106 protein-coding genes (1 of these 106 only partly in view) are annotated in these 113,952 nt (G+C 67.7%); 36 read left to right on the plus strand and 70 right to left on the minus strand.

Going from position 1 to position 113,952, the window contains the following annotated elements:
- Positions 1-298 precede the first annotated feature (298 nt).
- A complete protein-coding gene (gene ppc / locus EFL26_RS21090; RefSeq protein ID WP_123224893.1) occupies positions 299-2,998 on the minus strand; it encodes a phosphoenolpyruvate carboxylase in 2,700 nt (899 codons plus the stop codon).
- Positions 2,999-3,096: 98 nt separating this feature from the next.
- Between ppc and serA the strand changes: the two genes are divergently transcribed.
- Entirely contained in the window at positions 3,097-4,293 is a 1,197-nt protein-coding gene (gene serA, locus EFL26_RS21095) for a phosphoglycerate dehydrogenase (protein ID WP_123224894.1), read from the plus strand.
- Between the two features lie 132 nt (positions 4,294-4,425).
- Here the strand turns inward: serA and EFL26_RS21100 are convergent, their stop codons facing one another.
- From EFL26_RS21100 to EFL26_RS21110, 3 genes are all read right to left on the minus strand, one after another.
- Entirely contained in the window at positions 4,426-4,707 is a 282-nt protein-coding gene (locus EFL26_RS21100) for an SHOCT domain-containing protein (RefSeq protein ID WP_221177091.1), read from the minus strand.
- A 57-nt stretch (positions 4,708-4,764) separates the two neighbouring features.
- Positions 4,765-6,966: a DEAD/DEAH box helicase gene (locus tag EFL26_RS21105; RefSeq protein WP_123224895.1), complete on the minus strand. Its 2,202-nt coding sequence runs from the start codon at positions 6,964-6,966 to the stop codon at positions 4,765-4,767.
- A 339-nt stretch (positions 6,967-7,305) separates the two neighbouring features.
- Complete coding sequence (locus tag EFL26_RS21110) at positions 7,306-7,950, minus strand: 2'-5' RNA ligase family protein (RefSeq protein ID WP_123224896.1); 645 nt, start codon at positions 7,948-7,950, stop codon at positions 7,306-7,308.
- A 153-nt stretch (positions 7,951-8,103) separates the two neighbouring features.
- On the opposite strand from EFL26_RS21110, the gene EFL26_RS21115 reads away from it, so the two are divergent.
- Positions 8,104-10,491 (plus strand): molybdopterin-containing oxidoreductase family protein, encoded by a 2,388-nt coding sequence (locus EFL26_RS21115; protein ID WP_123224897.1) that lies wholly within the window; start codon positions 8,104-8,106, stop codon positions 10,489-10,491.
- A 57-nt stretch (positions 10,492-10,548) separates the two neighbouring features.
- A complete protein-coding gene (gene malQ / locus EFL26_RS21120) occupies positions 10,549-11,964 on the plus strand; it encodes a 4-alpha-glucanotransferase (RefSeq protein ID WP_123224898.1) in 1,416 nt (471 codons plus the stop codon).
- A gap of 12 nt (positions 11,965-11,976) precedes the next feature.
- Here the strand turns inward: malQ and mhpA are convergent, their stop codons facing one another.
- The 4 genes from mhpA to EFL26_RS21140 are packed head-to-tail and all read right to left on the minus strand — an operon-like array spanning position 11,977 to position 15,927.
- Complete coding sequence (gene mhpA, locus EFL26_RS21125) at positions 11,977-13,512, minus strand: bifunctional 3-(3-hydroxy-phenyl)propionate/3-hydroxycinnamic acid hydroxylase MhpA (protein ID WP_123224899.1); 1,536 nt, start codon at positions 13,510-13,512, stop codon at positions 11,977-11,979.
- On the minus strand, positions 13,512-13,862 hold the full coding sequence (locus tag EFL26_RS21130; RefSeq protein WP_123224900.1) for a DoxX family protein: 351 nt from the start codon (positions 13,860-13,862) through the stop codon (positions 13,512-13,514). The genes mhpA and EFL26_RS21130 overlap by 1 nt, the downstream gene beginning before the upstream one ends.
- Positions 13,859-14,797: a fumarylacetoacetate hydrolase family protein gene (locus tag EFL26_RS21135; RefSeq protein WP_123224901.1), complete on the minus strand. Its 939-nt coding sequence runs from the start codon at positions 14,795-14,797 to the stop codon at positions 13,859-13,861. Before EFL26_RS21135 ends, EFL26_RS21130 begins: the two co-directional genes overlap by 4 nt.
- Positions 14,794-15,927, minus strand: coding sequence for a VOC family protein (locus EFL26_RS21140; RefSeq protein ID WP_123224902.1), 1,134 nt, complete (start codon positions 15,925-15,927; stop codon positions 14,794-14,796). Before EFL26_RS21140 ends, EFL26_RS21135 begins: the two co-directional genes overlap by 4 nt.
- A 128-nt stretch (positions 15,928-16,055) precedes the next feature.
- On the opposite strand from EFL26_RS21140, the gene EFL26_RS21145 reads away from it, so the two are divergent.
- The 3 genes from EFL26_RS21145 (at position 16,056) to EFL26_RS21155 (ending at position 17,853) form a co-directional block, all read left to right on the plus strand.
- Positions 16,056-16,718: a TetR/AcrR family transcriptional regulator gene (locus EFL26_RS21145; RefSeq protein ID WP_123224903.1), complete on the plus strand. Its 663-nt coding sequence runs from the start codon at positions 16,056-16,058 to the stop codon at positions 16,716-16,718.
- An 89-nt stretch (positions 16,719-16,807) separates the two neighbouring features.
- The gene (locus tag EFL26_RS21150; RefSeq protein ID WP_123224904.1) at positions 16,808-17,503 is read left to right on the plus strand and encodes an SRPBCC family protein; all 696 of its coding nucleotides are present in this window, start codon (positions 16,808-16,810) and stop codon (positions 17,501-17,503) included.
- Positions 17,504-17,658: 155 nt separating this feature from the next.
- The gene (locus tag EFL26_RS21155) at positions 17,659-17,853 is read left to right on the plus strand and encodes a hypothetical protein (RefSeq protein ID WP_123224905.1); all 195 of its coding nucleotides are present in this window, start codon (positions 17,659-17,661) and stop codon (positions 17,851-17,853) included.
- 50 nt (positions 17,854-17,903) lie between these two features.
- On the opposite strand, the gene chrA is transcribed toward EFL26_RS21155, so the two are convergent.
- From chrA to sfnG, 8 genes are all read right to left on the minus strand, one after another.
- Positions 17,904-19,298: a chromate efflux transporter gene (gene chrA / locus EFL26_RS21160; RefSeq protein ID WP_123224906.1), complete on the minus strand. Its 1,395-nt coding sequence runs from the start codon at positions 19,296-19,298 to the stop codon at positions 17,904-17,906.
- 282 nt (positions 19,299-19,580) lie between these two features.
- Positions 19,581-20,210: an AmiS/UreI family transporter gene (locus EFL26_RS21165; protein WP_123224907.1), complete on the minus strand. Its 630-nt coding sequence runs from the start codon at positions 20,208-20,210 to the stop codon at positions 19,581-19,583.
- 13 nt (positions 20,211-20,223) lie between these two features.
- Positions 20,224-21,474: an acyl-CoA dehydrogenase family protein gene (locus EFL26_RS21170; protein ID WP_123224908.1), complete on the minus strand. Its 1,251-nt coding sequence runs from the start codon at positions 21,472-21,474 to the stop codon at positions 20,224-20,226.
- Positions 21,475-21,587: 113 nt separating this feature from the next.
- Complete coding sequence (locus EFL26_RS21175) at positions 21,588-22,088, minus strand: flavin reductase family protein (protein ID WP_123224909.1); 501 nt, start codon at positions 22,086-22,088, stop codon at positions 21,588-21,590.
- A complete protein-coding gene (locus EFL26_RS21180; RefSeq protein WP_123224910.1) occupies positions 22,085-22,591 on the minus strand; it encodes an NAD(P)H-dependent oxidoreductase in 507 nt (168 codons plus the stop codon). The genes EFL26_RS21175 and EFL26_RS21180 overlap by 4 nt, the downstream gene beginning before the upstream one ends.
- Positions 22,588-23,733 (minus strand): LLM class flavin-dependent oxidoreductase, encoded by a 1,146-nt coding sequence (locus EFL26_RS21185; protein ID WP_123224911.1) that lies wholly within the window; start codon positions 23,731-23,733, stop codon positions 22,588-22,590. The genes EFL26_RS21180 and EFL26_RS21185 overlap by 4 nt, the downstream gene beginning before the upstream one ends.
- Before the next feature lie 19 nt (positions 23,734-23,752).
- Complete coding sequence (locus EFL26_RS21190; protein ID WP_123224912.1) at positions 23,753-24,958, minus strand: SfnB family sulfur acquisition oxidoreductase; 1,206 nt, start codon at positions 24,956-24,958, stop codon at positions 23,753-23,755.
- Positions 24,955-26,064, minus strand: coding sequence for a dimethylsulfone monooxygenase SfnG (gene sfnG / locus EFL26_RS21195; RefSeq protein WP_123225134.1), 1,110 nt, complete (start codon positions 26,062-26,064; stop codon positions 24,955-24,957). Before sfnG ends, EFL26_RS21190 begins: the two co-directional genes overlap by 4 nt.
- 137 nt (positions 26,065-26,201) lie before the next feature.
- On the opposite strand from sfnG, the gene EFL26_RS21200 reads away from it, so the two are divergent.
- Complete coding sequence (locus EFL26_RS21200; protein ID WP_123224913.1) at positions 26,202-27,107, plus strand: LysR family transcriptional regulator; 906 nt, start codon at positions 26,202-26,204, stop codon at positions 27,105-27,107.
- An 81-nt stretch (positions 27,108-27,188) separates the two neighbouring features.
- Here EFL26_RS21200 and EFL26_RS21205 read toward each other — a convergent pair whose 3' ends face one another.
- From EFL26_RS21205 to EFL26_RS21215, 3 genes are all read right to left on the minus strand, one after another.
- The gene (locus tag EFL26_RS21205) at positions 27,189-28,112 is read right to left on the minus strand and encodes a MetQ/NlpA family ABC transporter substrate-binding protein (protein ID WP_123224914.1); all 924 of its coding nucleotides are present in this window, start codon (positions 28,110-28,112) and stop codon (positions 27,189-27,191) included.
- An 80-nt stretch (positions 28,113-28,192) separates the two neighbouring features.
- Entirely contained in the window at positions 28,193-28,864 is a 672-nt protein-coding gene (locus EFL26_RS21210; RefSeq protein ID WP_123224915.1) for a methionine ABC transporter permease, read from the minus strand.
- On the minus strand, positions 28,861-29,877 hold the full coding sequence (locus tag EFL26_RS21215) for a methionine ABC transporter ATP-binding protein (protein WP_123224916.1): 1,017 nt from the start codon (positions 29,875-29,877) through the stop codon (positions 28,861-28,863). The genes EFL26_RS21210 and EFL26_RS21215 overlap by 4 nt, the downstream gene beginning before the upstream one ends.
- A gap of 220 nt (positions 29,878-30,097) precedes the next feature.
- Here EFL26_RS21215 and EFL26_RS24390 point away from each other — a divergent pair, with 220 nt between their 5' ends.
- A complete protein-coding gene (locus EFL26_RS24390) occupies positions 30,098-30,262 on the plus strand; it encodes a hypothetical protein (RefSeq protein ID WP_183408306.1) in 165 nt (54 codons plus the stop codon).
- 44 nt (positions 30,263-30,306) lie between these two features.
- Positions 30,307-31,326 carry a sulfotransferase family protein gene (locus EFL26_RS21220; protein WP_246000319.1) on the plus strand — a complete coding sequence of 340 codons (1,020 nt, stop codon included), beginning with the start codon at positions 30,307-30,309 and terminating at the stop codon, positions 31,324-31,326.
- Here EFL26_RS21220 and EFL26_RS21225 read toward each other — a convergent pair.
- The 6 genes from EFL26_RS21225 to EFL26_RS21260 all read right to left on the minus strand — a co-directional run bounded on the left by EFL26_RS21225 (position 31,269) and on the right by EFL26_RS21260 (position 39,416).
- Entirely contained in the window at positions 31,269-32,156 is an 888-nt protein-coding gene (locus EFL26_RS21225) for a hypothetical protein (protein WP_123224918.1), read from the minus strand. The two genes, EFL26_RS21220 and EFL26_RS21225, sit on opposite strands and share 58 nt — an antisense overlap.
- 388 nt (positions 32,157-32,544) lie before the next feature.
- On the minus strand, positions 32,545-35,289 hold the full coding sequence (locus EFL26_RS21235) for an FAD/NAD(P)-binding protein (protein ID WP_123224919.1): 2,745 nt from the start codon (positions 35,287-35,289) through the stop codon (positions 32,545-32,547).
- A complete protein-coding gene (locus EFL26_RS21240) occupies positions 35,286-35,705 on the minus strand; it encodes a rhodanese-like domain-containing protein (RefSeq protein ID WP_221177092.1) in 420 nt (139 codons plus the stop codon). The genes EFL26_RS21235 and EFL26_RS21240 overlap by 4 nt, the downstream gene beginning before the upstream one ends.
- On the minus strand, positions 35,702-36,229 hold the full coding sequence (locus EFL26_RS21245) for a cysteine dioxygenase (protein ID WP_123224920.1): 528 nt from the start codon (positions 36,227-36,229) through the stop codon (positions 35,702-35,704). The genes EFL26_RS21240 and EFL26_RS21245 overlap by 4 nt, the downstream gene beginning before the upstream one ends.
- A gap of 1,050 nt (positions 36,230-37,279) precedes the next feature.
- Positions 37,280-38,656, minus strand: coding sequence for a flavin monoamine oxidase family protein (locus EFL26_RS21255; protein WP_123224923.1), 1,377 nt, complete (start codon positions 38,654-38,656; stop codon positions 37,280-37,282).
- A 121-nt stretch (positions 38,657-38,777) separates the two neighbouring features.
- On the minus strand, positions 38,778-39,416 hold the full coding sequence (locus EFL26_RS21260; protein WP_123224924.1) for a TetR/AcrR family transcriptional regulator: 639 nt from the start codon (positions 39,414-39,416) through the stop codon (positions 38,778-38,780).
- A 218-nt stretch (positions 39,417-39,634) separates the two neighbouring features.
- Between EFL26_RS21260 and EFL26_RS21265 the strand changes: the two genes are divergently transcribed.
- The 5 genes from EFL26_RS21265 to EFL26_RS21285 all read left to right on the plus strand — a co-directional run bounded on the left by EFL26_RS21265 (position 39,635) and on the right by EFL26_RS21285 (position 46,224).
- Positions 39,635-40,780, plus strand: coding sequence for an acyl-CoA dehydrogenase family protein (locus EFL26_RS21265; protein WP_123224925.1), 1,146 nt, complete (start codon positions 39,635-39,637; stop codon positions 40,778-40,780).
- A 22-nt stretch (positions 40,781-40,802) separates the two neighbouring features.
- Entirely contained in the window at positions 40,803-42,269 is a 1,467-nt protein-coding gene (locus tag EFL26_RS21270) for an NAD(P)-binding protein (RefSeq protein ID WP_148046795.1), read from the plus strand.
- A 175-nt stretch (positions 42,270-42,444) separates the two neighbouring features.
- Positions 42,445-43,044: a TetR/AcrR family transcriptional regulator gene (locus tag EFL26_RS21275; RefSeq protein ID WP_183408307.1), complete on the plus strand. Its 600-nt coding sequence runs from the start codon at positions 42,445-42,447 to the stop codon at positions 43,042-43,044.
- Positions 43,045-43,271: 227 nt separating this feature from the next.
- A complete protein-coding gene (locus tag EFL26_RS21280) occupies positions 43,272-44,642 on the plus strand; it encodes an LLM class flavin-dependent oxidoreductase (RefSeq protein ID WP_123224928.1) in 1,371 nt (456 codons plus the stop codon).
- A gap of 88 nt (positions 44,643-44,730) precedes the next feature.
- Positions 44,731-46,224 (plus strand): NAD-dependent succinate-semialdehyde dehydrogenase, encoded by a 1,494-nt coding sequence (locus tag EFL26_RS21285; protein WP_123224929.1) that lies wholly within the window; start codon positions 44,731-44,733, stop codon positions 46,222-46,224.
- A gap of 56 nt (positions 46,225-46,280) precedes the next feature.
- On the opposite strand, the gene EFL26_RS21290 is transcribed toward EFL26_RS21285, so the two are convergent.
- The 16 genes from EFL26_RS21290 to EFL26_RS21365 form a co-directional block, all read right to left on the minus strand.
- Positions 46,281-47,831 carry a class I adenylate-forming enzyme family protein gene (locus EFL26_RS21290; protein WP_123224930.1) on the minus strand — a complete coding sequence of 517 codons (1,551 nt, stop codon included), beginning with the start codon at positions 47,829-47,831 and terminating at the stop codon, positions 46,281-46,283.
- Positions 47,832-48,012: 181 nt separating this feature from the next.
- Positions 48,013-49,362, minus strand: a complete 1,350-nt coding sequence (locus EFL26_RS21295) for an NAD-dependent succinate-semialdehyde dehydrogenase (protein ID WP_123224931.1) — start codon at positions 49,360-49,362, stop codon at positions 48,013-48,015.
- An 87-nt stretch (positions 49,363-49,449) separates the two neighbouring features.
- Positions 49,450-51,027, minus strand: a complete 1,578-nt coding sequence (locus EFL26_RS21300; RefSeq protein ID WP_221177093.1) for an APC family permease — start codon at positions 51,025-51,027, stop codon at positions 49,450-49,452.
- Between the two features lie 115 nt (positions 51,028-51,142).
- Positions 51,143-51,928 carry a CbtA family protein gene (locus EFL26_RS21305; RefSeq protein WP_123224933.1) on the minus strand — a complete coding sequence of 262 codons (786 nt, stop codon included), beginning with the start codon at positions 51,926-51,928 and terminating at the stop codon, positions 51,143-51,145.
- On the minus strand, positions 51,928-52,134 hold the full coding sequence (locus EFL26_RS21310; RefSeq protein WP_123224934.1) for a CbtB domain-containing protein: 207 nt from the start codon (positions 52,132-52,134) through the stop codon (positions 51,928-51,930). Before EFL26_RS21310 ends, EFL26_RS21305 begins: the two co-directional genes overlap by 1 nt.
- 13 nt (positions 52,135-52,147) lie before the next feature.
- Positions 52,148-52,570, minus strand: a complete 423-nt coding sequence (locus EFL26_RS21315) for a nitrile hydratase accessory protein (protein ID WP_123224935.1) — start codon at positions 52,568-52,570, stop codon at positions 52,148-52,150.
- Positions 52,567-53,166 carry a nitrile hydratase subunit alpha gene (gene nthA / locus EFL26_RS21320; protein ID WP_123224936.1) on the minus strand — a complete coding sequence of 200 codons (600 nt, stop codon included), beginning with the start codon at positions 53,164-53,166 and terminating at the stop codon, positions 52,567-52,569. Before nthA ends, EFL26_RS21315 begins: the two co-directional genes overlap by 4 nt.
- Positions 53,163-53,870 (minus strand): nitrile hydratase subunit beta, encoded by a 708-nt coding sequence (nthB, locus tag EFL26_RS21325; RefSeq protein WP_123224937.1) that lies wholly within the window; start codon positions 53,868-53,870, stop codon positions 53,163-53,165. Before nthB ends, nthA begins: the two co-directional genes overlap by 4 nt.
- Positions 53,867-55,408, minus strand: a complete 1,542-nt coding sequence (locus EFL26_RS21330; protein WP_123224938.1) for an amidase — start codon at positions 55,406-55,408, stop codon at positions 53,867-53,869. Before EFL26_RS21330 ends, nthB begins: the two co-directional genes overlap by 4 nt.
- A 198-nt stretch (positions 55,409-55,606) precedes the next feature.
- A complete protein-coding gene (locus tag EFL26_RS21335; protein ID WP_123224939.1) occupies positions 55,607-55,996 on the minus strand; it encodes a winged helix-turn-helix transcriptional regulator in 390 nt (129 codons plus the stop codon).
- A 10-nt stretch (positions 55,997-56,006) separates the two neighbouring features.
- Positions 56,007-57,032 carry an ABC transporter permease gene (locus EFL26_RS21340; protein WP_123224940.1) on the minus strand — a complete coding sequence of 342 codons (1,026 nt, stop codon included), beginning with the start codon at positions 57,030-57,032 and terminating at the stop codon, positions 56,007-56,009.
- On the minus strand, positions 57,029-58,576 hold the full coding sequence (locus tag EFL26_RS21345) for a sugar ABC transporter ATP-binding protein (protein WP_221177094.1): 1,548 nt from the start codon (positions 58,574-58,576) through the stop codon (positions 57,029-57,031). The genes EFL26_RS21340 and EFL26_RS21345 overlap by 4 nt, the downstream gene beginning before the upstream one ends.
- A complete protein-coding gene (locus EFL26_RS21350; RefSeq protein ID WP_183408308.1) occupies positions 58,573-59,718 on the minus strand; it encodes a sugar ABC transporter substrate-binding protein in 1,146 nt (381 codons plus the stop codon). The genes EFL26_RS21345 and EFL26_RS21350 overlap by 4 nt, the downstream gene beginning before the upstream one ends.
- Positions 59,719-59,874: 156 nt before the next feature.
- The gene (gene ccrA / locus EFL26_RS21355; RefSeq protein ID WP_221177095.1) at positions 59,875-61,107 is read right to left on the minus strand and encodes a crotonyl-CoA carboxylase/reductase; all 1,233 of its coding nucleotides are present in this window, start codon (positions 61,105-61,107) and stop codon (positions 59,875-59,877) included.
- 210 nt (positions 61,108-61,317) lie between these two features.
- Positions 61,318-62,553, minus strand: coding sequence for an MFS transporter (locus EFL26_RS21360; protein ID WP_342773543.1), 1,236 nt, complete (start codon positions 62,551-62,553; stop codon positions 61,318-61,320).
- Between the two features lie 75 nt (positions 62,554-62,628).
- On the minus strand, positions 62,629-63,501 hold the full coding sequence (locus EFL26_RS21365; RefSeq protein ID WP_123224943.1) for an enoyl-CoA hydratase/isomerase family protein: 873 nt from the start codon (positions 63,499-63,501) through the stop codon (positions 62,629-62,631).
- Between the two features lie 179 nt (positions 63,502-63,680).
- Between EFL26_RS21365 and EFL26_RS21370 the strand changes: the two genes are divergently transcribed.
- Positions 63,681-65,030 carry a PucR family transcriptional regulator gene (locus EFL26_RS21370; RefSeq protein WP_123224944.1) on the plus strand — a complete coding sequence of 450 codons (1,350 nt, stop codon included), beginning with the start codon at positions 63,681-63,683 and terminating at the stop codon, positions 65,028-65,030.
- A 15-nt stretch (positions 65,031-65,045) separates the two neighbouring features.
- Here EFL26_RS21370 and EFL26_RS21375 read toward each other — a convergent pair whose 3' ends face one another.
- Complete coding sequence (locus tag EFL26_RS21375) at positions 65,046-65,999, minus strand: GlxA family transcriptional regulator (protein ID WP_123224945.1); 954 nt, start codon at positions 65,997-65,999, stop codon at positions 65,046-65,048.
- Between the two features lie 105 nt (positions 66,000-66,104).
- Between EFL26_RS21375 and EFL26_RS21380 the strand changes: the two genes are divergently transcribed.
- The gene (locus tag EFL26_RS21380; protein ID WP_123225138.1) at positions 66,105-66,740 is read left to right on the plus strand and encodes an isochorismatase family protein; all 636 of its coding nucleotides are present in this window, start codon (positions 66,105-66,107) and stop codon (positions 66,738-66,740) included.
- 154 nt (positions 66,741-66,894) lie between these two features.
- Positions 66,895-67,305, plus strand: a complete 411-nt coding sequence (locus EFL26_RS21385) for a PAS domain-containing protein (RefSeq protein ID WP_123224946.1) — start codon at positions 66,895-66,897, stop codon at positions 67,303-67,305.
- A gap of 59 nt (positions 67,306-67,364) precedes the next feature.
- On the opposite strand, the gene EFL26_RS21390 is transcribed toward EFL26_RS21385, so the two are convergent.
- The 3 genes from EFL26_RS21390 to EFL26_RS21400 form a co-directional block, all read right to left on the minus strand.
- Positions 67,365-68,546: a flavin reductase gene (locus tag EFL26_RS21390; RefSeq protein WP_246000320.1), complete on the minus strand. Its 1,182-nt coding sequence runs from the start codon at positions 68,544-68,546 to the stop codon at positions 67,365-67,367.
- 205 nt (positions 68,547-68,751) lie between these two features.
- A complete protein-coding gene (locus EFL26_RS21395) occupies positions 68,752-69,369 on the minus strand; it encodes an MBL fold metallo-hydrolase (RefSeq protein ID WP_123224947.1) in 618 nt (205 codons plus the stop codon).
- Between the two features lie 169 nt (positions 69,370-69,538).
- The gene (locus tag EFL26_RS21400; RefSeq protein ID WP_123224948.1) at positions 69,539-70,756 is read right to left on the minus strand and encodes an acetyl-CoA C-acetyltransferase; all 1,218 of its coding nucleotides are present in this window, start codon (positions 70,754-70,756) and stop codon (positions 69,539-69,541) included.
- 179 nt (positions 70,757-70,935) lie between these two features.
- On the opposite strand from EFL26_RS21400, the gene EFL26_RS21405 reads away from it, so the two are divergent.
- Both EFL26_RS21405 and EFL26_RS21410 read left to right on the plus strand, forming a co-directional pair.
- The gene (locus EFL26_RS21405; RefSeq protein ID WP_123224949.1) at positions 70,936-71,361 is read left to right on the plus strand and encodes a MaoC family dehydratase; all 426 of its coding nucleotides are present in this window, start codon (positions 70,936-70,938) and stop codon (positions 71,359-71,361) included.
- Positions 71,362-71,366: 5 nt separating this feature from the next.
- On the plus strand, positions 71,367-71,921 hold the full coding sequence (locus tag EFL26_RS21410) for a thioesterase family protein (protein WP_148046796.1): 555 nt from the start codon (positions 71,367-71,369) through the stop codon (positions 71,919-71,921).
- Between the two features lie 63 nt (positions 71,922-71,984).
- Here EFL26_RS21410 and EFL26_RS21415 read toward each other — a convergent pair whose 3' ends face one another.
- The 3 genes from EFL26_RS21415 to EFL26_RS21425 all read right to left on the minus strand — a co-directional run bounded on the left by EFL26_RS21415 (position 71,985) and on the right by EFL26_RS21425 (position 73,902).
- On the minus strand, positions 71,985-72,398 hold the full coding sequence (locus EFL26_RS21415; RefSeq protein ID WP_281273823.1) for a MaoC family dehydratase: 414 nt from the start codon (positions 72,396-72,398) through the stop codon (positions 71,985-71,987).
- 35 nt (positions 72,399-72,433) lie between these two features.
- Positions 72,434-73,189, minus strand: coding sequence for a 3-oxoacyl-ACP reductase FabG (gene fabG / locus EFL26_RS21420; RefSeq protein ID WP_123224952.1), 756 nt, complete (start codon positions 73,187-73,189; stop codon positions 72,434-72,436).
- 296 nt (positions 73,190-73,485) lie between these two features.
- Positions 73,486-73,902: an ester cyclase gene (locus EFL26_RS21425; RefSeq protein WP_123225140.1), complete on the minus strand. Its 417-nt coding sequence runs from the start codon at positions 73,900-73,902 to the stop codon at positions 73,486-73,488.
- Positions 73,903-74,321: 419 nt separating this feature from the next.
- Between EFL26_RS21425 and EFL26_RS21430 the strand changes: the two genes are divergently transcribed.
- A complete protein-coding gene (locus EFL26_RS21430) occupies positions 74,322-75,461 on the plus strand; it encodes a class II histone deacetylase (RefSeq protein WP_123224953.1) in 1,140 nt (379 codons plus the stop codon).
- Between the two features lie 619 nt (positions 75,462-76,080).
- Here EFL26_RS21430 and EFL26_RS21435 read toward each other — a convergent pair.
- Complete coding sequence (locus tag EFL26_RS21435) at positions 76,081-77,106, minus strand: site-specific integrase (RefSeq protein WP_123224954.1); 1,026 nt, start codon at positions 77,104-77,106, stop codon at positions 76,081-76,083.
- A 593-nt stretch (positions 77,107-77,699) separates the two neighbouring features.
- Between EFL26_RS21435 and EFL26_RS21440 the strand changes: the two genes are divergently transcribed.
- Both EFL26_RS21440 and EFL26_RS21445 read left to right on the plus strand, forming a co-directional pair.
- Complete coding sequence (locus EFL26_RS21440; RefSeq protein ID WP_123224955.1) at positions 77,700-78,707, plus strand: Fic family protein; 1,008 nt, start codon at positions 77,700-77,702, stop codon at positions 78,705-78,707.
- A 4-nt stretch (positions 78,708-78,711) separates the two neighbouring features.
- On the plus strand, positions 78,712-81,054 hold the full coding sequence (locus tag EFL26_RS21445; protein WP_123224956.1) for a DEAD/DEAH box helicase: 2,343 nt from the start codon (positions 78,712-78,714) through the stop codon (positions 81,052-81,054).
- Positions 81,055-81,119: 65 nt separating this feature from the next.
- On the opposite strand, the gene EFL26_RS24955 is transcribed toward EFL26_RS21445, so the two are convergent.
- From EFL26_RS24955 to EFL26_RS24395, 4 genes are all read right to left on the minus strand, one after another.
- Positions 81,120-82,097 carry a site-specific integrase gene (locus tag EFL26_RS24955; protein WP_281273824.1) on the minus strand — a complete coding sequence of 326 codons (978 nt, stop codon included), beginning with the start codon at positions 82,095-82,097 and terminating at the stop codon, positions 81,120-81,122.
- A gap of 266 nt (positions 82,098-82,363) precedes the next feature.
- The gene (locus EFL26_RS21455) at positions 82,364-82,945 is read right to left on the minus strand and encodes an ASCH domain-containing protein (protein ID WP_123224958.1); all 582 of its coding nucleotides are present in this window, start codon (positions 82,943-82,945) and stop codon (positions 82,364-82,366) included.
- Positions 82,942-85,026, minus strand: a complete 2,085-nt coding sequence (locus tag EFL26_RS21460) for a GNAT family N-acetyltransferase (RefSeq protein ID WP_183408310.1) — start codon at positions 85,024-85,026, stop codon at positions 82,942-82,944. Before EFL26_RS21460 ends, EFL26_RS21455 begins: the two co-directional genes overlap by 4 nt.
- Positions 85,027-85,241: 215 nt before the next feature.
- The gene (locus EFL26_RS24395; RefSeq protein WP_183408311.1) at positions 85,242-85,394 is read right to left on the minus strand and encodes a hypothetical protein; all 153 of its coding nucleotides are present in this window, start codon (positions 85,392-85,394) and stop codon (positions 85,242-85,244) included.
- A 472-nt stretch (positions 85,395-85,866) separates the two neighbouring features.
- Here EFL26_RS24395 and EFL26_RS21465 point away from each other — a divergent pair, with 472 nt between their 5' ends.
- Positions 85,867-86,244 carry a hypothetical protein gene (locus EFL26_RS21465; RefSeq protein WP_123224960.1) on the plus strand — a complete coding sequence of 126 codons (378 nt, stop codon included), beginning with the start codon at positions 85,867-85,869 and terminating at the stop codon, positions 86,242-86,244.
- On the opposite strand, the gene EFL26_RS21470 is transcribed toward EFL26_RS21465, so the two are convergent.
- Together EFL26_RS21470 and EFL26_RS21475 are read right to left on the minus strand one after the other, a co-directional pair.
- Positions 86,241-87,077 carry an HNH endonuclease gene (locus EFL26_RS21470; RefSeq protein WP_123224961.1) on the minus strand — a complete coding sequence of 279 codons (837 nt, stop codon included), beginning with the start codon at positions 87,075-87,077 and terminating at the stop codon, positions 86,241-86,243. The two genes, EFL26_RS21465 and EFL26_RS21470, sit on opposite strands and share 4 nt — an antisense overlap.
- A gap of 166 nt (positions 87,078-87,243) precedes the next feature.
- Positions 87,244-87,480 carry a hypothetical protein gene (locus EFL26_RS21475; RefSeq protein ID WP_148046797.1) on the minus strand — a complete coding sequence of 79 codons (237 nt, stop codon included), beginning with the start codon at positions 87,478-87,480 and terminating at the stop codon, positions 87,244-87,246.
- Positions 87,481-87,873: 393 nt separating this feature from the next.
- On the opposite strand from EFL26_RS21475, the gene EFL26_RS21480 reads away from it, so the two are divergent.
- Together EFL26_RS21480 and EFL26_RS21485 are read left to right on the plus strand one after the other, a co-directional pair.
- Complete coding sequence (locus EFL26_RS21480) at positions 87,874-88,887, plus strand: DUF4238 domain-containing protein (protein ID WP_183408312.1); 1,014 nt, start codon at positions 87,874-87,876, stop codon at positions 88,885-88,887.
- Between the two features lie 88 nt (positions 88,888-88,975).
- Positions 88,976-89,248 (plus strand): hypothetical protein, encoded by a 273-nt coding sequence (locus EFL26_RS21485; protein WP_123224964.1) that lies wholly within the window; start codon positions 88,976-88,978, stop codon positions 89,246-89,248.
- Positions 89,249-89,320: 72 nt separating this feature from the next.
- Here EFL26_RS21485 and EFL26_RS21490 read toward each other — a convergent pair whose 3' ends face one another.
- From EFL26_RS21490 to EFL26_RS21510, 5 genes are all read right to left on the minus strand, one after another.
- Positions 89,321-89,650: a hypothetical protein gene (locus EFL26_RS21490; protein WP_123224965.1), complete on the minus strand. Its 330-nt coding sequence runs from the start codon at positions 89,648-89,650 to the stop codon at positions 89,321-89,323.
- A 728-nt stretch (positions 89,651-90,378) separates the two neighbouring features.
- A complete protein-coding gene (locus EFL26_RS21495) occupies positions 90,379-91,035 on the minus strand; it encodes a hypothetical protein (RefSeq protein ID WP_123224966.1) in 657 nt (218 codons plus the stop codon).
- Positions 91,032-92,000 (minus strand): SIR2 family NAD-dependent protein deacylase, encoded by a 969-nt coding sequence (locus EFL26_RS21500; RefSeq protein WP_123224967.1) that lies wholly within the window; start codon positions 91,998-92,000, stop codon positions 91,032-91,034. Before EFL26_RS21500 ends, EFL26_RS21495 begins: the two co-directional genes overlap by 4 nt.
- Before the next feature lie 288 nt (positions 92,001-92,288).
- Entirely contained in the window at positions 92,289-92,876 is a 588-nt protein-coding gene (locus tag EFL26_RS21505) for a PIN domain-containing protein (RefSeq protein ID WP_123225141.1), read from the minus strand.
- Between the two features lie 82 nt (positions 92,877-92,958).
- The gene (locus tag EFL26_RS21510) at positions 92,959-93,495 is read right to left on the minus strand and encodes a helix-turn-helix domain-containing protein (protein WP_123224968.1); all 537 of its coding nucleotides are present in this window, start codon (positions 93,493-93,495) and stop codon (positions 92,959-92,961) included.
- Positions 93,496-93,592: 97 nt separating this feature from the next.
- On the opposite strand from EFL26_RS21510, the gene EFL26_RS21515 reads away from it, so the two are divergent.
- The 4 genes from EFL26_RS21515 to EFL26_RS21525 are packed head-to-tail and all read left to right on the plus strand — an operon-like array spanning position 93,593 to position 96,228.
- A complete protein-coding gene (locus EFL26_RS21515) occupies positions 93,593-94,747 on the plus strand; it encodes a nucleotidyltransferase domain-containing protein (RefSeq protein ID WP_123224969.1) in 1,155 nt (384 codons plus the stop codon).
- A 1-nt stretch (position 94,748) separates the two neighbouring features.
- A complete protein-coding gene (locus tag EFL26_RS24400; RefSeq protein ID WP_183408313.1) occupies positions 94,749-95,165 on the plus strand; it encodes a type II CBASS E2 protein in 417 nt (138 codons plus the stop codon).
- A gap of 59 nt (positions 95,166-95,224) precedes the next feature.
- Positions 95,225-95,680 carry a helix-turn-helix domain-containing protein gene (locus EFL26_RS21520; protein ID WP_183408314.1) on the plus strand — a complete coding sequence of 152 codons (456 nt, stop codon included), beginning with the start codon at positions 95,225-95,227 and terminating at the stop codon, positions 95,678-95,680.
- A gap of 2 nt (positions 95,681-95,682) precedes the next feature.
- On the plus strand, positions 95,683-96,228 hold the full coding sequence (locus EFL26_RS21525; protein WP_123224971.1) for an ImmA/IrrE family metallo-endopeptidase: 546 nt from the start codon (positions 95,683-95,685) through the stop codon (positions 96,226-96,228).
- Here the strand turns inward: EFL26_RS21525 and EFL26_RS21530 are convergent.
- A complete protein-coding gene (locus EFL26_RS21530; protein ID WP_183408315.1) occupies positions 96,203-96,727 on the minus strand; it encodes an SLATT domain-containing protein in 525 nt (174 codons plus the stop codon). The genes EFL26_RS21525 and EFL26_RS21530 overlap by 26 nt on opposite strands.
- A gap of 138 nt (positions 96,728-96,865) precedes the next feature.
- Positions 96,866-97,870, minus strand: coding sequence for a site-specific integrase (locus EFL26_RS21535; protein WP_123224973.1), 1,005 nt, complete (start codon positions 97,868-97,870; stop codon positions 96,866-96,868).
- A gap of 98 nt (positions 97,871-97,968) precedes the next feature.
- Between EFL26_RS21535 and EFL26_RS21540 the strand changes: the two genes are divergently transcribed.
- Positions 97,969-98,223 (plus strand): IS3 family transposase, encoded by a 255-nt coding sequence (locus EFL26_RS21540; RefSeq protein ID WP_123224974.1) that lies wholly within the window; start codon positions 97,969-97,971, stop codon positions 98,221-98,223.
- A 631-nt stretch (positions 98,224-98,854) separates the two neighbouring features.
- Here EFL26_RS21540 and EFL26_RS21545 read toward each other — a convergent pair.
- The 3 genes from EFL26_RS21545 to EFL26_RS25040 form a co-directional block, all read right to left on the minus strand.
- The gene (locus EFL26_RS21545; RefSeq protein WP_246000321.1) at positions 98,855-99,700 is read right to left on the minus strand and encodes an enoyl-CoA hydratase/isomerase family protein; all 846 of its coding nucleotides are present in this window, start codon (positions 99,698-99,700) and stop codon (positions 98,855-98,857) included.
- Positions 99,701-100,252: 552 nt separating this feature from the next.
- Entirely contained in the window at positions 100,253-100,870 is a 618-nt protein-coding gene (locus tag EFL26_RS21550; RefSeq protein ID WP_183408316.1) for a TetR/AcrR family transcriptional regulator, read from the minus strand.
- The gene (locus EFL26_RS25040; RefSeq protein WP_123224977.1) at positions 100,863-101,234 is read right to left on the minus strand and encodes a Rieske (2Fe-2S) protein; all 372 of its coding nucleotides are present in this window, start codon (positions 101,232-101,234) and stop codon (positions 100,863-100,865) included. The genes EFL26_RS21550 and EFL26_RS25040 overlap by 8 nt, the downstream gene beginning before the upstream one ends.
- A gap of 250 nt (positions 101,235-101,484) precedes the next feature.
- Here EFL26_RS25040 and EFL26_RS21560 point away from each other — a divergent pair, with 250 nt between their 5' ends.
- Positions 101,485-102,171: a TetR/AcrR family transcriptional regulator gene (locus EFL26_RS21560; protein ID WP_123224978.1), complete on the plus strand. Its 687-nt coding sequence runs from the start codon at positions 101,485-101,487 to the stop codon at positions 102,169-102,171.
- Between the two features lie 296 nt (positions 102,172-102,467).
- Here EFL26_RS21560 and EFL26_RS21565 read toward each other — a convergent pair whose 3' ends face one another.
- From EFL26_RS21565 to EFL26_RS21585, 5 genes are all read right to left on the minus strand, one after another.
- Entirely contained in the window at positions 102,468-103,526 is a 1,059-nt protein-coding gene (locus EFL26_RS21565; protein WP_123225142.1) for an LLM class flavin-dependent oxidoreductase, read from the minus strand.
- A 99-nt stretch (positions 103,527-103,625) separates the two neighbouring features.
- Entirely contained in the window at positions 103,626-104,456 is an 831-nt protein-coding gene (locus EFL26_RS21570; protein WP_183408317.1) for an alpha/beta fold hydrolase, read from the minus strand.
- Positions 104,453-105,361, minus strand: a complete 909-nt coding sequence (locus EFL26_RS21575; RefSeq protein WP_123224980.1) for an alpha/beta hydrolase — start codon at positions 105,359-105,361, stop codon at positions 104,453-104,455. Before EFL26_RS21575 ends, EFL26_RS21570 begins: the two co-directional genes overlap by 4 nt.
- Complete coding sequence (locus EFL26_RS21580) at positions 105,354-105,839, minus strand: DUF6841 family protein (protein WP_123224981.1); 486 nt, start codon at positions 105,837-105,839, stop codon at positions 105,354-105,356. The genes EFL26_RS21575 and EFL26_RS21580 overlap by 8 nt, the downstream gene beginning before the upstream one ends.
- Before the next feature lie 24 nt (positions 105,840-105,863).
- Positions 105,864-106,652 (minus strand): enoyl-CoA hydratase/isomerase family protein, encoded by a 789-nt coding sequence (locus EFL26_RS21585; RefSeq protein WP_123224982.1) that lies wholly within the window; start codon positions 106,650-106,652, stop codon positions 105,864-105,866.
- Between the two features lie 327 nt (positions 106,653-106,979).
- Between EFL26_RS21585 and EFL26_RS21590 the strand changes: the two genes are divergently transcribed.
- From EFL26_RS21590 to EFL26_RS21610, 5 genes are all read left to right on the plus strand, one after another.
- Positions 106,980-108,536, plus strand: a complete 1,557-nt coding sequence (locus tag EFL26_RS21590; protein WP_123224983.1) for an AMP-binding protein — start codon at positions 106,980-106,982, stop codon at positions 108,534-108,536.
- A complete protein-coding gene (locus EFL26_RS21595; RefSeq protein WP_123224984.1) occupies positions 108,530-109,792 on the plus strand; it encodes an MCE family protein in 1,263 nt (420 codons plus the stop codon). The genes EFL26_RS21590 and EFL26_RS21595 overlap by 7 nt, the downstream gene beginning before the upstream one ends.
- Positions 109,793-110,225: 433 nt before the next feature.
- Positions 110,226-111,029 (plus strand): maleylpyruvate isomerase family mycothiol-dependent enzyme, encoded by an 804-nt coding sequence (locus EFL26_RS21600; RefSeq protein ID WP_183408318.1) that lies wholly within the window; start codon positions 110,226-110,228, stop codon positions 111,027-111,029.
- 212 nt (positions 111,030-111,241) lie between these two features.
- Positions 111,242-113,260, plus strand: coding sequence for an NADPH-dependent 2,4-dienoyl-CoA reductase (locus tag EFL26_RS21605; RefSeq protein WP_123224986.1), 2,019 nt, complete (start codon positions 111,242-111,244; stop codon positions 113,258-113,260).
- Between the two features lie 185 nt (positions 113,261-113,445).
- On the plus strand, positions 113,446-113,952 hold the 5' portion of the coding sequence (locus EFL26_RS21610) for a PadR family transcriptional regulator (protein WP_123225143.1). The gene runs 66 nt beyond the window's last position; only the first 507 of its 573 coding nucleotides appear in the window; its start codon is at positions 113,446-113,448; the stop codon falls past the right edge of the window.

Raw genomic sequence — 113,952 nt, forward strand, 5'->3', positions numbered from 1 at the left:
CCCGTGGTGGACACATCCAGAGAATCTCCACCACCCGGGGACCGTGACCTCCGAGGCGGGGGCGGGGCCCGGGGGCGCCCGAAGGCTCGCGTCAAGGGATAGCGCGGCGCCCCAAGACCAAACCCGGCGGCAGCGGCACAGAAGTCGGGGCGACGCGCACTCCCCAGCGAGCGAGGGGGTCACCGGGACACGCACCCGCACCCGCAACCACGGACCCCGTGCGGCGCAGCCGCACACGCGCCGCAGGCGCCATCACATCGTGCGCCGAAGGCGCACATGCCCAGCCGCAGGCGAACCTTCAGCCCGTGTTCCGCATCCCCGCCGCGATGCCGTTGATCGTCAGCAGCAGGGCGCGCTCGAGCTCGGGGTCGTCCTCGCCGCGGCGGTACCGGGCGAGCAGCTGGATCTGCAGGTGGTGCAGGGGTTCGAGGTAGTTGTCGCGGATCTCGAGCGTGGTGCGGAGCACGGGGTCGCGGTCGAGCAGGGCCTCGTCGCCGGTGACGGCGAGCACCTGGGCGACGGTGAGGTCGAACTCCGCGCGGATGTCGTCGAGCAACGGGCGGACCTCGGCGGGGGCCAGCGCGTCGACGTACCGGGCCGCGATGTCGAGGTCGGTCTTCACCAGCGTCATCGAGACGTTGTCGAGGAAGGTCCGGAAGAACGGCCAGGTGCGGTACATCTCCTGCAGCACCTCGAGCCGGTCGCCGGCGGCCGCGAGACCCGACCCGACGCCGTACCAGCCGGGGACGATCTGCCGCGACTGGGTCCAGCCGAACACCCACGGGATCGCGCGGAGGTTGTCCAGGCCGCCGCCCGCGTCGGGGCGCCGGGCCGGGCGCGAGCCGATGTGAAGGGCGCCGAGGAGGTCGACGGGTGTGGAGGCGAGGAAGTAGTCGGGCAGGGCCGGCTGCTCGACCAGCGCGCGGTAGGCGGCGTGCGCGCGCGCCGAGACGAGGTCCATCGTGTCGTCCCAGCGCTCGGCCTGCTCCGGCGTGCGCCGGTCGGTCTTGTGCAGCACGCTCGCCTCGATGGTCGCGGCGAGCATGAGCTCGAGGTTGTTGCGCGCCAGGGCGGGCAGGGCGTACTTGTCGCTGATCACCTCTCCCTGCTCGGTGATCTTGACCTCGCCGTCGACGGTGCCGAACGGCAGCGCCATGATCGCGTCGTACGTCGGCCCGCCGCCGCGTCCGACCGAGCCGCCGCGACCGTGGAAGAAGGTCAGCCGCACGCCGTGGCGCCGGGCGACGTCACGGGCGCGGCGCTGGGCCTGCTGGATCTGCCACTGCGAGGTCGCGATGCCCCCGGCCTTGTTGGAGTCGGAGTAGCCGAGCATGACCTCCTGCGCGTCGCCCCGCAGCGCGAGCAGCCGGCGGTACGACGGGTCGCCGAACAGGTCCTCCAGGATCTGCTCGGCCCGCTCGAGCTCGTCGACGGTCTCCAGCAGCGGGACGAACCCGACCCGGGCCACGCCCGCGGCGAGATCGACCAGACCGGCCTCCCGCGCGAGGACGACGGCCGCGAAGACGTCGTCGGCACCGCGGGTCATCGAGATGATGTAGCTCTCGATCGTTCGCGGGCCCAGCGCGTCGAGCGCGCGACCGATGGTCACGAAGGTCTCGGCCGTGCGCGCGCCGTCGTCGTCCAGCGGCAGCGGCTGCGGGGCCAGCGGCCGCCGGCCGGCGAGCTCGCGGGAGAGCACGTCGAGGCGCGCCTTCGGGTCGAGGTCGGCGTACGGCTCGTCGAGCTCACCCAGCCGGTCGAGCAGCTGGCCGACCGCGTGCTGGTGCTTGTCCGCGTGCTCGCGCACGTCGAGGGTCGCCAGGGTGAGGCCGGTCGCGGCCACCGTGCGCACCAGCCGCTCCAGCTCGCCGCCGGCCACCACCGCGCCCTGGTGCTCGAGCACCGACCGGTGGAGCAGCAGCAGGTCGTCGAGCAGCTCGGTGTCGTCGCGGTAGTCGCGACCGGTGCGGTGCCGCTCCCCGGCCCTGACTCGGCGCTCGGTCAGCTGCAGGCGCACGTGCATGCAGGTCAGGAAGAGCCGGTAGGGCTCCTCGGCATTGAGCCGGCGGTACCTCGGCTCGACCTCGGGCAGGCCGGGCAGCAGCTCCTCGATGCGAGCCCTGATCTCGGGCGAGACGTCGGAGACCCGCTCGCTGACCGAGAGGGTGCGGCGTACCTCGTCGACCTTGGCCTGCAGCAGGCGCAGGCCGTGGACCGCCTGGAGCGTGAGCACCTCGCGGGTGATCTCGGGGGTGACGTTCGGGTTGCCGTCCCGGTCGCCGCCCATCCAGGTGCCGAACCGCAGCAGCCGCGCATCGGCGGGGAGGTCTACCCCGAGGGAGGTCAGCTCGTCGCGCAGCGCCTCGAGCACGTCGGGCACCGCCGCGGAGGCCAGCCCCTCGAGGTAGTAGACGCCGTTGCGCGCCTCGTCGACCGGCTCGGGCGGCTCGACCCGGATCTCGTCGGTCTGCCAGAGCAGCTCGATCGACTCGGTCAGCCGGCGGGTGCGGCGAGCACTCTCGGGCTCGGTGAGCAGTGCCGCGACCTGGCGCAGCTTCTCCAGCGTGGACCGGCGGGCCACCTCGGTGGGGTGCGCGGTGAAGACGGGGCGGACGGTCACGTGCCGCAGCTCCGCCGCGAGCGTCTCGGGGTCGACGCCGGCGTCGGAGATCCGCTGCAGCGCCCGGGCGACCCAGCCCCCGGGACCGCCCGGCCCCGCGGCCTCGCCCGGGACGCCCACCGTGCGGTGCACCTGCTCGGTGACGTTGGCCAGGTGGAAGTACGCCGTGAACGCGCGGGCCAGCCGGGTGGTGGTGGCGACCTCCAGGTCGGGCAGGTCCTCGAGCCGGTCGCTCTTCGCGTGGGCGCGCACCGTCTCGACCAGCTCGAGCAGCCCCTCGCCCTCCACCCGGGCGAGGGTCTCGCCGAGGATCGAGGTCACCTGACGGATGTCCTGCCGCAGGGCGCTGTCGGGCGATCGCTCGATTTGATCGTTCACATCGCCATTATCGGGGCCTTCCGGGTGGAGGCGCACCTGCCCGCCCGTGACGTGGACGCGGTCGCGGTCGGCGGACGCCGACCTGAGAGAGTTGGTCCGTGAAGGCGCTGTTGCTCGAGAACGTCCACCCGCTGGCCACCGAGATCCTCACGGCGGCCGGCATCGAGGTCGAGGTGCGCGGCGGCGCGCTCGACGAGACCGAGCTTGCGGCCGCCCTGGACGGCGTGTCCCTGCTCGGCATCCGTTCGAAGACCGACGTCCCCGGCTCCGTGCTGCGGTCGTGCCCCGACCTGGTGGCAGTCGGCGCGTTCTGCATCGGCACCAACCAGATCGACCTCGCGACCGCGACCGAGACCGGCACGGCCGTGTTCAACGCGCCGTACTCCAACACACGCTCGGTGGTCGAGCTCGCGATCGCGAACATCATCGCGCTGGCCCGCCGGCTCACCGACCGCAACGCCGCCCTGCACCGGGGCGTGTGGGACAAGTCGGCGAGCGGCAGCCACGAGATCCGGGGCCGCAAGCTCGGCATCGTCGGCTACGGGAACATCGGCTCGCAGCTGTCGGTGATCGCCGAGATGCTCGGCATGCAGGTCTACTACTACGACACCGAGGAGAAGCTCGCCCTCGGCAACGCGAAGCGGTGCTCGACCCTCGACGAGCTGCTCGACGAGGTCGAGGCGGTCACGCTGCACGTCGACGGGCGCGCCGGCAACGCGGGCATCTTCGGTGCCGAGCAGTTCGCGCGGATGCGGCCTCGCTCGCTGTTCCTCAACCTGTCCCGGGGCTTCGTCGTCGACTACGACGCGCTCCACGAGGCGCTGGCCTCGGGCCACATCGCCGGCGCGGCGGTCGACGTGTTCCCCAACGAGCCGAAGAACCGCGGCGACGCGTTCAGCTCGCCGCTGATCGGCCTGCCGAACACCATCCTGACCCCGCACGTCGGCGGCTCGACCGAGGAGGCCCAGGAGGACATCGGCCGCTTCGTGGCCGGCAAGCTGCGCGACTACGCCCTGCACGGCACCACGACGCTGTCGGTCAACCTGCCGATGCTGGCGCCCGGCGACGTCGCCCACGCCCAGCGGGTGGCGCACGTCCACCACAACACCCCGGGTGTGCTGGCGCACCTCAACCAGATCCTGGCCGAGCACGACATCAACATCGAGGCGCAGGTGCTGGCCACCCGCGGCTCGCTCGGGTACGTCGTCACCGACACCAACTCGCTGGTCTCCGACGAGGTGCTCGCCGACCTGGGCAGCCTGGCCGACACGGTGCGGCTGCGCGTCATCGACTGATCAGGGGCGCGCCGGCCGGTGGTTGAGCCTGCCGAAACCAGCGCGCCTCAGAGGGACGACCAGCAGTACAGCTCCTGGCCGACCGCGTCCCGTCGGCCGCCCGACGCGCGACTCTCGGGAACGTCGCGGCGGTCAGGTCACCGTGTCGTCGAGCGCTCGCATCCGGGTGCGGAAGTCCTGCTCGTCGATCTCGCCGCGGGCGAACCGCTCCTGCAGGATCGCGCGCGGGTCGGGGCCTCGCGTGCCGGGCGCCGGGTGCGCCGCGGGTGAGAGCGAGGTCGTGCCGCGCACGATCGCGACCACCGCCACGACGACCGCGATCACCACGACCAGCATCAGGAGCACCATCAGCCAGCCCGCGCCCTGGTCGTGCATGCGCCAGCGGTCACCGTCGTCCCACATCATCGCCACCACGTCCTCACGTCCGGGATGGCTCCAGCGTGCTCCTCGGCCACGGCCCGCAGAACGGGCTTACGTCCCCAGCTCGATCCCGAAGGTCCCGTCGGTCCCGAAGGTGCCGGCGGGCTCGAGGCGCGCCTCGAGCGCGTCGGTCAGCAGGCTGACCAGGGCTTCGAGCTGGATGTCGGCGGAGGCGGGCAGGTCCTCGTCGGAGCCCTCCAGGGCCCGGGCGGCGAGGCCGGCCTTGCTGTCGATCAGCTCGGCGATCTTGGTGTCCAGGGTCTGTGCGGCGATGATCCGCCACGCGGTGACCGGCATGTCCTGGCCGATCCGGTGGACCCGGTCGATCGCCTGGGTCTGCTCGGCGTCGGTCCAGGACAGCTCGGAGAGCACGACGTTCGACGCCGCCTGGAGGTTGACGCCCACGCCGGCGGCGGTCAGCGAGCAGACCGCGACCGCCACGTCGGGGTCGTTGGTGAAGGCGTCGATCGCGTTCTGGCGCGCGGTCCTCGTCTGGTCGCCCCGGATCGACACGAACCCGAGACCCCGCCGCTCGAAGATGTCCTCGGCTGCGTCCATCACGTCGATGTGCTTGGCGAAGAACACCACCTTGCCGACGCTGCGGGCCAGCTGCGCGGAGTAGTCCGCCGCCGGTGCCGCCTTCGCCTGGCCGATCCGTCGCATCATCGAGAAGACGTTGTCGCCGGTCTTCGACTCGCTGGTGGCCTTGCGCTCGGCCGAGGCGATCCGGTGCACGAGCTCGCGGTCGATGCCCGTGCCGGCCTCGCTGCTCTCGGCCCGGCGCTTGCCGATCGCCCGGTCGTAGCGGGAGACGAGCCGGCGTACCAGCTCGCGCTCCGCGTCGCGGATCGACTGCCCGGCCTCCCCGTCGAGCTCGACCGGGATGTCGGCGATCCGTCGTGCAGGGATGTCCTTGGCGACGTCGACCTTGCGGCGGCGGACGATGCCCATGTCGATCACGCAGGTGCGGGCGACCGGGTAGAACCCCGGGTCGAGTGGCGTGAGCCCGGCCTCCTCGAGGCGTGCCATCAGCTCGCCCTGCGGTGCCTTGTCGTCGATCCAGCCCAGGAACTGCCAGATCGCCCGGAAGTCCTCGATGTCGTTGATCAGCGGGGTGCCGGTCAGGGCCATCAGCAGCGGGTTCGGCGTACGCCGGCGCACCCGCTCGGAGAGCTGCAGGACGTGCTGGGACCGCTGGGAGGACTTGTTCTTGATGAAGTGCGCCTCGTCGACGACCATGCCGCGGAACCCGAAGTCACCGAACCAGCCGATGTGCCGGTCGAGCACCTCGTAGTTGACGATCACGATGTCGGCGAACGCGTCGACGTCGTCACCGTCACCGTGCACGACGGTGGCCCGGCGCTTCGGCGTCCAGAGCCCGACCTCGCGTGCCCAGTTCGTCTTGACCACGCTCGGCACGACGCACAGCAGCGGGTAGGCGTCGGCCGCCTGGGCGGCGAGCAGCGCCTGGGCGGTCTTGCCGAGGCCCGGCTCGTCGGCGAGCAGGAAGGTGCGGTGGCCCTGTTGCGCCGCGGCGACCACCTGGGCCTGGTGGGGCATCAGGTCGCTGCCGCTCGCGGTGTGCATCACCGTCGGGTCGGGCAGCGCCATCGAGGAGCGCTGGCCGGCGTACTCGAAGGACTTGAAGAGCGGGCCGAGCAGCTCCCACCCGGCGAGCACGCGAGGGCTGACCTTCTTCGGCTGCGAGCTGAACTGCGGGGTGAGGAACGGGTTGGCCAGCTGCCGCGAGATCACGGACTGCGGGACCCTGCGTCGCTCCTGGGCCGGTGTCTCGACGGTCTCGACGGCGGGCTCGGTCTCCACCGGCTGCTCGGCCTCGACGCCGGCCGCGCGCAGCATGTCGTGCTTGAGGTCGCGCACCGCGTCGGTGACGGCGGCGTCCTCGGCCAGCAGCGAGAGCAGGGAGGTGTCGCGGGCGGCGGTCTTGGCCAGGATCGTGCCGATCCCGTCCAGGCGCTTGAGCTCGCTGGCCCGCCGGGCCTCGGTGCTCGAGGTGTCGGACCTGACCGCGGCCCGCGCCTCACGGGCGAGCAGCGCGACGGCCTGGAACTTCACGCGCGCCGCCGGCTTCAGCCGACCGCGCTCCGCGGCACCCTCGACCTCGCGCACGGCGCGGGCGAGGATCGGGATGATCCCCTCGTTGTCGCGGTTGCGCGACCGCGCGGGCGTGCGGGTCGCAGCCGCGGTCGCGGTGCGTGTGCCACCGGTACGGCGACGGACACGTCTGGCCAAGAACTCCTCCTCCGGCCGGCTGCGGCAGACAACCGGCGAAACTCCCGCCGGACGCGCGAGGCAGAACGCGCACGCCGAGCCCTCACGGACCCGCCGGACCTGCGGGACCGATGACCCCTCGAGCTGGTCACCGGACGAACGGGAAGCGAACCCTCACCGCGGAGCCGCGGCAACGACAGGGTCGCTGTGAGAGCCATAGTACCCGCCGCGACGCCCCCGCACTCCCCTGTCCGCCCGAGAGTCGTCGCGATCAGCCGGCGGCGGCCACGAAGGCGGCCGCGGTGGTCCCCGGTGGCGGTCCCGGTGAGCGCCCGGTCGAGCCGGTCGATCGACCAGCGGTCACGGGCGGGGGCCGATCCGCTCGAACTCGACGAGCTGCGGGCGCCCGCCCACGAAGGTCTCCTTGAGCAACGAGATCTCGGCCGTCCACTCCTCGCCGCGGAACGCGTCCAGCGCGGCGACCACCTTCTCCAGGAACGGCCCGGTGGTGGCGGGGGTGACCTTCGCGACCGACATCATCGGCCTGAACTTGCGGCGGTCGACGAAGAAGCCCAGGCCCTCGACAGACTGGGGGACGCTGCGCGCCATCGCGAACACCTCGTCGAGGTCGCCCTCGACCTTGGCCCAGACCGACCAGTCGCCCGGGAAGTCGAGCGCGGTGCCCCCGGCGAAGCGCAGCGTGACGGGATGCCAGTCGGCAGCGGCCGCCTTGATCGACTCGGTCACCCGGTGGGTGTCGTGCGTGGTCAGGTTGCCGAAGCCGGTGATCGGGAACTGCATGTCCTCCACCCGCACGTGCTCGAGCATCGCGGGCGGCTCGGGAGGCGGCTCGGCGTCGGCGCGGTGCCGTCCGAAGCGCCCCCGGATGCCCTTGGAGCCGGTGGGCTCGGCAACCGGCTCGACGGGGACGCGGATCGAGCGGACGACGGCGTCGACGGCCTCGACGGCGGCGCGTGGCGGGATGATCGCGCCGTGGACGAGCATGCCTGCATTATTCAGGTCCGAGGTCCGTCGCCGCTGAGGCTTGCCGGGACTTCTCACGAACTCGTGAACGAGCCCGGTGAGACCGACCGCAACCGGCTCGCGCGAACCTAGACTGCTCGAGACCCGTCCCGCCCCATCCACTGCGGAGGCGCCATGACCGAGCACGAGGTCCGGCAGGTGCCCACGTTCTGCGCACTCTGCGTCTCGCGGTGCGGGGCGACGGCGACCGTGGAGGACGGCCTGTTCACGGCACTCGGGCCCGACCCGGCCCACCCGACCGGGCAGGCCGTCTGCGTCAAGGGGAAGGCCGCGCCTGCGATCGTGGCGCACCACGAGCGGCTGCTGCACCCGATGAAACGCACGGCTCCGAAGGGAGCCGCGGACCCCGGCTGGGTCCGGATCAGCTGGGACGAGGCCCTGGACACGGTCGCCGAGCGGCTCACCGGGATCGCCGCGGAGAGCGGACCCGAGGCGGTCGTCTTCGCCTCCGCCTCGCCGTCGACGTCCGCGCTGAGCGACTCGGTCGACTGGATCATCCGGCTGCGCCGGGCCTTCGGCAGCCCCAACTTCACCAATGCGATGGAGCTGTGCGGATGGGGACGGCACCTCGCATCGACGTACACCTACGGTGCACCGGTGCCGGGTGGCTACATGCCCGACCTCGCCCACGCCGGCTGCATCCTCTACTGGGGCTACAACCCCTCGGTCTCCCGTCTCGTCCACGCCACTGCCACCGTCCAGGCGGTGAACCGCGGCGCGCGCCTGGTCGTGGTCGACCCGCGGCGGGTCGGCCTGGCGGCGAAGGCCGACCACTGGCTGCGCGTGCGGCCGGGCACGGACGCGGCGCTCGCCCTGGGGCTGGTCCACGTGATGCTCGGGCGCGGCTGGTACGACGAGGCGTTCGTGCGCCGGTGGACGGACGCACCGCTGCTGGTCCGCACCGACACAGGGCGGCTGCTCCGGGCCGACGATCTCGCGGAGCCCGGGCCGTCCGGTCAGCGGGTGGCCTGGGACGAGGTGGCCGGCGCACCGGTGCTCCACGACCCGGCGACCCGCGGCTGCGCGGTGGCACCCGAGCGGCTGGCGCTCGACGGGAGGTACGACGTGGCGCTGCGCGACGGCGTCGTACCGTGCCGGCCCGTGCTCGCGGAGCTGCGCGCCCACTGCGAGGACCTCACCCCGGCAGCGACCGCCGACCTCACCGGCGTGCCCGCCGAGGATCTCGAGCGGGCCGCCGAGACGCTGTGGACGTCGCGACCGCTGGCCTTCTACACCTGGAGCGGGCTGGAGCAGCACAGCACGACCACCCAGACGATCCGGGCGATCAACGTGCTCTACGCCCTCACCGGCTCGCTCGACACACCCGGCGGCAACGTGCTGTTCACGGCCGTCCCGACCGCGCCGATCGACGGCATGGAGCTGATCGACCCCGCCCAGCGGGCCAAGGCGATCGGGCTCGACGACCGGCCGCTGGGCCCGGCGCGGTTCGAGTTCGTGACCGGCGAGGACCTCTACACCGCGGCGCTGGAGTCGCGCCCCTACCGGGCCCGGGCACTGATCGACTTCGGCGCCAACCTCGTGATGGCCCACGGCGACAGCGCTCGCGGGCGCGACGCCCTCACCTCCCTGGACTTCTTCGTGCACGCCGACCTCTTCATGAGCCCGACCGCGGCGCTGGCCGACATCGTGCTGCCGGTGGCGAGCCCGTTCGAGTCCGAGGCACTGCGCGTGGGGTTCGAGGTCAGCCAGGAGGCCCAGGCCCACGTCCAGCTCCGGCAGCCCGTCGTACCGCCGCGCGGCGAGGCCTGGTCCGACCTCCAGATCGTGTTCGCGCTCGCCGTGCGTCTCGGGCTCGGCGAGCACTTCTGGGACGGCGACCTCGAGGCCGCCTGGCGCCACCAGCTCGGCCCCAGCGGGCTGACGCTCGAGCAGCTGCGCGCCGAGCCGCGCGGCATCACGGTGCCGCTCCCGACCAGGCACGAGAAGCACGCGGAGTCCGACGGCGACCACCCGCGCGGGTTCCGCACGCCCAGCGGCCTGGTCGAGATCTGGTCGGAGACCCTGCAGGACCACGGCCAACCGGCGTTGCCGACGTTCATCGAGCCGGCGGTGAGCCCGCGCTCCCGGCCCGATCTCGCGGAGCGCTTCCCCCTGGTGCTGACCTGCGCGAAGGCGCAGAGGTTCTGCGAGACCCAGTACCGCCAGGTGGCGGAGCTGAGGTCGGCGGTGCCCGACCCGCTGGTCGAGCTCCATCCCGAGGCCGCCTCCGCGCGCGGCGTCGCGGCCGGCGACTGGGTCCGGATCGACACTCCCCTGGGCAGTGTGCGGGCGCGGGCGAAGCTCAACGCCAGCCTCGACCCCGACGTCGTGTGCGGCCAGCACGGCTGGTCGCAGGGCTGCGCCGACCTCGACATCCCCGACCAGGACCCGTACGCCGCCGACGGCGTCAACCTCAACCTGGTCCTCAGCCAGACGCCCAGCGACCCCGTCAGCGGCAGCTCGCCGCTGCGCTCGTCGGTCTGCCAGATCAGCCGCTGCTGACGTGTGCGCGGCCGCGACCGGCCTCCGGATACGCTCGCGCAGATCACGAGGAGGACCATGGATCCCAGCACGCCGGTGGCGCCGCTCGACACCCGACGGGCAGGAGTGCTGCTGCACGTCACGTCCCTGCCGGGCGCCTCGGGCCCGGGTGACCTCGGAGAGGCCGCCTACCGCTTCGTCGACTTCCTCGCCGACGCCGGGTGCACGGTCTGGCAGGTGCTGCCGCTGGTGCCGACGCACGAGGAGGACGGGTCGCCCTACAACGCCCGGTCGGCGATGGCGGGCAACCCCGACCTGATCAGCCGCGAGCGGCAGGCCGCGGACGGTCTGGGCGACCTGCGGGCGCTGGACGAGGAGCAGCGGGCGGCGTACGAGACGTGGTGCGCGGAGCGGCGGGACTGGCTCGAGCCGTACGTCGAGTACATCGCGCTCGGCGAGCTGGTCGGCGGCACACCGTGGCCGACCTGGGAGCCGGGCGTGCGCGACCGGCGCCCGGACCGGGTCGCCGAGACGCTCGCACCGGTCGCGGAGCGGGTCGAGCAGCTGCGCTTCGACCAGTGGGTCTTCGCCCTGCAGTGGAACGCGCTGCACGCGTACGCCGCGTCGAAGGGCGTGCTGCTCTTCGGCGACCTGCCGATCTTCGTCTCCCTCGACAGCGCGGACGTCTGGGCGTCGCGCGCGCTCTTCCAGCTCGACGAGAGCGGCCGGCCGACCACCGTGACCGGCTGCCCGCCCGACTACTTCGCCGCCGACGGGCAGCGCTGGAACAACCCGCACTACGACTGGGACGCGATGGCCACCGACGGGTTCGCCTGGTGGCGCCGCCGGATCGCCCGTCAGCGCGAGCTCTTCGACCTGGTCCGGATCGACCACTTCCGTGGCTTCGAGGCCGCCTGGCACGTGCCGGTCGAAGCGCCGACCGCGCGCGACGGCGCCTGGGTGCGCGGGCCGGGAGACGCGGTGCTCTCCGCGCTGGTCGAGACCGCCGGCCCGGGCACCTTGGTCGCCGAGGACCTCGGCCAGATCACTCCGGAGGTCGACCAGCTCCGGCTGCGCTTCGGCCTGCCCGGCATGAAGATCCTGCAGTTCGCGTTCGACGGCAGTCCCGACAACCCGTACCTGCCGGCGCACCACGGTCAACAGAGCGTCGTCTACACCGGCACCCACGACAACGACACCACGGTCGGCTGGTGGTCGGAGCTCGACGAGGGGACTCGCGGGCTGGTGCGGTCGTACCTCCTCGACCCCGACGAGCCGATGCCCTGGGCGTTGATCCGGCTCGCCCTCGCCTCGACGGCCCGGCTGGCCGTCGTACCGGCCCAGGACCTGCTCGGCCTCGGCAGCGACTGCCGGATGAACACCCCGGGCACCGACGAGGGCAACTGGACCTGGCGGGCCGACCCCGGGTCGTTCGACGCCGAGCTGGCCGGCCGGCTCCGCGGGCTCGTGGAGGCGGCCGGCCGCCTGGGCTGACGGTCCGTCGGGTCAGCCCGCCGAGGCGAGCGCGAACCCCGGCGCGGCCGCGCAGATGCTCTCCGCGTCCCGGCCCGCGATCATCACGGTGCGATCGGGCCTGACCAGGGCCGCCGTGCTGCCCTGCTCCGTGAGCCAGCGGTGGAGCGGCGTGCTGGGCGTTGCCTCCACGAGGACCGTCCCGCGGCGGTTGAGTGCGTCGCGCTGGGACGGGGAGACCTCCGTGGCACAGACGACCGCGAACTGGTTGCCGACGGCATCGTCGAGCCGGCGGCCGTCCGCCAGGACCGCGTTCGGGCACAGCCGGCCGACGAGCGACCGCCGGAGGCGCGGCCGCTGCACGAGTGCGGTCCGGCACAGGGGCGGGGTCTCGCTGTCCAGGACCTTCGCCCGGAGTCCGGGCAGATGACGCAGCCGGGGCACGACGAGGTGGCGGGCGAGGTCACCGACGCGGCCCCCCTGCGTCATCAGGACGCCCATCAGCTTGGCGAGCCGGATCAGTGCGCGGGCGTGCGGGCGACGCTCGGCCTCGTAGGTCTCGAGCACGCGCTCCGGCAGGCGTCCGTCGAGCACGCCGGCCAGCTTCCAGCTGAGGTTCATCGCGTCACGCAACCCGGCGCACAACCCCTGGCCGATGAACGGCGGGGTCAGGTGCGCGGCGTCGCCGAGGAGGAAGACGTGGCGGTCGCGCCAGCGGTCGGCCAGCTGGGCGCGGAACGTGTACTCCGCGCACCGGACCAGCTCGAGGTCCGCGGGCGGGACGTCGGAGACCCACGGCCGGAGCAGCGGCAGCAGCGCCTCGAGGGTCGCGTAGTCGGCGGCGGTCTCCCCCGGGAGCAGCCGGAACTCCCAACGGTGGCGACGCTCCCCGATCCGCATGTACGTCGCGGCGCGGGCGGCGTCGCACACCTGGTGCACCCCCTCCCACTGACCGAGGTCCGCGCCTGTCGCCACGTCGACGACCAGCCAGCGCTGCTCGAACCGGAGGTCGTCCATCCGGGCGCCGATCGCAGCCCGGACCACGCTGTTGGCACCGTCGCAGCCGAGCACGTAGGTGCCCAGCACCGACTCGTGCGCGCCGGTGCGCCGGTCGGTGAGGTCGACCCGCACGCGGCCCTCGCCGTCCTGCGCCACCTCGGACACCTCGACGTTGCCACGCAGGGTCACGGTCGGCTGTCGTTCCAGGTTCGCGCGCAGGAGCTGCTCGAGCTCGGGCTGGTCGAACATGTTCGCCCGCGGGTGACCGTGCCTCCCCTGCTCGCCGTCGCGATCGAACTCGGCGAGCACCCGGTGGTGGCGGTCCACCAGGCGCATCCCACGCGCCGGTCGCGAGATGGCGGCGAAGTCCGCGGCGACACCGAGACGGTGGAGGATCCGGTAGATCTCGTCGTCGAGATGCACCGCGCGCGGTTGCGGGTAGACCCCGTCCCAGCGGTCGAGGACGAGGACGCGGACGCCGTACTGGCCGAGCAGGGTCGCGGCCGTGACCCCGGTCGGGCCGGCGCCCACCACGACGACGGGCCACGGTTCACGCGCGTCGGTGCTCATCACAGTGCTCCGGCGGTGAGCGCGACGACCACGGCAAGAAGGATCGCCAGGACCACGGCGGGCGCAGCGTCCTTGATCCCGTCGCCGGCGCGGAGGTGCGCGGTCACGGCTCCACCGAGGAGGAGCAGCAGTCCGGCGCCGGCCGCGGCCCTCAGGTCGGGCACCGCAACACCGGCGACGAGGCCGAGTGCACCGCCCACCTCCAGGGCGCCGATCCGTCGGTAGGCGGCGACCGTGAAGCCGACGTGGGCCGCACGGGTCTGCATCGACGGCACCGCGAGCAGCTTCGCGGTGCCGAGCATCGCGAACACCGCGGCGAGGACGACGGAGAGGACGACGAGAGGGCTCATGCGCGCCGCACCACCGTGCGCTGCCGGCCCAGGTCGAGGGCACCGTCGTCGGTGCCGATCGCGAGCTCGACCACGTCGCCGTCGCGGAGGTACTTGAGGTTCTTGCTCTGTGCCTTGAAGAACAGCCGCCACTTGGTCGCGGTCGGCAGCAGCGACGCGATCAGCTCGACCGGCTTCGGCGGCGCGCTGAGCGCGGTGCCCACGGGGGTTCCGGTGAGCAGCAGGTCGCCGGCGTCGAGGCGCTGGAACCGGCTGAGTGCGCGCAGGGCGTCCAGCGGCGGGTACAGCATGTCGCCGTCGACCACGGAGTCCTGGCGCAGCTCGCCGTTGACCCACAGCCGCAGCCGGAGGTCGCCGAAGCGCTTCAGCTCGTCGTCGGTGAGCAGCACCAGAGCCGGGCCGACCGGGGTGAACGTCGGGTAGGACTTCGACTCGTAGAACTGGGTCTTCGGCAGCTGGACGTCGCGGGCGGACACGTCGTTGGTGATCACGACCCCGGCGACGAACGAGGCCCAGTTCTCGGGCGTCACGTCGGTGCCGACCGGGACCTCACGCGCGATCACCAAGCCGATCTCGACCTCGTGGTCGAGGCAGGTCACGTGGGCGGGCGAGACGATGTCGGCGTACGGACCGCTGATCGAGCCCGAAGCCTTGCGGAAGAAGGTCAGCGGGATGCTGTCGGGGTTCAGCCCGGCGTCACGCACATGGCTGGCGTAGTTCGTCATCTGCGCGACCACCCGGCACGGTGCGGTCACCGGCGAGACCAGCGTGAGCGAGTCCGGGTCGACCGCGTCGCCGCCGTGCAAGGCCGCGTCGATCTCCTCGGCGTCGCCGAGGAGCTCGGCGGTGGTGGTCGCGGAGGTGTCGATGCGCACGGCGCCGGCGTCCGTGAGGACCCACCAGGCGTCGGCGGTGCGGAGGACCGAGGTGCTCACGAGGAGGCCACCTTCAGCAGGCCGCGGAGGCGGGAGAGGTCGAACTCGTTGTCGTCACGCAGGGCGCGGAGGATCGCCGCCGCCTCCGTGAGCGACTCGCGTCCCGGCGCGAGGCCGAGGAAGTCCTTGGTGGCCGGAGGTCCCCACTGCGCGAGGCCGCTGGCGGTCATCGGGGCCCAGCCGGGCTCGAGGGTGCAGTCGAACAGGTCGCCGTCGGTGAAGTGCTCGACCAGGAAGCCGTCCGGGTCGCGCCAGTAGTCGAAGATCTGGCTGCCCTGGATGTGCCGCCCGATCCCCCACGACCGGTGGTAGCCGCTGTCGCGGAGGTACTCCCCGCCGGCCGCCAGAGCGTCCAGGTCGAGCACCTGGTACGCCGAGTGCACGTAGCGGTTCGACGGGCCCAGCGTCATCGCCAGCGTGTGGTGGTCGGTCGGCGTCATCCCCTGGTCGCAGCGGATGAAGCTCATCGTGGGACCGCGCTCGCGCTGGCCCTCGTAGTACAGGAAGTCGCTGACGATCAGGCCCAGGTGCTGGAGGTACCAGTCCAGCGTCTCGACGTACCGGGTGCGCTGCAGCACGACGTGCCCCAACCGCTCGATGCGTGCCGGCTCGCGCGGCGGACGCTGCGTGTGGTTCGTGCGCGCGGCGCCGCTCCCGACGTTGAAGGTCTGCGGCTGTTGCGCCGGCAGGTCCTCGTGCCGGTGCAGGTCGGCGACCACCCGCACCCGGAGGCCGCCGGGATCGGCGAGGTCGACGCCCAGGCCGCCCAGGTTCTCCGGGAGCTTCGCGGCCGTCGTGCCCGTGGCGTCGGCGAGCCGGAGGACGTCCTGCGAATCGTCCGCCTCGAACGCGACCGCGTGGAAGCGGGAGCGGGGTCCCTTCCTCACGATCACGCACGGCCCGCCGGCCTCCGTCCCCCGCAGGATCAGCTCGTCGGCGGTGCGGGACACGGTGGCGAACCCGAACGCGTGCGCGAACCGCTCGGACGCGGCCAGGTCCGGCTTCTCGAACTCCAGCCACGCCAGGTCGCGCACCTTGATCACCGGATTCTTCGCCCGCCCCGGGTGCTCGCCCCGCAGCGCGCCCTGCTCGCTGTGCAGGTCGTTGTGGGTTCCGTGGTGGCTGCTCATCGGCTCTCCTCGGTCGTTGATGACGAAATCGTCACTTACGAACATCGCTTCAGTCAAGTGTTTCTGAGGAATTCGTCAGTCCTGAGCAGAACGAGGTAGGGTGAGCGTGACCGAGGAGGGAGACGCCCATGACCGAGGCACCGAGCCAGCAGGGAAACCGGCTCGACCGGCGCAAGGCACGGACCCGGGCCGCGCTGATCCGGGCCGCGCAGACCCTGATCGCCGAGGGCCGGACCCACGTTCCGATCCTGGAGATCACCCAGGCCGCGGACGTCGGGATGGGCTCCTTCTACAACCACTTCGAGACCAAGGAGCAGCTCTTCGAGGCGGCCCTCGAGTCGGTGCTGGACTCCTACGGCCAGCTGCTCGACAGGGTGACCGCGGAGATCGAGGACCCCGCGGAGGTCTTCGCCACCAGCTTCCGGCTGGCCGGGCGGCTGCACCGCCGCGAGCCCGACCTGAGCCGGGTGCTGCTCAACAACGCCACGCGCCTCCTCAGCGCGGAGGACGGGCTGGCCCCCCGGGCCCGCCGGGACATCCAGGCCGGCGTGGATGCCGGGCGCTTCCAGGTCGAGGACGTCGACCTCGCGGTCACGATGGCCGCGGGAGCGCTCCTGTGCCTCGGCCAGCTGTTGCACGACCAACCGGAGCGTGACGACGCCGCCGCAGCCGATCGGCTCGCCGAGAACCTCCTCCGCATGTTCGGCGTACCGGCCAGGCAGGCGCACCGGATCTGCAGGCTTCCGCTGCCGGACCCCAGCTCGGCGCGCGGCGACGGTTCAGCCGCCTGATCGGCGCGGGTCAGCTTCCGGCCGGTCACCGACCGCCCTCCTGGAACTGGACCTTCGCCCCTACCTCACCTCGAAGGCCGGATTCGACGATGGAGTCCTGGTCCTACGAGACGGGAGGCGCGATGCAGTCGAAGTGGCGCCCCGGCGTGGCCGGGGCAGCGGTCGCGGCGGCGGCCGAGGTGGGTCTCATCCACCTGGGCCGGACCTACGGATCGACCGCGGAGGAGAGGGACGAGCGGCTGCCCGGTGACGACCTCGTGCCGCACGCGACGGTCCAGACCGACCATGCGATCACCATCGACGCGCCGCCGTCCGCGGTGTGGCCCTGGTTGGTCCAGATGGGCTGGGGGCGCGGTGCCTGGTACACCGCTCGGTGGGTGGACCGGTTGCTGTTCCCGGACAACGGCCCGAGCGCGGACCGGATCGTGCCGGCCCTGCAGGACATCTCCGTCGGCACGTTCATCCCGGACGGGAAGCCGGAGACGAAGACGGGCCTGTACGTCGTCGCGCTCGAGCCGGAGCGTGTTCTGGTGCTGCGCTCCAACAGCCACCTGCCGATGAGCTGGCGGGATCGCGCGACGCTCGACTGGACGTGGACCTTCGTCCTGACCCCGATCGATGACGGCCGCCGCACGCGCTACCACTTCCGTTCCCGCTGGGTCACCACGCCGTGGTGGTTCTCGCTCGGCGGCTGGCTGGGCATCGTGCCCGCCGACTTCGTGATGTCGCGCGACCACCTGAGGAACGTGAAGAAGCGAGCAGAGCAGCTCGCGCTGGCCGCCTAGCGCGCCCGGAGATCGCGCGGATCTCGCACTGCTCCGTGCCCTCGGGCGGACGCAGATGTTTGAAGAATCCGACGTAAGGGTATGAATCGGACATGGGTGCCGCGGGAGCACGGCCGGAACGGCACGAGCACAGCGCGGCCAGAATCGCCCACGCCTTGCAGACGCACGGCCAGTACGTCGCTCGCGTGGACCGGGTTCCGCACCAGCGCCTGGTCGACGTGCAGTGGAGGGCGTACAGCGCCGCCCGGCTCCTCGGGATCCGGGTCGACGTGGACACGTCGACGCGCGGCGACGACCCGTTCGTGACCGTCACGGTCAGTCCGCGTCGCCAGGACCGGATCGGGGCCTGACCGGACCCCGGCCGTCGATCGAGAGGCGATCATCTTTCGGCGAGCTCGTGTCAGGTCGCGAACAGCTGGAAGATCCCGGCCGCGAGGCCGACCAGGGCGCATGCTCCCAGGGTCCGCATCACCGACCATCGAGCCCGGAAGAGCAGGATCGCCGCGAAGAGCGCGACCCCCAGCGAGAGTGGTTTGAGGCTGCCGGGCTGGGGCAGCTGGAGCTCGACGGGTCCCCACGCCATGGTCCTGACGTCGCTGAACAGCGTGTGGATCGCGAAGTAGACAGCGAGGTTCGCGATCACGCCGACCACGGCGGCCATGATGCCCCTCAACGCCGCGGACAGGGCGTGGTTGCCACGGAGCCGTTCCACGTAGGGGGCGCCCACGAAGACGAACACGAAGCACGGCACGAACGTCACCCACGTGGTCAGCAGCGACGCCAGGACCGCGGCCACCCAGGGGTTGAGGGACCCCGGGTCGTGGTAGGCACCGACGAAGGCGACGAACTGGACGACCATGATCAGCGGACCGGGGGTCGTCTCGGCCAGCGCCAGGCCGGTGATCATCTCCCCCGGGGTGAGCCAGCCGTAGAACTGCACGGCCTTCTGCGCCACATAGGCCAGCACGGCGTAGGCACCGCCGAAGGTGACCAGGGCTGCGCCGGTGAAGAACGTGGCCATGTCGGCGAAGATGCTGTCGCGTCCGGCGAGTGCCAGCACGAGCGCGACCGGGGCAGCCCACGCGAGGACACCCACGCCGACGACCTTCACTGCATGGATCCCACTCGGGGGCTCGCTGTGCAGCTGGTCGTCGGAGATCAGGGGCGTCGGCCCCTCGGGGTCGTCACGCGCAGGATGCTTCTCCCTCATCGTGTCGGGCGCCCAGCGCCCGAGCGCCCAGCCGACGACGGCGGCGACACCGATCACCAGCGGGAACGGGATCTTGAAGACCGACAGCGCCACAAACGCGGCCGCGGCGAGCGCCACCAGCCGAGGGTGTCCCAGGGCTCGTCCCCCGACCCGCACCACGGCCTGGGCCACGATCACCAGCACCGCCGGCGCCACCGCGGCCAGCACGGCGGTGACGATCGTGGTGTCGCCGGCGCTCACGTAGAGGGCGGACAACCCGAGCAGAGCGAGCACGCCGGGCAGTACGAAGAGGATCCCGGCGATCAGCCCACCCGGTACCCCGTTGAGCAGCCAACCGATGTAGATCGCCAGCTGCTGGGCCTCTGGTCCTGGGAGCAACGTGCAGAAGGACAGCGCGTGGAGAAACCGCCGCTGCCCGATCCACCGCTTGTCGTCGACCAGCGCGTGCTGCATCACCGCGATCTGACCCGCAGGGCCACCGAAGGTCTGCAACGAGATGGCGAACCAGGTCCGAGTCGCCTCTCCGAGCGGAATCAGTCCGCGCGCCCCGTGCGCTGAGTCGGGCTGCTCGGCCGGGGACGTCACGCGGACTTCCTTTCACATGAGCCACCCGGGGCGCAATCGCGTCCGCACACCGTGCGTGACCATCCGCGGGACACAGTGCGCAAGCTCTGCAATCTGGCGATCGACCCTGCGTGGGGCCAGGCGCCTGCCTGGCTGCCGCCGTGAGTCAGAGGTAGACCCCGCACGCAGCGCCGCGGTCAGGCCCCAGATCCAACGACGATGAGCCCGACAGGTCGGGCACGGTTGCAGAACGGTCTCCATCGACACCGAGGACTCGAGCCCGGGGGACCGGCTGTGCGGCGACTAGGCGGCGGCTGCGGCAGCCTCGGGCCGCGCCGAGACCGCCGGCGGGGCGGGGGCCCGCAGGGCGATCGGAACCACGACGGCGGTCGACGCCGCGATCGAGGCCCAGATCGTCCACAGCGGGACGTCGGCCCATTTGCCCAGCAGGATGACGAACCCAGGGATGGTGCAGGTCGTGAAGGACTGGATCAGGGTCAGCCAACCCGCCGCCGGGGTGAGGCGCTCGACACCGAGCGCGAGCACGACCCAGAACAGACCCCAGAGCACCGACCACTGCAGCCACAGGAGGCCGGTCGCCGTGTCATGGAACCGGACGATGTTGACGATGCCGAACCCGGCGGCCATCAGCGCCACCCATGCGGAGTACCACCCGAGCCCGTCGGCGGCGTATCCCTTGAGATTGCCGATGCCGACGTAGAGGTAGGTGAATCCGAAGAGGAAGATCCCGGCCGCGCCGAGGATGTCGTCCTGCGAGGTCGCGTGGGTGATGAGCCAGAACGGGATCGCCGTCTGGAGCGATCCGACGAACAAGTTGAAGACGCCGGCGCTCTTCGGATCGATCTTGCCGAGGAAGAGCAGGCCGTTCACGAAGAGCACGGCGCCGACGAAGGTGAGACCAACTGCAGACATGAGCCGCTCCGATTCAGAAGTAGGCGTTCGCCGGGAACGCCGTGCCGTGGACGAAGTTCGCGCCGAGCGCAGAGGCCTTGAGGAAGGTCGGGTTGTGCGTCGAGATCGTCCGGACGTTCCGCCAGTGGCGATCGAGGTTGTGCGCGGCCTGCGTGGCCGAGGTGCCGCCCACGTCGAACAGCTTCGCGGCCGTGGCGTAGGAGAACCGGTCGACCGCGACCTTGGCCTCGGCAGCGGCGCGCTGCGCCGCCTGGGCCTCGGCCTCGCCCGGGATCCCGTCGACGACGGAGTCGGCCGCGGCCTGCAGCGCCTGCGCCGCGCGCAGCACGATCGCCTCGGCAGCGAACGCGTCCGCTGCGATCTCGCCGACCACCTGGAGCACCTGCGGGTCCTCCGCCGGGGTCTGCGGGGAGTTGGCGTGGCTGTAGTTGCGTGCTCGGCGTTTCACCAGTACCACCGCGTCGTTGCGCACGCTGCGCAGGATCCCGGCGGTCACGGCTTGGAGGAACAGCTGGAGGAACGCGCCCTGGTAGCCCGGAACCGGCTCGCCGTCGGGCTCACCGAGGTCGAAGTACTCCTCCTCCGCGACGTGGACGTCGTCCAGGTGGGTGGTCCCGGTGCCGGTCAAGCGCTGGCCGAAGCCGTCCCAGTCGTCGAGGATCGAGACGCCTGCGCGGTCGACCGGGATGACCGCTCCCGCGATCCGGCCGTCGGGAGCCGCGGCCCAGATCTGGGTGTGGTCGGAGTAGATGCTGCCCGTGGAGTAGTACTTGGTGCCGTTGAGCCGGTAGCCGCCGGCCGGATCCGGGGTGAAGGCGGTGTCGAAGTACAGCCCCACCGGCCGCTTGCTCTGCTCGCTGAAGCCGTTGCCGACGAGCAGGTCGTTGCCGGCCAGCTCGAGCAGACGTCGGCGGAAGGCCGGGTCGTTGCTCGACTGCAGGTGCTGCTCGACGAACCAGTAGTGGGTGCGCAGGATGTGCGGCACGCTCGAGTCGGCCTCCGCCAGGTCGATCAGGGCGGCGAACAGCTCCGGAAGGGTCAGGCCGGCGCCACCGTCCTCGACCGGCAGCCGGAGCCGCCCGACCCCGGCCTCCTTGACCCAGCCGATGATCTCGTGCGGCGGCGTCTGGTCGCGCTCACGCTCCGCTGCGCCGGCGGCGATCCGCTCGAGCAGGGCGGTCCATTCGGGTGTTCCCGGCCGGACCGGCCGGCTTCGCCGTGCAACCGGTGCGGTGGTGCTGGTCGGGGTGGTCTCGGTGGTCATGCGCAGTACTCCTTGGGGTGGTGGACGAATGGGTTCGAGGGCTGTGGGGACTCCAGGACGGCGGGCATTCGTGGTCAGCGACAGGATGGGCGTCCAGCAGACCGGGCCGGTAACTAGACCGCGAGCTTGCCGAAGGCGCTCCTGTGGAACACGAGCGGACCGCTGGTGTCGGTCTGGTCGACCGCGTGGAGCTCGAGGAGGACCACGACGTGGTCTCCGGCGTCGACCTCGTTGTAGATCGTGCAGTCGAACCGCGCCAGGCCCTCGACGAGGGTGACCGCTCCGTCGTGGCTCACCTTGATCGGCACCCCGTCGAAGCGGCGCTCCGGATCGCCGGCCAGCTGGCGGCACACGCCGTGCTGGTGGTCGGCCAGCACCGTCACCCCGAGATGCGGGGAGCGCCGCAGGTCGGGCCAGGTCTTCGAGGTCCGGGCGATCGAGAACGACACCAGCGGCGGGTCGAGGCTGACGCTGGTGAACGAGCTCGCCGCGAGGCCGACCAGTGTGCCGTCGACCTCCGCGGCGACGGCGACGACTCCGGTCGGGAAGATCCCGAAAGCCTGGCGCAGGAGCTCGGGATCGAGGTCCTGGTTGGTGATCAGCTCCGGGGTCACACCGCCACCCCCCGCGCGGTCAGCAGCGTCGTGACGACCGGCCGGGTCGCGTCGAGCCAGTCGGCGTAGGCCGCCGGGTTCTCATGGTCGGTGTCGATCACGAAGAGCCCGCGACCGGGGACGGTCGCGCCGAGCTCGGCGAGCACGGGGCGCAAGGAAAGCTCCGGCGCGAGCGCGTGGGCCTCCGAGGCGCCGAGCATGACCGGGATCGCGACGCCCCGGAGTCCTGTGCCCGCGGCGAACCGGTCGAGGAACAGCTTGAGCAGCCCGGTGTACGTGCCCTTGTACGTCGGTGTCGCGACGACGACCAGGTCGGCGGATCCGACACGCTCCACGAGGTCAGCCACCTCGGCGGACGACCAGTCCAGGAGCGCGGGCCCGAGCGTTGCGAGATCGACGACCAGCTCGGGTTCGGCGCCGCTCAGCTCACGGCCGACGTGGAGCGCCGCAGCGAGCGTGCGGGATCCCGGCTTGGGGTTCCCGACCACGACTGCCGTGCTCATGCGACCACCGACCCGAAGGGCACCGACGCCTGGGCGTACGACGGGGGCGCGGGATGCTTCCACAGCCCGCGGTGCTCGAGGATCGGCAGCACGCCCTCGCCGAACCAGTAGGAGCCCTCGAGGTGGGGATAGCCGGACAGCACGAACTCCTCGATCCCGAGCTCGTGGTACTCCTCGATCCGGTCGGCGACCTCGTCGAAGCTCCCGACCAGGGCGGTCCCGGCTCCGCCACGAACCAGGCCGATGCCTGCCCAGAGGTTGGGGTAGACCTCGAGGTCGTCGCGGGTCCCTCGGTTGAGTGCCAGCATCCGCCGCTGTCCCTCCGACTCGCTGCGGGCGAGCCCGCTCTGCACGGACGCGATCGTCGCGTCGTCGATGCCGGCGAGGAGGCGGTCCGCCTCGGCCCAGGCCTCGGCGGCGGTGTCGCGCGGGATGGTGTGCAGCCGGATGCCGAACCTGACCTGGCGTCCTTCCTCGGCTGCCAGCGCGCGGATCCAGGCGATCTTCGCGGCGACGGCCGCGGGCGGCTCGCCCCAGGTCAGGTAGACGTCGGCGTGACGCGCTGCCACCCGCCCAGCAGCGGGCGAGGACCCTCCGAAGTAGATCTCCGGAAGCACGTGTGGCAGCTGCTGCAGGCGTGCCCCCTCGACCGCGAGGTGCTCCCCCGCGTAGTCGACGGTCTCTCCGGCCCACAGGGCACGGACGACCGTGAGGAACTCGTCGCACCGGGCGTAGCGGCCGTCCTTGTCGAGGAAGTCGCCGTAGGCCCGTTGCTCGTGGCTCTCTCCCCCGGTCACCACGTTCAGCAGCAGGCGTCCCCCGCTGAGGTTCTGGTAGGTCGTGGCCATCTGTGCCGCCAGCGTCGGCGAGGTCAGGCCCGGACGGAAGGCGACCAGGAACTTCAGCCGCTCCGAGAGGGGTGCCAGCATCGCGGTGGCCAGCCACGCGTCCTCGCACCAGGCCCCGGTCGGCGTGAGTGCTCCCTCGAAGCCGAGCTGCTCGGCACTGCGTGCGACCTGGCCGAGGTACGGCACGGAGGCCGGACGCCCGGCACTGCCGGCATCGACGCCGTGGCCGCCGCTGACGACGTGCCGGCCGTCGCCTCCGTTCGTGGGCAGGAACCAGTGGAACTTCAGGGTCATCGGATCTCCTTGGGCCCGCTCAGAGCTGGCCGTGGTTGGGGGGCGCGATGCGGTCGACGGCCCAGCGGCCCAGGTGCTGGACCTTCCAGGCCGCCGGGTCGTGCAAGGTGTGGGTCCGGGCGTTGCGCCAGTGCCGGTGGAGGTTCAGCCGGTCCAGGGCCGAGCGGGTGCCGGCGACCTCGAAGATCCGGTTGCCGACCTCGAGCGAGGCCTGCGCCGACGCCGAACGGGCCGCCGCGACCGCGAGACTCGCGTCGGCCGCCGAGGTGGCGGTCAGGTCGGCGTTGGCTCGGTCGACGGCTCGCGCCGCCTCCCCTGTCAGCGCCTCGGCCGCACGCACGGACAGCTCCAGCTGGCCGAGCGCGTGCACGACGAGCGGGTCCTCTGCGGCCCGCTCGACGCCGGCGTCGGCGTACGGGCGGCTCTTGGTGCGCACGAACGCGGCGCCCTCCTCGAGCGCTCCGCGCGCGATGCCGGTGTCGATCGCGGCGTGGAGGAGCTGGGCGAACGCGCCGTAGGTCTGCGGACCGGTGAAGGTGAGGTGGTACGGCGTGATCCGGTCTTCGCCGACCACGACACCGTCGAGGCGCACGGTGCCGCTGGCGGTCGTGCGCTGACCCATGCCGTTCCAGTCATCGACGACCGTGACACCCGCCGCGTTGCGCTCCACCCAGGCGACGTGCAAGGGGCCCTCGGTGCCGAGGTGGGCGAGCACGGGGATCCAGTCGGCCAGCAGGGCGCCCGTGCAGTAGGCCTTCTCCCCTTCAAGGCGCCACCGACCGGCGCCGTCGGCGTGCAACGTGGTGCGGTAGTCCCGCGAGGTTCGGGTGCCCAGCTCCGACTGGGCGTTGCCGAAGCGCTTTCCCGCAAGCACCTCGCGGAAGAAGAACCCCTTCTGCGCAGGAGTCGCCTGGTGTCGAAGCGCGTTGACGTAGACGAAGTGGCTGTGCGGGATCTGGGCGACGTTCGGGTCACCCGCCGCAAGTGTCGCCACCACGGACGCCACCACCTCGGCCGGGAGGTCGGCACCGCCGTGCTCGGTCGGGACGGTGATCGCGAGCAACCCGCTCGCGGACAGCTGGTCCAACTCGCTCCCCGGTAGCACCCTCTCGGCGTCGCGGGCAGCCGCTCCCTCGGCGAAGGCTGCGCCCAGCGCGGAGGCCGTCCCGAGCGCGGCCCCGGCGTCGAGCACGGGCACGACCGGACGCGCCGCGGTCAACGTCATCGGTTCGCGACCTCGAGCGCGGCGGCCTCCTTCTCGCGCAGGATCGGCAGCACCTTCTGGCCGAAGTACTCCACGTCCTCGAGGTAGTGCAGGAACCCGCACAGGATGAGGTTCACCCCGAGTCGCTTGTACTCGAGCATCCGATCTGCGACCTGCTCGGGAGTTCCGATGAGGCCGGTCCGGAAGCCGTCGTTGTACTGCACGAGATCGGCGAACTCCGAGTCCTGCCACATTCCCTTCTTGTCGCCGGTCGACTGGCCGGCCTGCTTGACCGCAGAACCGAAGCCCTCGACGGCTTCGCGATCCGCTTTGTCGACGATCTCCCGCAGCACGTCGCGCGCTTCGGCCTCGGTGTCGCGGGCGATCACGAAGCCATTGACCCCGAAGCGCACGGTGCGACCGTGCACCTGGGCGACCTCGCTGACGTCACGAACCTGCTCGGCGATTCCCTCGGGGGTGTTGCCGTTCGCGAAGTACCAGTCCGAGACGCGGCCGGCCATGCCGCGGGCGTCGGTCGAGTTGCCACCCTGGAAGATCTCCGGGTGCGGGCGGCCCGGCACCTCCACCGGCTTCGGCTTCAGGTCGAAGTCGTGGAGTCGGTAGAAGTCGCCGTTGAGCTCGGCATGGTCGGAGGTCCAGATCTCCCGCACGTAACGGATGAACTCCTCGGCCCGGCGGTACCGCTCGCCGTGCTCGAGCCACGGCTCACCCAGCTTGGTGAACTCGTCCTTGAACCAGCCGCTCACCACGTTGATGGCGGCACGTCCTCCGGAGAGCTGGTCTGCGGTGGCGATGAACTTGGCCAGCACCCCCGGCTGCCACAGGCCCGGGTGGATCGCGGCGATCACCTTGAGTCGCTCGGTGGCGAGCAGCAGGGCGAGGCTGAAGCTGGTGGACTCGTGCTGGTACGCCGCGCCGTACGACGCGATGTAGCGGACCTGGGACAAGGCGTACTCGAAGCCGTTGTTCTCCGCGAGCACCGCGAGCTTCTTGTTGTACTCGTATCCCCAGTCGGTCCGCTGCTCGATCTTGCTGACCACCAGGCCCCCGCTCACGTTGGGGACCCAGTAGGCGAACTTCAAGGGCTCGGTCACCGGTTCGGTCATCATCTCTCCTATGTCTACTTCCTTGGTACACTTTAAGCACACGGTGGGCCTTCCGGCGCGGCTCTCCTGTGGCGGTTCCGGCGAACCGGGGGTCGGCAACACCTCTCACCCACGAGCAGGATCAGGAGGACCTGACGGTGCGCATCGAACAGCTCGAGTACGTCGCGGCAGTGACCCAGCACGGGTCCCTGCGACGGGCCAGCGAGCAGCTGCACATCTCCCAGCCCGCCCTGAGCGAGGCGATCGCGAAGCTGGAGCGCGAGCTGGGCGTGACCCTGCTCGACCGGCGCCGGTCGGGCGCGCGCATCAGCCGGGAGGGTAGGGAGCTGCTGCGCGGCATGGAGGAGGTCCTGGAGGCGGTGGGCCGACTCCGGGTGCTCGCCGGTGACCAGCAGGTCAGCACGCGCGCGATCCGGATCGGCACGGTCAACGCAGGCACGGCACGGCTACTCCTGCCGGCGGTGCACCACCACCAGCGCACCACCCCCGGCGCGACCGTCGAGATCCGCAACCTGCAGCAGCACGAGATCCAGGCCGGGCTCGTGGAGGGCAGCCTGGACCTCGGTCTGGTCAACCTCCTCGGTGGCGACGACCTCCCACCGGACCTTGTCGGGACCACGCTGTTGCATGGCCGCCCCGTCGTGGTGATGCCCGCCGACCATCACCTGGCGGAGCACGCCGAGGTGACCACGGCGCAGCTGCGTGGCGAGCCCTTCGTCGGCATGCGGGCGGGCTATCTCATGCATCGCTATGCCCATCGGCTGTTCGGCTCCGAGCTGCCCCGCGAGTGGCACAGCACCGACGGCGCCGAGATGGGGAAGATGATGGTCGCCGAGGGTTTGGGCATCTCCTTGCTCCCCGACTACAGCGTGCTCGGCGACCCCCTGGAGCGGGCGGGGCTGATCACGTTCCGGCCCATCGCCGGTGACGCCACCCGGGTGATCATGACGCTCCTGCACCGCCGCCGGCTGCCCGTGCCGCAGGCCGTGGCCGACGTGGTCACCGCGTTCCGCGTCGTCGCGGGCCTGGGTGCCACCGCATGACCACACGTGCTCCGGACATGAAGTGGCCCGGGCCGATCTCCGAAGGAGCACACCGAAGGTGACCGGCCCGGGCCACGCCTGTCACGACGACGAGACCGGGGCCAGCTGGCCCTTGAGGTTCGGGTCGTCGTTGGTCGCGAGGTACTTCTGGACGCGCGGGTCGAAGAAGATCTTCTTGAGCACCGCCACCTGCGGGTCGTCGAGGTACTTCGTGCCGACGACGAGCTGTCCTGCGAATTCACGTGGCGCGGGCGGCGCGTAGATGCGGTCCTTCTCAGGGGTCCCGGCGTCGACGAAGGACATGTTGTAGTCGATCACCGCATCGACCGAGGGGAGCGTGCGCGGGCCGGCGCCGTACTCCATGTAGGTGAACTTGTAGCCACCGATGTTCTGGGCGATGTCCTTCTCGGTCGCCTCCCACGGGTTGACGCCGTCCTTGAAGGTCAGCTTGCCCGCCCGCTCCAGGATCCACAGAGCCTGGGCGGTGTTGGCCGGGTCGTTCAGCAGGGCGATGGTGGCGCCCTTCGGCAGGGCGTCCAGCGAGGGGTACTTCTGGGAGTACACCGAGTACGACCACTGGAACACCGGGCCGAGGGCCGTGAGCTTCATCCCGGTCGAGTCCAGCACCTGCGCCAACCAGTGCTTGTGCTGGTAGATGTTTGCGATGTAGTGGCCGTCGGCCGTGGCCTGGTCGAGCTGGTTGCCGTCCTCGATGCCGACCGGCTTGATGGTCACGCCGTACTGGGGTGCGATCTGCTTGTCGAGGTACTCCAGGAAGGCATGCTCACTGGCGCTGCTCGCCTGGTAGGAGATCGCGAAGGTCTTGCCGAAGTGGCTGCCGGAGATCGTGCCGGAGCCGGAGCCGCCGCTTGCCGCCTTGGCGACGACGACCCCGACCACGAGGACAGCGACGACCACGAGGACGAGGACGGGGAGGAGCCAGGGCTTGCGTGGACGGCCGAGATCGATCTCGGCGGCAGCGTGGCGGGACTGGGTCGTGGACATGAGGTTTCCTTTTCGTGTGGACGGGCTGGTCGGCCGGACAGGGGTCGGACGGACAGGACCGGACGCGGGGCGGGAGTCGGCTATCGAGTCAGCGCGCGGACGACGCGGTCGCCGGAGAACTGGATCAGCTGCACGAGCGCGATCAGCACGACGATGCAGGCGAGCATGATGTTGTTGTCGAACCGCCGGTAGCCGTAGTTCACGGCGAGGTAGCCCACGCCTCCCGACCCGATCGCACCGGCGATCGCGGAGTACTCGATCATCGCGATGACGTTCAGGGTGACGCCGGCCACCAGGCCCGGGAGGGCCTCCCGCAGCTGGATGCCCGAGATGATCTGCCAGCGGCTGGACCCGGAAGCCACGCCGACGTCGAGCAGGTCCCGCGGCACCTCGCGGACCGCGTTCTCCGTGAGGCGGGCGAAGAAGGCAACGCCCGCCACCGACATCGGGATGATCGCGGCCTTGAAGCCGATCGTGGTGTGGAAGACCCACCGCGTGACCGGGATGATCGCGGCCATCAGCACCAGGAAGGGCAGCGAGCGCCCGAGGTTGGCGATCCAGCTGATGGACACGTGCACGGCTCGGTTCGGGGTCAGCCCGAGCGGGGACGTGTTGAAGATGAGCAGACCGAGCGGTCCGCCGACCAGCACGACGACCGACATCACGATGAGCACCGTCCGGGCGGTCTCCCACACCGCGGGACCGAGGAGGCCGGGGACGTCGTGCCACGCAGTTCCGAGGAGCGGGATCATGCCGCCGTCTCCCCCGCTGCGCCGGCGACCACGCCGATCCCGCCCATGATCTGACGCTCCGCGGTGATCCCGAGCGCCTCGAACACCGACGCCACGCGGTGCGCGTCCTGATTCGGGTCCAGCCCGACGGTGAGGCGTCCGACGGAGGATCCACCCACCTCCTCCGTGAGGGCCGAGAGCAGCGCGAGATCTCCCAGCTGGGCGGAGGCACGACTGAGCCAGAACGGTGACACCACGTCGGCGGCGTAGCGCAACGTCCACAGGGCCAGACCCTCAGGAGCGCGCGGCGTGGGCGGCATCGGCAGCAGTGCGCGCGAGAGCGGCGAGTCCGAGCGGCGTACGACGTCGACGACAGAACCGTGCTCGACGATGCGGCCGTGGTCGAGCTGTGCCACCTGGTCGGCGATCCCGCGCACGACGTCCATCTCGTGGGTGATCACCAGGAGGGTGACACCGAGCTCGTCGCGCAGGCCGGTGAGCAAGCCGAGGATGCTGCGGGTGGACTCAGGATCGAGCCCTGAGGTCGCCTCGTCCGCAAGCAGCACCGACGGCCGAAGGGCGAGACCGCGCGCGATCCCGATCCGCTGCCGCTGACCACCGGACAGCTGAGAGGGGAAGTGGTTGGCCCGGTGCAGCATGTCCACCCGCTCGAGCAGGTCGCCGACGCGTCGGCGCACCTCGGCGTCCTCCAGCCCCCGGTGGCGCATCGGCAGTGCCACGTTCTGCGCCGCGGTGAGCCGCCGCAGCAGGTTCGCCGACTGGAACACCGTGCCGATCTCGCGTCGCGCGCGACGCAGCTCCCGACCGGAGAGTGCCGCCAGGTCACGGCCACCGACGACGACGCTGCCCGCGGTGGGACGCTCGAGGAGGTTGATGCAGCGCGCGAGGGTGCTCTTCCCCGCTCCACTGGGACCGACGACCGCGGCGATCTCGCCGTCGGCGACGGTGAAGTCGATGCCGTCGAGCACGGTCGTCTGGCCGTACACCTTGGTGAGGCCGGAGATCTCGATCATGGGGGCCGCTCCTGTTGCGACGTGGGCAGAGCTTGATTGTCTATCAACTTACTTGACTTAAGTCTTAGCCGCGCCCCCCGGACACAAGGTTCCGCCGATCGCCCCCTCGGCGATCTCGGGCGCCACGTCATCCCGGCCGACCGGCCGTGTACGGACTTCCCAAATGACTATTAAGTCACTAGACTTTAATTTCTTACCGGTCGACCGAAGGGACGAGGCCATGCACGTCGAGCTCTCGAGGTGGCGGTTCTGGGACCAGACCAGGTCCGTCGAGAACGCCCTCGCGGCGAGCCTGGAGCTGTCCCGGGCACGACGCGAGCGGGACGAGATCGACGCCTTCGTCGCTCGCGCGCTCTCCGGTCGCCTCGAGACCCAGAGCGCCTGACCTGCCCGCGTCTTCGGCTACCTGATCCGGAAGGGATGAGGGGATTGCCCCGCTGGCCTGACTTCTTCATCGCGGGAGCGCCCAAGGCGGGCACGACCGCGCTGCACTCCGCCCTCGTCGGCGTACCCGGCATCGCCCTGAGCTCCCCGAAGGAGCCGAAGTTCTTCCTCTGCGACGGCAGCCCGCCGCCGCGCGCGCGGCACCGCGGGCCCGGGGACGCGCACAGCCGCCAGGAGTGGGTGTGGCGCGAGTCGGACTACCTGCGCCTGTGGGCAGGCGCGCCCGACGAGGCGGTGCGCGGCGAGAGCACCCCGTTCTACCTCCACGACCGGGAGGCGCACCGCCGGATCGCGGCGGTCGCCCCGCACGCGAAGTTCGTCGTCCTGCTCCGTGACCCTGTCGACCGGGCGTACTCCAACTGGATGCACCTGTGGTCGGACGGCCTGGAGCCCGAGCCCGACTTCGTGCGTGCCGTCGGGCTCGAAGCGTCACGGCTGCGGCGAGGGTGGGCGCCGTTCTGGGCCTATCGCGGCCTGGGTCGTTACGGCGAGCAGCTGGAGCACCTGTTCCGGCACTTCGACCGGGCCCAGGTGCTGGTCCTGCGCTACCGGGCGCTGGTCGACCAGCCGGACGAGACCGTCGCCGCGGTGCTGCGCTTCCTCGGCGTCCCAGCCGGACCTGCGCACCTCGTCCCGCACGACAACACGCGGCCGCTGCGGCCCGACACGCTCCGGACCCGGTCGCTGGCCAGGCTGGTGCGCGCCGGTGCCGCGGCCGGCGCCTACGCGCCGCCGCAGGTGTGGCGGAACGTCAGCCGGCCGCTGCTCCGCGAGCTGCACCGCAAGGGCACGCACCGGCCTGACCTGACGCCCGAGCAGCGCCGGCTCGTGCTGGAGCCGATGCTCGCCGACCTCGACGTCCTCGAGCGCGTCACCGGGCAGTCGTTCGAGGACTGGAGAGGCGAGTCGGGACGGGGCTCCTTCACCGCGCGCGTGAAGGAGAAGGCTCAGTCGACCAGCTCCGTCACCAAGTCGTGGGCTCCGTCGGGACGGGCGAGCTCGTAGTACAGCCGCCTCCCTCCACCCGGAAGGTCCACGACGCTCGCGTAGCGCAGCGCTCCGTCCGAGTACGGCGATCCGGTCGACGCTTCGTCCTCGGGCACGAGGAGCCCCTCGTCGCCTCGCGCGACGCCCGTCTGCTCGAACCAGTTCGCCTCCGCCGAGGCGCGTCCGTCGTACAGCACGGTCAGCGGGTCGTGGTCGAGGACGGCCGTCACGCGCGTTCCTCGGGAGTCCCACTGTCCCGGCCGCGGCGCGAGGACCACCCCACCCAGGGTCCACCGCAGGCCGTCGTCCGAGATCGCCACGCGGGTGTGCATGCGGTCCTCCTGGCCGGGGAGGTCGAGCGGGTGGCAGCAGACCCACATCCGCCAGCCGTCGTCGGCTGCCTCGACGACCGGGTCCTTGACGGCGAGCGACCCGTCACCGGGCACGCACATCGTCCGCTCCCCTGACGGAAAGCCCTCGGGAGCCGGCGCGTCGACGGCCTCGATCCACCAGTGCTTGGAGCCCGGCGTCGCACAGCTGAGGTAGAGCCGCCATCCTGCGGCCCCGAGATCGACGAGCGCCGGTCGCTCCAGCGACTCGGCACCGAACTGCTCACGCCGCACCTCGGTGACCCGCGTGAACCGGACGCCGTCCTCCGACCGCGCGACCACCACGGCCACGCCGCGGCCCTGGTCGAGCGGCTGCCGGACCCGGTACGCGAGCCAGTAGACGCCGTCCACCAGTAGGGCGCTGGGCGCTCCTGCCCAGTTGCCGGGGCCCGTCGCCGGAGCCTCCACCACGACCCGGGCATCCTCCGGACGCGGTCGCACGCCCGTTGCTGTCTTCATGCTCAAAGTCTACCCGATTACTCGACTAAACGGGGATGATCCTCGAGCCGGCCTCATCACCTCAGTGGGACTGCCACGCGTCGCCGTCCGACGTCCGGCTGCTGACCGCGCGCGGGAGCTTGCCCGTCGCCAGCTGGCCGACCGTGACGTTCTCGAGGACGTCGCGCAGCGAGCGTCGACTCGCGATCCACGTGCTGCAGCACGGCGGCCGACTCGTTGTACTGAACCGCCTCGGGTCGGAGACCGTAGATCGAAACCAGCGGTCCGTCGACCGCTCGCCGCGCGATCTCGATGAGCGCCCGCAGCGCGTAGTCGGACTGCGCAGTGACACGCATGGCGGGAGTCTCCCAGATCTGGCGTGCTCGAGGTCCCCGACGCGGCCGGCCCCCTACCCGGCGAGCAAGGAGGTGGCCAGCACGTCGCGGCGGCGGCCGTCCAGCGGGGAGGGTCGCCGTGCCAGCCGCCGGTCGAGCAGCAGTCGGGCAGCCTCGGTCTGTGCGTCGTGGACGAGGCAGTCGATCAACGTCTCCTCGAGCACCTCGCGTTGCGCGGCCGAGCCACCGAGAGCGTCGATCCGCTGCATGGTCTCCTCAAGCAGGGCCGCGGCCGCGGCGTACTCCTGGTCGAGGACGAGGGCCAGGGCGTCGCACACCGTGGCCACCGTCGCGCTCATGGCCGGCTCCGCGGATTCCCGGCAGTGGCGTGCCAAGGTCTCCAGCGCGTGCCTGTCCGCGTTCCCCGCATGGCCGAGGGCAGCGTGGAGCGCAATGAACGGCGTGCCCGGCGTGGTCAGGAGCCGCGCATCGACCTGCTCCAGCACGGGAGCCACCGGAGGCGTCTCACCCGGCTGGATCGCGGACATCGTCATTCTCCACCGCCAGAGCAGGGAGGCGGAGTCGACGAGCGCGCGCACGCCCGTGACACCGGGAGGTGCGAGCTGGGAGTAGTAGCGGGCGCGCACCGCCTCGAGGTCGCCGAGGGCCAGCTCGTGGAGCGCGGCATGCCAGGAGAAGTGGGCTCGGTGGCTCGCCGACCGGCCGCTCGACGCCACCCAGTGGTCGAGCCAGGTGCGTCCGACGTCGTGCTGCCCGGTCTCGTAGAGCACGTGGGTCAGGGCGTGCACGGCGTGCCCGGAGGATGGCTCGCAGGACAGCGCGCTCTCGGCCAGCAGGCCGGCCTCCTCGAAGCGTGACTGGTCCTGGCGGGTGAAGGCCAGCAGGGAGATGTACCACCAGTGGTCGCCGTAGGCAGGGGCGAGCCCCTCGACCAGGTCCCACGCCTCCTGCTGCACGTCGGTCACGCCGGAGAACGCGATCGTCGGCACCGCCGCCGACACGGCGAGCGCATCGCGCGGGTGCTCGGCGATGTGCGCCATCAGGGCGCGTGCCCCGGCTCGGCGTACGTCCTTCACGCGCTCCGCCACGACGTCCACGAAGCTGCGCTCGCGATCGTCCGCGCGCTTGCCGGCTGCTCGGCGGGCGGCGTCGAGCTCGGCCTGGACGTCGGCATTCACCCCTGCTTCGTGACCGAGGAGCGCGAGGGCCGCGTGGGCGATGGCGAAGTCGGGATCGACCTGGACGGCCTCCCGCAGCAGGTCCTCACCGCCGTCCTGCAGGCGCATCACCCGCTCGAGGCCGGCGTTGTAGAGGGTCGCCGCCTCGGCCGTCGTCGAGAGGGGAAGACCGAGCGGGTCCCGCGGGCGGGCCACCGGGTGGTGGCCGCCGACCAGGCGCCCGTCAGCCAGGCGACGGGGTGCCGGGGCGACCGCCTCGAGGACCGCGCCCGCGACGGCGAGCGCCTGGGCCCGGATCTCCGGAACTGCCGTCGACTCCCACAGCTCGCCACGTCGCAGCGCTCCGAGCGCCCAGATCGGCGCGTGGCTGGAGCCGTGGGTGTCGACGAGTCGCCCGTTCTCGGTGCGAAGACCCATCCCTGCCGTGGCCGGCGTCGCCAGCGCGGACCCGGCGCGTGGTCGCAGCAGGTCGTCGATGAGCGGGTCCCCGAGGAGGCGTACGTCGGTCTGCGGCCCGGTGCAGTTGACCACCCAGCCGACGTCGCGGCTGGACCCGTCGGACAGCTCGACGCGAAGCCCGCCGCGTGGCAACGGCTGCGCAGCAACCACCTCGCCGGCGCCGATCTCGAGTCGGCCGTGCGTCCGGAGCTCGTCGATCCGGGCTCCGCTCGACAACGGCAGCCGGTGCCGCAGGACGTTCCAACTCCCCGCGTCCCGGCGCAGGAACTCCAGTCGATCGTGCTCACCGAGCCGGTCCCACAGCGCCGCGACCTGGAACCGGATGCCGTCCATGCCCGGCCGCCAGTCGCCGGTCGTCAGGGACACCGTCGCCAGGTGCGCCCGAACGGCACACCGCAGCTCGTCCAGGGTGTGACCCCAGGTGGAGATGTCCGGGATGACCGCCGGCCGCAGCTCCGGGGCGTGGACCTCGGGCAGGCGCCCGCTCCGAGACACCGCGTGGACGACCCGGTCCCGGCGACTCTGTCCGTCGACCAGCGACAGGACGACGTCGACCATCGTCAGCCCGGTGCCCACGACGAGCACGTCGGCAGGTCCGGTGCGGTCACGACGTACGACGTCGAGCGCGCCGGGCGCCCATGGGTCGGGGACGAAGAAGGCCGAATCCTGCACGGACTCCGGCGCCCACCCGGACCCGGCGCGGGGAAGGCCGCACCCCAGGACGACCGCGTCGGCGGACAGCTCCTCGCCCCCGTCGAGACAGACCAGGGCGCCCGAGGGGCGCCGACGCACGCCGACCGCGCGCGCCCGCAGGTGGTGGGCCGTCGTGTTCACCAGGCTGGTGGCGAGCGTGGTGGTGAGCAGCTCGTCGAGGTAGCGCCCGTACTCGCGCCGTGGCGCGAACTCGTACGCCTCGCCGCCACGCCACTGCACGAAGTGCGACGGGTCCTCGGGCAGAGCGCTCATGCCGGCGGCCGGCACGTTGAGCAGGTGCTGGTCGTCCACCGTGCCGAACGCAGTGCCCCGACCCCAGCGGTCGGCCGGGTCGACCAGGGTGATCTCGAGCCCGACGCCCCGTCGCCCGGACTCGCGGGCGAGGTGGATCGCGGCAAGCGTGCCGGACGCGCCAGCCCCCACGACGACGACGTGCGGGCGGCTCACGGCGCCACCGCCCCGACGACGTGCTCGACCGGGGTCGGACCGGTCGTCGTCGGCAGCCCTGCAGCACGCCAGGCGTGGATGCCGCCGATCAGGTCCGTCGCGTCCAGGCCGAGCGCGACCAGTGATGCGGCGGCCAAGGAGGATGCGTAGCCCTCGGTGCAGTAGACGATCCAGCGCATGTCCGCCGAGGCCATGGGCAGGCGCGCGTCGGAGGTGGGATGCAGGCGCCACTCGAGGTGGTTGCGCTCGATCACGATCGCCCCGGGGATCTCGCCGTCGACGCTGCGCTGCCACTCCGGTCTGATGTCCACCAGCAGGGCACCCGCGCGCACTTCGTGCTGCGCCTGCTGGGGCGTGAGCCGCACGAGATCGGCGCGGGCTGCGTCGACCATGGCCTCGAGGGTCGCGAACGTCACGACGCCGCACTCCTCGGAGCGGGCGCCTCGGGGTCGTCGGTCCAGCTCGACCCGGTGTGCCGGATCGTGCTCGCGACCGCGTCGTAGTAGCGCATGAGCCGGATCGGCGGGGAGTAGGCGTGCACGCTCACCGCCGGGGCTTCCCGGTGGTTGCGCACGTCGTGGACGTACGCCGGGCCGAATGCGACGACGTCTCCCTCCTCGCGCACGTTGTTGACCAGCAGTCCCGCCCCGTCGGCTGCGTCGCTCCAGACGTACTCGTTCAGGACGCCCTCGACGACCGCGAACGCCCCCGACGAGTCGCCGTGGTCGTGGAGCTCGGTGCCCTGCTCGGTGGTCCAGCTGATCAGCCAGACGTCGACGTCGTCGTCCTGATGGATCCGGACGTGCCAGCGCTGGTCGGTCTCGAACTCGGCGACGTACCGTCCAGCGCGCACGTCGTCGGCGTAGTGCTCCACGACGTCACGAAGCTCGGCGAGCGACAGTCGACGTCCGCGACCGACGGTGGGAGATGAGTTCCGCATGCACCCTTGATATCAAAAGTAGAGTTAGTTAGTAAACTTTGAGCACTCGTGTCGCGCCGGAAACACGCCCTGCCGGCGCCGAGCCGCGAGCTCACGCCGAGATGCGGCCGTGCGGCCCACCCCTCTGGGTCGGAGCGGCGAGAGAGCAGAAACGGCGGCCCGAAGACCGCCGAACCTGGTGGAGCTGACGGGATCCGAACCCCTGACCTTCTCCTGCCATCGGCACCGTGCACTACCCACCGGGGCGAAGAAGAACGGCTCCCGAAAAGCAGAACGGCGGCCCGAAGACCGCCGAACCTGGTGGAGCTGAGGGGATTCGAACCCCTGACCTTCTCATTGCGAGAGGGGCGCCTTCACCTGTCGCCGGATTTCGGAGAAGCTCGGCGACACCTGCTCTGACCTGGGCCGACACCAGACATCGGTGTTGTAATCAGCCACGATAGTACCCGAGCAGCACGGAAGATCTCGGGCTTCTTCGAGCCGATTCCGCGGAGTAGACGCGGATCGACCGTCCCAACTGTCGGATCGAGGACCCGCGTCAAGGAAATGGGCGTGTCACGCACCCAAGGCCGCAGTTCCGGACGCGACCATGTGACCATGACGCTTATATGACGCTTATATGACGACGGGCGAGCTATGCGACTTCTGGCCTAGTTTGCGCCGGCGGCGCAGGAGCGAGGGCCGGGCCACCCGTCCTCTAGTTGGGGATCACCCAGCGCAAGAGGCGCGGAGGTTCTCGCAGTCGAACCGTCTAGTCAGCACACTCAGGCCAGGGACGCAGAGGCGCCACGACCACGCACGAACGGCTGCCATCGGCAGCGTCAGCCTTCATCGTCTCGACCCCAACGCAGACTCCCAACCGCCGCCCAGCGCGACGCGCGGCCCAGCTGAAGTCCAGGACATGCTCGGCAGGAACGGCATCCACGCGAACGACGTATCGACCCGACGTGGCCAACCCGTCGGCGATGTCGTCGACCAGGTCCTCGGACTGCAGCCGACGCCACGGTGCGGAGAGGACTGCGACCACACGGTCCAGAGCGGCCAAGGGGTTCACAGACTTTCCCTTCGGTCGCCACGTCGCGCCGACGCAGCAAGCACTTCGTCTGCGGCTCGGCGACCGGAGCGGATGGCGCCGTCCATGTAGCCGTTCCAGATCGGCGACGTCTCTGCCCCCGCCCAGTGGATCCGATCGACGGGCGCCGCCACGGCCTTGCCGTACTGCGTCCAGGCTCCTGCCCCGAGCCTGCCGCCGTAGCACCCGCGGGTGAACTCTTCGGCGTTCCAGTCCTGCTCGACGACGTCGAAAGGCTCTGCGGCACGTGGACCGAAATACTTGACCAGCGCGTCCACCACCACCTGGCGGCGCTCTGAGGGGGTGAGGAGTGCAGCCGCGCGAGCGTGCTTACCCTCGATGAATCCGACCAGCACGCCGCACGACGCGTCAACCGGACTGTTGTCCAGGACGACGTTGAAGGTGTCGTCCAGGCTCATCACGGTCCCGTTCAGACCGTCCTGGCGCCAGAAGGGTGTGTCGTAACCGATCTGGAACTTGATGACCGACCCTGCCGGGAACTGTTGGGTGAGTGCGTCGCGCGCCGCCGGGAGCGCGGGCACGTAGCGGATCCGGCCGGCAAGCGTCTGGGGAATGGCCACCACCGCGCGGCCTGCGGACACGCTGCCGCCCTCGAACTCGACGACCACGCCGTTCTCGTCCTGCCGGATGGTCCGAACCACAGCACCCAGCCGGACGCGGTCGCCCAGCTCAGCGGCGATTCGTTCAGAGATCTGGTGCGTCCCGCCGAGGACCCGGCTCTCTTGTGCGCCGCCCGTCGTGGAGACCAGCGTCTCGAAGCTGGTGCCCGATCGCACATAGAACAGGAAGTGCAGGAGAGACATCTCGGGCGCCTCAGCCGAGAAGACCGCCGGGACCATGATGCGGAAGAAGCGCCGGACGATCTCGTCTCGTGTGTTGTTCACCAGCCACCCGTCGAGGGTCTGGCGGTCCAGCTCCTCGGCGCCATCGGTCTCCCAAGGTGACTCGGTCGAGACCGTGGACGCGAGGGCCTCGATCTCCGCCCACATCCGACCCACCTCGGCAGCGGATTCAGCCGGCAGCCCGTAGGTCTCGTCCGAGAACCGCAGCGCCTCACCGTCGACGTACGTGATCGCATCGCCCTCGTCGTAGCTGGCGAAGGTCTCGAGCCCGAGCTCTTTGATCAGGGCGAGCACGACGTCCTGGGTCGGCCCGACCCACTGGCCACCCATCTCGACCGCGACACCGTTGCTCAAGGATTCACCCATCGTTCGGCCGCCGACGCGCTCGCGCGCCTCGAGCACCGCGACGCTCCTGCCGGCTGCCACCAGATTCCGGGCCGCCGAGAGTCCGGCCAATCCAGCGCCGACCACCACGACATCAATTTCGGCCATCACTCCACCTCTTCAAGTCAGTCGTATGACTGAGTTGAACGCTACGGCGACACAGGGATGAGCACAAGTGTTTCGGACGGGCGGATTCTCGGCGCCCGCGGACCACGGAATGCTGGCGGCGTCAGTCAGTCCGGGAAGGCGCCCGGCGTGATCTTTGGTCGGGGGACGCGTTCACGAGCGAGAGCACCATGTTCCCCAGGGCGTCGAGATCCTCCCGCGACCGTGCGTCGTTCGGATCGCAGACGTGCTGCAGGATGAGGCCATCCATCCCCGCCACCATGACGCGAGCGAGCTGGGCGAACGGAACGGCACACGTTTCGCCGGCGTTGTGGGCGGCCTCCTGGCACCAGGCCGCCACGATGCTGCAGTAGCGCTCGTACTGCCACCGCGCGAGGTTCTCGTGACCCTGGGTCCGGAGGGCGTAGATGGTCAGCTCGTACTGGATGAGCTGGAGATCGGCCTGATCCGCGACGAGGCGAGCCCAGAAGCTCTTCAGGCCCTGGCGGATCGCGTGCTCGAGCCCGTGGTTCAGCTCCGCGGACTCCTGCAGAACCTCGGCGATCTCCTCGACCACGTCCTCGATCACCGCGCGCAGCAGCTGCTCCTTCGACCGGAAGGCGTACTGCATGGTCCCGAGCGGCACCCCAGCCTCCCCCGCGACGGCGCGGAGCGTTGCACGGGCGACGCCGTCCCGGGCCAGCACGCTTCGGGCGGCGGCGACCATCTGTCGACGACGCAGCGCCGCTTCGACGTACGCCATGAAGCACGCCCCCTTTCAGTCGGCCGACCGAGATTGTCGCACAGTCTCGTGTGGGTTAGCCCACAAAGCGCTCGTCGCCTATTCCCTACAGGTGCGCGCCGTGTCACGCTTCGAATAGTGCACTTCGAACGAAGTGTGCTATCAAAACTATCCGCACCGGCGACCGCACAGGACCCCACGCCCGGGCATGCGGCGGGGTCCACGAGAGAGGTATCACGATGAGGCGCGACATCTACGACGAAGACCACGAGGACTTCCGGACCTCCGTGCGCGGATTCCTCGAGCGGTCGGTGATCCCCAACCTCGACACCTACGCCGAGAACCGGGCCTTTCCCCGCGAGCTGTGGCTCGAAGCCGGTGCCCAAGGCTTGCTCGGGCTGCAGATCCCCGAGGAGTACGGCGGAGCAGGCACAGACGACTACCGGTTCACCGCCGTCGTCGGCGAAGAATTCACCGGGCTCAATGCTGCGCTTGGCAGCTGCTGGGGCATCCACGCCGACACTGTCGCGCCGTACTTGATCACGCTGCTCACCGACGCGCAGAAGAAGCGGTGGCTGCCGGGCGTCGCGTCCGGCGAGATCCTCACTGCGATCGGCATGACCGAGCCCAGCGGCGGCTCCGACCTCGCCGCGCTCAAGACGACCGCCGTGCGTGACGGTGACGGGTGGGTGCTCAACGGTTCGAAGACCTTCATAACCAACGGCTATTCCGCCGATCTCATCGTGGTGGCCGCTCGGACGTCGCCGGAGAAGAAGGCACGTGGGATCACCCTGTTCGCGGTGGATGCGACCGCGGAGGGCTTCTCCCGTGGCCGCAAGCTCGACAAGGTCGGCCAGGCGGAGTCGGACACCGCCGAGCTGTTCTTCGAGAACGTGCGGCTCACCGATGACGAGGTGATCGGAGAGGTGGACCACGGCTTCATCCACATGATGGAGCACCTGCCTCAGGAGCGGCTGGGTTCGGCGGTGGGGAACCTCGCGCACGCCAAGCAGATCCTGGTCGAAACTCTGCAGTACACCAAGGAGCGGCAAGCCTTCGGTCACAACATCGGATCGTTCCAGCACAACAAGTTCCTGCTCGCGGAGATGTTCACGCAGGTCGACGTCGCCCAGGCCTACGTCGACAAGTGCGTGCTCGCCCACACCCAGGGCGAGCTGACCGCGATCGATGCCGCGAAGGCGAAGTGGTGGACCTCGCAGACCCAGTCCGAGGTGCTCGACCACTGCGTGCAGCTGCACGGCGGCTATGGCTTCATGACCGAGTACCGCGTCGCCCGCGCCTGGCGTGACGCCCGGGTGACCAAGATCTGGGCGGGCTCGAACGAGATCATGAAGGAGCTCATCGGCCGAGACCTCGGGCTTTGACCGCACGAACGGCAAGGCGACCGTGCACGCCGATGCCCCATTCAAGACCCCGCACACGAGTGAAGTGGACACGTTTATGCAGCTGGAAACCGACTACCTCGTCGTGGGGGCCGGAGCCTCGGGCATGGCTTTCGTCGACGCCTTGATCGAGCACTCGGACGCCGACGTGATCATGGTCGACCGTCGTCACCGTCCGGGCGGTCACTGGCACGACGCCTACCCGTTCGTGCGGCTCCACCAGCCGGCGGCCTGCTACGGCGTGTCGTCGACGGACCTGGGTCAGGACCGCATCGACGAGCGTGGGAACAACGCCGGCATGTACGAGCTCTCGTCTGCGCCGCAGATCTGCAGCTACTACGCCGAGGTGATGGATCGGGTCCTGCTGCCGTCGGGCCGAGTTCGCTTCCTTGCCATGTCGGAGTATCGAGAGCAAGGCCCGAACGACTACCGCGTCGTGTCACTGCTGACCGGCGAGGAGATGCGGATCCGGGTACGACGACGCGTCGTCGATGCCACCTACATCGAGCCCGACATTCCGTCGAGACGCCGGCCCGAGTTCGAGATCGACCCGGGGGTGATGGTGATCGCCCCGAACTACCTAGTGGAGATCGGGTCCGCGCCCAGCGGTTTCACCGTTCTCGGTGCGGGCAAGACGGCGATGGACACCTGCACCTGGCTCCTGGAGAACGGGGTCGAAGCCGACTCGATCACCTGGGTGCGTTCTCGCGACGTGTGGTCGATCGACCGCGCCTGGACCCAGCCACTGGACCTCGTGGAGAGCCGCGCGCGGTTCAACGCGATCTGGCTCAAGGCCGCTGCTGAAGCAGACAGCGGAGCCGACATGGCCCTCCGGCTCGAGCAGGAGGGCCTGTTCGTCCGGATCGACGACGGGGTGCCCCCGACGGCGTTCCGCGGCGCAACCATCAGTCGCGCGGAGGTCGAGGGCCTGCAGGCGATTCGGAACGTGGTGCGGGACGGAAGGGTGCAGCGGCTGCGCACTGACGGGATGGAGCTGAGTGGCGGGTTCCATGCCCAGCCCGACGACCAGGTCTATGTCGACTGCACCGCGACCGGGCTGAGGGCGCTCACTCCCCACCCGGTGTTCGAACCGGGGCGTATCACCTTGCAGTACGTCACACCCGGATACGCGTGCTGGAGCGCAGCCACACTGGCGGTCGTCGAGGCGCTGTGCGACGACGACCCCTTGAAGGAGCACCTCTCGCTCCCCGTGATCTACACCGGCAACGTCGACGATCTGCTGTCCTTCACCGATGCATTCCTCACCAGTGCTGCCAGGCGTAGCGAGCAGGCGGACATCCGCGCCTGGTCCGGACACACGCGACTGAACCCGGCACGCGGGCTCCGGGAGCGCGCGAGCGATCCTCAGCTCAGGCAAGCACTGGATGAGGCGAGAAGCTGGGTCGAGCCCGCCCTGCGCAACATCGAGAAGCATGTCGGGCGGGTTGAAAGCCGCCCATGGACGGCGTGATCGCCTAGAAGACACGACGTCGCCGCGATCCCGAGCTGACTCACGGGTGTCCAACTGCCCTCAAAGCTCGTGATTACACTGCAGACGTTGCGCGTCGGTCGAGCAGAGAGAGTGTCGAATGCGAGCAGATCCTTCGCCCGAGCTCGGGATGAGAGAGCGGAAGAAGAAGGACTCGATGGCCCGCTTGCAGACCGCCGCGCGAGAGCTGATGTGGGCCAAGGGCTATGAAGCCGTGACGACGAAGGAGATCGCCCTCCAGGCTGACATGGGCGAGGCGACTCTCTTCAGATACGTCCCCTCGAAGCTGGACCTGTTCCTCCTCGTCTACGGGCAGGAGTTCGAGAAGGTCGTCGATGACTGTGAAGGCGCAATCGCGAAACTTCTTGACGATTCCAGCACCCACCCGGACAGCTACGTGAAACGGATCCTGGCCAGCTACGACATGTTCGCGCAGCTGTACAAGCGTTACCCGGAACTCGCCTTCACCTTCGTCAAGGAGTCCTTCGGCACGTCGACGGCTGTCGGCAGCAGCGGACTGGAGTACGCCGACCGCTGGTTCGGACTCCTGGAGCAGGTTCTCGAGCGCGGCCAGCAGGCCGGCGCCCTCGTCGCCATGGACACGCCCGTCGTCGTGCAGAACTGTCACGCCCTGTACGTTCATGAAGTGCTGCGATCGCACGCTCGCCGGCTACCGAAAGCTGCGATGCCCAAGCGCCTTCGCCACCGTTTGGCCACCCTGCTGGAGCCACTTCAGGCATCTGCGTCGAACCGCTGAGGTCCCCCGTAAGGGACGCTGCCTCCGGCCGTCACCCGGGGTCCGCACATCGCTCAGTGGACGGTGTGCCGTAACAGCCGTCGGACCACGCTCGGACTCGACGAAAGGCGGCCCGCTGAGGCGTGAACCTCTGCACTTCCGCCTTCTCAGGGCGACTCTTTCGTGCCATACTGAGAGCTCACTTCGATCGAAGTCTACTTTCACTAAGATGCTCTCAGGAGTTCGAGATGGCCAAGCGCATTGGGCTCAATGCCTTCAACATGACCGCGGCGGGGCACCAGAGCTCGGGGTTGTGGCGGCATCCGCAGAGCCAGGCACACCGTTACAAGGACCTGGACTATTGGTTGGAGCTGGCCAAGACCCTCGAGCGTGGACGTTTCGACGCGATCTTCCTGGCCGACGTCCTTGGTCCCTACGACGTCTATGGAGACTCTCCCGCGGCCGCGCTGAGCAACGGCATGCAGATCCCGGCCAACGATCCGTTCCAGTACGTCTCCGCGATGGCATCGGTCACGTCCCGCCTCGGCTTCGCGCTGACCGCCTCGGCGACCTTCGAGCACCCCTATCCCCTGGCCCGTCGCCTGAGTACGCTCGACCACCTGACCAAGGGTCGCGTCGGATGGAACGTCGTGACGTCCTATCTCGCGAGCGCCTCTCGCAACTTCGGAGTCGCGCCCCTGGCTCATGACGATCGCTACGAGCTCGCCGAAGAGTTCATGACCGTGGTGTACAAGCTCTGGGAGCAGTCCTGGGACGACGACGCCGTCGAGCTCGACCGGGCACGCGGCGTCTACGTCAACCCGGACAAGGTCCACCCGATCCACCACGAGGGCCGGTTCTTCAACGTGGACGGCTTCAACATGGCTGAGCCGTCCCCCCAGCGAACGCCGGTCATCTTCCAGGCCGGAGCTTCTTCCCGCGGCAGGCAGTTCGCCGCAGAACACGGCGAGGGCCTGTTCGTCAACGTGCTCAACTCCAACCTCAGCAAGGTCATCACCGATGACATAAGAACCCAGGCGGAGGTCGCCGGCCGGAAGCGCGACGACGTCAAGATCTTCACGATCCTGACCGCCGTCGTCGCCGATTCGGACGCCGAGGCCGAGCGCAGGTACAAGGAGTACCAGGAGTACGCATCAGAGGAGGGTGCCATGGCGCTCTTCGGGGGGTTCTCCGGCGTGAACCTCGCGAAATTCGACAAGAACACCCCTTTGGAATCTGCCGACACCAACGCGATCCAGACCGTCCTCAACCTCTTCACCAAGCTCGACCCGACCCGGAAGTGGACGCCTGCCGACATCGCGAGCCACATGAGCATCGGTGGGGTCGAGCCGGTGCTCGTCGGCAGCCCCGAGACCGTGGCCGATGAGATCGAACGCTGGGTCGACGAGGGCGATCTCGACGGGATCAACCTGTCGTACGCCGTCACGCCGCATGACATTGAGGCGTTCGTCGACACCGTGGTTCCGGAGTTGCAGAAGCGTGGCCGGGTCTGGAAGGAGTACGCGGGGGAGACGCTTCGCGAGTACATCGCGGGGCCGGGCAACAGCCGGCTCTCGCCGACCCACCCAGGATCTCGCGTGGCCCGGCGGGCCCGCTGAATCGACGAGCCTCGGCCCCCTCCTGCCTGCCTGGACAGGCATCGCCCAGACCGACGCGAGAGAGAGCACCATGCGCGCAACGCCTACCATGGCCGGCAGCACCGGTCGACCCGTGGCCGAGCTCCACCGGCGGTTCGAACGCGACAGCGCCCTGAGCCAGCTGTGGATCGACGGCGAGTCGCTCGCGGCGCCACTGGACGGGACCTTCCTGGTGGAGGACCCGTCAACCACCGAGCCGATCGGCCGCGTCGCCGACGCTTCTCCAGCGGAGGCGACGCGGGCGGTGGACGCTGCCGCTGCGGCGTTCGAGGACTGGTCCTCGACACCGCCTCGAACGCGCGCCGAGATCCTCCGACGCGCGTTCGACCTGATGATCGCGGATGCCGACTACCTTGCGTACCTGATTATGCGGGAGAACGGGAAGTCCCTCGCCGACGCGCGTGGCGAGGTGACGTATGCGGCGGAGTTCTTCCGCTGGTTCAGTGAGGAAGCCGTCCGGCCGGAGGGCTCCTATGCCACTGCGCCGACCGGCGGCGTTCGTGCGGTCGTCACCCACCGTCCGGCTGGCGTCGCCGTCCTCGTGACGCCGTGGAACTTCCCACTCGCCATGGTGACGCGCAAGGTGGCGCCTGCTCTCGCAGCCGGCTGCACAGTCGTGTTGAAGCCGGCAGCGGAGACACCTCTGTCGGCCCTGGCGATCGGGCAGATCCTGGCCCGGGCGGGCGCACCCGCGGGAGCGTTCAACGTCATCCCGACCGTGGACGCCCCGACGTTGGTCAACACGATGATCGATGACGACCGAGTTCGAAAGCTCTCCTTCACGGGGTCGACCCGAGTCGGACGACTGCTCCTCCGACGCGCTGCCGACCGCATCGTCAACTGCTCGATGGAGCTAGGCGGAAATGCCCCGCTCATCGTCGGCCCGGGCGCTGACGTCGAGACAGCAGTGGAAGGAGCGATGGTTGCCAAGTTCCGCAACTCCGGTCAGGCGTGCACGGCCGCCAACCGGTTCTTCGTCCACGCTGACGTCGCAGATGCGTTCCTGGACCAGTTCGGAGGTCGTGTCGCAGCACTGAAGGTCGGCGCACCACTTCAGAGCGATGTCGAGATCGGTCCGCTGATCAGCGAGCGCGCGGTCCGCGGAGTTGCCCAACTGGTGGAGCATGCGGTTGCCCAAGGTGCCCGCATCTCGGCGCAGGCGCCGCTGGGCGGCTCCTTGAACGGCTACTTCTATCCGCCCACCGTCCTGGACGGCGTACCCATCGAGGCGGACATCCTCGAGCAGGAGATCTTCGCACCGGTGGCGCCGGTGGTCAGGTGGCACGAGGAGGACGACCTGGTGCAACAGGTCAACCGCAGCGAGTACGGCCTTGCGGCGTACGTCTTTTCGCGGGACCTGAGGTGGTCCCTCGGCCTCGCAGAACGACTCGAGACTGGGATGGTCGGGATCAACCGCGGGCTGGTGTCGGACCCGTCGTCGCCCTTCGGCGGCGTCAAGCAGTCCGGCATCGGACGAGAGGGAGCTCGCGAAGGCCTCCGTGAGTTTCAGGAGACGCAGTCCTGCCTGATCGACTGGACTTGATCGGCGCCTCGAAAGCCTCCCTTTATGCGAGCACCTCTGACTGAGCCCGGAGGCGACTACTCGTTCAGAGCCGGAGTCATCGCAATCCGCTGCGGCCGGATCCCGTTGTTGAGGACCTCGTCGTGATCGATGTCGCGCTTGAGGATCTTGCCGGTCGTGCCCTTGGGGAGGGCGTCACAGACCTGGTAGACGCGCGGGACCTTGTACGCCGCCAGCCGCTCCGCCAGCCATTCGCGCAGATCGGCCAGGTCGAGGGATACTCCGGGTTGCACGACCACGACGGCGGCCACCTCTTCCCCCAGGCGCTCGTCGGGGAGCCCGATGACGGCACACTCCAGGACCGCGGGATGGCCGTACATGACGTCTTCGACCTCGGACGGGTACACGTTGTAGCCGCCGCGGATGATCAGCTCCTTGATGCGGCCCACGATCCACAGGTCGCCGTCTGCGTCCATCCGACCCAGGTCGCCGGTCAGGAACCAGCGACCGTTGCGCACTGCGGCCGTTGCGTCGGGACGGTTCCAGTACTCCCGCATCACCCCCGGCCCATCGATCGCCACTTCGCCGACCTCACCGATAGGTACTGGTTGGTGATCAGCGTCCAGGACCGTGACAGTGGTGCCCGGGACTGGGCGTCCCACGCTGCCTTCCTTCGGCTCGTGAGCCGGGGACTGAGCGGTAGCGGCGCCGGTCGTCTCCGTCAGTCCATAGCCGTCGATGACGCGCGGGCCGAACCGTGCCTGAAAGGCCTCGCTCACCGCCTTGGGCAGCGGCGCTCCGCCGGTGAGGCACAACCGCAAACCTGAGAGGTCGTGCGCAGACAGCGAGGTACGGGCGTGAAGCATTTCGTTCCACATGGTCGGAACGCCCGCCATCGTGGTGAGGCGATGGCTGGCCGCCATCTCGAGCATGCTGACGGCGTCGAACCGTCGCTGGAGCGACAGGGCGGCACCCACGTGCTGGGTCGAGGCCATCACGGAAGCCTGACCGTACACGTGGAAGAGCGGCAGCGCCGTGCCCACTCGGTCGTCAGGACCGATTGCCTGGACCTGTGACAGGGCGTTCCCAGACGCAAGAAGGTTGTGGTGCGTGAGGACCGCTCCCTTGGGCTTTCCGGTGGTCCCCGACGTGTAGAGCAGCACGGCTGCGTCATGCTCATCCACGTCGACGTAGGAGGGACGCTCGCCGGCGGCGCCGACGGCGCCTGGACCGATCGAGCCCGGATCCAGGATCCAGGTGGGACGCGTGACTGCCGTGGCTGCGACCAGCAACGCGTCCGCGACGTCGCGGTAGCCGACGGCGAGCTTGCAATCCGCGTCAGTCAGGAAGTACTCGATCTCGGGCGCTGTGCAGAGGGTGTTCACCGTCACCGCCGTGGCTCCCAGGGACAGCACACCATGGTAGACGAAGACGAACTCAGCCACCGTCGGGACGACGAGCAGGACTCTGTCACCTCGCCCGACCCCACGCCGCTCCAATTCCACTGCGGCGCGAGCGATACCCGCCCGTAGTTCGTCGTACGTCCACGTGCGTCCGTCCGCTCGCAGCGCGACGTTCTCGGGTGTGGCGTCCGCGTGCCGCCAGATGTTCTGCACTGCGTTGGTCATCGGTTGCCATTCCTCTGTGTCACAGCGGCGCTCGGTTCCTGCCGCCTCAGTTGTTGAAGTTCGCGATCGCTGCGTTGAAAGCCGCCGCTGCGTGAGCAGTCCACCGACCCATATGGCCATGCCCCGAGAAGCCCCTAGGTCGGGGAAAGCCGCGACTCGATCGCCCGTGCTGCTGCAAAGATCACTTGACCGTGCGGATGAGCTTCTTGTTGACGAACTCGTCGATCCCGAAGGGGCCGAGCTCCCGGCCGAAGCCGGACCGCTTGATGCCTCCGAACGGCATCTCGGGGCCTGTTGCGTAGACCCCGTTGATGATCACCATGCCGGCATCGATGCGCTCGGCGACCCGGCGGGCTTGGTCCGCATCGGTGGTGAAGACGTACGAGCCCAGGCCGTACGGAGTGTCGTTGGCGACCTCGATCGCCTCGTCCTCGTCCTTCACCTTGAAGACCATCGCGACCGGGCCGAACAGCTCCTGCTTGGCGGCGTCGTCGTCGGGTGTGATGCCCGTGAGGACTCCCGTGGGGTACCACGCGCCTCGCCGCTCGCCCTCGGTCGCAAGGCGCGCGCCGTGGCTGACGGCGTCGGCGACCTGCTGCTCGAGCCTCTCCGCGGCAGCCTCAGACGACAACGGGCTCGGCTCCGTGGCGAGCATGCGGCTCGTGAACTCCGAGACGAAGTCGTCGTAGAGGCTCTCGTGCACGATCATCCGCTTTCCCGCCGTGCACGCCTGCCCGTTGTTCAGAGAGATACGGGCCTGGATCGCATCGTCGACGGTGGCGGCGAGGTCGTCAGTGCTCAACACGATCACAGGGTCAGAACCACCGAGCTCGAGGACGACCTTCTTCAGGTGTCGTCCGGCGATCTCGGCCACGGCAGCCCCGGCGCGTTCCGAGCCGGTGAGTGAGACACCCTGGACCCGCGGATCAGCGATGACCGCTTCGACCTGGTCGTTGGTGGCGTACACGTTGAGATAGGCGCCGTCGGGGAAGCCGGCATCGCGGAAGATCGCTTCGAGCGCGGCCGCCGACTCCGGGCACTGGGGAGCGTGCTTCAGCAGGATCGTGTTGCCGGCCGCCAGGTTGGGGCCGGCGAATCGGGCAACCTGGTAGGCGGGGAAGTTCCACGGCATGATCCCCAGGAGGACACCGAGCGGCTCCCGGCGCACCACGGCGGAGCCTTCGCCGCTGAGGAGCGGCAGCGTCTGGTCCGCGAGGAAGGCAGCCGCGTTGTCGGCGTAGTAGGCATAGATGGCTGCGCTGAAGTCGACCTCGAACAGCGCATTCTGCAGCGGCTTTCCCATCTCCCGGTTGATGATCGCCGCGAGCTCCTCACGGCGCTCCGTGTGCAGCTCCGCGACGCGTCGTACGAGCGTCGCCCGGTCAGCGACCGATCCGTGTCGGCCCCAGGAACGGAACGCCTCGTGGGCCCTACCGACCGCTTCGAGCAGCTGCTCATCGGTGTGGTTCTCGTACTCGCGCACCAGCTCACCGCTGCTGGGATCCACAACGGCATAACGAATCTCGCTCATCACTTCAGCACTCCAAATCTGGCTCTGGGGATCTACGAACAACGACGTGCTCATCGCGACTCCTGCCGAAGGTACGCCGGGTCGCGCTCAATCGAGGGGGGCCGGCTCCGCCCCGTCGAACGTCTGCAGCTGGTCATGACGGACGTCGCGTCCGACCCGCACGGCATGGCCGTCCGTGGCCCGACGTGACTGGTTCCAGATCAGCAACATGCCGACGATGAACGCTGCCGGCATCGCGCCCACCATGATCGTGTTCGGGAGCGCGGCCGTGTAACCGCTGATGATGCTGAAGTTGCCCACCATCAGGATCAAGGCACCTGTCAGACCCAGGAATCCCAGAAGCGGGGCGACGATGACCCGCAACGCACTGTGTCCACGGCGGTCCCGGAAGAAAAACGCGACCACGGCGAGCGCACACACGGCCTGTGCTGCGACCACACCGAGTACGCCTGACGCGTAGAACCAGGTCCCGAGCTGGAGATAGGGATCGAGCTTGAAGATGATCGCGGCGACCAGCCCGATCACAGTGACGGTGCTGACGACCATGCTGGCGAAGTGCGGCGAGTACATCCGAGGGTGAGTCCGCGCCAGGGCTTGGGGAAGGACTCCGTTGCGGCCCAGCGAGAAGAGGTAGCGGGTGCAGGCGTTGTGGAACGCGATGGTGCACGCAAGCATCGAGGTGACGATGAGGACCTGCATCGCAGTCACCAGGCCACCTCCGACGTATTTGTCCGCAAGGCCGAACACCATGTTCAGGAAGTTGTCGCTGCTCGCAGCGGCTGCTGCGCCCTCCATGCCGTAGCCGTAGATGACGACCCAATAGCTGAAGGCGTAGAAGGTCGCAAGGAATCCGATCGCGATGTACGTCGCGTAGGGGATCGTGCGCTCCGGTGCCTTGGCCTCTTCGGCGTAGATCGCCGTCCCTTCGAAGCCGATGTAAGCGCCAAACGCAAGCAGGAAGAGTGTTCCCGATCCGGGCACGAAGAACACGTTGTGCAGCGCGAACGGCGCCGCCGAAGGCGCTTCGGGTCCGCCCTTGATCAGGACGAAAACGATGAGGATCAGCACGACCCCGATCTCGAGCGACAGGAGCACGGCAAGCACCTTGGCGCCGATGTCGACCTGGCAGTAGCCGATCACCCCGACGATCGCCGCGCACAACAGCGACCACACCTGCCACGGGAGGTCGAGGTGGAGGACGTCGTTGGCCGTTCCGGCTGCGAAGAAGCCGACGTAGCCGGTGAAGCCGACGACGCAGACCCCGTAGGCAGCCATGGTCATCAGGGCCGTGCCTCCGCCCAAGACGCTACCGAGTCCGCGAGAGGCGTAGGCGTAGAAAGCACCGGCGTCGCGTACGTACTTGGACATCGCCGTGAACCCACAGGCGAAGAGGAAGAGAACGATGCCGGTGAAGAGCATCGCTCCCGGTGCACCCAGACCGCCGACGTGCATCGAGAACGGGCCACCACTAAGGACGATCGTGAGGGGCGCTGCAGCGGCGACCACGAAGAACACGATCGAGGAGATGTTCAACTTTCCGCTTGCCAGGCGGCCCACAGGATCGGCTGGCAGGTCGGGGGCGCCGAGACTGTTTTCGACACGGTCTGTCATCGGGACATCCTTCGGTGGGTACGTGCACTCAGGGTGAGGCGTGACTGCCGCCACATCGCACTGGCGATCCTGCGCTCGTCAGGACGGGGGCTCGACAGACAGACCGAAAAGTTCGGCGCGGATCTTCTCGTTTACGACAACGTCCCGGCGCCGGGGTGCCCAGACTGGGTCAGGTCCCGACTGCCGCGGTAGACGCCAGACTTCGCGGACCTGGAGGCAGGGTCGTCCTCGCGCGGTGGATCAGGAAGCCGTGCATTGTCCCGATTGCCGCCCACATGCCCGCGAGCTCGGCGAGCGATCCGGTGCGGAAATCCCAGACGAGGTTCGCCGGCATCGGGGATGCGATCTTCTGGTCGAGGTGCGGGAGGGCGAGAAGGATCACTGTTCCGGCGATGACGGTGCCGATCGTCGCGACAAAGCTGAGTTCTCGTGGGATGTTCTTGTCCGCCATCGTCTTGCCGAGTGCAAACACGCCGCGCACGAAGGCGCAGCCGAGCAAGAGGACGGCGAGGTAGGTGAGTGTGCGTTGATGCACGGTCTCCGGGTTGCCGACGCCCGGTGGATTTGCCGGTACCGCGATGCCAGGCACGATCCCGTGCACGATGAAGGCCAGGGCCCCTAGGTTCAGAGACTTCGCCAGGTCGGCTGACCCGGGCAGCCGGTGCGAAACGCGGGCGTAGATCACGCAGAACACCAGGCCGAGCAGAACTCCGACGACGATCACGGCGATCGTCCCGCCGATCTGCTGTTGCACGCGGGTGACGATCTCGCCATGTTCGTGGCCTGTGCCTTCGGCACCGTGGGCACGTTCGACGGCTTCCTCGACGAGGATCGCTCGTCGGATGGCTGGTTCGACCAGCAGCCAAAGAAGCACTGACGACATAGCACCTCCAGCCGCGCCTGCCGCGGCGCCGAGCTTGAGCCGGCGAGCCCAGGTCAGTTCCTGCACGACCATCAGTGGCAGGGCACGGCTAAGGCGTGCCGGCCGTCGTGGGTGAACTCGTGCAACCACTGCGCCTGGTCTGCCGAGAGGAACGTGCCGTTCTCTTGCAGGATCAGGAAGACAGCAAAGAGGGCCGCAGCAGCGAGCGTCCACCCCCAGGCGGGCACTCGGGTCGAAGCGGGCTGAGTCAACGGAAGGTGGCCTGAATGGGCGCTCATTTCTTCTCCTCGGTCAGGACCGGACCGCCGCGTGAACGGCCACCGGTTCGTAGTGGGGGTCGTGGTGGTTGCGACTCGGTGGGGCGGCAAGCACTTCGCGGGTCCGGAGCTCGACCGCAGCAGGATCGACGGCTCCTCGCCTATCGAGCACCGCCTCGAGCGCGTTGACCCAGTGCTCGTAGTAGGACCACGAGGGATCACCCGTGGCACCTGCCGACTCTTCCCAGCCCTTGATCGAATCAATGAGCGCCTGCTGGAAGTCGGACCACGGGTACTGCCCGCTCGTGTGCGCCGCGACAACGATAGCGAACGCTCGCACTTCCCACGGCTCGTCGAATTTCTGGTGGTCACTCCGACCGGGCAGGACGCTGACCAGCTCTTCAATGTGACGGCGTTGCTCCGGGTCGGGCTGGGGGCGCGTCGGCGAAGTTGTCACGAGGCTGCCCTCGCCGGGCCGACACCGATCATCGAGTCGCGCGTGACGAGGTCGGCGAGCTGCTCCTCGGTCCAGCCCTCGGTTCCCGGCGGACGCTGGGGCAGCACCCAGTAGCGGATCTCCGAGCTCGAGTCCCAGACCCTGATCTCGGTGGTGTCCGGGATCGAGAATCCGAACTCCTCCGCGAGGACCTTCCGCGGCTCTCGGACCATGCGGGATCGGTACTGGGGTTCCTTGTACCAGTTGGGTGGGGTCCCCAGCACGGGCCACGGGTAGCACGAACACAGGGTGCAGACGATCGCGTGGTGCACGTCGTCGGTGTCTTCCAGAACCACCATGTGCTCGCCCTGCATTCCTCCGATGCCGAGCTCCTTGCAGGCCTCGGTGGCGTTCTCCAGGAGCCGCGCCTTGAAGCCCGGATCGGTCCAGGCTCTGGCTACCGCTATGGCGCCGAGCTGGGGGCCGACCTGGTTCTCGTAGATCTCGACGTAGTGGTCGACCATCTCGGTGGTCACGAGACCCTGCTCGATCATCATGGATTCCAGCGCCTTGACCCGCGCGGCAATCTCTTGCTGGGTCCGGTTGACGTCGTTCATGCGGTCACTCCTCCGTGCTCGCTGACGGGCTCGATGTAGGGGTCCCACGCGTCGAAGGTCGTGGACGTGTTCACGTCGGCGTGCTCCTCGCCCCACAGCTCGGCTGCGTCGAACTGGATCGTGTACAAGTGCTGCGGATCCTCGCCCCGCTCGTTGCCGGAGGCATCGGGAAAGACGAACGACCCTCGATGGGCGACAACGGTGGCGACCTTGCCACGGACGTATCGAGCCATCCGCGTGTGCCCGAACGGTGCGACACTGCGAACCCGAACCAGGTCACCGACCTGGAACCGGATGGGCTTGTCGGTCGGACGATCCGCGGGAGCGCCCGCCGACACCACGGCGCTGACGAACTCGAGCAGCTCCGGATCGGGCTCGTGCGCTGGAAGGGGTGCATCCGGGTTGTCGAGGTAGTACTGCGTCCGACGGTCGAGCTCGGCCCGATCGAGGTGGCCTTTCGTGATCCCGTGATGCTCGAACGAGTGGAGCCAGTGCTCGTAGTACGGCGAGCTGAGGTAGACCACCGGATCCATCAGCTCGATGCCGTGCCGGAACGAGTCGATGCTGAACCAACCACCGCGGAAACAGCCCAGCTGCATCGTGAACGCTGCCTTCTCCCAATCATGATGGAAGGGCGGCTCCGCCGGGGTCGGGCCTATCCTCCCGAGTCCGTCGGTGCCGCCGAGATCGAAGACTCCGTTCATGCGCTGCTCCTTGCGAAGGTGGGTGTGGGAAACCCGCCGACCAGGGCTTCGTACGCATGCGCCACCCGCAGGACCGTGGCGTCATCGAACTTCCTGCCGATGATCATCATTCCGGTCGGCAGTCCGTCAGCGACGTCAACAGGGACAGAACACGCCGGGTGCCCGGTCACGTCGAACGGCGCCGTGTTCGCGAGCATCTCGGTGCCCCTGGCAAGCGTGTCGGCAATGGAGGCGTCCTTCTCGGGAAGCACTGTCGGTCGGATCGGCGAGGTCGGCATGATGAGCACGTCGTACTCGGTCAGCGCAGCGTCGTACGCAGCGGTCAGGGACAGCTCGAGGTTCCGAGCGATTGCGTAGTGCCTGCCATGACCAAGCCTCCGCGTGTAACCGGCGCCGAGCATGGTGAGCTTCACCGATTCGGGGAACTGATCGGGGTCCTCACGCCACTTCGATCCGTAGAACTCGATGAGTTCGGGGTCGTAGCGCCCCTTCCAGCTCGACCCGTGGGTGTTGCCTTCGACGAGCTGTCTCAGCGCTCCCTCGGAGGCGATGACGCTGAAGACTGCGGGTGCGTAGCGATGCCACGGGATGGACACGTTCTCGACGAAGGCGCCCGCTGAACGCAGGCGATCGACAGCGGCCCACACGGTCTCATCGACGACCGCTTCCGAGTTGTCGTGCCCGAATCCCTCCGAGACCACCCCGAGACGTAGGCCATCGCTCGAACGATCGAGCTGGGCGACGTAGTCCACGCTGTCCAGATCCAGAGGCTGGCGAGGGTCCATGCCGTCCGGTCCGGCGATCACGTTCAGAATCCGCGCGGCATCCATCACCGTGCGCGTCGTGGGGCCCAGGTGGTCCAAGGACTGCTCGATGGGAACAGCCCCTGTGTAGGGGACGAGCCCCCACGTGGGCTTGTGGCCGACGAGTCCGTTCCAGGCTGCGGGGATGCGGATCGAACCGCCCTGGTCACCGGAGATCGCGGCATCGACCGCTCCTGTGGCGACAAGCACGCTGCTGCCGCTCGATGAGCCGCCAGCGGAGCGGTCCGGGTCCCACGGGCTGTGTACCGGCCCGGGCTTGCTCGTGTGCGAACCTGCCGACATGCAAAGGTCCTCGCAGACGGCCTTTCCGGCGACAATGGCGCCGGCCGCGAGCAGTCGTGACACGACCGTGGCGTCCTCGCTCGGGATGAAGCCCTCGAGCATCCTCGACCCGTTCATCATGGGAACACCGCCCACGCTGGTGTTGTCCTTGATGGCGAGACGCATTCCGGCGAGCGGCCCTTCGGTCGTCTCCTGGATCTCCGTCTTGACGTACCAGGCACCCAAGGGGTTGTCGGCTTCGTCCGGCCTCGTCCATCGCCGCTCCGGCGCCACCGGAGCCATCTCGGCGTAGAGCGATTCGACGACATCGCAGGAGTCCAGGAGAGCCTGGGTGGCTTCGAGGTACTGCTCGACGCTCGCCTCCGACAGCTCGAGGTGCCAGCCTGCGGCGATCTCGGCGATCGTCGCAGCATCAGGCCGCTTGATGGGCATGGGCCCTCCGAATCGTCTTCGTTGGCGGACGACCATTACTCATCCGCAGCGCCCGGTGTGCCAATAGGCAAAACCCAAAGTCCACGACACGCTCTTCTCGGTTTCGGCAACGCCCGTGCGCGCGTTTCACCTTCTGCGGACCGGGCTTGACCCGTGGTCCAATCGCGTCGCGGCGGTCCGAGCCCGTGGACCTGTTTGCTACGTTGTGGGGTCCTGGAGACGGATCGGAATCTGCCAGGTCAGAGCCCAGTCGCCGAGCGCCTGCAGCGCCGGAGTCAGACCTCGTCCTACGTCGGTCAGTGCATACCGTTGCTTGCTACGACGATCAAGGGCGGCGGTGCTTCTGCGCTCGATGATGCCCAAGCGTTCGAGGTAACGCAGTCGGGTCACGAGCAAGCTCCTGGAAAGGCCGGGAAGGGCGCGATGGATCTCGGTGAAGCGGGTGTTTTCGACGGCCAGCTCTCGAACGATGAGCAGCGACCAGCGGTCGCCCAGCAGACGGACGGCAGTCGAGACCTCGGCGTACCCGGCGGTACCGAAGTCGGCGTCAACGGCGAGCAGCCCGCGAACAGCTTCGGCCGGTGCCATGCGACCTCCCTCAGGTACGGCCGGCCCGGCGGCGAGCGATCGCGGTGGACAAGGTGACGGCGACGAGAAGGGCCGCACCATTGAAGGTCGGCTCGACCCAGTCAGCAGCGCCCGCGAGGACGAGTCCGTTGACGCTGACCGCGACGAACAGCACGCCGAGCAGAGTACCCATCACGTTGAAGGTCCCCGGGCGGATTGCGGTCGCACCGAGGAACGCCGCAGACAAGGCAGCGAGCGTGAACCCAGGCCCGACCTGGGGGTTGGCTGTCCCGGCTCGCGCCAGGAGGAGGACGCCCGCGACGCCGGACAGTGCGCCGGAAAGCACGAAGCTGGAGAGGATCATTCGCGAGACGTTCAACCCGACCAGACGTGCCGAGGTAGGACTGGCGCCGACGGAGGCCAGATAGCGGCCGTACGGCGTGTGGCGCAGCAGGTAGTAGACGAGGGCCGCGACGAGGACCAGTGCATAGAGCGTGCGAGGAACGCCGAGCGTCTGCCCGGAGCCCAGGTTGATCAGGCTGTCCGGGATGCCCACGCTGAGGATCTGGTTCTTCGTGTACAAGCTCACCAGTCCGGCCACCAGCGTGGACGTGCCGAGGGTTGCGATGAGCGCGTTGACCCCGCGGTGGGCGACCAGCCAGCCGTTGAACGTGCCGATCACGGCGCCGGAAAGGATCCCGAGGAACACCGCAACAATCACCGGGAGGTGGTGGGTAGCGGCTGCGCTCCCGGTGACGATGGAAGCGAGACCGATCACGGCGCCCACGGACAAGTCGAACTGACCGCACGTGAGTGGCACGATCGAGGCGAGTGCGGCGACAGCGATGACCGACTCGCTGCCCAGGACGTTGCGGAGGTTCGCCATCGTCGGAAAGGTGCCGGCGGTCGCACCGGACATCGAGAAGTAGAGGCACAACAGCACGAACAGCACAGCCAGCGCGTACTTCTCGAGGAACCCGAGAAGTTCGGGCCGCCCACGCGGCGGCACTGCGGCAGCCTCACCGCTGGTTGGCCTCCGGTTTGTCGTCGTGGTCATGCGGTGGTCTCCTTGAACAGATACGAGAGCTCGGTCAACCGGTGGGGGTCCAGCTCGGCGCCGCTGACCTCGGCAGCGACGCGTCCCTCGCGCACGACCACGGCTCGATCGGCCACGTGGGCGAGCTCCTCGAAGTCGGAGGTGACCAGCAGGACTGCGGTGCCGGCCGCGACCGCGCGCCGGACGTGCTCGTAGATGTCGGCGCGGGCCTGGACGTCGACGCCCTGCGTGGGCTCATCGAGCAGGAGGACAAGCGGGTCACGTCGCAACCAGCGGGCCATCACGATCTTCTGCTGGTTGCCGCCTGACAGGGTCCCCGCTATCGACTGGTCGCTGGCCGGCCGCACGTCGTAGGCCTCAACCAAGCTCCGGGCATCCAGGTGCTCTCGCCGGTGCTGGAGACGTGCGCGTGCCCAGTAGCGCGCGACGACCGAGGCGGAGAGGTTCTCGCGCACTGAGAGCGAGCCGAACAACGCCTCGGTGCCCCGATCCTCAGGCACCATCGCGATCCCCGCCTTCATCGCCCTGGCAGGCCGGGACGGTCGGTAGGCCTGGCCGGCCAGCTGGATCTGGCCGGCGGTCATCAGAAGGTCTCCGAAGAGTGCTCGGAGCAGCGCACTGCGACCGGAGCCGAGCAACCCCGCTACGCCGAGGATCTCTCCGCGGTGCAGGTCCAGGTCAATGCCGCGCAGCGGTCCCGCGATGAGCCCCCGCACCGAGAGCACGACATCGTTGCTCACCCGCTCGCTCCGCTCGGGGAACACCCGATCCAGCCCGCGCCCGACGATGAGCTCGACGAGCTGTTCCTCCGTCAGGTTGCGCGTCTCACGGGTGGCGACCTGCGCACCGTCCCGAAGGACGGTCACGCGGTCCGCGAGCTCGAGGACCTCGGACAGCCGGTGACTGACGTACACGATCGTCTGGCCAGCGGCTGCGTACTTCCGAAGGGCCGCGAGCAGGATCTCGACCTCCCAGGCCGGGAGTGACGCGGTCGGCTCGTCCAGCACCAGTACGCCGTCATGGGCCCCTTCCTGGTCCTGGAGGGCCCTCGCGATGGCCAGCATGGTGCGGTCGGCCGGGCGCAGCTCGGCCACCAGGGTGTCTGGCGACACGTCCAGCGAGAACCGTTCTAGGATCTGGGCAGTTCGCCGCCGGGTCGCCGGCCAGTTGACGCGGCCGGTCGCCGTGCAGACGAATCCTCGGCCGATCGCCAGGTTCTCGGCGACGGTGAGGGCGCCGAACACCGCTGGGTCCTGGTGGACGAAGTGCAGTCCGCCGGACCGAGCCATCGATGGTGACCACTCGTCCGCATCTGCGCAGACTCCCTGGACCTCGATCCGGCCTCCGGCGTCGGCGCGGTAGACCCCGGCAAGGAGCTTGATCAAGGTCGACTTCCCAGAACCGTTTCCGCCCAGGAGGGCGTGGACCTCGCCCCGCCGCACCTCGAGGTTGGCGTTCCGCAGGACGGTGGTCCCGGCGAACGTCTTACTGAGGCCGGTGGTGCGCAGGACGACGTCCTGCGCACCACCCTCGGCGTGGGTCAAGACCCGCTCCAGATCTTGTTGAAGTTGGCCTCGTAGTCCTGCTTGGCGTTGCCGTCGGCGTCGATGTTGCCGTCGTAGTACGTCGTGCTCTTCGGCAAGGGACCTTCGCGATCGAGAGTCTGGTGCCCGATGCCTTCGTCGACCTGGGGCTGCCCTTGGAGCAACCGGTTCATGCCGTCGACCGCAGCCCAACCCACCCAGCGCGCCGACAGGCCAAGGATCAGGTCCTGACCCTTGTTGTCCCGCACGGACCCGACGTTGGGGCTCAAGCCCTCGTTGCCAGTCACCAGGACGTCGTCGTTCCGACCCGAGGCGACGACCGCCTGGGAGATACCCAAGGTCAGCGCCGCATCGTAGGGCGAGTACACGACGTTCGCCTGCGGGTTCTGGGTCAGCGCCGCCTCCGCCTTCCCCTCGAGCTTGCCCGTGACGAAGTCGTCGAGGGTGAAGGGCACCTTCTTCACGATGGTGCAGCCCGAGCAGTCCCTGATGCGCTTTTCGAAACCCTTGTTGAGGTGCTGCGCCACAAGGATGTCCTTCTCGGTGAACTCGATGATCTTCGCTTGGCCGTTGGTCTTGGCAATCACGTAGTCAGCGGCACTGCGGGCGTGGACGTCCTCGACGTACTGTGCCCACGGCTGGCTACCGAAGTTGAGCTGTGCATCGAACAGAGGCTTGCCACCGCCGGCCAGTGGGTCATCGCAGTCGAAGGCGTAGAAGGCGTAGATCTTCACGCCCGCCTGGTGTGCCTCCTCAAGGGCGCTCTTGGCAGCGACACAGTCGATCACGTCAAGGATGATCCCGTCGGCCTTGTCGGCGATCGCGGAGCGGATTCCGGTGGCATACAGGTCCGGCCGGCCCTTTCCGTCGAACACGGTCATCTTCCAGCCGATGTCCTCTCCGGCCTCCTTCGCGCCGGCGGCAGGGGTCGAGCAGCCTTCCCCCGCCTGGAGGCAAGAGATGACCCAGACGTTCATGCCCGGCTTGGGCTTCGGCGCGCTCGTGGGCAGAGCACCGTCGGTGCCCTGGCGGTTCTTCGCCACCGCGGCCTTCGCCTGGGCCACCACGGTTGAGGACGACCCGGTGTCACCGGTGGACGACCCGGAGCTGGAGTTGCCGCAGGCGGCCGCGAGCAACAGCACGGCCAAGCCTGCGAGGGAGGCGACCCGACGCCGGGCCCGAGGGGGTCGGGAGCTTTCTGGACTGGCCTCGACGGCAGCCTCGAAGATGGAACGCATGGTGATTCGTCTCCTCTTGCTTGTGGAGCCTAATGGGGTTGGGCGCCCGAGCGCTGCGGGTCAGCTGCGGCCGGTCGTGGGATCGGCGGCGCCTACAAGGTGGACGGTGTTTCCGAAGACCTCCTCGCCCCGTCCCATCTCCGCGTGCGAACGCGGAATCTCGGCGAAGGGCAGGACTCGGCCGACAACGGGGTCGAGCTTCCCGGCACGGACGAGGTCGTTGTAGGCGTAGGCCTGTGCGTCGTTGGTTCCGTGGGAGCCCTGGAGACGCTTCTGGCGGGTCCAGTGGTAGCGCAGGTCGACCATGGCGTCGAAGCCCGTGGTCCCTGCGCAGATCACCACCATGCCCCCGGGCTGGCACAGGAAGATCGAGGTGGGAACAGTCGCGGCGCCGGGATGCTCGAAAACGATCGCCGGCTCCTCACGCCCGCCGGCGATCGTCCAGAGATCCTTGCCAAAGGCGCGAGCGCCCGCGGACCACGCCTTCTGACCCTCGTTGTCGTCGACGAGCGGCGGGATGCCCCAGTGGTCGTACTTGCGCCGGTCGAGGTAGCCGATGGCGCCGTACTTCATGGCGTACTCGCCGCGGTCGTCACCGGAGACGACGGCGATCGCTCTGCCACCCGCGGCAGCGACCAGCTGGCTGGCCTGGGTTCCGAGCCCGCCGGAACCGCCCCACACCAGAACCAGGTCACCGTCCTGAAGGGTGTTGCCCGCCCAGCCGTGCAGCATGCGATAGGCCGTCGTGCCCACCAGCGTCGGCGCTGCCGCCTCGGCCCAGGAAAGGTGTTCCGCTTTCGGCATGAGCTGGTGGGCCTGGGCACGGGTGAACTGCCCGAACGCTCCGTAGTTGGTGTCGTAGCCCCAGATCCGCGCGCTCGGCGCGACCATCTGGTCCTTGCCTGCAGTGATCCACGGGTCGGCCTCGTCCCACACGCCGGGATGGACGACCACGTGGTCGCCCGGCTGCCAGTCGGTCACGCCATCACCGACGGCATAGACGATGCCGGAGGCATCGGAACCTCCGATGTGGAAGTCCTCGGGCTCGCCACTCTTCTGTCGGGTGGCGATCTGGTCGACGGGGTAGCCGCGCGCAGCCCAGACGTTGTTGTAGTTCACACCGGCGGCCATGACCGCGACGAGGACTTCGCCTGGGCCGATCCGAGGGGTGGAAACGGTCTCAGGAACGAACGCGGCGCTCGGGTCGCCGTACCGGTCCTGGCGGACGACCTGGGCGTGCATCTTCTCCGGCACCACCCCGATCGGAGGCAGTGTCCCGATCTCGACTGCCAAGACACCGGGGGTGCTCACTGGAGTCCGCTCGTCGTCCGAAACCACTGTGTGACCTCTCCTTCGGCTCCATGGGTGGAGCATGAGAAATGCGTGAACTGTGCGAGTGTTGCTTTGGTCACGGGCACCAGTCGTCGGGAAAGCCGAGGACTTCTCGCGATCGATCTTGGGAAGTTCCCAACCACTTAGGTTCGCGCTCGGAGCCCCCCAAGCTCAGTCGGTCCGGACCATTGCCCGATGGCGCCGGTCGGCGGCCACCATGGCGCTCACTCCCACCACCGGTCCTACCGCGAGCACGGCGAGCGCGACATGCCAGGAGAAGCGCTCGACGAGCTGCGGCACTACCCACAGCGTGAGCATGGTCGTGACGAATCCGAGGGCCAGCTGGAGTGAGAGCGCTCCGCCCACGTAGTCGGGATCCGCGTGCTCCGTGACCATGGCGGAGAATTGGGCCGAGTCCGCGATGACCCAGAATCCCCAGAAGGCGCACAGTGCGATGACCGCACCCCCTGGTAACGCGGTGTAGGTACCGGCGAGGACGAGGGCCGTGCCACCAGAGCACAGAAGGCTGATGAGGGCAGCCCGCGGCCTACCCCAGCGGTCTCCCAGGACACCTCCAACGAGGCACCCGGCAGCCCCCGTGCCGATGCAGAGGAACGCCAAGAGGGCACCGAAGCTGTCCGCGTCGGAACGACGGGCGATCGGAGGGAGAGCGACGATGAACGCCCCGACGCCCGCCCACATCGCGTACAGCTCCCACATGTGGCCGATGTAGCCCACATTCGCCAGGGCCACGTCGCGGTTGCGAAGTGATCGAAAACCAGCGGCGAAGCTGAACCGCCGGCTCGGAAACGGATAGGGGCCTTCCCCTCGGACCCCGAGGACCACGAGGCCACCGAGGGCCGACAACATGCTGGTGGTCACGATCACGATTCGCCAGTCGACCCCGCCGACGGCGCTGACCAGGTGCGGGAGAGCTGATCCGAGCGTCAGCGCTCCGATCATGACTCCGAGGGCCTTGCCCCTGCCCCGGAGAAACCAGGTGGAGACTTCCTTCAGAGCCGGCGGGTAGACGGCTGCCAGGAACAGACCCGTGGCCACACGGAGGGGCAATGCCGACAACAACCCGTCACACAGCAGGAGTCCAGCGTTGCACGCGGCGGCACCGACGCTGCCGACGACCATCAGCCGTCGGCTCGTCACCACATCCGCAATCCCCGATGCGGCCGACAGGAGAGCGCCCATCACGAAACCGAGTTGGACGGCAATGGTGAGGGCGGATGTGCCGCCCGGTCCGAGGTGCCAGTCGACCTTGAGCTGCGGCACGACGAAGGTTGCCGAGAACCAGGCGCTCATCGACAACAGAGTGCTGGTCGCGACCAGGGCCACCGCGACTGCGGGACGAGTAGTCGAGGTTCGCGACGGGAGGAGGATCAGCTCCATCGACATCCCGGTGACAGCTCGCTGAGAGCGAAACGCCGGCGGCGCGGGCGACCCACCCCATGGCGGTCGCAGACGCCGGCATCACCGGCGGGCATGGTTCGCCGCTTCACCGAGCTCGGTCAGGTGCGAGGCGACGGCCTTGTCGAGTCGAGCCTGCAGGTCGGCCGGAGGGTCCGGGTAGACCGGCTCCCGCCTCTCCAGGAAGGACGCGACCCCTTCGTTGCCGTCGGGGAGCTCCCGGATGACGGCGGCGAGCCGAGGCTCCAGGCCCAGCCCGGCATCGAGCCCGTGACTCATCGTGGTGCGGAGGCCGGCCTTGATGGCGCGAACCACCGCGGGCGACGCCTCAGCGATCTTCTGCCCCAGACCTATCGCTTCGTCGACCGTGTCCTCAGGTTCGTGGACAGTGGTCACGAACTGGCAGGCGAGCGCCTCCTGTGCATCGATCGGTTGCGCGGTCGCCAGCAGCTTGAATGCCACTGGGTAAGTGACCACACCCAGGAGGCGACTGAGTTGCCCACCGACCGGAACGAGGCCGATCCTCGCACCCACGGCGCAGAACCGCGCGTTGGCTCCGGCGACTCGGAGGTCGCAGTTCAGAGCCAGGATGAACCCTGCGGCATACGCGTTGCCGTTGACCGCTCCGATCACCGGCGTGCCCAACAGTGGCGGCGTCGTGAAGGCCGCGTTCGCCCGCGCATCGCCCGCGGTCTCCGGATTGTCCAGCACTTCCTGCAGGTCGTGGCCCGAGGAGAAGGACGTCGTCCCGTCCCCCGTGATCACGATGCACCGCACCGCCGGGTCAGCGTCGGCCTCCATCAGGAGACGGTGCAACCGGGAAGCCATGTCGCCGCTGAACGCATTCCGCTTCGGCTCGTTGGCGATGGTCAGGACTCGGACCGGCCCCCGATCGCTCGAACGGATCGCCGGTGCAGGAGCGGGCGCGATGGTCATGAAGGCTCAGCTCTCTTCCATCCCACCGCGCTGCGCACCGAGTCGAGTGATCGCCACCCGGTTGGGACAGAACCGATACGGCTCACGGAGGACCTCTCAGGAGGGCAGGAGCAGGAGTAGCGGCAGCAGCCCGCTGCAACTGCGTAACATCGACGCTGTGATCCTCCGGTCTCGGCGGGATGGAGATCCAGCAGAAGTTCGAGAACTTTCGCGGCGGCGGCTCGTGGTTTCCTCAAGAGCCGCACGGCCAACGACCTGTCAGATGCGAGGGACCGCCGATGAGCGACCATGGAACTCCGGCCACGAGTCGTCTGGGTCCCGTCACCCCTGAGGGTCGTCGTCTGGTCGAGCGGCTCATCGGGCGACGTGAGGAGCTTGCTGCCAGCATCGTCGCCGACGTACAGCGCGACATCGTCGACTACGGCAGCCTCGGGCCGTTGACCTTGTCCGCAGACATCCTGGCGACGTCGTTGCTCACCATCACCGACTTGCTGGAAAGCCTCTTGGAGGACGAGCCGCCCGGCTCCCAGAACGCGGAAGTGATCCGTCGTAGCGCGTCACGGCGCGTCCACCAGGACGTCAGTCTTCCGTCACTGCTGCACAGTTACCGGATCTGGGGCGCCAAGGTGTGGGATGCAGTCCTCGAGGAAGCCGGGGACGACCCAGTCATGCGAGAGGCCGCTCTGGGGCTCGTGAGCCGAATCTTCGCCTACGTGGACATGGTCTCCATTACGCTGGCGCAGGTCTACCAGGAGGAGTCGGCAGGCATCCACGGCGCTCGTGACGTCCTCCGCAGCGACGTACTCGAGAGCCTGCTTCTCGGTAGGGCACTGTCAGACCGAGCCCGTGTCGACATCGCCCGCCTTAACCTGACCTCGGAAAGCAAAGTCGCCGTTGTCATTGTGCGTCTCACCGCCATACCTCCCGACGGGGCGCGGCCTGAATCCCTGAGGGCCCTCCAGGCGTGTCGGGAGAAGCTCGCCGCCGGGGCGGGCGTCCTGCTGGGTATCCGTGACAGCGACATCATCTGTCTCGTCCGGGTGGGGAACCCGATGGAGCTCGACCGCCTGATCGGTGCCGCACACGACGTCGCTGCCCAGAGCCCCGAGTGGCGGGTCTGCGTCGGCCGTCCTCACGAAGGGCTCGATGGAATTCCTCGTTCGTTCCGCGAAGCACAGGAAGCGGCAAGTGTCGCCGCTACTCGGCGGCCACGCGGTCGCGCGGTGCTCTTCTCGGACATCATCCTCGACCGGATCCTGGTGCACAGCGAATACGCACAGGACTTGCTGGAGGAAGCGATGCGTCCCCTCCTTGTCTACGACGAAGAGCACGCTGCCGACCTCGTCCCCACCCTGCGCGCATATGTTTCCAATGATCTGAACATGACACGCACGGCGAAGCAGCTGGTCGTCAACCCGAACACGGTTGCCTACCGGATCAAGCGCATCGGGCAGCTGACCGGCCAGGATCCGACGTCGGCCACCGGCATCATGACCCTGGCACTCGCACTCCGGCTGATGGACGGCTGATCCGCCCGGCTCAAATCAGTCGACCGAGATCCTGAATCGCTGCCTGTACGACGTGGGGGTGGTGCCGTACTTTGCGACGAAGTTCTGGCGAAAGGTGATCGCACTGCCGAATCCAGAGGATCTGGCGATTCGATCTATGGACCAGTCCGTCGCTTCGAGGAACCGACGCGAGCTGTCCAACCGCCGCGCGAGTATCCATTTCGCAGGCGTGGTTCCGGTCGTCTCGCCGAATCGGCGCGTGAAGTTCCTCCGGCTCATGCCCGCGTGCCCAGCCAGGTCGTCAACCGTGAGGGACTCCTCGAGGTGTGCGATCGCCCAGTCCAACGTCCCACCCAGCCGAGCACCACTTTCGGGCTCCGGGAGGGGTCGGTCGACGTACTGAGCCTGACCGCCGTCGCGATGAGGCGCCACGACGAGGTGACGCGCTATGGCCGAGGCGGCGACGGCGCCGATCTCCGATCGGAGCAGATGCAGGCACGCGTCGATCGCTGAGGCCGTGCCGGCCGAAGTGAGGACATCCCCGTGATCGATGTACAACGCGTCGGACTTCACCTCCACGGAGGGTCGGCGCGACGCGAGCTCGGTGGCAGCAGCCCAGTGAGTGACGGCGCTGCGTCCGTCGAGCAGACCGCTGTCCGCCAGCGGGAAAGCGCCCAGGCACAATCCCACGACGCGGGCATGACGCGAATGAGCTCGGCGGATCAGCTCCACGAGGACAGGGCCTGCGAGCCTCAAGTCGCTGTGCCACGACGGAAAGACCAGAAGATCCGCCGCCTCCGGAACCCTGGGAGTACCGAGGTTCTCGATCGCCACACCCTCCGCGGTGCGTATGCCAGGACCGTCCTCGGTCCAGAACTCCATCGTCCACACGTCGGAGAGCCCCATGCGCCCGGCTTCCCCGAAGACCAGCGACGGCGCGGCGAGGTGGAACATCGTGATGCCGTCGAAGGCGTGGATAGCGACGCGCACTTGGCCCAAAGTAATCGAAGATGGGCATTCGCGCCACTCACGGGCGCGCTCTCGCCACATCCAGGATGGAGCTCGACGACAGACAACAGACCAGGAGTGTCCGACATGTCCACACCACGACGAGCGTTGATCGTGATCGACGTCCAGCAGGAGTACTTCGACGGGATCCTGCAGGTCCAGTACCCCCCGCGAGAGGAGTCCCTGCGCAACATCCTGAGCGCGCTGGACGTTGCGCGCGAGCACGACGTGCCCGTGGTCGTGGTGCAGCACGAACTCACCGAGGGTGCCCCGGTCTTCGCCGTCGGGTCATCGAGCTGGTCACTCCACCCAGACATCGAGAAGTGGATCTCGGAGGACTGGAAGCGGGTGGCCAAGTCGCACTCGAGCGTGTTCGCGGGCACCGATTTGGCGGACTGGCTGCACGAGCAGGAAGTCGACCTGATCACGATCGTGGGATACATGACGAACAGCTGCGACATCGCAACAGCCGCCGCAGCCGAGGGCCTCGGTTTCGGCGTGGAGATCTTGTCCGACGCGACCGGCGCGATCCACCTCGCGAATGAAGCAGGGAAGGTGTCCGCCCAGCAGCTGCACGAAACACTCCTCGTTCTCCTTCACTCGAATTTCGCCGCGGTCGGTACGACGCAGCAGTGGGCCGCAGCGGTGGCAGGCGGGGAAGCGTTGACCGGCAGCGACCTGGGTTCCTCTGCGATGCAGGGGCGCGCGGTGTTTCCTGCCTAGTCCGTCACCCGCCCCGAGACTGCCGGGCAGGACGAAACCGTTCCGCTGTCCACCGGCTGCTCAGCGATGGGTTCGAACTTCGGACTCGTCCGCCGGGTGGCGACATGGTCCACTGCTCCCTACCCACGCGTTCACGTCATTCGGAGAACTCACCATGAACACACCTGACTTCGAGCGGTTCTTCAACGCCATCCCGGCGAACTACCTGGTGCTCGATCTTGAATGGAACATCGTCGCGATCACGGACGCCTGCCTGGGTGGGCGGCGTCGCGAGGACGTCGTGGGCCGGAGCCAGTTCGACGTCTTTCCCGACAACCCTGACGCTCCGGACGCTGCCGGCACTGCAGCCATGCGTTCGGCCCTTCAGCGCGTCGTCGACGAGAGGACGGGGCACGCCATGCCGGTCACTCGGTACGACGTTGCGGACCTCGATGGCACGTTCGAGGAGCGCTACTGGAAGCCCGTCAACGAGCCTGTCTTCGACAGTGACGGCGAGGTCTCGCACGTCATCCACGGGGTCGAGGACGTCACCGGCATCGTCGTGTCCGGAAGGATGCCGCAGTAGCGGTCGACGGACATCGTCCCGCGGCCGCCGAGCTCCGGCGGCGCGCTTGCAGCGCGTGTTCATCGCGGGACCGTGATGGCCCTGCTCGCGGCCGCGGCAGCGTCGAGAAGCAGCGCGGCCTGGTCGCGCACCTCGGCGGGCGTCACGTAGCCCGTCCGTCCCCACAACGTGAGCATGTAGGCGACGTGGTGGTCGGCCGCGAAGACCGGCGCGCTGAGCGAGCGCAGCTCCACCTCACGGTCGGGCTCCTGGGGCTGGTTGTAACCGTCGAGCGCCTGGATGAATGCCTGGCGCAAGGCAGTCGCCGACACCTGGGGGTCACCCGCGTTGATCCGGGTGGCGACTGACTCCAGATGCGCTCCAGCATCGTGACCCGTCGCGATGGCGTAACCGCGCTCACGGACCAGGTCGGGCACGCGCCGCAGCGCAGCGAATTGATCGGCCCCCACCGCGTGGGCGACCGGCGCCATCCAGGCTGAGCGGAGCGCCTCATCGCCCCACGCGACGAAGCAGCTACCGATCGGAGCCATGAACGGAAGTCGCTGACCGACCCTGGTTGGGGCGACGGCGATGTCCGTACGACCCGCCGCGGCCGCGAGGACCAGCTCGTCGCCAACGAGTGCAATCGCAGTCACTTCGGAGTGGAGCCGGGAAGCCAAGGACTCCATGAACGGTCGGGCCAGGTCGATCAACGTCAGATGCGTGAGCAGGTCGGAATCACCGGCTGCGAGGGATGAGGGCGTGAACGACCCGTAACCGCCTCGGAAGAACAGAAGCGGTTGGCCGGGAGCGCCGAACTCGAGGTCGACGACCCGACCGACGACGATGTCGTGATCGCCGGCATCATGGATCTGCTCCGTGACACAGTCGATCCACACAACGGCGCCGTCCAGCACAGGGTTGCCAGCCGGAGAGTGGTGCCAGCCGAAGCCCTCGAATTTCCCGCTCTTCCTGATGGCGACTGCCCGACACAACTCCTCTTGATCTGCGCGCAGGACGTTGATGCAGAACCGTTTGCCGCTCTCGCGAAGTGCGCTCCACGACGAGGAGCTCTTGCTCGGCAGGAAAGCCACGAGGGGTGGCTCGAGGGAGACCGACGTGAACGATCCCACCGTCATTCCGATCGGCTCGCCCGACTCGCTCGCGGCGGTTACGACCACGACGCCCGTCGGGTACTGGCCGAGCACCTCCCGGAAGTGGGCGGGATCGATACCTGTCTTTGTCTGACGCGCTCCAGTCACGACAACTCCCCATCGACGCTTGAGGCCACTTCGTTTGATAGTGCACTCTCATAATACAGGGTGGATCGGCGAGATGACGAGCCTGCCCGCCGGAATCCGTAGGTTCTGGGGGGATGGGAGTGGACGGCAGGTGACCTCGGACGAGGCCGTCTCGAGCTTGGCTGGACGGCCTCAGGTCAGCGGCACGCAGCTCGAGGCCTGCACCTCAGCGGGGAGTCGCCTTGCTCGGCTCGAATGCCGGGCCGTGGCCGGGGACGATGAGGACCGGATCGAGTCCCAGGATGCGTTCCCGGTGGCTGTGGAGCAGCTCACCGTTCGAGGCGAACGGGTCCTCCTCCGGGACGGTTTCGGTCCACCACAGATGAGTGAAGACGACGAGGCCGTCCGCGGTGTTCACCAGCGTGGTGATGTCCTGGTCGGTGTGTCCGGGCGTCTGGAGCAGCTTCACGCCCGGGGCCACCTCGACGCCGTCGGCCATGCGACTGTGCCACTGGTCGCCCTTGTAGACGGCCCAAACGTCGTGGGTCTGCGCGTTGCCGAACAGGGCGATGTTGAGCGTGTGGTCTGGGTGGTGGTGGCTGATGATGATGTCGGTGATGTCCGACGCCGCGAACCCGCGTTCCTTCAGCGGGTCGAGGACGGTGCCACTGCTCCTCATCATGCCGGGGTCGTGGATGATCCTGCGGTCGCCGGCCCGGAAGAACGAGACAGTCGATGCGACGCTGCCGGTGTCGCCGAGGTCACCGAGGGGCCATGGGGAGTACCCCGCGGACAGCACGCCCCATTCGTCGACGACGCCAGTGGGAAGATCGGTGTCGGCCATCTGGCTAACGTCCTTTCGGGGGCTCATGGGAACAGGCAGGCCAGGGGGCGCCATGCCGCCAGGCTTCGATTCAACCCGTCGCGAACCTGCATGGAAAGTCCTAGATCTGCACCGGTTGGGCTGGGAGGTGGGTACGGGTGCGCGCTCGTGCCCACTCCCCCAGACGTCCTCAGGACAGCCGTTCGAGCACCATGGCCATGCCCTGTCCGCCACCGACGCACATGGTCTCCAGACCGAACTGCTTGTCGTGCCACTGCAGCGAGTTGATCAGCGTGCTGGTGATCCGGGCTCCCGTCATCCCGAAGGGATGACCCACAGCGATGGCGCCGCCATTGACGTTCAGTCGGTCCTCGGGGACGCCGAGCTCGCGGGCTGAGGCGATCACCTGGGCGGCGAAGGCCTCGTTGATCTCGACCAGATCAATGTCGCCGATGCTGATGCCGGCCCGGTCGAGGGCCTTACGCGACGCCTCGACCGGACCGAGTCCCATGATCTCCGGAGAGAGCCCGGACACAGCCGTGCTGACGATCCTCGCGAGCGGCGTGAGACCGAGCTGCTTCGCCTTCTCGTCCGACATGATCACGACGGCTGCGGCCCCGTCGTTTAACGGGCAGCAGTTGCCGGCCGTCACGGTGCCGTCGGGCCGGAACACGGGCTTGAGGCCGGCGAGCGCCTCGAGCGTCACGCCTGGCCTAGGTCCGTCATCGGATGTCACGACTGTCCCGTCCGGAAGAGTCACTGGCGTGATCTCGCGAGCCCAGAAACCGCTGGCGATAGCCGCCTCGGCGCGGTTCTGGCTGCGAACACCGAAGGCGTCCTGGTCGGCCCGCGTGACGCCCATGAGCTGAGCGACGTTCTCAGCCGTGTGCCCCATCGAGATGTACACGTCGGGCAGGTCGCCCTCGGTTCGAGGATCGACCCAGGTTTGACCGCCTCCAGCGAACTTGTCGGTGCGCGCCTCGGCCTCTGCGAACAGGGGGTTCTGCGTTCCCGGCGGACCGTCGGCGCCTCCGTTCGAGTAGCGGCTCACGGTTTCGACGCCTGCCGAGATGTACACGTCGCCCTCGCCGGCCTTGATGGCGTGGAAGGCCATTCGCGTGGTCTCCAGGCTGGCTGAGCAGTACCGGTTGACGGTCACGCCGGGGAGGTGATCGAGCCCAGCGAGCACCGGCACGACCCGGCCGATGTTGTAGCCAGCTTCCCCGGCGGGTTGACCCACACCGAGGAGGAAGTCCTCGATGTCGGCCGGATCAAGCTCGGGGACCTTCGCCAAGGCGGCATGCACCATCTGGACGGTCAGGTCGTCGGGACGCATGTCCCGCAAGGACCCCTTGAACGCGCGCCCGATGGGCGAGCGGGCGACCGAGACGATCACTGCTTCCGGCATCTTCACTCCTCAGCCAGGCAGCTCGGCATGTTGCACGGGCGCTGGACCGGTATGTGCGCAAGCGCACTTCGTTTGATAGTGTGCTCTCAGAATACCTTGGAGAGCGGACGCCGGTCGAGCCAACGTGTCGGACGCCACAGCGCTCACGCTGGATCTCCAGCAAGAGTCAGGAGAGTGCCATGGGTGAACACGCACATCGTCCACCGCCGGCGATCGGCAGCACCGCCGAGATGAGCCGGACCGTGACGGGTGACGACATTGCGACGTTCACGAGCATCAGTGGCGACCTCAATCCTCTGCACTACGACGAGACCGCGGCGAAGGCTTCCCGGTTCGGCGAGATCGTCGTCCAAGGTGGCGTCGCCAGCGCCATCCTCAATGCGGTCGTCGCCGAGAAGCTGCCTGGGCCCGGAACCGTGTTCTTGAACGTGAACTGGAACTTCACCGCGCCCGTACGCCCCGGAGATGTGATCACCGGGCGCGTCGAAGTGCTGGAAGTCCGTGACGACAAGCCGATCACCAAGGTGCGCACGACTGTGACGCGCGATGACGGCACCGTCGCTCTCGTAGGAACCGCGGTGTGCTACACGATGGCGATCGAGTGACGACGATGTCGAACGCCACCGGTGTGCACGCCGCGCGACAGGAACAGCAGATGACCCCATCGTCGACCCCGTCCTATCTGGCAATCAGCTCGATCGCGCCTGTGATCGAGAGCCGTGTCGAACCGCACCTGACGGACGGCAACGGTCACATGAACGTCCGGCACATCTACTCCTACGGTGTCGGAGGAGCCGACCTCCTGGCCGAACGGTCAGGTATAGACGCGGAGTATCGCGAGAAGCGCCGGATGAGCATCTTCGCGGTCGAGCACCACATCCAGTTCTTCTCCGAGATGCAGGAGAACGACGCGTTTTCCGTTCACCCACTGTGGGTCGATCGGTCTGAGCGTGTGGGTCACATTCTTGTCTTCCTGCTGAACCGAACGACGCGAACCCTGTCGTCGATCCTGGAGCTCGCCGTGGTCCACGTGGACCTCGACAACCGGTCCTCGGTTCCGTTCCCGCCAGCGATCGCTGCGGAGCTCGACCGATGTCGTGCCATCACCCGGGCCATCCCGTGGCCGATCCCCACGAGTGGCGCGGTGGGCGTGCGTCGGGGTTGATCCAGGACCGGAGCCGTGACGAGCGATCGCCGCCGACCGCTCAGGGCCCAGCCAGTAAGCTGCTCAGGGCACTAGAATCGAGACTGTCTCCACGACACATGCCGGCTTGTCTCCACCCTCACGTTCGATGGTGAGTCGCGTGATGACCTCGTGGCCACGTTCGCTCGAGGTGACCGAGATCAGGTCGGCACCGGCGCGCACCTTGGAGTTCACCGGCACCGGCGCCGGAAACCGGAGCTTGTTGGCGCCGTAGTTGACGCCCATCTTCACTCCTTCGACCTTGTAGATCTGCCACACGAGCTGCGGGACCAAGGAGAGGGTGAGATAGCCGTGCGCAATGGTGGTCCCGAAGGGACCTTGTGCAGCATCTTCGGGACGGACGTGGATCCACTGGTGGTCACCTGTGGCGTCGGCGAACGCGTCGATCTGCTGTTGCGTCACCGTGTGCCAGCCGGAGAAGCCGAGGTGGCTCCCCACGGCCTGTTCGAGCTCGGCGACGTCTTTGAAGACTCTCACGCCACCGGTCCGCCGGCGACGTAGAGCACCTGGCCGGAGACGAACCCTGCCTCCTCGCTTGCGAAGAACGAGACCGCATGAGCAACGTCGTCGGGGCGACCGGTGCGCGCCACCGGAATCTGGGCAGCAGCGCTGGCCTTGAATTCCTCGAAGGGGACGCCCACGCGCTCGGCGGTTGCGGCGGTCATCTCTGTCTCGATGAAACCGGGCGCGACCGCGTTTGCGGTCACGCCGAACTTGCCCAGCTCGATCGACAACGTCTTGGTGAATCCCTGCAGCCCGGCCTTGGCGGCCGCGTAGTTGGCCTGCCCCCTGTTGCCCGCCGCCGATGTGCTCGAGAGATTGACTATCCGTCCGTACGCCGCTTCGGTCATGTGCTTCTGCACCGCCCTGCTCATGAGGAACGCACCGCGGAGGTGGACGTTCATCACGCTGTCCCAGTCGTCCGTGCTCATGCGAAACAACAGATTGTCGCGGAGGACTCCCGCGTTGTTGACCAGAACGGTGGGAGCGCCGAGCTCGTCGGCAACACGACGGACTGCCTGGTCGACGGCCGACTCGTCGGCCACGTCCGCACCGACACCCAGAGCCGTCCCTCCGGCGGTTTCGATCTCGTCGACGACCGCCTTGCAGGTGGCCGCGTCGAGGTCGATGACGGCGACCGCCATTCCGTCGCTGGCAAGTCGACGGCACACGGCCGCGCCGATGCCGCGGGCACCTCCGGTGACGATCGCTACACGGGTGTGAGTCATCGGAACTCCTCCTGTCGATCCTGCGTGGGATTCGAGTGATGGCAGGACCGCCGCTGCGCCCTCGGAGGGCGCTCTGTTGCGGTGTCCGGTCGGATGTGCTGCCCGTCAGCTTGAAACATGCCTGCGTCCTGGCCAAGCTCGAACCAGGCGTACTTCTCGTGCCGCACGAAGCCTGTCGGTCTGTTCGTTGACCTGCTCGCTTCCGAGTCCGTCATCGTTCGGCGGCCCGGTGATGCACTCCCGGCGCGTAGGGACAGGTGAGCCGGGGGTCGATGGCAGAGCCCATGGGCATCTCCTCAGACCCATCCGAGCTGTTGCATCGAGGCGACGTCGTTCCAGATCTTCGTGATGTGGCGGATCTTGCCGTCGTCGAAGGACATGTCGTAGACGGAGTCGGTTGCCACGCTCTTTCCGGTGGGTGCGACAGGGCCGCCTCCGCCGGTGTGAGTGCCATGGAAGACTCCGTAGACGACCACCTTGCTTCGCACGCTGTCCACGGCGAACGATCTGATCTCCGGACGGCCGTCGGGCACGGGGGTGAAGAAGCCCTTCATCCACTCGGTGTAGGCCTGGACGCTGTCAACACCCTGAAGGGCAGCGGCCTGGGCCGCGAATGTGGCGTCCGGGTGGCAGTAGTGCTGGCAGTTGTCCCACCCGCCGCCGGTCTCGCAGGCTTCGAAGAACCTTTCGGCAGTCTCCCCGATCCCAGTCATCATCATTCCTTCCGTTGGTCGTTGGCAGAGGTTCCATCGCGACAGTGCTGCCTAGCCCGACGACCGCAAGGAACGCCGGCAGGACCTGCTCACCTGAATGCTGCAGAACCTGAACCAGGAGCGGGTAACGAGGATCCGAGAACATTCCCCCTGTCACTGGTCGAAAACCACAAAGACAGACGACGCATCGGCGCTTCGCCGACGCCAGGCGCGCGCTACGGGCAGCGGCGGGCAGCGCCACCTGCATCTGTGGAATTCCGCAGGGATTCCTCGGCGAATTTGCACTCTCCCCGTATCCGGTCCGAAAGCGCTCGTCCCACCATCGGTACAGGCAAGAGGCCCGCTTCACACGACGGGCCGAGGCCGTGAACTGATCTCCCGACAGTTCTGCTTCTCCTCCATGAAAGTAGGCACATCTGATGGCACGACGCACCGGTTTCGTCTGGCACGAGAAGTACGCGTGGTTCAACTTGGGGCAGGACGCAGGTTTCGTGCACCCGGACGGCATGACGATCCAGCCCGACACGCACGTGTACGACCTGGAGGTTGTGCGCAGATTCCGCAACCTGCTCGATGTGAGCGGACTGCTCGATCAACTCACCCGCGTCGTGCCGCGTCATGCGAGCGACAAGGAGCTGGGCCGCGTCCACACGCAGGAGATGATCGACGCGACCAGGGAGCTGTCCGACCTGCCGATGGGCGGCGAGGTCGGGCTCTTCGCTCCTATCCCCCGAGGCACTTTCGAGATCGCGTCGCTTGCCGCCGGTGGCGCGATCGCTGCCGTTGAGGCCGTCATGAACGGCGACGTCGACAATGCATACGCGCTGCTGCGCCCCGCTGGGCACCACTCAGAGCCCGAGCAATCCGTGGGCTTCTGCGTCTTCTCCAACGCGGCCATCGCCACGCGCCACCTCCTCGAAGAGCTCGGTGTGGAGCGAGTGGCCCTCGTCGACTGGGATGTCCACCACGGCAACGGAACCCAGGCCGCGCTGTACGACGAGCCCAGGGCGTTGACCATCTCCATCCACCAGGACCGTCTCTTTCCCCCGGACAACGGCTTCGTGGAGCAGATCGGCGCAGGCGACGCCGTAGGAACAAACCTCAACATCCCGCTGCCCGCTGGCTGCTCGGCCGCGGCGTACCACGAGGTCTACGACCGGATCGTCATCCCGGCGCTCAGGAGGTTCCGCCCCGACATCATCATCATCCCGAGCGGCTTCGACGCGGGTCACATGGATCCCATGGGCCGGATGCAGATGCACTCTGAGGGCTATCGGGAGCTCACGCGCAAGCTGATGGCCGTTGCTGATGAACTGTGCGGGGGGCGGTTGGTGTTCCTACACGAGGGCGGCTACTCCCGTTGGACGGTGCCGTTCTACGGCCTCGCCGTGATGGAGGAGCTGTCCGGCATCGACACCGGCGTGGTTGACCCCTATCAGGGCTGGGCCTCGACTGAGCATCTTGGTCTGATCGCCCACCAGTCTGCAGCGATCGATGCAGCGGCGGTGAACCTCGAACGGGTTCCCGAACACGGCCGACCCGTCCACGCCCCGGCCTGACTGCGCCACCGTCTCCGTAGACGACGCTCCCAACGGGCTTCTGAGCGCGGCAGTGAGGAGAGTTCTGTTGCACCTGACGCCTACTGTGCGGCACAACCTCGAGCTCTTCCTCGCTACGGACCCCGCCCGACGGCGACTCGCCGCGGCCTGCAGCTGAACGCTCTGAGGCGACAGCGCTGGTCGCGAGCGCAGTCGTCGAGGCTGCCAGGAACGGGGGGCGCCACGCGGAGGCGGTGGCGGTCGGCTGGACCAAGGCCATCGCGGCCGTCGCGATGCCGGACTGACGCGTCCACGACTTGGCACAGGACTGCGAGTGTCGGTGCGGATTCGAAGGTCGTGCAGCGCATCCTGGGGCACGCTTCCGCTGCCGTGACGTGGTGAACCGTTAGGTGATGCGTCGTGCGGTTGGGCCGAGGGTGAACCGGCGCCCGGACAGACCATCGCCCAAGCTGCGGGAAAGCGGCATTCGTGCCTGGTGCCCGAGGTCAGCCAGGCGGTCCACGATCACCACAATCCATTACCACTCGTGGTCGGTGAGCGTGTCGAGCCAGTCGAAGACCTCGTCGTGAAGCTCGGCGTCTGCCACCCCTGGAGAGCGATGAATCCTGCCCAGACGGGGTCATAGTCCGAGGTCGCGGCTGGAGGTGGTCTGCACGGCCTGGGCCGGGCGGATGTAGCGCTCGATGAGGATGTCGATGCGCCGGTGCCGGGTCTGGGCGGCGATCCTTTCGACGGTGATGCCGGCGAGGGCGGCGCTGGTGGCGTGACCGGCGCGCAGCGAGTGTCCGCTGATCCGGTCGCCGGCGAACCCGGCAGCGGTTGCGCGTTCCTTGACGATGTTGGAGACGGCGTTGCCGGATATGGGCTGGAGCGAGGGGCGTCGGCCGCGCAGGCTGGTGAAGAGCGGGCCGGGCTGGACGCCGCGGAGGGTCAGCCAGGCGTCCAGCGCGGCGACGGGGTCGGTCAGGGCGTGACGTCCGTGGGCGACGCCGACGACCTGTCCGCGGGCCTCTTGGTCAGTCTTGGACCGGTGCAGGTGCAGCAGCACTCCCCCGGGCTTGGCCTCGACATCGGCCAGCGTGAGCGCGGCGAGCTCGGAGCGACGCAGGGCGCCGGCGAATCCGAGCAACACGATCGCGGTGTCACGGACACCGCGGACGGTGGTGCGGTCGATCGTGGCGACGATCTGGCGCACGTCGGCGACGCTCAACGGGCGGGCAGGGCGGCGCGGGGTGCGGCCGATGATCCGGCGCAGTCCACGGCGGACCTGCCGGACCGCCTCGTGGTCGACCGGGTCATCGGCGCCGTGGCAGCGGTGCCGGTGTCCGATGGCCGAGCAGGCCGAGTCGATCGTAGCCAGGGAGCGGCCCTGCTCGGCGCACTCGGTCAGGTAGGCGCAGACCGCGGCCGGCTGCGCCGGGAAGGGCACGATCCCCCGTTTGGAGCACCAGCGCATCCAGCGTCGCCAGGCGAACGCGTAGACCTTGCGGGTCGATGCGGCGTGGGTGGCGGCCAGCGCCGCGGCGATCCGGGTCGCGTCGTCCTCGGTGAGCCCGGCCCACGGGTCATTGGGAGTGTTGGCCGGGAGGTCAGTGGCAGAGATCTGGGCCAAGGATTCGATCAGGGCGGTGCGCGAGGTTGTCATCGCAGGGTTGTACCGGGACCTCCGCGAACCGCCCCGTCGACCCCTCCGCGCGGACCGGGTCCGCACCGGGGCTCCATTGAAAAGTGCGAGTAAACGCGGAGTGGCCATGCTGTCTCCCTGATCGGGATGACGGGCATCGGCCCTGACCTGCAGGTTTGGTGGAGCTGAGGGGATTCGAACCCCTGACCTTCTCTGAAGGACCTGGCCCATGGAGTCTTCGATGAACCTCGGTCTCGCTCGACCCAAACCGCCCAATCTGCAGCCCTGCAACGGATGTGAGATCTTCTGGGCGTCCACGCTACCCCATGTCTTCGGACGGTCTCGGAGGACTTCGTCTGCCATTTCTGCTGACTTTCCGGTACATGCTGGCTCAGGGAGCCAGCCACCTCACCAGAAGCAGACCAACGGGCCGAGGTACGCAGGGTGGGATCATGGCGCGCGCCGTGAGGCTCGCCCGCAAACAAGTTGTTGTGTTCAGATTCCTCTGCCACTGACACAACAACTTCGCATAGACTTGGCGGAAGTTGTTGTGTCCGAAATAGTTCGCCTCCTGCACAACAACTTCATCTACGAACTGGAAGGAAGCGCTACGCATGGCCCGCGGACGCCCCTCACGCCAGACCATCTACGCCCAGCTCGATGAGGCGATCGAAGATCTGCGCTCACGCATGGGCGGGCTTCCCAGCCCGGCAGAGGCAGAGGCGATCTGGTCCGAGCTCTGGCACCAGGAGGCGCACCACTCCACCGCACTCGAGGGCAACACCTTGATCCTCAACGAGGTCCGCAAGCTCCTCGATGAAGGACGGGCAGTCGGTTCGAAGGAACTGAAGGAGTACATGGAGGTCGTCGGCTACGGCGCCGCGGCCAAGTGGGTGTACGGCCAGGCGATGGAGCCCGGTGACTGGACCACCGGCGATCTCTTGAGCATCCAGGAGGTCCGGACCGTTCACCACGAGGCGATGACGCCGGTCTGGAACGTAGCGCCCCATCCGCACGCGACGCCCGCGGAGACACCCGGCAATTGGCGTCAGCACGACATCCAGCCGTTCCCGGAGGGGATGACACCTCCCCCATTCCCCGAGGTCGACCATCGCATGACCGACTGGGTGAATGAGGTGAACAAGATCCGGGAAGTCGACGAGACGCCGTTCCCGGAGCGCCTGGCACGGATCCACAACGACTTCGAGAGGATCCACCCCTACCTCGACGGCAACGGCCGTACCGGCCGACTGCTGCTCAACCTTCTTCTCGTCAGGCTCGGCTACCCGCCCGCGATCGTATTCAAGAATGAGCGTGAGAGGTATCTCAAGGCGATGCGCAAGGCGGACAGGGGCGAGTACGGCCCCTTGGGTGAACTGATCGCTCGCGCGGTCACCAACAACCTCTACCGCTTCGTAGTCCCCGCTGTGGCCGGTCCCGCGCGGCTCGTGCCACTCGCCAGCCTCGTCGACCCGAAGAACGGAGTCACCGCCACGTCGCTTCGAGCAGCTGCCGAGCGAGGCCGGCTTCGCGCCCAGAAGTCGGAGAACGGAACCTGGCTAAGTTCGAAGAACTGGTTGGCCGAGTACGAGCGCAACAAGCACCGCCGCGTCAAGGGCTGATGCAGTGAGCGCCCTGCACGAGGAACTGGAGAGCTTGAGGCGCGAGAACGCGCGCCTCCGCAAGCTTCTCAAGCTGACCGATGCAGAAGCCGCACCGCCGCATGGAACCCAAGCGGCGTGGTTCGACAAGGCGCCGGGACCGGTGGACGCGCGATCACCCTCGCAGGCCAAGGTCGAGTTCTACGCCGCGCTGTTCGGTGCGAGGCGCGACGTGTACGCGGTCCGCTGGGAGAACGCTCGCACAGGAAAGTCGGGATGGATGCCGGCGGTCGAGGGCGGCTGGCGCAAGGGACGTCCCGCCTCCGAGATCCGGCACCTTCCCTTGACCATGGACGTCATCGCCGCTCACTTGACGGGCGACATCCACATCGGCCTGTATCCGATGCTCCGTTCTGACCGGACCTGTTGGCTGGCCGCGGACTTCGACGGCCAGGCCGCCATGCTCGACGCACTCGCGTATCTCAAGGCAGCCAGAGCCGTGGGAGCGCCGGCGGCGCTGGAGGTCTCTCGTTCCGGCGTCGGAGCACACGTGTGGATCTTCTTCACCGACCCCATTCCGGCAGCCACCGCGCGCCAACTCGGGACCGCTCTTGTCCGCGAGGCGATCGCGATCCGTGGCCGCATGGACCTGCGCTCTTACGACCGGCTCTTCCCCTCTCAGGACGTGCTGCCCGGGCAAGGCCCGGGGAACCTGATCGCAGCCCCGCTTCACGGCAGGTCACGCAAGCTCGGCACCACGGTCTTCCTCGACCTGGCCACGCTGGAACCCTTCGACGACCAGTGGGAGTACCTCTCGACCCTGGAGAGGCTGACCTCCAAACAGGTCGCAAAGCTCGCCTCCGCGCTCCGGGAACCCACAGTCGGTGCGCGCGTCGATCGCGCTCAGCCCGCACGATCGACCAGAACCCAGCCGAACCCGGCGCCGATCGTGCATCTCGGTCTCGACGGGACCGTCAGGATTCCGGGCTCCGAACTGACACCGTCGCTCTACGCCACCCTGAAACACGCAGCGTCGACCTACAACCCTGAGTTCTACGACCGACAGCGGCGCCGCCAGTCGACCTGGAATGTCCCGCGCATCATCACCTCCTACGACGAGACGCTCGATGATCACCTCGTCCTTCCACGTGGGCTGCGGGACACCGCGACAAGGCTCATCGAGGAGGCCGGCAGCAAGATCGAGGTCGATGACGCGCGCATCATCGGAGCAGCCGTGGATCTCTCCCCCACCCTTGATCTCCAGACGCAGCAGCTCGAAGCCGTGGAGGCCGTGCTCCCGCACGAGCTCGGGCTCCTCGTCGCGCCTCCTGGCTCGGGCAAAACGGTGATGGCCTGCGCCGTCGTCGCACAGCGCGCGATCCCCACGCTCGTGTTGGTAGACCGCAAGACGCTCGCTGACCAGTGGCGCCGCCAGATCCAGGACCTCCTCGGCATCAAGCCGGGGCAGCTCGGCGGCGGCCGTTCCAAGCTCACCGGAGTAGTCGACATCGCGACCCTGCAAACCTTGGCCCGTCGCACCGATCTTGCGGACAAGCTGAGCACCTACGGTCAGGTCATCGTGGATGAGTGCCACCACATCCCAGCGGCCGCTTTCGAGACCGCCGTCCGCACCATCCCAGCCCGCTTCTGGGTAGGGCTGACAGCTACCCCCTACCGTCGCGACGGCCTCGATGACCTCATCGGCTTCCAGCTCGGCCCGGTCCGCCACACCTTTGCCCACGCCGACCCTGACACCCTTGAGGGTGCCAGCGCCGAGCGGCCACGCCCTGTGCTGGTCGTCCACCCCACGACATTCCGGTTGGCGGAACCCGTCGACTTCTCGATCCCAGGCGCGATCACGAGCGTTCACTCGGCACTAGCAGAGGACGTGGCACGCAACGAGCAGATCCTCGCTGACGTGGTCGACGCTCTGGGGCGCGGACGACACTGCCTGGTCCTGGCCCAGCGCAAGGGTCACGTCGACCACCTGGCAGCAGCACTCACGCTGCTGGGGCTGGACCCAGTGGTACTCAAGGGCGGGATCGGCGCCAAGCAACGCGCCGCGGCAAACGAGCGGCTGGTCCCCACCGATCACGGCCCACCGTTGCTCATCATCGCCACTGGCCACTTCGTCGGGGAGGGCTTCGACTGTCCCGCGCTCGACACTCTCTTCCTGGCCGGGCCGATCTCGTTCAAAGGACGCCTCGTCCAGTACGTCGGCCGGATCCTTCGGGCCCATCCAGGCAAGCCGACTGCCGAGGTGCACGACTACCACGATGTCGAAGTTCCAGTTCTCGCGGCAGCGCTCACCAAGCGCGCACCCGGCTACACCGCCCTCGGCTTCCCCGACCCTCGCAGAGCCACGTGATCTCCCCCAGACCAGCAGAGTGAAACGCGCAAGTGACACACCAAGACGCGGCGTAGTCGTTCCGGTCAGAGTCCCAGGTCGCGGCTGGTGGTGCTAGCGAGCGCTTCGAGGGGGCGGATGTAGCGGGTGAGCAGGATCGAGAGGTCTTTGTGCCGAGTCTGGGCGGCGATCCGGTCAAGGTGGACTCCTGCTTGGAAGGCGGTGGTCGCGTGGCCGGCGCGCAACGAGTGGGCGGTGATGCGCTCGGCGGGCAGGCCAGCGTCGGCGGCACGAGCTCGGAGCATGCGGGCAATCGCGTTGCCCGACAGTGCCCGGAGGCTGACGTTGGCATAGAAGAGCCGGGTGAACAGCGGCCCGGACTCGTTGCCGCGGTGGACGCGCCAGGTCGCGAGGGCCTGGATCGGGTCGGTGGCGGCGTGGTTGCCGTGGGCGACGCCGACGACGGCGCCTTCGGCGTCCTGGTCGGTCTTGGAGCTGCGCAAGTGGAGCAGCAGGCCGCCGGGCTTGGGTTCGATGTCGTCCAGGGTGAGCGCGACCAGCTCGGAGCGGCGCAGCGCCGAGGCGTAGCCGAGCAGGATGATCGCGGCGTCGCGGGCGCCGAGTGGGGTGTCGCGGTCGATGGTGCCGAGGATCTGCCGGAGGTCGGCCGGGGTGAGTGGGCGGGCTTGGCGGACCGGGGCGACGCCGTAGGTGCGGCGCAGGCCGCGGCGGACCTCGCGGACGGCGTGGTGGTTGGCCGGGTCGGGGACACCGCGGACGCGGTGCACGTGGCCGATCGCGGAGCATGCCACGGTGAGGGTCTGGACGGTGGTCCCGGACTCGGCGCGTTCGGCGAGGTAAGCGCACAAGGTCATCGGGTCGGCGGGGAAGGCGTCGAGGTCGCGGGCGTGGCACCAGCGTTCCCACTGGCGCCACAGGTTGGCGTAGACCTTGCGGGTCGAGGCGGCGCGGGAAGCCGTGACCGCGGCACCGATGCGCTGTAGGTCAGTGGCGGACAGGCCGTCGTGCGGCTGCAGCCAGGAAGGGGTGGCATCGAGGTTCATGCGCGACTTCATAGCCGAGCGGGCCTGCTCCCCCGGCTCGTCGCGAGATCGCCGGGGCCGACGGCGACCAAGGACAGGGACGAAAATTCTGACTTTTCGGTACCTGGGTCGCAGCCCAGAATGACCGCCCAACCGAGCTCGTGCCCCGAGCGACGATCGCTGATCGCTGATCGCCGATCGACGTCAACGACCCGAGGCCGGAACGGCGTCAACATCGCGCTGCCCGAATGAAGTTTGCTTGCGGGCGGGGGCGGAGGCGGCGGAACTTACCCGCGAGATCTCAAGCGAGTGCAGAAATCCTGGATCTGCGTCGTGACGTCGGCTGGGACGTATCGCCAGCTCTGTGGTGGCTGGATGCCGATGTCGCGGATGACGGCGAGCGGGATGGGCTGGATGGCTGAGACGACGCTGTCGAGTTGGAGTGCAAAAGCTTGGTCAGTGCCGTCGAAATACGCGTCGTAGTCAAGCTCGTCGATCGCGGCGGCCGCGCCGTACTCGTCCCAGATTTCGATAGGGGTGCCTTCGCGGACGCCAGTCAGGTGGGCCCAACCGACGACTGCGCGCGTCGGTGTGGACGAGTACAGGATGACGAGGGAGCCGTCAGGGAGGTTCGGGCGGGTGCGACGCAGTTCGACGGTCTTGGTGCCATCGAGGATGGCGTTCGCGTACTGGGGTTTGACTGAGATGAACAGTGCCCGTTCGTTGGGTCCCTCGGCGCCTTGGTCGGCGGTCGCTGTGGCTGTAGAAGCAGACTTCGTGCGGCGTTCACGGCCGGCCGATGCGGTCGCGGCGCGGAGGCCGGCTTCGAGGGCTTTGACCGCTTCTTGTGCGACTCGAGGGACTCTCATCGGCGCATTCCCTCCTCGTACAGTCGCTGAAAAACCACCGCGTCGACCGGGTACGGCGACTGAATCGTCAACTTAGCAGCGTCCTTCGACAGTTCCTGGACCCGCGCCAGGGGGATGGGCCTGCGGAAGATCTCGGTGTCTGCGAACCGTAGCGCGTTGACCTTTCCGCGCCTGTCCCGGCTGGCGCGGACCTGGTCGAGGGTGAAGACGCCGATGTTGGCGAACTCCCGGTGCAGAACCTCCGGGGTTCCGATGACGCTCTCGACGAGCCGGGAGCAGGCGACGATCTCCTTGTCTCGCCGACTTGAGTACCAAAGCACCCTTCCCGGGGCCGCGGGTCGTGACTGTCCGCTGCGGTAGTAGACGTGCTCACGCGACAGGCCCAGGTCAGCGGGTCGGGCCAGGAGCGTGGGGACGTGCCCGAGGAGGTCGTCGGCGTATGCGCCACGTATCGGCACGAGGTAGGTGCTGAGCTCAGGGTGAAGGACCTTCGCAGGCCAGAGCACTCGCTCGTACTCGGACGCGTCGACCGCCGAGGTCAGCTCGTCGGGGAGAGCAAGCCCCGTCTCTGCGGCGGCCGTTCGGACCTGGGCCCAGGAACCGACCACGGCCAGGACCGTGGCGGTGAGGACACCGGCTACGTCCGGACCGAACCCGTCGCGATGCAGTTCCGCGATGACCGCGGTCGCTGCGTGTCTATCTATGAGGCGTACCGATGTCAGGCCGGAGTGGGCAGCCCTTCGGCGCAGCGCCCGCGAGATTTGGCGTGCGATCGTGGGAAGGAGGGGGCCGCGCTGGATACGCAGTAGGGGGACATCGAGGCCGTTGTTCGTGGCCTGTGCGGACCAGATCGCCAGGACCTCGCCGTCAGGGGTCAGCGTGACCTGGCGGTCATCGGTTCCGGCTGTTGTTTCGGCGAGGTCCTTGATCTGGACGCGGAACTCGACCTTCTTCTCGCCCGACTCGAGGTTGAGCATGCTGGTGAGTCGCTCCGGGTTCCAAGTCGCTGCGTCCCCGCGGGTGACCTGGTAGTGGGTCTCCTCGAGCTGCGCCGGCAGGTAGCTGGCGGTGTCGGCACGGCGGTCGATGAATGCTGGTAGCTCTGTGGGGTAGAGGACGGCGAAGTCTCGTCCATCTGCTGCCGCAGGTCCCAGGTGGGTCACCGCCGGAGCGTCACGGGTCACGAAAACGTCTGCTCCGCCAAGGATGGCCTCGGCGATGAGGGTTGCGTCTGTTTTCAGACTCGGGTCCTTCATGAGTTCCTCGGCCGGCACGTGGGCGAGAAGGTTGTCGCGCAGACGCCGCACGTCGTTGCGGTTGCCGTTGAGGACTTTCAGACCGCCGGCCGCGGCGGTCTGAAGGAGCGCGTCGCGTTCGCGGACGTCTGCGGTCCGGTTCAGCTCTCCTGTGAGGGAGAATGGCCGTGCCAGCCGAATCTGTTCGGACGCTGCGAGGATTGCAACCGTGCCCGAGAACCGCTGGCGTCGCTTCGTGGATGTGCCGTACAGGTCGCAGAACACGTTGCTGTCGACAGCTGCGACCAGCTGGTCAGGGTCCTCACTGGGCAGGGTCAGCAGTGTCGCCGCGGACTCGTTGTGCCGGACCCACTCAGTCATCGGTTCGCGGGTCTTGCCGCGTCCCGTTCGGCGGCGAACCGGCTCAAACCCGAGTGAGGGCCACGCTGCGGCAGCCTTCCAGTCGTCACGGCAGCTCAGTCGCAGACCGAGACGGTCCGAGCATCGGTCGAGCACTGCATCAGTCAGGCCTTGGGCAATGCCTCGTCCGCGGCACTCCTCTGCGACGCATAGGTGCGCGATACGCGCGTACCTGTCGGCGCGAACTGTCGGCGCGTACAAGCAGTACCCGGCCAGCGCCTCGGTTCCATCGTCGAACGTTCGGATCGCCAGGACGATGTTGCCGCTGGTTGCTGCCTGATGAAACCCAGCGAACGGCATATGCCCTAGCCAGTTGCGATGTTTGTCGCCCAGTTCGATGACCTTCTCGACCCAGTTCGCGGGCACAGTCTCGATGCCGACGACGCGGATCGTGTCGCCATCGAGGTTCTGGGTTGCCCGAGTCACGTCAGACAGTCTCACCCAGGCGAGGACCGCGTGCCTGCTACTCGGCAGTTCACGCACCATGGGCTCCGTGATCGCCGAGGAGCGGTGCTCCAATCCGGACTGTCCGACGAACGACTCGGATCTGGCGCCAATCGCGGAGGGCGAAGCGTTCTGGCACCGCGGGCCACGCGGGACGGAGCCGGACGAAGCCGGACGAAGCCGGACGGAGCCGATTCTCAGCCGCCCTTGCCTCGTCGCCGGAACGGCGCGAACGGATGCAGGTCGCGCAGGTTCACGCCGTCGGGGTCCTTCAAGACCTTCACGAGCGCAACCAGGTAGTAAGCGCCGAACACAAGCGGTAGTCCGGCGTGGACAAAGAGAGTCGACACGGGTGACCTCCAGGAACCCTGGGCCGGTCCCGGATCCGGCCCGAGCTGCTGGGACCGAAAGAAGTGACGTCTCGCCGGTGGTGTCAGGTGCTGCTCAGCGGGGGAACTGGTCCGGGCCAGCTATGTCCGCTGTCCTGCCCTCTCGACCCTCGGGGCCTCAAGTAGTTGGAGCCTCTGGCCCCGTCCGTCCTGCCGCGCCCTCGGGGCTTGGACAGGTCGTAGGTGTTGCACCGAGATTTACCGGATCTCGTAGCCGTAGTGCCCATGTCGGGCGGGTTACTCCGTCGCGGAGCTGGCCATGTCGGCCGAGTCTGAATCTGTGCAAGTCCCGTCGCGGAACCGTCGGCCATCGCGGCCTTCTGGAACGACGATACCGGGTGCCTCCGACCAAACAGGGAAACCTTCACCGGCTTTTCGGCCGCGCGGACAATGGGTGCCTGAACGGTCGGCACGTCATGGCATCGTCGTGGCCATGACCGACTTCAAGCTCAGCGCTGCGACCGTCGACCTGGACCCCGCGAAGGGCCGGCTCCTGCTTACATACCGCCTGTCGGGGCAGGAGCCCACGAACGGTCACTGGCTCGTATCCACCACCCTCGTCGGTGGACCGGACGGGCCTATCCAGCAGTTCGGGTTCAAGTTGGTCGACGGCGATGTGGTCTCAGTGTTCCTCTTCGATCACGTGAATGCCGGCCAGAAGAACTACACGCAGAACCCACAACGGGTCGGCGACAAGTGGACCGTCTCATTCCCCGCCGAAGACGTCGCGGTCGCACCAGGAGCCCAGTGGCGCGCCGACCTCGATGTCGACGGCACCGAGCGCGGCCACATCGAAGGTCACCTGAACTAGCTCCCTGGGTTCTGCTGCTCTCGAAGGTCGACCGGAACACCCTCGGGGTACAGCAGCGATGGGGCCCTCGCCAGGGCCCGCCACCTGTCATAGGAGCCAAGGTCGGGGCCGATCAGGTTAATAGCGAGCTCCAACCCGAAGATGCTCATCGCGAAAAACGCACTCTCCCGGTCATCTGGGATGAGCAGATCCATCTCCCACACCCGCTGGTCATCGGGAAGGTTCTCCTCGAACAGATGGTCGGCGTCGTAGATCCTTTCGACGCGTACACCCCAGTGCTTCGGACCCTCGCCGTATCTGGCGAACCTGCGACACGGCTCAAGCTCGGGAGCACCGAAAATCGACTCAAGGCCCTCGGGGAAGTCCAGGTTTCGGTGCACCAGATGCTCCAAGCCGGCTTTGGCAAGGAACCGGGCGACATCTCTGGTCGGGTCAGGCCTATCTGGGCTCGGGAACGAAGCACACGTCGGCCACGCTCCTGGGTTCTTCGTCAGCCATGCGGCATCGGTTGCGCTCACGTCGAGTGAGAACGGGATCTTCAGGGCCGGGTGCCGTTCCAACCTGCCGGGTATCCCGTTTCCCAGGACCACATCCATGCCCGGGATCCGCCCGCGCTTGTTCTGCACACCCTCCAGGTGACGAAGCGCAAGGATGGCCGGCGAGTTCAGGAACGGACCTTCAACCTTCCGGGCGAAGTAGTTATTGCACCGGTCGCAGACCAATCCAGGGGGAAGAACGAGGGTGGTGTTTCCAAGCGACTCCGGCACGATGTGCTCGACGCTGACCGACGTACTTGAGTCCTGCAAGCAGAACAAGCAAACGCGACTTTCCATGCTCGCCTCCTCCAGTCGCCGGGTAGGTGACCTAGCCGACCCTAGGAGCAACCTCCGGCGCCACTGGTTTCCGACGAGGACGTGCGCCCTGTCCACCGCGCGGAGGCCGTCGCTGCCAGGGAGGACGGCCGAGCTTTGCGTCCAAACGGCACCCGGATCCGGCTACTTACCGGAAGTCGGATGGTGACGGACAGCGACGTATTGCCTTCACCCAGCGCGGGTCAAGTTCGTCCAGATACTCGACCCGAACGATGGTGTAGTTCTTCGACACCATGTGCAGGGAGGTCTGGGCGGGGAAGATCCCGCGCTTGCCTGGCACTCCCCAAGCATCCGCAGAGTAGGGAGTGTCAAACGCCTTGTCGTAGTCGTAGCCCGATGCGTTCTCGTCGAACCAGATGGCCACGTGCTCAGGGTGTCCGCGGCCCGACCACAACTGCTTCCAGCTCGGTTTGAGCCACTCTGCCAGCGGCGCTTGCACATTCATTTTCGACAGGTCCAATGTTTGTCCTCTCTCAGTGGGTGGGTCGAGGACTCTACGCCTGGCTCCGTGACGTGGACGTACGAATTCGCACCAAGCCGTAGCCTCTTCATCGCCAGGAACCGTCGAGCGACACTACAGGCGCGGACGGGCGAACGTTGGCACCTTTGACTCGTTGCTTCAGCCAGGTTCGCGAGCGTGGTGAGCTGCATTTCCATCGGCACCGCAAGGTTGGTCCCGTCAGGCCGACGGGTTCAGCCGCCGGCAATGAGGAACGGTCCTCGACATCGGTCGGGCCTCCCAGGGCACGATAGGAAGGTGACCGCACGCCACCACCTCGTCCCGCAGTTCTACCTGCGCAACTTTGCTGACGGCAACGGACAGGTCGCCCTGGTCGATCGCGATGACCCGGAACGAGTGATTCTGAACGCAGTTCGCAAAGCTTGCTCAGAAGTCGGCTTCTACCGTATCGAGACTGAGGTTCTGGCGCGCGAGGAAGACCGCGTCAGTCACGATCCAGAGTCAGTTGAGCAGCACCTGAGCATGTTCGAACAGTCGGCCGCTCCTGCGATCTACAAGCTCCTCCGGACGGCATTCGCGGACTTCACCCGCGACGACTGGTTCCACATGATCAACTTCATCGCCTTGCAAACTGTCCGCGGGCATCGGTGGCGAGAAGATTTCAACGCCCTTGCGACGCAGGCCATGCGCGTACATCTTGGAGCGACCGTCACTGACGAGACCATTGCCCAGTGGCTGCGCGACGAGGGCCGACCTGTCCACCCGACCGCCATCTCGGACTACCGGGAACAGATGGTCGGTCCCGACCGCCCGAGGCTGATCGCCCCGGACGCGGTTCACATTCAGGAGGGCTTCAAGCTCGCGCTCGGCGATCTCGGTGAGCGGCTGGCTGATGACATGCGATGGTCATTGATCGCCAGCGATAGCGTCCAGATCCTGACCTCGGACGAGCCAGTTTGTTGGTGGGCCGCTGGTAACACTCCGGTGGGCTACGGCTCGGCCCAGGTGGTGTGGTTGCCCCTTAACCCGCGTGTGGTACTCCAACTAATGGACGCTGATGTCACCACCGAAGACCTTGGGCTGCCGTCTCCGAGCACACCCAGCGGGCGAGACGAACTGTGCCGCTTCATCAACAGCCAAGTCGGCGGCCAGGCGCACCGGTGGATCGTGCACCGACCCGGCGATCGGCCCCTCGACGACGTCATCCTGGCTCCGCGCACCGCATGGGGCGACGAACTGGTCAGTGTCGAGGAAACGGGCAACACCCGGCGGGAGATCTGGGTGCATCGTCGGCTTCCTGCTGTCACATAGCCCATGGTTCCGAGATAGTTGTGTACCGGGCCGACCAGCGGCCTGATCATCAACGCGCGACAAGACCAACCCGAAGGAGCGCCGGCGAATGATCTTGCTCATCAGCTACGACCTGCTCGGCCACGAGCGCCCGAGTGCATACGAGGCCGTCAAGGAAGTGATTGAGGGAAGCGCCAACTCCTGGAAGAAGCCGCTCTACTCGCAATGGTTCGTTGAGACCACCGACACCGTCGAGACTTGGAGCGAGCGCCTCAAGGAGGTCATGGACAAGGGCGACAAGTTGCTCGTCATCAAGGTCCAGGCGCCCTACCAGGGTTGGCTCCCAAAGGAGATCTGGCCTTGGCTCAAGGAGCGGGTGTAGCTGCGGCGCTCGCGTCCCCAGGCAGGTGAATTCCTAGATGCTTCCTCGACGGTCATGAGGATGCCTGGCCTGCTAGTGCGAGTGCGCTTGGCACTCCTTCAGGTGACCATGCATCGCCGCCCTGATCGCTCGAACGCCCTCCATATGCTGAAGGCCAAGACCGCCGAAGATCTGACAGCCACACCAGAGCCGGTGGTCCCCCGGTTCTCCGGCACCACGTTGGTAGATCTCCACGATGCCTTGCGGCTGTGATGCATCCGTGGCCCAGACGTCGTTGTGCGCGAAGTATCTGGCTTGCCGGTTGTTGACGGCGGCAACTGCGTACAGGGTGCCGTGATAGTCGACGGTGTTGTTCGAGAACCCGGCGCCGCTCGGATACAGGTGATAGATCTTGTTCGCCATGCCGTTCACTCCCCTGGTAGGAACCTCCATCCTCGCCGTCCGGCGCGAGGTCCGCTGAACCTCTAGCCTCCAAGGGTGACCTCGTTGACCGCTTCCGGACTTGATGCGCTGAGCATCCTGAGCGCATGTGTTGGACTTGCCGGCGGCGTTCTTGGCATTGCGTCCTGGTTTCAAACACGATCCGATCGCAAGGCTCGCCGCGCCCTCGTGCACGTACCCGATGAGACGCTGCCCCTCCTGAAGGAGCTCATCGAGGTGTCGTTGCCCTTGGAGCGACAAGCCAGGAGCCCAGAGTGGATCGCGGAGAACGTACTCCCCCTCAAGGGGCGTTGGGATGCACTAGCGCATGTCGCTACTGCAGCACGCCGAGGCGACGCGTACGACTTTGGATCCGTTGGGCTACCACTCGCCGAGCTGTGCCTGTGTCTTGATCGGGAGGGCCGCGTCCGTGAGAACGCGGAATGGCTGGCCGAAGCCCAATCGATGCAAGGCAATGCGGCCCGCAATCTCACAGATTCCGCGACTGCTCTGCATCACCGACTGACTGGAACGAAGCCGAGCAGGTCGCGTCGGCGGCCAGCGCGAAACGACGGTTCCGACGAATCGCCGCACAGTTAGAACCGAGTGCCGAGCCGAGTGCCGCCTGTCGGAGTGATCGGCCAGGCGTTGGTTTCGTTGGACCACGTAATCAACCGTGACGTGGGGACCGCTGCTTCCAGCGTTCTGGCCTAGTTCGGCGCGCCGTCGACTTGCTGGACTCTGGGAGCGTGCGCGTTCATGACCGTCAGGCTCGTCGTGTACTCCGATCGAGCCCGGTTGATGTTGAGGTCTTGGACCAGCGCAGCGATGACTCGGTCATGAGCCTGCTTGACGGTCAGTAGCTCGACAGCCGGGATGGCCTCGTGCTCACGTTTGGTGAACATGGCGTCCCAAGCGCTGTCCCACGCGATGTCGCTGCGGCACCACGCTTGCCTGCGGCGGTAGGCGTTGCTGCGGATTCGAGCATCAGCGCCCCACATGCCAAACGTCGCGAAGCAGACTGCGCCAAAGGCTTCGTACGCTTCGCGAACGGGCTCGCTGAAGAGCGGGATGGCGCAGTAGAACTCCGTATCGAGGCGGCGTTTCGTCGCGATCAGCTCGGGAGGGGATACATCACGCCAGGTGCCGATGAACATGAGGTAGCACATGACCAAGTTCAGGTCAGGCACGAGCTTCTTGTAGTAGTCGAGCCTGGCGCGCAACAATTCTTCGTTGCGGGACTGGCGGCGGGCGAAGACGTACGCTGCCACCGCCACCACGATCGGCGTGGCAATCGCACCAATGGCCGTCAGCCAATCGACGAATCGCGTGGGTTCAGCACCCGTCGCCGCCGCAAGCGTGATCACGACGTGCGAGTCTCAGGCTCGGCGAACGTAGGACTCAGTCGAGATAGGAACTGTGGCAACTGGTTCCAACCGTCGAGCCAGATTGTGTTGATGTCCATCGACATCAGGTAGCGCTGCTTCACAGGGTCACGTCGGGCCTGGACGGTGTACGACGCCGGGACGTTCATCTCGTAGACCATGCGAATGTCGTCATAGAGCAATCCAAAGTTCGGGTCGCTGAGGCTGAAGCCGACGAACAGGAACGAGGTCTCGGCCATTTCGCTCCGGAGATGGTTCAGCATCTCCTTGCGTTCGATCCTTGCCCGCGCATAGTCGTTGCGGGTGAGCACGATCGTGGCGGGCTGATCGATCGAACCATGCAGCTTGACCAGGTGCCTGGCGGGTTGCTCAGCACGGCGAGCAATGAACTGCTCCTCAGAGATGCTGACCCTGATCGGAGTGCCCGCTTGCAGGTAGGCCAACTCGATGAGTTCGTCGTAGTTCGTGGTGAACAGCAGCGGCAGGTCAAGCTCAATGAGTGCCCGATGACTTTGCGTCACCTCAATGAATGGCTGGCGGTCGATGCTGAACTGTGCCAGCAGGAACTCACGGTAGTTGGCCTCCCCAACCGTCTGCCTGAAGAGCTGAGCGCAGTCCAGCGGCCCTTCCTCCAAGAAGAACTTCGCCAGTGACTCGTGCTCGCTGCTATCGGAATGATGAACCAACTCTCGATGCATGCGGCTGACCAGCCAGGGCCACGATGGCAATGGCAATCCATCATCATTGCTGGACCACTCGGAGTGCGGGTGATCGAAAGGCGGCCACGGCCGGTACTTCTCGTTGTCGAAGTACTGGCGACTCTTGATCCGAGCCGCGCCATAGGACACCCCGGCGCCCAAAAAGACCAGCACGCGCCCACCACCTGCCAGCGCAGCTCTCAGACGAACCATCAGGTCGGCATTGCCAGCGTCTTGGTGCCAAGTCATGCGCTGAAGCGTGGCATGAGCAGGACCCGTGCGCCACGATCAACGCCTGTATGCGAGTGGTACGTCCACCAAGCCACGGCTTATGGGAAGCACATTGCGGACGAGATCCTGAGCCACTTCGATACCGCCTTGAGTCCCACGCCGGCGCACCCTGCCCCGGGGCTAGCTGGCAGTCGCCGCGACCCGAACCCGACGATCGAATGTCTGACTGAGTGACGGCTACGCCTGGATGGTGACGCGCCTCGGACCGAGCGGCGAAACGTTGACCTGTAGCTTGTGGCTCGGCATCTAGGCCCCGGCCTCATCGAGCGCGTCGGCGAGTAAGTCCGCGAGCTCGTTCATCGAGTACCGCACCACGAGAAGTTCGAGAACTTCGCGCGGAGTGTGAGGCGTCAATTCGTGACGTCTCGAGATCGCGATCAGCGCCCGTACTGCTGCCTCGGGGTTGACGTCGGCGGTGTTCTCGGCGAACTCGCGGCCAGTGATCACGTTGATGTGCGAAGGAACTTTCGCGGCCGGGAAGTGTTTGAGATTGTCGGTGACTATCGCACCAGCGTTTCCGACAACCGCCGCGGCCAGCACGTGTTCATCGTCTGGGTCCGGCAGACCGTAGGTTCCATCCAGGCCTTCCCAGCCGGTGACGAGCGCATCGTCGAAAGCACTTCGCATCTGCGTGACCAGGAAGTCGGCTTTGATCAAGGCCTCGCCTGGATCGGTCCCCCGATCGATCAGCTTGTACTGCTCGTGAAGGTGGAGCTCCTCAAGAATCGCCTCGCTCCACAGCGGTCGGTACAGACCTTCGATCCCGAGGGATAGCAGGAAGTCTCGTTGCAGGCTCGGCCACAGCACGTTGGTGTCGAGGAGGGCGGCGAACACGGCGTCCATCCTCGCAGTTCAGGACGGACGCCGTGCACGGTTGCCGAGCTTGGCGAGTCGAGCCGCTCCGTCGCGCAGCCGATCAGGCAGTCGAGGAACGTCGCCGGGCAGCCGCTTCGGCTCGGACACGACGCAGACGTGCCTCAAGTACTTCAGGGTCCTCAAGGTCGGCGTCATAGTCAGCCGAGGTAGCCATCAGGGCTTCGTATTGCTGTTCGCGGCGCTGTTCGCGGTACTTCAGCAGGTCGTCGAGCTTCACCATTCGGCGCCGCTTTCCTGCGACCTCGCCTGGAAGCACCCCGTCGTCGATCAATCTCACGACAGTGGGCCGACTGACACCGAGGAGATCCGCCGCCTGTTGCGTCGTCAGCAGCTTGCTGTGCGGGGCCACCGTGACGGCCTTGCCGGCCTTCATGGCCTGTAGGACCTGCAGCAGAACGGCATGAACCGCCGCAGGCATCTCGACGTGATCGCCCTCGTCGGCACCGGCCAGGAAATACCGCGGCTCGGGGCGCGCGCCGCGTGTCATCTCGTGCGCGCTCAGGAAACTCAACAGTTCGGCGACTTCTTCGGCCGGCTCCGGCAGGTAGGTCTGCTGCTCCATCACCTGTGCAGTCATTGCGATCACTCTCCTTTAACGAAAGAAGCGTAACTGATTTCGTTTCTTTCGTAAAGTCTCTCCGCCTTCGGTGTACCGCGTTTGGTACACTCGTATCATGACGCTGCTCCAGAACTCCCGTGGACTCGGCTCCTTGAACTCGATGCTCGGTGACGGCCTCCGCTCGCTGGACATCACCGAGGCCGAGCACGGCACCGCGGTCCGCCACTACACCGCGCTCGGCGAGACCTTCAGCGATCACTGGGATCTCACCCGTGGCGACAACGTGATCACTCCCCAGGGCTCCTTCGCGCTCGGCACGGTGGTGCGCAACATCCATCGCAACGACGAGATCGATCTCGACGCGGTGGCGATCCGCGACATCGACAAGACCAGCATCTCCCAGGCCGAGCTGAAGACGGATGCAGGTATCCCGGTGGCCACCTACGCACGCTCCTCATCCAGCGGCTACCCGACAGTCACCGAGTGTGAGCGTTGTTGGACGCTCCACTGGGCGAACATGCACCTGGACCTGCTGCCCGCGATCCCGAACCGGGAGCCACTGGAGAGCGGCATCCTCATCACGGACAAAGAGGTTCGCGAGTGGCTGCGGTCCGACCCCACCGGCTACGCGGACTGGTTCCGTGCTCAGATGCGGGAGGCGCTCACGGCGGCCCTCGAGGCAAAGAGCATGCAGATCGACGAGGTGCCGGAGTGGCAGATCAAGACCACCCTTCAGCAGACCGTGCAGGCGCTCAAGCGCCACCGCGACATCTACTTCTCCGACCATCTTGAGGACCGGCCGGCCTCGATCATCCTCACCACGCTTGCCGCACGCGCCTACACCGGTGGTGACGACCTGTACGAGGTGCTGCGATCGGTGACGAACCAGATGCGATTCCTGATGGAGCACCGCAACGGCACGTGGTGGCTGGCGAACCCGGTACGTCAGGAGGAGAACTTCGCTGACAGCTGGGCCAAGCACCCCGAGCGCGCCGAGTGGTTCTTCCGCTGGGCCGAGGATGTTGCGAACGACTTCGACGGACTCGGCGTGAAGTCTGGCCTCGACCACACCGTTCCACTCCTCGCATCGGCGTTCGGCGATCGGGTGGCCAAGGCCGCGAGCTTCGGGTACGCCAGCGCAGTGAACAACGCACGGTCGACGCAGCAGCTGCACGTTGCTTCCGGCGGGACGCTGGTAGCAGCGGCTACGGCCGCCGAGACCAGCAGGAAGGCTCGGAGCCATGGGTTCGCGGGTGGGTCGACGAACTGAGTTGAACCTCGCGATGCAGGCGATCGCGTTGCGACGCCTGATGCCCGAGGGCAGCACTCGCCTGAGGCCCGGCCGGCTCGTCTGGACCGGCCGGGTGCAGCCAACTGCCGATACGAGCCGCTACCACCTACGCATCGAGCTGAAGCAGAACCAGACGCCGACGGTCTGGGTGCTCGCTCCTGCACTCAAGCCCAACGTCGAAGGCCTCCTCCCCCATGTGTGGAGCAACGGGAGCCTGTGCGTCAGCCAACGGCATGACTGGGCGCCAACTATGTACCTGACCGACACGTTCTTGCCATGGGCCTGCGAGTGGCTCACCTTCTACGAGCTCTGGCTCGCCACCGACATCTGGTACGGGGACGGAGTCGACCGTCTCGATGCCGAGTCGCAGGCCAGAATCCTCCATCCGTACAGCTAGCATCCACGGAAGGCACTATCCATTTGGGTGCCCGGCTGTGTGCACTTCAAGGGGTCGAAATGAGTGACGAAAGACTGCAGCCTGCGCTTGGAGTTGCTCTCCGTGCCGAAAGACGCCGCCGTCACCAATCCCTGCGTGATCTGGCGGCGGAGATCGGAGTCAGCTTCAACACCCTCTCCCGCGTCGAGCGAGGGCACGTGCCCGAGCTGCGCAACTACGAACGCATCGTGAACTGGTTAAGCGCACCCGGCCAGGGGCTGTTCGAGGCTCCCGGCCAGAGGCCATCAACGCCCGAGTTGATTGCGCGACACCTCTACACCGACGGCCGACTGGACGCCACCGCAGCCAACAAGATGATGGCGCTCATCCAGGACATGTACACCGAGCTCGCGGCACCCAGTCCTGCCTTCGCAGTCCACCTTCGATCAAGCCAGACTTTTCTGCCCGAGGTCGGCACGCTGTTGGCGAGCGCACTTGAGGACATGCACCAGTCGCTCGTCGAGGAAGCCATCTAGCAGTGCGTCGTGGTTTCAAGGCCGAGGCCGAGCGCCTTGGCGAGCAGGTTCGTGACGAGCTCGGTCTCGGAAAGACCGATGCGCTGCCACTTGATCGTCTCGCTGCAGAGCGGGGCGCCGAACTGCGTTCTGCCGGTGACCTGATCGACGTCGCCCGACTGGCAGAGATCGATCGTCTTCAGCCCGGTGCGTTCTCGGCCTGTACCTTCGAGATCGGCGATCGGAAGGTCATCGTGTGGAATCCGCTTGCCAGCCCGGGGCGACGGACGAGTGACATCGCACATGAGCTCTCGCACGTGCTGCTCAAGCACGCCGTCAAGGAAGTGCACACGATCGGAGAACTCACGTTCTTCGGCTGCGACCCAGATGAGGAGCAGGAGGCGAACTGGCTCGCCGGTTGCCTGCTGCTGCCGCGCAAGTTGCTCGTCGCAACGCTCCGCGCCGGTGCGACTGCCGCGGACATCGCGGAGCGCTACGAGGTGAGTCTGCAGATGGCGAACTATCGCATCAGCGCGACGGGGGTCATGCGCCAGGTCGCCCGTCGTTAGGCCCGTTCCCTGCCTGGTATTCGAAGTGGCCGGACTTGATCTTGCGACTGCCTCTCCAGAACGCAAAGGGACTGGTTGTCGGGGCGTCGGCGAGTAGAGCCTGCTTCTCGGCAGTGAAGGTCCGCGCTAGCTCACGAAGCTGGCCGTCGGCGAGCTGCGACTCCTCGTGGGCATCGAGCAGACGGGCCTGTCGGATGCGAAACCGGAGGTCGCCGAGCTGACGGGCTGCGTCCACGTGCCGCGCTGCCGCCGCCTCGGGTTTGAGGAAGGTCACCAGCGCCGCGGCGACGGTTGCCACGATCGACAGTGCGGCTGCAAGCGTCGAACGGTCTTTGAAGGCGCTGGCCGCGGTGGCACCGGAGGCGACCGCTGCCGTCACGCCGAGTAGGTAGTGGAGAGCGCGGAAGTGTTCCGCGGCTGCGAAGTGCGCCTTCTCGGTGTACAGGAGATCTTCTTCCAGACGCTCGAACTCCGCGACGACCTCGTCCTTCAAGCCCATCCGTTCCCTCCGCTGTTGCGACCGACATGACGCACGTGCCGACATAGACGCTACCGGCTGGGATCTGCGGCTTTCGCAGGCGTCGAAGAGTACGGTCGCGGAGCTGCCCGGTCCACGGAGCGCAGACCCAGCAGCACGTCATAGGCCGAGGTTGCGGCTTGAGGTGGTGGCCAGGGCTTCGAGGGGCCGGATGTAGCGGTTGACGAGGACGGAGAGGTCTTTGTGCCGGGTTTGGGCCGCGATCCGGGCGAGGGGAACGCCGCCGAGGGCGGCGGTGGTGGCGTGTCCGGCGCGCAGGGAGTGGGCGGTGATGCGTTCGGCGTCGAGGCCGGCTTCCTTGGCGCGCCTGCGGAGGATGCGGCTCACGGATTCTCCGGCGAGGGCTTCGAGGCTGATCTGGCTGCGGTAGAAGCGGGTGAACAGCGGTCCGGGCTGGTGGCCGCGGAGCTTGCGCCAGGCAGCCATCGCCGCGACCGGGTCTGTGGTCGGGTTCTTGCCACGGGCTATCGCGACGATCTGGCCGTGGCCTTCTTGGTCGGTCTTCGACTTGCGGATGGTGACCAATACGCCGTCGGGTTCCTCGCGGACGTCGGGCAGGTCGAGTCCGATGATTTCGGAGCGGCGCATGGCGGAGGCGTAGCCGAGCAGGATGATCGCGGCGTCGCGGATCCCGGGCGGGGTGGTGCGGTCGAGGTGGTCGAGGATCTGGCGGATGTCGTCGGTGGACAGTGGCCGGGCGAGTTGTCGGGGCGCGGTGCCGTAGGTGCGGCGCAGGCCGAGGCGGACCTGGCGCACGGTCTCGGAGGCGACCGGGTCGGGTAGGTCGTGCATCCGGTGGACGTGTCGGATCGCGGTGCAGGCCCCGTCGAGGCTGACCACGGCGATCCCGGCTTCGGCGCGTTCGGTCAGGTAGGCACAGAGTGCTGCCGGGTCGCCCGGCAGCGAGGCGAGCCCGCGGCCGGCGCACCAGCGGGCCCACTGGCCCCAGGTGTAGGCGTAGATCTTGCGGGTGGACTCGGTGCGTGCGGCCGCGATGGCCTCAGCGATCCGATCGGCGTCGTCTGAGGTCAGGCCGTTCGGCAGTGCCGCCGGCAGCGGGGCTGGCGGGTTCCTTGGCAGGAGGTACAGCGGTGATGTCGTCATCTCCGTCGTATAGCGGCGCAGCTGTTCAGAGAGCCAGCCGTCGCGACTCACCGGCGCGGATCAGCCCGCGCTCCAGGTAGCAAAATTCTGACAACGCGATGGCCGAAGCGCTCAACTCGCTGTTCAAGGCCGAATGCATCCGCAACCCGGCCATGCGCCCCAGAGGCGGTTGGAAGTCAGTGACCGACGTCGAGATCGCCGTCGCCGAATACGTCGACTGGTTCAACCACCGCCGCCTTCACGGCGAGATTGGCCTCATCCCACCCGCCGAGTTCGAGGCCAACCACTGGGCCAGCATCAGGCCCGAGCACTACCCTCAAACACCCGTCCCGACCGGGGCTGGTTCCAAGTAACCGAGCCTCCACGAAACCCGGGGCGATTCACTCGGCCAAACCGTCGAGTAAGCGGCGCATCGGTAGATCGGCGGCGAGTCGTTCTCTATCCCCTCTGCGGTGCGTTGGTGGGCGGCGTCGCGTTGTACGCCTCAGGACGCAGCAGCTTCCTTCCACTGCCACTGGTGGTTTTGCCGCCCAAGTTGATAGGTACCGCGCTTCTCACGCTGCCAATGCTCGCCACCGGACGATTGCGGGTCCCACGCTCTTGCCTTGGGTTCGTAGTGGTTCCGGGCGTCACCGAGGTAGCGGCCTTCTTCCTGTATGCATGGGGCGCACGCTCCGATATCGCCATAGCCGCCGTGCCCTCTTCGACGTTCGGCGCGTTGCAGGAGTCCTCGGGTTCCTGGTACTGGGTGAGCGGATGACCCATTGGCAACTCACCGGCGTTGTCGCGATACCTGCAGGAGTCGCAACGTTGTCGGTATTCGCATGACCACCGGACCGGAGATCGTCAGGTCACCGTAAAGGTCCCCGACGATCCAACTCCCCGCAGTACGCGCCAGCTCTCGCGATACTGGATCCGCCGGGCGATTAGACCTGAAGGTCTGGTTCGGACGCGCTCGATGACGCAATCGTCAACATGTCCGGCTCACCTGACGTGCGAACGCGCGCCAGTGGCGCCACTGAGTTCGACCTCGACCCCTCCGGCGGCCAGGGCAGCAAACCGGTGGAACTGTGCAATTCGCTCTGCAGCCCGCTGGTCGTCGAAGGTGCGCTCGACCGCCCCCTGCAGGAGCGACTTCGTTGCGCTCACCGCGTCGTGCGGATGAGCAGTCAGAGCGGAGACCATCTCACCGACTGCGCTGTCCAAGTCTGCGCGCGGCACAACCTTGTTGACCACGCCACTGGCCAGCGCTTCTTCGGCCTCGACGAATCTCGCGCTGGCCGTCCACTCCAGCGCTCGCGAGTATCCGACCGCGTCGACGAGGTGCTTGGTACCGGTCAGGTCAGGGACCAGACCGAGGGCAGCTTCGCGCATGCAGAACTTCGCGTCGTCGCTAGCGACCCGCACGTCACACGCCAGCGCGAACTGAAAGCCTGCTCCCATGCAATGACCCTGCACCGCCGCGACGCTGATGAAACGTGGGTCCCGAAGCCACACGAACCCCTCCTGGTACGCCGCGACCAGGCGGTCGAACTCAACCTGTGATGCCTCGAATAGAGCGGACAACGGAGCGTCGTCTCCGACCGCATCGCCGGCGACCAGCCGCAGGTCGATGCCAGCGCAGAATGCCTCGCCGGCGCCCCGCACCACAACCGCCCGGACGTCTTCATCGATCGACTTGCCTACGGCGGCCAAGGTCGTCCAAGTGCTAGGCCGCATCGCGTTGCGCACTTCGGGTCGGTTCAAGGTGACCTCGACGACCGGCCCGGTCTGCACGCACGTCACACCGTGTTCGTCGAGAAGCATCTTTGGGGTCACTACCTGGTTCATGTCGTTCTCCGATCTTCATTGAAGTTCTGCGCGTAGCGGACGAATTCCGACCAATCGCCGGCCCACAGCTCCGCATCGGACCAACTGTCGGGCGGCGCCATGCCGTCGATCGTCCAAGCCTCCCGACCCAAGACCTCGACGTGAGCTTCTGCTCGCGGCGTCGGTCAAGCACGAAGGGCTCAAGTGATCTCGCGGACCACATCCAGCGAGATCTGCAGGCCCTGATGCAGGGCAATCCTCATGCGGACTGCACCTTTGTCAGCGGCTCGAGCGGCGCGCCCGACGGCGCTCTAGGCGAAACGGTTGCGCGGCTCGCCGCCCACGATGAAGAACTCCGGGTTGGCTTCGTGGAAGAAGACCGTGGTGTAGAACCGCGGCTTGACGACGTTGTCCGAGCAGACGTTCGGGACTCGCTTGCCAACCTCACGATTGTCCCCCGCGCGCCAGGCGCCTCAGGGATGAAACTGTGCCGAAGCGGCACCCGATACGTTGCGCCGGACTCAGCGCCACAAGATGCCATCAGCGGTGTCTTCACGGCTTTGCCACGCACCCTCATGGGCGAGCAGCCGAGCTCGGACGCAACAACACTTCCGCAAGCGCATAAGCTTCGACATCGGTCACATGACGACCCGACATGAGCGCCGCCAAGCCCTGCAACTTGCCTTGAATAGCAAGTAGCGCGCGGCCCCGCAGCGCATTGTTTCCTTCAGTGGCGCCTTCCGCAATGTCCGGAGGCCCGGCAAAGCACTCGAGAATCCAACGACGAACGGCCCCTAGCTCCGGTCCGGACGAACACACCACATCGGCGACCGCAAGCAACCGGAGGAGGTCCGGCTCGGTGGTGCAGAAGTCGACGAATCGGTGCCCGAGGGTGCCGAGCCTCTCGACCTCGGTGCCGCCGTCGACGGGCGCGGCGAGCAGGTCACGCAAGTCCTCCAGACCATCGACCAGGATGGCCGCGAGAAGAGCATCCTTGTTGGCAAAATGGCGGTATGGCGCGGCTGCCGAGACGCCCGCCGCCGTGGCGGCGGCGCGAAGACTGACAGCGTCGAGACCCTCCGATCGGATCAGCTCTCGGCCCACCTTGACCAAGGTTTCGCGCAACGAACCGTGCTGGGAACGACGACGCGGGGAGGCGGCCGAACGCCGCCGGGAGTCGACCTCACGCACGCCGACGACCTCCCCCAACGTCAGCCTCGAGGAAGAGCCGGCCGCGACGCAGCACCACGCGACGGCGTCGCAACGGCAGCACCCACGTCAAGGACTTCAACAACGGTTCCAGGCCTGGGACCTTCGAATAGAAGCCTCGAGGACCGCGCGTCATACGGCCGGAGTCGACGTCGTACGCCGCGCGGTGCCAAGGACAGACCAGGCATCCGTCCTCGTCCACAGTCCCGTCTGCGAGGTCAGCCCCCAGGTGGCGACATCGACGGCTCACCGCAAAGTACTTCCCGCGTCCATGTCCGACAGCGAACCCGTCAACTTCGCGGACGGTGCCCGCAGGGGGGTCCGCGGCCGCGCCGATCTCCGTCATGTCATTCCTCCGCCCAGGACCACCGCGAATGGAGGAATCCGAAGGGACTTCTTATCCAGGTTGCCGATGTCATTGCCCTCAGTCAGGCCACCATCGATGTCTTCGACTTCGAAGCTTCGCCTCGCTTCTGCCGTGGCGAATCCTTATCTGGACGAGACGATGGAAAGAATAACGAAGTTACACTACCTCGGTCAAGCACTCACGGACCTGCTAGACGTGCTCCGTGACACCAAGTGGAAGCATGGGAACCATGTCCGAAGGACCGACGTCGAACGGCGTCCCGGAACGCCTAGTGGAAGCCACAATCAAACTGCTGGCGGAACATGGCCCCTCCGCCATCAAGGTGCGCACAGTGGCGTCCGAGGCCGGTATGTCGACAATGGTCGTGTACAGCCACTTCGGCGGGATTCCGGAGTTGATCCGCGCGGTTGTCGATCGTGGGTTCTTCGAGATGGAGAAGGCGTTCGCCGACGTGCCGAACACTGACGACCCAATATTCGACCTCTTCATGTTGGCGCTGACGAGCCGGGAAATTGCCCGTGCGAATCCCCACCTCTACGACCTGATGTTCGGGCTTTCGACCCGCTCGACATATCGCCCCACCCCCGACAAGGACGTCCGCAGGAGCGGTCACTCCCCAGCCTTCCAGGCCGCCTACGCGCACCTGGCGGACGCGTGCTCGCGGCTCGTAGCGTCCGGCCGAGTCGAGGCGCAAGATTCCCAGGTGGTCGCCGCCTCGTTGTGGAGCTACGTGCACGGTTACATCACGCTCGAACTCGGCGACCATTTCTCGAGGTTCGACGACCCGCCAGCACGGATCATGCTTCCGATGGGGGTGACATTCTCGGTCGGCCTGGGCGACGAGCCGGAGCGGGCGCGAGCCTCCCACGAGGCTGCGCTCGAGCTCAGCCGGCGAGGTCGCAGCGTAAGGGCATGAGCTGGTCGTTCAGCTCGACGGAGGCGATCTCCGACTAACCGCTCGGCGGCCAATCGGCCGAGAAGCAGTTCGCCGAGAGCGGGGCACGAGCACGGAGGGCTGTTGTAGCCCAACGACAGCACCGACGTGTCTGCGACCAGCGCAAACCTGTCGTCAGCCCTTCGCTCATGAGCACCGCACGGCGACGCTGCGGCTCACGATCGCTGAAACATGCGGTCGTGAGCGAAAGCAGTTCGCTACGTAACAACTCGAGAGTCCCTGGGCTCTATGAGGACCTCAGTCCGTGCACGGAGCGGTCAGTTTTCGGCATCGCCCACGGCTGCCGCGAAACGCTCCAGCTCCCGAGGGATGTCGCCGGCAGGCTGGTAAAGAACCTCCGTGGCGCCCTGGGTGGCAAGGGCACGCACCTTGTCCAGGACTGACTCGGCGGTACCGGTCAGCGTGACGTGTTCGAGGATCGTGTGAGCGCCCGCGTCCCAGGCCGCCCCATCCGCGTCGTTCATCGCGATGAGATGACCGGCATGGACTGCGAGGTGACGTTCGCGGTCCGGCACGCCCCTGATGCTGTCGAGCCACTGGGGCCCGCCAGGCAGAGCACGGACGGCGACGTCGCCTCCAAACTCAAAGGAGAGGTGGAAGGTCTGCGCGAGAGCGGGACCGGCCGCAGTTCGAAGGCGGTCCGAGTCCAGCGGTTCACCGTCATCGAGCACGGACCCGAACACCAGGACTGAGACGTTCTCGAACCGTTCTGCTCCTGCGGGCACGCCGCCCACCGCAAGCAGGTTGTCCGTCAGGGACCGGGCCACCTCGACACCTTTCGGACCGATCGCGCTGATGTACACCGGGATCGTCGGCGGTGCCGACGGTCCGGAGCCCGCAGGGTGCATCATGCGCAGGCATCCGCCTTCCCACTCGACCGTCTCACCGCGGAGCAGCGCCTGGAACGTCGTGATGTAACGGCCCATGTAGGACCAAGGAATCGGTTTTGGCTGCCCCATTGCCAGACGACCCGTGTAACCGGTGCCGAATCCCACCGCAACCCGGCCGGGCGCTAACCGTTCGAGTGCCGCGGTTGCGCTGGCGTTGACCATCGGGTGCCGCAAGGTCGGGACGAGAACACCCGGTCCGAGTCCGATCGAGCTCGTGCGCTCTGCTGCCAGGGCGAGGCACATCCACACGTCGGGGCTCTGTTGCGGGGTGTCGTAGAGCCAAGCCCGCTCGTATCCCAGCTGTTCGGCAATGCGCACGTGTTCTGGAGTCTCGAGCGAGGTTGCGAACGCAGCGGAGATGCGCGGACGTGTCCGGTCAGGGCGTAGCGTGGATTGCCCGGACTGTGCGCTGGTGCGGTTCGTCATCATGGATTCCGTTCTCTCAACCACGTTGGGCGCTTTACGACAGGTGACTCGGCCGACTCGTGGCGCTCACAGCTAGTCGTGGAAAGCGCGGAGCGATGCTCAGCGATCGAGCGTTGCGAGGAAGTCCCGCAGGAGTGCCGAGACCGGTTCGGGGGCTTCGAGCGGAGCAAGGTGGGCGACACCAGCAAGCGTTTCGAGTCGTGCGCCGTGGATCCCTGCCGCGAGCTGTGTCGAGTGGTCGATCGGCAGTGCGGCGTCCTCCGCGCCGGCGATGACCAGAGCAGGCGCCGTGATCTTGGGGAGGGCGTCAACGATGTCAGTGCGGTCGACTAGCACCGAGCGCATCGCTATAGCCAGGCCCTTGGCATCCATGGTGTTCACGGTGTTGGCCACGTCGGCAACGAGCTCGGGGCATACACGTCGCGATTGCATACTGAGCATCCCGGACGCGATCAGCTTGCCCGGGCTCCGCAGCAGGCCCGTCCGGAGCAGGTGCGCCGCCAGCCGGTCCCGCAGCTGCAGCATCGCCGGGGCGCGGCGGGCACTCGAGTTGGACAGAACCAGACCCATGACTCGGTCAGGTTCGGCGAGCGCGACTCGCAGCGCCACGAACCCGCCCCAGGACAACCCGAGCAAGGCCGCGCGATCCACGGCTGCAATGTCGAGCACGTCGACGGCAGCCCGGGCACAATCCTCCATGGTGAAGGGCCGCGACGCCGGAGGACTTTGCCCCGCCCCCGGCGGGTCGACCAGCAGCGTCCTCCACCCTAGGTCGTGCAGCACGGCGAGCTGGCTTCCCCAGCTGGTTGCGCCATCGCTGAACAGGCTCGGCCACAGCAACGCCACAGCGCCGTCGGCGGGGCCGCCGTCCTGGACACTGAGCGACCCAAGGCTGGTCGGCACCTCGACATGCGAGGCGTACGACGTCACAGGTGACGCTCCAGCCACGTGAGCGCGTCCTGGCTGCCCTGCTCGTATCCCTCGAAGTAGATCCCGTAGTGGCTGATCCCGGGGATCACCTCGTAGTCGACCTCGACTGCTCCCCCGCTCCGCAGGATCTGCGCTGCGCGCTCGCCGTTCTCGGCCGCGGGGAAGAACTCCTCCTCGGCAGCATCCCGAATCAGCGTGGGGACACGAAGTCGCTCGACCTGTGCGAGCGGGCTGAAGTGCGCGAGCGTCCCGAGGTGGGGGGTTCCGGCCAGGTTGGGCCATGCGTCGACACCCTGCGGGACCGGAGCGGCGTCACCGCGCGCCATCGCGATCGCCCGTTGGCGCGCGTAGTCCGCGATCGGTCCGCCCAGAGGAGCGATCGCCGGGACCTGCACGACCAACGCCCTCACCCTGTCGTCGTGTGCGGCGTGGTAGACGGCGATGCCGCCGCCGAAACTGGTGCCCCACAGCCCGATCCGGGTCCGATCGACGTTTGGCTCTCCCTCGATGTAGTCGATCGCCGAGCGCAGGTTCGAGGCCCACTCGAACGGGTCCACGAGATCTCGAATGTACCGAACGCGGGCGAGGGCCTCGTTCGCGTCGTCGGGCGCAGGCGAAGCGCCGACGAGCTCCAGCGGGGAGCCCGATCCGAACCAGCTGCTCTGGGTGAACGTCATGGTGATCATGCCCGCCGAGGCGAACAGCGCCGCATAGCGTTCCGCCGTCAGCTTGCTACCTCCCCACCCATGACAGAGCACGACGGCTGGCAGAACGGCCTCGGGCGCGACCGTCGTGGGGCGGTACACGTCGGCATCGAGCGCGACTCCACGACTGTTCCAGACCGTCCCCTTGTGGCGATCTACGCCCTCCGGCATCACCAGGGCCGGGTAGACCGGCTCAGACATCCTCGCCACCAGACACGCCACGTGGCCAGACGTCGTCGAGGTTGTCCTTGTCGGTGCCCGCAGCCTGTACGCCGACGACCCGCCACCCTTGGTCGGACTTCGCGACCTCGAAGTGCGTGGCCCATCGCTGGATCTCGACGTCGTCCGCGCTGCGTCGTGACCAGATCACCTCGATGGCGGCGCCCACCGAGCTGTAGACGAACACGCGGCGATCCGGCACCACGGTGTGGCTGTAGCCCGACTCGCGCAGCGGCGCGTAGTTGAACTCGAGGAATGCCAGCACGCTCTGGTCGTCCAGGCACCAGAACGACTGCTCCAGACCGGTGACGTGCATCGGTGTGCCCCAGTACTGGTGGATGAACTCGGGCGGCTCGGCACCCTGGGCCGCGGCGACCCAGCGAGGGAGGTAGTCCTCGAAGAACCACGCGCTCACTTCTGCGCGGGTTGCCGCGATGGGGTCCTCGGTCGTGATGGTCATGTTGGTCGGGTCCTTTCTGATGGCTCAGCGGCCGCTGAACTGGAGTTCGGTGCGACGCAAGCCGGCTGCGTCTGCCTGGACCGCTGACGCGACGCCGTGCCTCGCGTCGTCCGTGCGCAGGAGGGCTCGGGCCAGTTCAGGGATGAGCTCGTCGGCAGCGGCGACGCCGCCGCTGGCCCACGCGGCGAGGAGAGCCTTGTGGGTCGCGTGGGCGCGCGTGGCGCCCCGTGCGAGCCGCGCGGCCCATTGCCCGGTGACGGCTTCGAGCTCACCATCAGGCACGACCTCGGCGACGACACCGGCCGCCATCGCGTCCGCGGCAGAGATCTTCTCCGACGTCAGGGCCCATCGCGCGGCGCGGCCCCGACCGGCGCGTTCGGCGACGCGCTGAACTCCGCCGAGCAGTGTGAACATGCCGATTGCTCCCTCCGTGTGGCAGAACCGGGCAGACTCGGCTGCGATGATCAGATCGGCCCGAAGCGCGATCTCGAAGCCGCCGCCGAAGCAGTTGCCCTGCACCGAAGCGATGACGGGCACGGGCAGTTGCTCGAGGGCGTTGCTCACCTGGAGTCCCACTCCGAAGAGCTCGACCATGGCGTCGGGTTCCACCATGTCCCACGTGGCGATCTCGCCCCCGTAGGAGAAATCCTCGCCTTCTGCGCGGAGAACGACGACGCGGATGCTCTCGTCGCCCTTGACTTGCTCGACCGCCGCAGCGCACCCGAGCATCAGCTCGGTGTTGAGCCGGTTCTGCGGCGGGTTGGCGAGCGTGAAGGTCGCGACCCCTTCATGCACCGATGCGTGGAACGCCATGCTGTGCCCTTCTCGGACCGGGGCGGCGACTGCCGCCGCATCAGGTTCAAGTAAAGGAACAGGTGGGTTCCTTTGTCAAGGATCACCACAGAATCGGCTGCAATGCCATGGTGCTGGCCGCGGCTTGAACCGCTCGATGCCCGCCACGCCGGGGCCCGAGGTAACTGCTCGCTGATCGGCAGTCACCACGCGCACGCCGCGATCATCGACCAAGCAGTCCACCTATTCCTGAGGACGCGGCGGCCTCTCGCCAACCGAAGTCGTTCGACCCTTGACAAAGGAACCATGACGTTCCTTTAATTGCGTTCCCGACGATGAGGAAGACCGATGTTGTCGTTTGAGCCACTCACACCGCTTTCCTTCCTCGATCGAGCCGCGCAAGCACACGGAGGACGCATCGCCGTGGTCGACGGCGATCGCAGCTACACGTACGCCGAGCTCCGAGATCGGTGCCAGCGTCTTGCGGGCTCTTTGGCGCAGCTCGCTCACGGCGAGCCGGTCGCAGTACTGGCGCCGAACACCCGTCTCGCGCTCGAGGTGCATTTCGCCGTGCCATGGGCGGGGTCCCCTCTGGTGATGATCAACACCCGCCTGGCCGCACCGGAGATCGGCTACATCCTCGAGCACAGCGGTGCGGTCGTCCTGGTGGTCGACCGGTCACTGCTGGATCTGGCGACGCAAGCGCTCGAGACAATGACCACTCCGCCGCTCGTCGTGATCGACGACGCGGGCGATCCTGAGGGATACGAGAGTCTGGTCGCGAGCGGCACTCCGACGGCAGTCCTCCCCCAGGACGAGCTCACGCTCCTGTCCCTGAACTACACCTCCGGGACGACCGGCAAGCCCAAGGGCGTGATGTACCACCACCGTGGCGCGTACCTCCAGGCGCTGGCGATGCTGGGACACACGAAGATGGATACGACGTCAGCGTACCTGTGGACCCTCCCCCTCTTCCATTGCAACGGCTGGTGCTTCCCGTGGGCGGTCACAGCTGCTGCTGCGACGCATGTGTGCCTGCCGAAGGTCGAGCCTGACGTCATCTGGAACCTGATTGGTGCCCACGGAGTCACGCACATGTCAGGCGCGCCCGCCGTCCTGAGCAGCATGCTGGAATCGCCGCAGGCGCTGAGCAAACGCGATGCCGGACCGATCCAGTTCCTCACAGGAGGGGCAGCACCAAGCCCAGCGCTCCTCGGCGCCGCTGAGAACGTGCACATCGAGGTGATGCAAGCGTATGGGCTCACGGAGACCCACGGGCCCGCGGTCGTCTGCGTGCCAGGTCCCGGCTGGCAAGCGCTCGACGCCGCAGACCGCGCAAGCTTGCAGGCACGCCAGGGAGTGCCCAGCTACCTCGGTGTCAGACTCCGTGTGCTTGACGACGATTACGCCGACGTGCCGGCCGATGGGATGAGCACCGGAGAGGTCTGCTTGCGCGGCAACACGATGATGCTCGGGTACCTCAACGACGACGATGCGACCGCGGCAGCGGCCCCCGACGGGTGGTTCCGCACCGGCGATCTCGCCGTGATGCACCCCGACGGGTACGTCGAGATGAAGGACCGGAAGAAGGACGTCATCATCTCCGGCGGCGAGAACATCACCTCGATCGAGGTGGAGCAAGCGCTCGCGACCCACCCCGCCGTCCAGGAAGTGGCGGTCGTCGGCGTACCGGACGGCCGCTGGGGCGAAGTACCGGTCGCGCACGTCGTGCTGAGAGTCGGTCACGAAGCAACCGAGCACGAGCTCATCGACCACGTGCGTGAACGTCTCGCACGCTACAAGGCGCCAAAGCGAATCATCTTCGGTCCACTGCCACGCACCTCGACCGGGAAGATCCAGAAGTTCGTGCTGCGGGCCTCCCACCTCGAACAAGCTCCATGCTGACCTCGCGCACGAAGCGGCAACTGGTCGCGTTCCTCGTCCTCACCCTCGTGGGAACCACGTACGTCGGCGCACGGTACGCGCGCCTCGACCTGCTCTTCGTGGACTCCAGCTACCAGGTGACAGCCCAGCTCGCGCAGTCCGGGGGCATCTTCACCGGCGCCGAAGTCAGCTATCGCGGCGTCAAGGTAGGCAGTGTGTGCGACATGCGGCTCACTCGCACGGGAGTAGACGCGATCCTGTGCATCGACAACACCTGGGCAGACATCCCGGCCGACACCTTCGCAGAGGTCGGCAACATGTCACCGCTCGGCGAGCAGTACATCGACCTCCAGCCGCGCAGCGATGCCGGCCCACACCTCAAGGAAGGTTCGGTGATCGGCCGGCGCGACACCGCCGTCCAGGTGTCTCCGACGCAGTTCCTCACCAGCGTCGATGCGTTCGTGAGCAGTGTTCCCCAGGATTCGCTGCGCACGACGGTCTCGGAGCTGGGCACCGCGTTCCAGGGCACCGGCGACGACCTCGGCCGGTTGATCGACAACTCCAACGAGTTCATCAAGACCGCCACCGACAACCTCGACGTGACGACGGCTCTCATTCAGCAATCCAATACCGTTCTCGGCACCCAGGCCGCCAAGGGCTCGGCCCTCCGTTCGTTCGCGCGCGACCTGGCTCTGTTCAGCGACACCCTCGCCGACAATGACGAAGCGCTGCGGACCCTGATCGACAACGGATCAGCGACCGTGAGCCAACTGCATACATTCCTCGAACAGAACGGTGTCGACCTCGCAGAGCTGATCAATAACCTGGTCACCACCGGCGAGATCGCAGTCAAGAGGTTGCCTGGAATCCGCCAGCTCCTGGTCGTCTATCCGTACGTCGTAGCCCAGGGATACACCCTCGGGGTCAAGTCTCCTGAGGGTCACCAGGTGCGGCTCGGCCTGGTCCTGAGCTCCCAGCCCTCGTGCAGAAACGGATACGACCCGAAGGAATGGCGCTCACCGAGCGACGGGTCCAACAGGCCCATGGACGAGGATGCGCATTGCGCAGACCCGCCGACGAAATCCAACCCCCGCGGTGCGCAGAACGCGCCACGAGTCGCGCCGGGTTCTCTCGGCGGTCAGGATGTCGCCACCTACGACCTGGGCACGGGGCAACTGACTTGGAATGACCAGAACCGGCCGGGTACGGACCTGACGGGCAATGGCGTGTGGACCAACGGAGACCTCGAGGGCCTGCTCCTGCTGCCTTTGAGCTGATCGATCGGACGGCTCGCGCTCGCGGTCCGACGCCCGGGGACGGAGCCAGCGGCCAAATCAGATCGATCCCTCGATCGCAGAGTGGTCCTCGCCATTCGGCAACAGGAGCGCCGTGGACCCAGCGAGAACGGCGCCGAAACCCTTCGCGGACGCGAACAGCATTTGACGACGCCGACGAGTGCTGCTCGGAGAACGCAGCGACCGCCTCCTCCAGGGCAGCGGCTCGCCGTCGTCCGCCTACGAACGCCTCCCAGGGACGCCGTCGCGATGGGATCCGCAGCCTCGACGCAGTGCCTGTGCCCGTGGGACACGCATCAACGCCCTCTGCAAGAAGAAGCAGATCGAACACTCCATGCAGTGGATTGCACGGCATGCACAGTTGTACACTACGCGAAACGATCCGTTCATGCAGAGCTCCAACAAGGAGAGCCCGATGTCCTACCGCCCCCCGCCGCCAGACCTTCGCAACATCGCCACTGCACTCAAGGCGGAGCGCACCGCGATGGTGGACTTCATCCGGTCCCTCGGGGACGAGGAGTGGTCGGCACCGAGCGCTGCGGACGGATGGCGGATCGCTGACGTCGTGGGCCACATCGGCGCCACGGCGCGCAGCTTCTACACGCCGTCGGGACTCCGATCAGTCGGCGCGCCCAGCCTCGAAGCACTCAACGAGAATCCCGTGGAAGCACGCCGCACGTGGCCACGCGCCCGGGTCGTGGCCGAGTACGAACGCGCAAGCCGCCGCGCGATCACCTTGCTCAACCTCGTGCGTCGCACGCCAGCGAGGCGTTTGCGGCTATCTCTCGCGGAACTCGGCCGATTTCCCCTCGGGCTGATGATCGGGGGCGCCCTAGTCTTCGACCACCACACCCACCTGCGAGTCGACATGGCTCCAGCCCTCGGGCGCACCGCTCCGGCAACAGATGCCGACCGGATGGGAGCAGTCCTCACGTGGATGCTCGCTGTGCTGAACAACCAGGTCGCCCAGGCGCCCGTGCCCGGGCTCGACGCCCGGCTCTGCCTCACCCTGACCGGACCAGGCGGGGGCACGTGGTGGATCGACGAAAGGGGCGCCTTCGCCCCGCCGGTCGGCCCGGTCGCGGCTCAGATCACGGCACCTGCTCTGACGTTTCCCGACTGGGGGACGCAGCGCTCCGGGTGGCGGGACAGTGACGTGACGATCACCGGCGATGATGAGCTCGCATCCCGGTTCCTGGACCGGGTCAACGTCATCTAGCTCGCGCGCGCTCCCTCGACGATCGCGTCGGTCGGCGTGAGGAATTGTTGCCGCACTCCCCCACATCGCGGAAACCGGCCTGCGAGCGATCGCAGAGGCGATCGGCCTTTCCGGTCGCCCCGGGCGTTGTAACCCAAATCATTATGCAACTTGTTGCACAACTATCGGATTCTTCTTACGCTTCCGTCCACGCCCCCACCCGAGGAGAATCCATGAGCGCCTATCCGCACCTGCTGGCCCCGCTCGACCTGGGTCACGTCGTCCTGCCGAACCGCGTGATCATGGGCTCGATGCACCTCGGGCTCGAGGAGGTAGAAGGCGGGTTCGAGCGGATGGCGGCCTTCTACGCCGAGCGCGCTTGCCACGACGTCGCGATGATCGTGACGGGTGGGATCGCTCCGAATGAGCCGGGTCGCCACATCGAGCACGGTGCAGCCATGACCCGCGCTGAGGACGTCGCCAACCACCGCGTCATCACCGACGCGGTGCACGAGGCCGGCGGTCGGATCGCCATGCAGGTGCTGCACTTCGGGCGGTACGCCGGTCACGACGGCCTGGTCGCCCCGAGCGCGATCCAGGCACCCATCAACAAGCGGGCACCGCGCGCCCTGACCGCTGCGGAGGTCGAGCAGACGATCGACGACTTCGCGCGCGCCGCCGAGCTCGCGCGCCAGGCCGGGTACGACGGTGTCGAGGTGATGGGGTCCGAGGGCTACCTCATCAACACGTTCCTCGCCGCGCGCACCAACCAGCGCGACGACGCGTGGGGTGGTGACCCGGAGCGCCGCCGCCGCTTTGCCACCGAGATCGTCCGCCGCACCCGTCAGCGTGTCGGCGACGACTTCATCGTGATGTTCCGGATGTCGATGCTCGACCTCGTCCCGGGCGGGTCGAGCCTGGATGACAACCTCGTGCTCGCCAAGGAGCTCGAAGCGGCCGGCGCCTCGATCATCAACAGCGGGATCGGGTGGCACGAGTCACGCGTGCCCACCATCGCCACGTCGGTGCCGCGGGCGGCCTTCACCGAGGTGACCGCGAAGGTCAAGCAGTCGATCGGGATCCCCGTGGTGGCGAGCAACCGGATCAACGCACCCGACGTGGCAGAGCGGCTGCTGGCGGACGGCGTCAGCGACCTGGTCTCGCTGGCTCGACCGTTCCTCGCCGACCCCGAGTTCGTCACCAAGGCAGCCCACGGCAGGGCCGACCGGATCAACACCTGCATCGGCTGCAACCAGGCGTGCATCGACCACACGCTCTCGCGCCGGATCACCTCATGCCTGGTCAACCCGCTGGCCGCCAACGAGACCATCATCGAGCTCTCACCGGTCCGTACACGCAAGCACGTCGCGATCGTCGGCGCCGGCCCGGCCGGCATGGCCTGCGCCCTCGCCACTGCCCGCCGCGGCCACCGCGTCGAGCTGCTCGACGGTGCCGAGACGCTCGGTGGGCAGTTCGACCTGGCGCGACGCATCCCCGGCAAGGAGGAGTTCGCACACACGCTGCGCTACTTCACGACCGAGCTCGCCGAGAACGACGTGGAGGTCGCGCTGGGTCGACACGTGTCGGCGCAGGAGCTGGCGGCCGCGGCGTACGACGAGATTGTCATCGCCACCGGCGTCCGACCGCGGGTGCCCGAGGTCGAAGGGATCGACCATCCGTCCGTCGTCGGCTACCTCGATGTCCTGAACGGGGCCGACGTGGGCGACCGGGTCGCCATCATGGGTGCTGGCGGCATCGGCTTCGACATCGCCGAGTTCATCACCCAGGACCACCCCTCCCACAGCCTCGACGTCGAGGCGTTCAGCGCACACTGGGGCTTCGACCCCCACGGCGAGGGCGACGGCGGCCTGGTCGAGCCCCGACAGGCCCGCAGCAGGCGCGAGGTCTACCTCCTGCAGCGCAAACCGTCGAAGGTCGGCGCCGGGCTCGGCGTCACCACGGGCTGGATCCACCGCGCCGAGCTGGCTGCCCGTGGCGTCGTGATGATCCCGGACGTCCGCTACGTGCGCGTCGACGACGAAGGCCTCCATGTCGAGATCTCCGGTGCGCCCAGCGTGCTTGCGGTCGACACCGTGGTGCTGTGCACCGGCCAGGAGTCACGTCGCGACCTGCACGACCAGCTCACCGCGATGGGGGTTTCCTCTCACGTGATCGGCGGGGCCGCGGTGGCTGCCGAGCTGGACGCCAAGCGTGCGATCAAGCAAGGCGTCGAGCTGGCAGCGAGCCTGTAAGGGAGGGTCCTGCGAGGAGGGCCCTGCGAGGGAGGGCCCTGCGAGGGAGGGCCCGGCGGTCCGGTCCCGGCCGCTCTCCAAGCCGGCCCGCCGGCCGCCGGGCCGCGGGCGTGGTGTTCGCCGCTGTGGGCAGGCGGCACACGTAGGCTACGGGCCGTGCTTGCGACCGAGTGGAGGTGAACCTGGTGTCCCTGCGCCACGCGATTCTCACCGCGTTGCTCGAGGTGCCCTCGACCGGCTTGTCGCTGACGCGGCGCTTCGATCGCTCTATCGGCTACTTCTGGCAGGCGACCCACCAGCAGGTCTACCGCGAGACCGCCAAGCTCGAAGCCGAAGCCCTGATTCGGGCCGTTCCGCAGGCGACGCCGGCCCGCGGGAATCCGAAGACCTACGAGGTGACCGACGAGGGGCGTGCCGAACTGATCCGGTGGGTGGGCGACTCTGAACCGCCGAAGCCGGGTCGCGACGCTCTCCTGGTCCGCCTTCGTGCCGCCAGTGTCGTGGGACCCGGACCCTTGGTCGACCAGATGCGGGAGCACCACGAGTTCCACTCTGCGCGACACGCCGAGTACCTGGCCGTGGCTGCCCGCGACTTCGCCGACCGGGAACTCGACGACGTCGCCCGTATGCAATACCTCATCCTCCAAGCCGGGATCGGGCTGGAGGAGTTCTGGACGGCGTGGCTGCAGGAC

Origin of the sequence: Nocardioides pocheonensis, assembly GCF_003725535.1 — a bacterium.
Lineage (GTDB): Bacteria > Actinomycetota > Actinomycetes > Propionibacteriales > Nocardioidaceae > Marmoricola > Marmoricola pocheonensis.

Excerpts from the sequence above, each read along its gene's own strand:
- EFL26_RS21275 (WP_183408307.1), top strand. The coding sequence starts at position 42,445 with ATGGCCCGCTTGCAGACCGCCGCGCGAGAGCTGATGTGGGCCAAGGGC.
- sfnG (WP_123225134.1), bottom strand. The coding sequence starts at position 26,064 with ATGACCGAACCGGTGACCGAGCCCTTGAAGTTCGCCTACTGGGTCCCC.
- EFL26_RS21400 (WP_123224948.1), bottom strand. The coding sequence starts at position 70,756 with ATGCCGGAAGCAGTGATCGTCTCGGTCGCCCGCTCGCCCATCGGGCGC.
- EFL26_RS21590 (WP_123224983.1), top strand. The coding sequence starts at position 106,980 with ATGTTGTCGTTTGAGCCACTCACACCGCTTTCCTTCCTCGATCGAGCC.
- EFL26_RS21170 (WP_123224908.1), bottom strand. The coding sequence starts at position 21,474 with ATGACCACCGAGACCACCCCGACCAGCACCACCGCACCGGTTGCACGG.
- EFL26_RS21455 (WP_123224958.1), bottom strand. The coding sequence starts at position 82,945 with ATGAGAGTCCCTCGAGTCGCACAAGAAGCGGTCAAAGCCCTCGAAGCC.
- EFL26_RS21215 (WP_123224916.1), bottom strand. The coding sequence starts at position 29,877 with ATGATCGAGATCTCCGGCCTCACCAAGGTGTACGGCCAGACGACCGTG.
- EFL26_RS21115 (WP_123224897.1), top strand. The coding sequence starts at position 8,104 with ATGACCGAGCACGAGGTCCGGCAGGTGCCCACGTTCTGCGCACTCTGC.
- EFL26_RS24955 (WP_281273824.1), bottom strand. The coding sequence starts at position 82,097 with ATGAACCTCGATGCCACCCCTTCCTGGCTGCAGCCGCACGACGGCCTG.
- mhpA (WP_123224899.1), bottom strand. The coding sequence starts at position 13,512 with ATGAGCACCGACGCGCGTGAACCGTGGCCCGTCGTCGTGGTGGGCGCC.
- EFL26_RS21145 (WP_123224903.1), top strand. The coding sequence starts at position 16,056 with ATGACCGAGGCACCGAGCCAGCAGGGAAACCGGCTCGACCGGCGCAAG.
- EFL26_RS21395 (WP_123224947.1), bottom strand. The coding sequence starts at position 69,369 with ATGGCCGACACCGATCTTCCCACTGGCGTCGTCGACGAATGGGGCGTG.
- EFL26_RS21535 (WP_123224973.1), bottom strand. The coding sequence starts at position 97,870 with ATGACGACATCACCGCTGTACCTCCTGCCAAGGAACCCGCCAGCCCCG.
- EFL26_RS21545 (WP_246000321.1), bottom strand. The coding sequence starts at position 99,700 with ATGAACCAGGTAGTGACCCCAAAGATGCTTCTCGACGAACACGGTGTG.
- nthB (WP_123224937.1), bottom strand. The coding sequence starts at position 53,870 with ATGAACGGAGTCTTCGATCTCGGCGGCACCGACGGACTCGGGAGGATA.
- EFL26_RS21370 (WP_123224944.1), top strand. The coding sequence starts at position 63,681 with ATGGAGATCCAGCAGAAGTTCGAGAACTTTCGCGGCGGCGGCTCGTGG.
- EFL26_RS21440 (WP_123224955.1), top strand. The coding sequence starts at position 77,700 with ATGGCCCGCGGACGCCCCTCACGCCAGACCATCTACGCCCAGCTCGAT.
- EFL26_RS21595 (WP_123224984.1), top strand. The coding sequence starts at position 108,530 with ATGCTGACCTCGCGCACGAAGCGGCAACTGGTCGCGTTCCTCGTCCTC.
- malQ (WP_123224898.1), top strand. The coding sequence starts at position 10,549 with ATGGATCCCAGCACGCCGGTGGCGCCGCTCGACACCCGACGGGCAGGA.
- EFL26_RS21385 (WP_123224946.1), top strand. The coding sequence starts at position 66,895 with ATGAACACACCTGACTTCGAGCGGTTCTTCAACGCCATCCCGGCGAAC.
- EFL26_RS21430 (WP_123224953.1), top strand. The coding sequence starts at position 74,322 with ATGGCACGACGCACCGGTTTCGTCTGGCACGAGAAGTACGCGTGGTTC.
- EFL26_RS21490 (WP_123224965.1), bottom strand. The coding sequence starts at position 89,650 with ATGGCGAACAAGATCTATCACCTGTATCCGAGCGGCGCCGGGTTCTCG.
- EFL26_RS21225 (WP_123224918.1), bottom strand. The coding sequence starts at position 32,156 with ATGAAGACAGCAACGGGCGTGCGACCGCGTCCGGAGGATGCCCGGGTC.
- EFL26_RS21290 (WP_123224930.1), bottom strand. The coding sequence starts at position 47,831 with ATGACCAACGCAGTGCAGAACATCTGGCGGCACGCGGACGCCACACCC.
- EFL26_RS21380 (WP_123225138.1), top strand. The coding sequence starts at position 66,105 with ATGTCCACACCACGACGAGCGTTGATCGTGATCGACGTCCAGCAGGAG.
- EFL26_RS21410 (WP_148046796.1), top strand. The coding sequence starts at position 71,367 with ATGTCGAACGCCACCGGTGTGCACGCCGCGCGACAGGAACAGCAGATG.
- EFL26_RS21210 (WP_123224915.1), bottom strand. The coding sequence starts at position 28,864 with ATGATCCCGCTCCTCGGAACTGCGTGGCACGACGTCCCCGGCCTCCTC.
- EFL26_RS21165 (WP_123224907.1), bottom strand. The coding sequence starts at position 20,210 with ATGTCTGCAGTTGGTCTCACCTTCGTCGGCGCCGTGCTCTTCGTGAAC.
- EFL26_RS21515 (WP_123224969.1), top strand. The coding sequence starts at position 93,593 with ATGACGCTGCTCCAGAACTCCCGTGGACTCGGCTCCTTGAACTCGATG.
- EFL26_RS21575 (WP_123224980.1), bottom strand. The coding sequence starts at position 105,361 with ATGTCTGAGCCGGTCTACCCGGCCCTGGTGATGCCGGAGGGCGTAGAT.
- EFL26_RS21580 (WP_123224981.1), bottom strand. The coding sequence starts at position 105,839 with ATGACCATCACGACCGAGGACCCCATCGCGGCAACCCGCGCAGAAGTG.
- EFL26_RS21295 (WP_123224931.1), bottom strand. The coding sequence starts at position 49,362 with ATGAGCGAGATTCGTTATGCCGTTGTGGATCCCAGCAGCGGTGAGCTG.
- EFL26_RS21305 (WP_123224933.1), bottom strand. The coding sequence starts at position 51,928 with ATGGTCGTGCAGGAACTGACCTGGGCTCGCCGGCTCAAGCTCGGCGCC.
- EFL26_RS21510 (WP_123224968.1), bottom strand. The coding sequence starts at position 93,495 with ATGACTGCACAGGTGATGGAGCAGCAGACCTACCTGCCGGAGCCGGCC.
- EFL26_RS21245 (WP_123224920.1), bottom strand. The coding sequence starts at position 36,229 with ATGCGGAACTCATCTCCCACCGTCGGTCGCGGACGTCGACTGTCGCTC.
- EFL26_RS21185 (WP_123224911.1), bottom strand. The coding sequence starts at position 23,733 with ATGACCCTGAAGTTCCACTGGTTCCTGCCCACGAACGGAGGCGACGGC.
- EFL26_RS21560 (WP_123224978.1), top strand. The coding sequence starts at position 101,485 with ATGTCCGAAGGACCGACGTCGAACGGCGTCCCGGAACGCCTAGTGGAA.
- EFL26_RS25040 (WP_123224977.1), bottom strand. The coding sequence starts at position 101,234 with ATGACGGAGATCGGCGCGGCCGCGGACCCCCCTGCGGGCACCGTCCGC.
- EFL26_RS21140 (WP_123224902.1), bottom strand. The coding sequence starts at position 15,927 with ATGAGCAGCCACCACGGAACCCACAACGACCTGCACAGCGAGCAGGGC.
- EFL26_RS21180 (WP_123224910.1), bottom strand. The coding sequence starts at position 22,591 with ATGAGCACGGCAGTCGTGGTCGGGAACCCCAAGCCGGGATCCCGCACG.
- EFL26_RS21500 (WP_123224967.1), bottom strand. The coding sequence starts at position 92,000 with ATGACTTGGCACCAAGACGCTGGCAATGCCGACCTGATGGTTCGTCTG.
- EFL26_RS21340 (WP_123224940.1), bottom strand. The coding sequence starts at position 57,032 with ATGACCACGACGACAAACCGGAGGCCAACCAGCGGTGAGGCTGCCGCA.
- EFL26_RS21150 (WP_123224904.1), top strand. The coding sequence starts at position 16,808 with ATGGAGTCCTGGTCCTACGAGACGGGAGGCGCGATGCAGTCGAAGTGG.
- EFL26_RS21280 (WP_123224928.1), top strand. The coding sequence starts at position 43,272 with ATGGCCAAGCGCATTGGGCTCAATGCCTTCAACATGACCGCGGCGGGG.
- EFL26_RS21190 (WP_123224912.1), bottom strand. The coding sequence starts at position 24,958 with ATGACGTTGACCGCGGCGCGTCCGGTCGTGCCCGTGCTCGACGCCGGG.
- EFL26_RS21600 (WP_183408318.1), top strand. The coding sequence starts at position 110,226 with ATGTCCTACCGCCCCCCGCCGCCAGACCTTCGCAACATCGCCACTGCA.
- EFL26_RS21425 (WP_123225140.1), bottom strand. The coding sequence starts at position 73,902 with ATGACTGGGATCGGGGAGACTGCCGAAAGGTTCTTCGAAGCCTGCGAG.
- EFL26_RS21465 (WP_123224960.1), top strand. The coding sequence starts at position 85,867 with ATGACCGACTTCAAGCTCAGCGCTGCGACCGTCGACCTGGACCCCGCG.
- EFL26_RS21130 (WP_123224900.1), bottom strand. The coding sequence starts at position 13,862 with ATGAGCCCTCTCGTCGTCCTCTCCGTCGTCCTCGCCGCGGTGTTCGCG.
- EFL26_RS21520 (WP_183408314.1), top strand. The coding sequence starts at position 95,225 with ATGAGTGACGAAAGACTGCAGCCTGCGCTTGGAGTTGCTCTCCGTGCC.
- EFL26_RS21205 (WP_123224914.1), bottom strand. The coding sequence starts at position 28,112 with ATGTCCACGACCCAGTCCCGCCACGCTGCCGCCGAGATCGATCTCGGC.
- EFL26_RS21530 (WP_183408315.1), bottom strand. The coding sequence starts at position 96,727 with ATGGGCTTGAAGGACGAGGTCGTCGCGGAGTTCGAGCGTCTGGAAGAA.
- EFL26_RS21365 (WP_123224943.1), bottom strand. The coding sequence starts at position 63,501 with ATGACCATCGCGCCCGCTCCTGCACCGGCGATCCGTTCGAGCGATCGG.
- EFL26_RS21260 (WP_123224924.1), bottom strand. The coding sequence starts at position 39,416 with ATGGCGTACGTCGAAGCGGCGCTGCGTCGTCGACAGATGGTCGCCGCC.
- EFL26_RS24390 (WP_183408306.1), top strand. The coding sequence starts at position 30,098 with ATGCACGTCGAGCTCTCGAGGTGGCGGTTCTGGGACCAGACCAGGTCC.
- fabG (WP_123224952.1), bottom strand. The coding sequence starts at position 73,189 with ATGACTCACACCCGTGTAGCGATCGTCACCGGAGGTGCCCGCGGCATC.
- EFL26_RS21330 (WP_123224938.1), bottom strand. The coding sequence starts at position 55,408 with ATGCCCATCAAGCGGCCTGATGCTGCGACGATCGCCGAGATCGCCGCA.
- EFL26_RS21335 (WP_123224939.1), bottom strand. The coding sequence starts at position 55,996 with ATGGCACCGGCCGAAGCTGTTCGCGGGCTGCTCGCCGTTGACGCCGAC.
- EFL26_RS21565 (WP_123225142.1), bottom strand. The coding sequence starts at position 103,526 with ATGACGAACCGCACCAGCGCACAGTCCGGGCAATCCACGCTACGCCCT.
- EFL26_RS21265 (WP_123224925.1), top strand. The coding sequence starts at position 39,635 with ATGAGGCGCGACATCTACGACGAAGACCACGAGGACTTCCGGACCTCC.
- nthA (WP_123224936.1), bottom strand. The coding sequence starts at position 53,166 with ATGAACGACGTCAACCGGACCCAGCAAGAGATTGCCGCGCGGGTCAAG.
- EFL26_RS21585 (WP_123224982.1), bottom strand. The coding sequence starts at position 106,652 with ATGGCGTTCCACGCATCGGTGCATGAAGGGGTCGCGACCTTCACGCTC.
- EFL26_RS21255 (WP_123224923.1), bottom strand. The coding sequence starts at position 38,656 with ATGGCCGAAATTGATGTCGTGGTGGTCGGCGCTGGATTGGCCGGACTC.
- EFL26_RS21310 (WP_123224934.1), bottom strand. The coding sequence starts at position 52,134 with ATGAGCGCCCATTCAGGCCACCTTCCGTTGACTCAGCCCGCTTCGACC.
- EFL26_RS21485 (WP_123224964.1), top strand. The coding sequence starts at position 88,976 with ATGATCTTGCTCATCAGCTACGACCTGCTCGGCCACGAGCGCCCGAGT.
- EFL26_RS21110 (WP_123224896.1), bottom strand. The coding sequence starts at position 7,950 with ATGCTCGTCCACGGCGCGATCATCCCGCCACGCGCCGCCGTCGAGGCC.
- EFL26_RS21470 (WP_123224961.1), bottom strand. The coding sequence starts at position 87,077 with ATGGAAAGTCGCGTTTGCTTGTTCTGCTTGCAGGACTCAAGTACGTCG.
- EFL26_RS21360 (WP_342773543.1), bottom strand. The coding sequence starts at position 62,553 with ATGTCGATGGAGCTGATCCTCCTCCCGTCGCGAACCTCGACTACTCGT.
- EFL26_RS21405 (WP_123224949.1), top strand. The coding sequence starts at position 70,936 with ATGGGTGAACACGCACATCGTCCACCGCCGGCGATCGGCAGCACCGCC.
- EFL26_RS21285 (WP_123224929.1), top strand. The coding sequence starts at position 44,731 with ATGGCCGGCAGCACCGGTCGACCCGTGGCCGAGCTCCACCGGCGGTTC.
- EFL26_RS21605 (WP_123224986.1), top strand. The coding sequence starts at position 111,242 with ATGAGCGCCTATCCGCACCTGCTGGCCCCGCTCGACCTGGGTCACGTC.
- EFL26_RS21435 (WP_123224954.1), bottom strand. The coding sequence starts at position 77,106 with ATGACAACCTCGCGCACCGCCCTGATCGAATCCTTGGCCCAGATCTCT.
- EFL26_RS21540 (WP_123224974.1), top strand. The coding sequence starts at position 97,969 with ATGGCCGAAGCGCTCAACTCGCTGTTCAAGGCCGAATGCATCCGCAAC.